This is a genomic window from Candidatus Synchoanobacter obligatus, assembly GCF_024259865.1.
Classification (GTDB): domain Bacteria; phylum Pseudomonadota; class Gammaproteobacteria; order Comchoanobacterales; family Comchoanobacteraceae; genus Synchoanobacter; species Synchoanobacter obligatus.
Map to the genome: position 1 here is coordinate 313,096 of NZ_JAKUDN010000002.1, position 115,343 is coordinate 428,438.

The window sequence follows — 115,343 nt, forward strand, 5'->3', positions numbered from 1 at the left end:
GCCTCAACACCACTATGAGGACTATGCCGGTTTTTTTGATACAGGGTAATGGTGTTGATGATTTTTTTGAGTAGCTGTATGAGTTCTCGATTACTCATGGCATTGAGGTTTCTTCGCTTGATAGCATCTTGGATGTCTTGAGGGAGCAATGGGTCTTTGGGCGCTATCTGGTTTTTATGAATGCGCTTAAATTGATACAGTGCATGATGTATTTCTTGTCGAATCATAGTTATGTCATTATTAAAATTAATATATTTGTAATTTTACATTAAAATACAGTATCTTGTCAAGGTTTCTTGGCTGTTTGAGCGTGGTATCTTCTTCTTGAATGAATTTAAGATTAAGAAGGGCTTTTTTGTCAGACAACCTATTTGATTTATATGCATTTTTTTCGTTTATGATTGTCTTTTTTCCCTGATTATAGCAGGTGAATATTAAAAGAGTCTTAACTTCTAGAAAATAGCGTGGTATTTGTTGAAGATAGTGTTGGATGAATTGTAGATTAAGATTGTATTTAATAAGTGTTTTGTATGTTGATTTATAGTTACTTTATTTTGGCTGTTTCAGCCTTTTTCCCTGAGTATAGCAGGTGAATATTAAGAGAGTCTTAAATGATGAAAATAGTGTGTTATTTGTTAAAAATAGGGTTGGATGAATTGTAGATTAAGATTGTGTCATGGGGGTGGTAGTTGTGTTGATTTTTATTGGTTTTTTTTTAGCCTATTTCCCCTTTTTCCCTGAGTATAGCAGGTGAAAATGAAGAGAGTCTTAAGATTCTATAAGATTGTGGTGTTTTATTTTTTTATACAAAGATGTTCGACTAATGCCGAGTGCTTTTGCGGCGCTTGAAATGTTATTTTGATAAAAATTGAGCGTGGTTTCGATGATGATTTTTTCAAAGGCTTTATTAAAATCATAGAGCAAACGGCCTGAGGTCCCTGCTTGCTGAAGATATTGGGTAGCGGATTGGGTGATAATTTGTTGGAGGTTTTGATGAGAAGACATACAGTGAAGGTAGCAAAATGTATCGGGGATGTAAAATGTTTTATGTTATAAGTCAAGTGAGGTGCATTCCGTAATAGAAGGGTGTATATTAGGCTAAAGGTTTGGAGAGTCAGGATGATTAGAAAACAGTTGGTTGCTGGGATTTTGTTTTGGATTCCCGTGGTTGTGACGGTTTTAACCATAAACTTATTGGTAGATATGTTGTTGGCAGTGTTTGATCATATGCCTATATATATGCATCCTGACCAATGGATTGGTTTTCATGTTCCTGGGATTGAGATCTTAATTATCATATTGGTTGTTTGGGTGACGGGTATATTGGTTGCCAATATTGTAGGTAAACATTTGGTAAAGTATGGCGAGTTTTTGGTTGAGAAGTTGCCTCTTGTACGCTCTATTTATTCAGGGGTAAAAAAGATCATGGAGATAATGGTGAATCCCCAAGGTCAGGCGTTTCGTCAGGTGGTGTTGATTTCTTTTCCTCAGAAAGGCAGTTGGGTTATTGGTTTGGTCACACGTACAGAAGGTGACTCAATGACGGTATTTGTGCCAACGACCCCCAACCCTACCTCAGGGTATGTGATTACGGTTAAAGAGAGTGAGGCAGAGAAACTGGATATGAGTGTGGATGAGGCCTTGCAATATATTATTTCTTTAGGCACACTATCGCATAGTGCATTAAGTGATAAATTTCAGATAGTAACTGGGGAAAAAGATAAATGAGTTTACGAAATAAATACTGTGGTCAGGTTACAGCAACTTACTTAGATAAAATAGTCAAGGTATCCGGATGGGTTGCAAAATCCCGTGATCATGGCGGGGTGATATTTATTGATCTATTTGATCATACAGGGGTTGTTCAGCTGGTATTTAATCCTGACAATCCCTCATTTGCTATTGCAGAGAAGTTGTCTACTCATAGTGTGGTTTCCATTGAAGGTCAGGTCATTCCAAGACCAGAGGGAACTGTGAACCCAAACCTTGCCAGTGGTGAAATAGAAATTTCAGTGAAAAAACTGTTATGGCATAACATAGCCGCGCCATTGGGTTTTGATGTGAACGATCCAAAGGTGGGTGAAGATGTTCGGGCTCAGCATCGGGTTTTGGATATCCGTAGTGACCGTATGCAAAAGAACTTAAGGTTTCGTGCGACAATGATAAAAAGTTTGCGGGGATACTTGGAGGAGCAGGGGTTTCTTGAAGTTGAAACGCCGATCTTGACGCGATCTACGCCGGAAGGTGCTAGAGATTACTTGGTACCTAGCCGTCAGGCCCCGGGGCATGCGTTTGCCCTGCCACAGTCTCCTCAGCAGTTCAAACAAATGTTGATGATGGGTGGGATTGATCGTTACTATCAGTTTGCGCGTTGTTTTAGAGATGAAGATCTTAGGGCGGATAGACAGCCTGAGTTTACGCAGTTAGACATGGAAATGTCTTTTATGTCTGCCCAAGAAGTGTGTGATATGATGGAAGGCATGGTCAAATCGATGTTTCAAGAGTGTATGGGACAGACCTTTGAAGCGTTTCCAGTGATGTCGTATCAGGATGCCATGACATATTATGGTACGGATGCACCGGATCTTAGAAATCCACTTAAGTTTGTGCCATTAGATGCTCAATTGGCAGATTGTGATTTTGAGGTGTTTAAAGTACCGGCATTGTCCAGTGAAGGGAGAGTAGTGGCATTACGTCTACCAGGTGGTGCATCTTTGCTATCCCGAAAAGATCTGGATCATTATACCAAGTTTGTGAGTAAGCTTGGCGCAAAGGGTTTGGCATATATTAAAGTCAATGATTTGAGTTTACCTGACTTTGGGGGCTTATCATCACCCATACTCAAGTTCTTAGATGCATCCCATATTCAAGCAATCTTGGATGAGAGTCAGGTGTCTGATGGTGATCTTTTGTTCTTTGGTGCCGGCGATGAACGCATTGTTAACTTAAGCATGAGTGCTTTGGCTAAAGATCTTGCAATGAAATTATCCTTGTTGAAGGAAGGTTTCGAGTTTGTTTGGATTAAAGATTTCCCGATGTTTGAAAAAACTGATGATGGGTTAACAGCCATTCACCATCCATTTACAGCCCCATTGGAAGAAGATCGTGATCAGTTAGTAACAGCAAGGGCACAAGCGTATGATCTGGTATTAAATGGTAGTGAACTTGGTGGTGGGTCTATTCGTATTGCAGATCCAAAGCTTCAGCAGGAGGTCTTTGATCTATTAGGGATTCCAGAAGACCAGGCTCAAGAAGAATTTGGTCATCTATTGGCAGCATTATCACAAGGCTGTCCCGTTCATGGTGGACTGGCGTTTGGTATCGACCGTATGGCGATGGTATTGATGAACACGACATCCATTCGTGATGTGATTGCTTTTCCAAAAACTCAAACAGCCAGTTGTGCCTTAACAAAAGCTCCAGGCCAAGTCTCTCGGTCTCAGTGGCGAGAATTAGGCTTGACGGTAAAACAAGGAGATACTGATGGCGGGTCATAGTAAATGGTCAAATATTAAGCACCGTAAAGGTCGGCAGGATGCCTTGCGTGGTAAGGCCAATACTCGTTTAATTAGAGAAGTGATGGTGGCTGCAAAAGCAGGTGGTGCAGATCGTGCAACCAATGCATCTTTGCGTTTGGCTTCTGAGCGTGCCAGTAAGGCGAATGTAACGAAAGATGCTATAGAAAGAGCGATCTTAAAGGCAACAGGGCAACTTCAAGGTGAAGAAATGTTCGAGTTATCTTATGAGGGTTATGGCCCTAATGGCGTTGCTATATGGTTACAATGCATGACGGATAACAAAAACAGAACAGTTGCTGAAGTGAGACACGCATTCAGTAAATATAATGGTACTTTAGGTACCTCTGGTACTGTGGCATATCTTTTTGAACGGGTAGCAAGATTGGTGGTTGCTGATGTTAGTGAAGATGATGTCATGGAGGCGGTATTAGAGCATGCGGTCAATGACATTGTCTCAGAAGACAACATGACATTGATTTTAGCAGACCCTAGTGAGTTAAATGCCATTTGTGAGACTCTTTCTGCTAAAAATTGGCAGATTCTAGAGAGTGAAGTAACGTATTTGCCTACTGCAGACATTGAGCTTGATCAGGATGCTGGTGAGAAGGTTGATAAGCTGATCCAGGCCCTTGAAGAGTTAGATGACGTTCAAGCTGTTTACCATAATTTGAAAATCATGGCATAAATGTCTGTCAAAAATTAATCATGCGCTATCACAGACCTTAAGAAAGTAACTTAAGGGGGTGGCATGCAAAATCTGTTAGACGCTGCGGCAGCAGCAACAGTTGTTGTACAACGGTCTCGCGAAACTCAAGTGCAAGCACAAGCGCGCAACGATGCAATCACGAAAGCGATTTCTGAAAGACGGGAGTTGGCTTCAAATGACCAGGAACGTCCCATTGAACAAAGAGTCATCAGTATACTGGAGTATATCAAAGATGGAAATTCTATCACATGGGGAGATCTCCAAGCCAGAGAAATATTTACACCAGAGGAAGAGCCAGGTGTCAAATATCTTTTAAATGCATCACAAGATACTTCTAGCATAAACTTCCAAGATATTGAGTATGTGGGCCCTGGCCAATATATATCAGCAAGATTTGAGATAAATAAATCAAAGATGCTAGTACATGTAGATACAACCGCCCATGCAGGTCATGTTGTGGCTATGTTTGCCAAAACCCATAACAATCTTACGCTGAATTTAAGAGATAAGCACAATGATGGCACAAATATTGTTCCTCTTCGAGGGTCTGTTATTCTAGAATATTTAACAGAAATTAAAGAAAAAATATCAGGGGGCCATACGGTCAGGGTCTCTCAAAATAAAGAAGACCATCAACGATACACCAAAGAACGATTAGACGCATTGATTGCGTTTGGGGAAGACTATGTCGCTGAACATAAACAATGTCATTGGGCTGATCTTCACGAAGGATTTAATCAGCATTTATTAGATGAAAATGGCGGTTTGCAAGCACAGCTAGCAGCAGCGGTTAATGATTTAACAGTAGCCGAGACAAAGGCAGATGACTCTAAGGAGGCGGTAGCTAGCCTAAAGTTACAATTAGAAGAAGCCAATACAAGGGCTACTAAAGCAGAGAGCGATAAAACAAGTCTAGAGAGTAAAGTGGCAGAAGCCACTGAAAGGGCAGATACAGCTGAGAAACAGTTAGACGCAGCCAAGCAAGAGGGAGTAATAGCCATTGCAAGGGCTACTGAAGCAGAAGGGAATTTAAAAGGCCTAAAGAGTGAATTAGCAGAAGCCAAGGCAGACACAAAGTCATCAAAAGATGCGTTGGTAGCGATGGAGGAAAAAGTAACGAGTCTTGAGGCAGAACTGTTGGCAGAAAGATCTAAGGTGCAAAATCAGGAGCAGGAGGCTGCAGATGATCAAAGCTTTTCTTTGGCTAATCTGCTGCTGGGGAGATTTATCATAGGAGGAAATTCGAAGCGAAGGGATGACGATCAAGACCGTGAGTTAGAGAAGCACATATTCACTCCTGAAGAAGTGGGTGGCTCAAGGTGGCATGTTAATGTGTTAGAACAGCAGTTAAAGGCTCTTGAGGCACAACGTGATCAAATTCAAGAAGGTGCTAAAGAAGCAGAAGCGAAAGCCAATGAATTTGAGAGAAAATTGAAGCTAGCTGTAAGTGAGAATGATGAATTAAGGAGTAAGCAGTCTATTTTAGGTGCAATCAAAGAAGAACCAGGTGGCCTTCAGATTGAGCGTTTGGAGCAGGAACTAAGGCAGAGTGATCAAAAGCTCGCAGAAGAAAAACTGGCTTTAGAGGAGCTATCTATTGGGTACGTAGAGTTAGAACATGAAAATGAGAGATTGTTGCAGGAAAACGCAGATCTTGCTGTCGAACTGAAGTCTGCTAGTGAGGCCGCTGGTCATGGTTCCGGCAGTGACTCAGGGGTGGCATCTGAGACTGAGGATGGGGCTGCATCTTCTGAGGATTCAGCGCTGAGTGTGAAAGCGCTAGAAGACAGGCTGGTTGAAAGGGCTGCTATTAATTTAGAGGTCATGCGTGAAAATGATCAATTAAAGGCTAAGGTAAGAAGGTTAGAAGGTTTGAAGAGCGATGCTGATCGGGTAAGAGGCCTAGAAGAGCAGTTAGATGCCGGTCATGCGCCTAAAAGAGAGCTAGAAGCTAAAATTCAAACATTAGAAGCAAAGGTAGCGTCGCTAAATGGAGATTTAGAGACTCAACAAGAAGAGATTGATAAAGTTGGAATACATGTCGTTCGGCAGGATAGTCTTGACAGGGCTAAGGCAGAAATTCGAGCTCTGGGTGGCAAGTTAGAAAGCCAAGAAGTTGTGATAAAAGAGAAAGAGGCGCTGATTGAGCAATTAAGAGAGGATCTTGATGCTGCTAAAAAGCCAACCTGGGTACAAGATACAGTTCAAAGCATGGACCCTAGCAGTAGAGGAGGCATGAAACCTAAATAAAGTATGTTTCTATCTCAGGATTGATTATACTAAAGTAATTAAACAGGACGTATCGTGAAGATATTAGGGATTGATCCAGGTTCAAGATATACCGGTTGGGGTGTTATTCAGGTGACTGGTCATAAGATGCAATGTATAGCAGCGGGGAGGCTGGTCTTGGGAGATAGACCGCATGCTGAAAGACTGGTCTTGATTTATGAAGGCGTTAGCGATATTGTGAGCACGTACCAGCCTGAGGTTGTTGGCGTGGAATCTGTTTTTGTGAGTAAGAATGTGCAATCTGCATTAAAGCTTGGGCAGGCAAGGGGGGCCGCTTTAGTGGCTGTGGCGAAGGCTAATTTGGAGATTTTTGAAATATCTCCAAGGTTGGTGAAAAAATCAGTCACTGGGTATGGAGCGACAGCAAAGGTAGGTGTTGGAGACATGGTACAACGGTTGTTGGGATGTCAGATGGTATTGTCAGAAGATGCAGCGGATGCGTTAGCGATTGCCATTAGTGCCAGTAGTATGAAAAGGAGTCAAGTATGATAGCGTGGTTGTCAGGGTTTGTGGTGGCTAAGGAGCCAAATAGTGTTGTCGTGTCAGTCCAAGGGGTTGGCTATGATGTGGAGATGATGTTAAAGGAGTGGATGACTGTACCAGAGGTTGGGGAGAAGTTTTCTATTCATGTTCATGCCGCATATCGTGAAGATGCCCAGATGTTATTTGGGTTTATGGATCGAGCCAGTAAACAGGCCTTTTTAAAATTAAATAAAGTTAATGGGGTTGGTCCTAAGATGGCACTGCAAATATTGGATACCTATTCATTAAATGAACTGAGTTTGTTTGTATCTCAGGGAAATTATACGGCATTAACCAGGGTGAAAGGGGTTGGGCCTAAGGTGGCCAAGCGTTTGTTGATTGATTTGAAAGGGCAGTTACAGTATACAAGTTGTCCAGAAAAGGCGATGCAGCAACCATCCGTTGTTGAGGATGCGATTGCGGCATTAACCAATCTTGGGTATAAGGAAGCCAAAGCAAGAGAGATGGTGCAAAAAGCAGATGGTATGACGGCTGAAGAGGTGATTAAATCAGCATTACAAGGAGAGGGAGTTAGAGGGTGACAATTGTAAAAGAGGTTGATATTTTGCCGAATGATCTCTCTGTATCGGTTAGGCCAAAAAGGTTAAAGGATTACATTGGTCAGCAGCAAGTAAAAGATCAAATGCAGATATTTTTGCAGGCTGCAAAGTTAAGAGGGGAAGCATTGGATCATACCTTATTGTATGGGCCGCCAGGATTGGGGAAGACGACTCTTGCGGTGATTATAGCAGAAGAGATGGGGGCGCAATTAACTCAGACAACAGGTCCAATTTTGGATAAAGCAGGAGATTTGGCTGCTATCCTTACCAATTTACAAGAAGGGGATGTGTTGTTTATTGATGAGATTCATCGGATGAATCCTGTGGTTGAAGAAACGCTCTATTCAGCGATGGAAGACTTTCATTTGGACATCATGATTGGTGAAGGCTCTACTGCAAGAAGTATTAAAATAGACATTCCTAGATTTACGTTGGTGGGGGCTACGACAAGAGCGGGGCTATTATCTGCACCTTTTCGGGACCGTTTTGGGATATCACAACGATTACATTTTTATAGAGAAGAAGATCTTCGGGAAATTGTTAAGCGCTCTGCAGGAATTATCCATTTTGATATGAGTGCTGAGGCAGCAAAAGAGGTGGCAAAAAGATCGAGGGGGACGCCTAGGATTGCCAATCGGTTATTACGTCGGGTAAGAGATTACCATGAAGTGCATGCGGAGAATCAGCTGACGGAGCAGTCAGCTCGGGCTGCACTATCGTTATTTCAAATAGATGCATATGGTTTGGATGAGATGGATCGGCGCTTTTTATATTTGATCCAGCATCAATTTGATGGGGGGCCTGTGGGCCTGGACAGTATCGCAGCCAGTATGGGAGAAGAAAAAGGTACGATCGAAGAGGTCATTGAGCCCTTTTTGATTTTAACTGAGCTTGTGATTCGAACACCCAGAGGCAGAATGATTACCAACAAAGGCCTTTTAGCCTTAAGTGATCAAGCCTAGAACATTTCGTTTATCTTATCAAATCCTTTCTCAGCTTCCTCTTCATTGGCTTCAATGGCTTCAGGGGTAGAGTTTGATAGACCTTGATGGTATTCAGAATTCTTATTGGCACCAATATTTGCTAAATGGGTGGTATCTATTGGGTTCTTGGCAGCTGCATTGACAGCAAGCAGTGCCAGTTTTTGCAAATCTGATATCAAGGTGAAAAACTGCAGCTGTTTGATTTCAGCAAGTAATACGACAATCTCTCTATGAAGATTTACATTGGCCATAGTGGAAATACGGCTACGCCAGTCGTTTTCTAATCGCCAAAGACTGGATTTTTGAAGTGTGGTTAAATGGTTTTTGCCATCAGTAATTGTGGCATTTTGTAGACTCTTGACACTGTCTAAAATATCCATAATGGCTGATTTGGTGGTTAAAAACTGTAGTATCTTCGCTCTTGCAATGTTACGGCCTTTGTGGAAGTCACGCTTAATTTCGGATCGCTGCTCTAAAATGTTATCAGCATATTCGGGCTTCATATAGAGAAAGTATTCAGTGTCTTCTTGCAGGGAGGCGGTTGACGACTTCCAATATGTTTTTGTGTCATCGCTATCATCGGTCTCCTTATAAAAGGCCATATATTGTCCTGCAATAAGCGCAATAAACTCTTCATCAGAGTCTACCCAGTAGTCTAGCCCTGGAGATATGGCGTTTAAGTTTGCAGAAACATCAACGACCCTAGCAATATATCGATCAAGATCTGGCGTGTTTACTGTATTATCACGCGTTTGTTGGTTTCCTGGGTCATATAGGAGTTTAAAGGAGCTGTCTCTTGAGGTAAGCGTTTGGGTAATGGCCTTAACTAAATTGACTTGCAGAGGCCCTAACGCTTCACGAGAAAGGCTCACAATTTGTTTGATATGAGCTTCTCCTTCTGCCAGTGTGTAGAGCCGATTAGCCGTGAGTTTTCTTAGGGAGTGATAGTTATTCCAGGCTTGTTTTGCGTGTTGGACTTCTTGGCTATCATAGTCGCTAGTAACCGGGTTTTTAGATATCTTTTCAGCCTTTTTGCTGATGTTATGAAACTGATTAAATGGCTCATTGGGGCGGGTGGTGCAAATGGCTTTTTGGCAGATCTTTAATGATTTTGTGTTATAATCAATCCAATTACTAGCCATTAAGAATGGCGGGTTTACTTTTTCACTGCCATCCCAGTATAGCTCACAGCTTCGGGATTGCCGGTATAATCTATAATGGTTAATATAGTCTTTGTAAGCCCAGCTATCTTTGATTATATTAAGTTTTTCCTTAACTCCGTTAATGTAAGCTTGATCAGGAGTATAAGTGGCAACAGCATGGTAGACTTGCTTGATGTGACTGTCGCTGGGTATGTCATCCTTGTAAGCACCAATTAATAATAAGTCAAAGATTACTTGGGTTTCTGCTACTCGGTCAATAAACTTCCTGTCTTTATACGCATTTTCGCCAGTTAGATAGCTCATGATGGAGACGTTGCTGGCCATGCCTTCTTGTGTTATCGACTGCAACTTTTTGGCTTTTTTAGAGCCTGGAGTAGTTGTGTTGCCACCGAGCGTATTTGACCACGTTTGAAGTGGCAAAAGAGAGTTGCTTTCAGTATTTGCCATTGGTAGTATGGATGAAAAAACAGCAATAAGGGCGGGTAGAACAGAGCGCCATATGCTGGGCTTAGTCATTATTGTATTTCCGCATGTTTTGCTCAACAGATTCTTGATCAAGTTTCGGATCAGTAAGTCCTCCAGCATATTTCTCAAGGTCATTGCCGGATAGGTAGGCGCCAGGAGGTGGTGGACTGCTTGATGCTGAGCTAACCGCCTGCATCAATAGTTGCTTCTGGTTATAGCTGAATTGTAAATACATCATCTGTTTCATTTCAGCAAGCAGTACTGCTGTTTCTCTTAACAAGGACACGTTTGACATGGTGCTGACAGAATTAAGCCAACCATCACTATCCTTCAGTCGCCAGTCACTCGCGTCTTGCAGAGTGGTTAGGTCGCCATTGCTTTGCAATGCTGCCATCTCTCCTAATACGTCAATGGTGGATGATTTTGAGAGCAGGCTTTGTTGTGCTTGGAGTAAAGAGGCTTTGCGAAGTAAATTGAAGTTTGGTTCAATGTCTTTTCTTGCTGCCAAGACAGCATCAAGCATCGCTTTAGAGGCAAAAACATATTTTGTAAGGTCAGGTCCTGTTTGTACACTTTGAATAAAGTTTTCGGCCGCTGCACCATCAGCAGGGTAATTGAAAGCATAGTATTTTCCTGCAATTAACACCCAGTGTTGACCTTCGGCAAACCAGTTGTCTACGTTTCCGTCCATAAAGGGTATACCAGGTGCTAATGGACTTGATACGGTCTCTAATCCTGCAATACTATCGATCAATGCTTGTGTTTGTAGATCGGGTGGTGTGTTAGTAGCTCCGACTGCTTCAGCATTACAGTCGGTGTACAAGCATTTAAAAGATGTTTCAGTACTCTTAAGAGTGTCCAAGAAACTTTTTGCGATCAAGGCTTGTATAGGTTTGATGATTCCTGATAGGTCGCGCATTTGTCCAATGTTATCTTCATTGATTGTGACAGGAAGTTCGTTGATAGCATTATTGGCTTTTTCTAACATAGCGCCAGCATCGTTCGTGATCGCTACTATTTTATTTTTAAGACTTTGGATACCTTCATAGTCACACTTTGGCTTGTCACATGCCTGTAATGTTGTCTTAGATTTTTCCAAAGCCTTGGCTGCAGTATCTATATAGACAAACGCAGGAGGATTTGGTGAGCTGGGCATTCTATCATCGCTATATGCAATGCAACTATTGACTTTTTGTTCTAGAATATAAGCATTGCGATAGGTTTCAATGTAAGCGGGTCTGTTAGTGTTAAGGAAGCTAAAAATTTTAGTGAGTGAATCCGCGTCAATGTCACTGCCGAGGGTTCTTTGGGCTGTAAAAAGTATTTTAGCTAGGTTTACGGTGAGTTCCTCCTCCATGGGCCTGGCTACAATGGCATCAAGAAGCACCTGGACTTTTAGGATATTGGCTATTGGCCCGTCACTTTTATATTGTGAAGCACCGGACCAGTAGTGAGAGATACCCGTTGCACCTGCGGTTGAAGGGGGGTATGCCACTTTGCCAACTTTGTCTGCTTTTTCGCTTGTCTCCCCATAGATTATACCACTATCTCCTGGGTTATTGTCATCAGACAATGCTTGCAATATTTCACCGAGACACTCGTTTGCAGTACCGCAATCAGAGGCTGTAGGAAGAGGCGCTAAAAAAAGTAAGGGTAGTATTAAAGAAAGCGTTTTTTGTGATGGCATGGGTTAGCCCTCCTTTTGAGGGGTGCTGTAAGCACCAGGGGTATAGGGTTTGAATGTGAGGTCAGTGGTTTGTTGGTAAGACGCTTTTCTTTTAGGGGCGCGTTTTTTTCTTGATTTTGCTGAGCTATCAAAGATAACGGTAGAAGGCGTTTCAGAGGCGTTCGCGGTTTCTTTCTGAGAGGGTGTTTGAGAGTCAACTTGCAGGCTAAATTTTTGGCACATGGCTTTTTTTTGAGAGGAACTTTGGTTGGTCACCTGGCCACAAATAGTTTGGTAGCGTTCCTGGCTCATGGCAAAAGGGTATATGGCGATCAATAGCAGTGCTAAGTGGGTCATTGAGTATCTAAGCTTCATAAAGTTTCTGTACTAACTGGATTCGTTGGGGAGAGAGAATGCGCTCAATGATTCTCATGCGTTCAAAAATAAGGTTACGTTGCAGGAAGATATAGCAAGATTCGTCTTCAGAGGCACTTTGTTCGGCAGCTTTGATCATTTTGGTTGCAAGGCCAGGTGCTGCAGTATCCGATAATTGCATGACACGAAGCTTTTGACTTAAATGCAGTAATGCACAGGTAGACACCAGATGCTTGGGGTCAAGGTTAGAAGACTCGGTGATTTTATCAATCAATCCTTCGAGTTTACCCAGAGCCTCATTAACAGAAGAATCGTCTTTTGTTACCCAGCTTTCTGTGTTTTCAATGAAATCAATGATGTGATAAATAGACCCACCCATGAATTCACGCCAGAATTGCTGAGAAGCTTCATGACTTAGCTTGTTCATCGCCATATGTCCTTAAATCGTACCTTTGTTATTTTAGCGGATTGAATGCGACTTTTCTATAGGATTATATGTTTTTTTTCCAGATGACAGAATCAATAGGGGTGTTTGATACGGCAGCAAAGCTAGGGTTGGATGAATAATAATGATCGTAGCCTTCTTGTTTTAGGCGTTGAAGGATGTTGGTTTTAAGGGTGCTCATAAAAGGGTTTTGGGTGCATTTGTAGTAAGATTCAGCAAGAGACCAGTGCTGCATAAGCATCTCTATAGAAGTGTCTTGGGGCAGCTGGCACTTTTGAATTAGCGTATCAGGGGACTTTGGGGGGCTGATTTGTAGGTCAATGCCAAGTTGTGAGGCTTTGATGATGCCCACCAGCCAAATATTTTGGCTATGAGACAAGCTAATGCTGTAATCACTCTCTATTAGGGGTTTGCCTTCGGGGCTATAAAGCAAAGCAGTAGGGGCGATGTTATAGACGCTTAGCAAATCTCGGAGTAGATAACGTGTTTGTTGGTACAAGATGCGGTTTTTTGTATTGAGTCGTGAGAGTTTGTCCGCTTCATAGGGTGTTAGCAGATAGGTTTTGTGGTGAGGTAATTGTTGTAAGTCAAACTGATGAACAATGAGGGGATTGGATGGTGGCATATCATGAATAAAATTTTAAATACATTATAGCGTAACTCAAGAACAAATGATACAGTGGGCTTAAGTTACATAAAGGGGAAAACATGAGTCGTGGTTTAAATAAAGCAATGATAATAGGAAACGTAGGGCAAGACCCTGAAATCAGGTATCTACCAAATGAGAGTGCGGTGGTAACTTTGAGTGTGGCAACATCAGAGAGCTGGAAGGACAAGCAGACAGGTCAAATGCAAGATCGTGTAGAGTGGCACCGTGTGGTTATTTTTGGAAAGCTAGCAGAAATTGCTGGGAAATATGTTCGCAAAGGCTCTAAGTTGTATTTAGAAGGTAGCATCCGTACCAGGAAGTGGGCAGATAACCAAGGGAATGATCGTTACACAACTGAGATTGTTGCGAATGAAATGCAAATGTTAGACTCACGTGGTGAGGCTGGTGCTGCTCCAACAATGCCAACAGAGCGTCCAGCATCAGAACCTGCAGCAGCGAGCAATATTGAGGATGATATCCCGTTTTAATCATTAGGAGGATTGTGGTGGATCAAGGATCGACACTCACGTACCAGGGAAAATCTTATCATATTGTAGACAGTACCAGTATTCCTTATTGGCGGCAGCTGCCTTACTGTTTACGGATATTGTTAGAGAATGTGTTGAGGAATGATCCGCACAATCACCAGAAGTGGGTTGAGACCTTTCAGCAGTGGTTGGAAGGTCAGCACCCTGAAACAGCCTTTTATCCTGCCAGGGTCTTGATGCAGGATTTAACGGGTGTCCCTGCGTTGGTTGATTTAACTGCTATGCGTGATGCCATGAAGGATTTAGGTGGTGATCCTGCTGCGATTAATCCACGGTGTCAGGTGGATTTGGTCATAGATCATTCTGTAACGGTAGATTTTGCTAAAGATGCCGCATCCTTTGAGAAAAATGTGGCGCTTGAGGTTCAAAAGAATACCGAGCGTTATGAGTTATTAAAATGGGCGCAAGGTGCGTTTGAGAATGTCCGTATTGTGCCACCGGGTAAAGGGATCTGTCATCAGGTGAATCTTGAGTATTTGGCCAGTTTGGTGATGGAAAAGGATGGGTATCTTTTTCCGGATACATTGGTGGGTTTAGACAGTCATACCACCATGATCAATGGTTTGGGAATATTGGGCTGGGGTGTTGGTGGTATTGAGGCAGAAGCAGCAATGCTGGGACAGCCGGTAAGTTTGAAGCTTCCCAAAGTTATTGGTGTTTATTTGAGCGGTCGATTAAAGCCAGGAGTCACTGCAACTGATCTGGTATTGCACATGACGCAATACTTAAGGACACATGGTGTTGTTGGGCAATTTGTAGAGTTTGTTGGTCCGGGAGCGAGTGCATTGTCCTTGGCAGAGCGGGCGACAGTAGCCAATATGGCGCCTGAGTTCGGTGCCACATGTGCATTTTTCCCAGCTGATGATGCCACGTTGGATTATTTGGCATTAACGGGGCGTGATCAAGCATTGATTGCTCGCAGTAGGGCTTATTCTGAGAAGATGTCTTTGATGTGGGATAAAGACGAAGTGATTGAGTATTCTGAGCTAATAGAGTTTCATTTACACGATGTTGAGCCTTGTATTGCCGGTCCTAAGCGTCCTGAGCAAAGGCTGCCATTGGTTGATGTGAAGCCGTCACTGGCAACGTTAGCGTACGACAAAAATCGCTTGAGTGATGCTTCTGTGGTGATTGCTGCAATCACCAGTTGTACCAATACGTCAAATCCTTCGGTATTGATTGCGGCAGGTTTGTTGGCACAAAATGCGGTTGCAAAAGGGCTTGCTGTGCCAGAATGGGTCAAAACGTCTTTTGCGCCAGGGTCAAGGGTCGTGATTGATTACTTAAAGCAGCTTGGTTTGATGGAAGATTTAGAGGCGTTGGGTTTTTATTTGGTTGGTTTTGGATGCACAACATGTATTGGGAATTCAGGTCCACTGGACCCTAAAGTTGCAGAGTATATTGAAAAACATGATCTTAAGGTTGGTGCTGTACTGTCAGGTAATAGAAACTTTGAGGGGCGTGTGCATCCGCAGACGCAGTATAATTATTTGGCGTCACCGCCGTTGGTTGTTGCCTATGCCCTGGCGGGAACTGTGGCCATTGATTTTGATCAAGAGCCGCTTGGAGAGTATGAAGGGCGTCCGGTTTATTTAAAAGACATTTGGCCGGATGACGCAGCGATTCAGTCGGCAGTGAAAACGGTTACCTCCCAAATGTTTGCAAAGGAATACCAAGGGATTTTTGAAGGAACTGTTGATTGGGAGCGTATCCAAACAAAAGCTGGCACGCAGTTTCATTGGCAAGATGTATCAACGTATATACGACAGCCAAACTTTTTTCAGGGGATTTCAGCACAGCCGGGTCAGCTTGAAGACATTGTTGATGCCAGGGTGTTGGCTGTCTTTGGAGATAGTGTGACGACGGATCATATTTCTCCTGCGGGTATGATTGCGCCTGAGAGTGCTGCAGCAGAATATTTGTATCAAAAGGGGGTGGCAAAAGACGGGTTGCATTCATATGGTGCCAGGCGGGGAAATGCTGATGTTATGGTTCGAGGAACGTTTGCGAATATCCGTATTAAAAACTTAGTAAGTGATCGAGAGGGTGGTTTTAGTAGGCATTATCCCAGTGGTGAAGTAGGTTATATCTATGATGTGGCCATGAACTATATTGCGGATAGTTGTCCAACGGTCGTATTTGCTGGAAAGTTTTATGGGACGGGATCATCACGAGACTGGGCTGCAAAAGGTACCAAGTTGCTGGGTGTAAAGGCTGTGATTGCAGAAAGCTTTGAGAGAATTCATCGCTCCAATCTTATTGGAATGGGGGTTCTGCCATGTGTTTTGATTGATCATCAGGTTGCCAAGCTGGGCTTAAAGGGGGATGAATTGGTCTCGATTGCGGGTATTGGTGATATTGAGAAGCCAAAGCAAGAGCTGGTGTTGAAAATTGTCTCAGATCATGAAGAAAGGTTGTTGCCTATTAGGGTTGAAATTGATACGGCCAATGAATTACAATATTTTAAGCATGGTGGTATTCTATCTTATATGCTTCGCAGCTTTATTGGGAAATAAGTGTTGATTTTCATCTGTTTTTAGATTAAAATCTTGGCTGATTAAGATAGGTAAGTACACATGAATAAAAAACTCACAATCGCTCACGAAAACTTTTTGAGTGCCATATTTATTACTGTTGCAGGTGGCGTTTTATTGCCGATGTACCCTGTGTCTAAGACAATTTTTCCTGCTGTTTTAGGAGTGTTGTTGTTTCTGGGAAGCATGTTGTCATCGCTTTTGTTGACTGGCTGGAGTCAAACTAAAAATAAGGCGGTGCGCTCATTTTTGGATATAGCATTCTTCGCTGGATATTTTTCTTTTGGTAGCTTTGCTGGCCCTTTGCTTGCGAATGTAACGATTGAGTCATTTGGACTATTGTTTGCTTCGACATTTTTGATCATGTTTGCTTCGACATTTTTGATCATGTTTTACCTTCAAAGTCGGTAATATCAGTCTATAATAAACATGGGCAGTCATTTTGTTTGTCATGTTTGTTGAGGGTTAATCCCGATTCAAGCTTAAAAGGCTGGTTACAAAGGTTGTAGCTAGCCTTTATGGTTTTTAGAGGCTTTGGGCCTCATGTTTTTTTATAGAGGGGCTTCTTGGCTCTCAATAAGTCCTTTGCTCGATCCAGAAGCGCTTCTTGTGCTACGAGACTATGCTGCCGTGGTTTGGCCTCAAATATCCTGACTCCAGTGCCTTTTAAGTCACTCTTGATCGTCTTCATGCTATTTTTGATTAGCGACTAGTATCGTTCCCGTCAACTGTTGTCTCAAGAACAGATTTTGCTGAGTATGCTGTTGTATCAGCCCACTCAAGCAATTCCATAACAGGAGCTAAAGCATCTTTTTGAATCAGTGTATGTAAAACCCATGCAATATTTTCACAGATAGTGTGTGCAGAATCATCATCGGGATTTTCTGATGCTGTCGCTAAAAATCCTCTGAATGCTTCAGGCGTTATTTCTCCTTTAGCCATGTGCTCCCTAATTTGTTGCAGTCGTCTGCGTCATCATGCATCAGTGCGCTTGTGACGCTGTCATTAAGGGGGCAGATTCTGTGGCAGTAGTTGGTGATTTGGTATCACCACCGCTGACTGGTTGTGTGGCAACTTCCGTGCTACTATAGTCTCCTTCTTCTGATTCACCCCCGCTATCTGGTGTGGCAGCGCCACCGAGAGATTCTTTGCTAGTCTGATTTTTAAAAAGATGCTCCCATTCTCTTAGGTATTGTTCTACTTCCTTTGTTAGATGATAATCGCTAAATGCTTGGGGGTTAATGCTTGGGGGTTAATGCTTGGTCCGCTTTGGGGGAGCTCGATTTCTTGGAGACCGGAACAGCCATCAAAGGCTTTTGCGTCTAGCATCTTGCCCCCCTTCTTCAACGATAATTTTCCTGATAATATCAGGGTGATGGTTGACAGCTTTTGTACGTCTTCATTTTTCACTACCTCCGTCGCCGACGTAATGATTGGTGTTGTGTTTTCTATTCTCATAGATATGTCTTATATTGTTGGTTTTGAAGTTATAATGCATCATTTAAGTTTGGCATATTTTTTTATCGATGGGCATGTCTTGCGGGGTACATTTCATCGTGGTATGATCAATTTGATTAATTTAGAGAAGAAGATGGCATACTTTAAGGAGTTGGAGCAGGCTCACGGCGCCAAGAGGTTTGAGATGGTTGCAAATGGGATGCAAGTGATTTTAATGCCAAATGCAATTGCTCCAGTTGCAGGTTTCCAAGTGACATATCATGTTGGTTCAAGGAATGAGGGTGTGGGGCATACTGGTGCAACGCATCTTTTAGAGCATTTGATGTTTAAAGGTTCAAAGAACTTTAATAAAGAAAAAAACAATAACATTGATCAATTGGAGAACGTTGGGGCGATTTTGAATGCAACGACCTGGTTGGATCGTACCAATTATTTTGAAGTGCTACCTAAAGCCCATTTAGAGAAGGCTATTGCGATTGAGGCGGATAGAATGCGACATGCATTTATCGCTGAAGAAGATCGTCAAGCTGAAATGACTGTGGTTAGAAATGAGTTTGAGCGGGATGAGAACAGTCCAATGTCAGCACTACATAAAAATATGTGGTCTACGGCATATGTGGCGCATCCATATCATCATAATACCATTGGATGGTTGTCTGATATTGAGAATGTCAGTATTGAGCGTTTAAAAGCGTTTTATGATACATTTTATTGGCCAAATAATGCGACAGTAACGGTTGTAGGAGATTTTGAAGAGACAGCGGTTCTTGACTTGATTCAAAAATATTTTGGTCATATTTCCAGAAGTGCACATGAGATCCCAGAAGTTTACACTACAGAGCCAAAGCAAGATGGGCCTAAACGTTTGGTGGTTAAGCGGTCAGGTAGTCCTGGAATTGTTGCAGTGGCCTTCAAAACGCCTAAAGGTTTGGATGAGGCGCATTTGCATATGCAGCTAATCTCTGGGGTGTTACAAATGGGTAAGTCAAGTCGTTTGTATAAGCGTTTGGTGGCTAAGGGCTTGGCGTTATCACTGTATGCTGAAGATTATCCTAATATTGATGAGGGGCTTCTGGTGTTGTATGCGAGTTTGACGCCGAAGGCTACGCATGAAGAAGTTGAGGCGATTATCTTAGAAGAGATTGAGAAGATTAAATCAAAGACGATTCCAGTTGCAGAGTTAGAGCGGGTGAAAGCAATGATTGAGGCAGACCAAGTCTATCAGCGTGGTAGTTTCTTCAGTAGCTTGAATCAGGTTAACGAAGCCATTGCATTAAAAGATTGGCGTTACTATCTCGATCTTCCTGAAAAAATGGCCAAAATTTCAGGAGAAGCGATTCAAATAACAGCAAAGAAATATTTGGATGAAGACCAATCCACTACTGGGTATTTTGTGCCAAAAGAAGGAGTATAGTATGAAAATAGAGTCAATGCACTCAGGGTCAATGAGCTACCATGTTTTGAACACTGCACATGAAGGGTTTATAACGGGTGTGTGTATGGTGCCATCTGGGATTGTTCATGCCAGTTATCAAAAACGGCTTTTGCCACATTTATTGGCAGAAATGCTGGGGTTGGGCACAAAGAGTAAAACAGAGGATGCAATCAACACTGCGCTTGAGTCGAAAGGAATCTTGTTAAGTATCTCAGTATCTAGCCATTTCATGAAGGTTTCATTTACGTGTTTAAAACGAGATTTTGCAACACTTGTATTATTGATTGCAGAGCAGCTTCAAGAACCACGCTTTGATAAAGAGGCCTTTGATCATTTGACTTCTCGTTTTGAGACATATTTTGAAAGTTTAAAAGATGACACCAGTTATTTAGCGGCAGCATCACTGTCCCAGGTATTGTATCCGGAGGGGCATATGATGAGGCAGGCCATGCCTTCTGAGATGTTAGAGGTATTAAAAAAAATGTCATTAAAAGACATTCAGTCTTATCATGCCGAATATGATCCGTTCATGCATGCGCAGTGGATTGTGGTGGGTGATGTGACTTTAGCAGATGTTGAGAAAGCGTGTGATCAGCTGAAAACCAAACAAGGTCAAGCATTGGCAATGGCTCGTGATACAATGTTACCGCTTGCGGTAAAAGCACAGAAAAAAACCGTTAAGGTGAAAGATAAGCAAAGTGTCGATGTTAGAATGGGCCATATTATGGCGCTTGATGAGCATCATCCTGACTTTTTGCCATTAAAGTTGGCTATTGATGCACTGGGAGGAAGTTTTTCTGCACGTTTAATGAGAACCGTGCGAGATGAAGATGGTCTTACCTATAATGTGGGAAGTGCTATGGAAGCATGTGTTCCAGGGCATCATGGGCATTGGTTTGTGTATGGATCCTTTTCACCAGCATTGTTAGATAAGGGCATTGCGTCCATTAATAAGCAGTTAAAGTTGTGGGTGAAAGAGGGGGTCTCGCAGACAGAGCTTGATGAACGAAAAAATGGTATGATCGGTAAATATACGGTAGTGGGTTTAAGCTCTGCTTCAGGGTTGGCGATGAGAATGGCACAAAATATGAATCAAGGTTATGATCTGGAGCATTTATACCAATTGCCTGAAAAGATTGAGGCTGTCACTTTAGATCAAGTCAACCAAGCGTTAAAGACATATATTGATTTGGATAAACTGGTTACAGTGTGTGCCGGAAGTATCTAAAGTTAAAGACTTTATACTGTTTGTTTCTAAAAGATGAGTGGTTTTTAGGGCACTGAGGCTTATTATGACAGTCGGCCACAGTTTCAGAGCGGTATAGAAAGGTGGTGAGTGATGATGCGTAAATATGTGTCTAACAATATGATTAACTTATGTGCAATTGCCGTCTTGGCATGTGTCAGCCAAGGTTTTGCATTGCATGTGGTTTATCTATATACCTTAAGTTATGTCTTTTATATTGCAAGGCCTAAGTTTATTGCTCAAACTGAGATGTTGGATATTATAAGCCCCCAAGCAAAGCTGCTGTTGGTGGCGTTTTGTGCCATGATTTATGCCTATGTCGCTATTTTTTTCTTTGGATATGGGCCGGTTATGGCATTTTATGGTCAGTTGTCCCAGTGGGTTTTGGCTTTTAGTGCTTTGATCTCATTGTGCTGTTCTGATAAGGATCAGGAGCAATATGGTTTGCTGCGAATGTTTGGGCCGTTTATATTGACGATGATTGCAACCCTATACCCCGTTATTCATGTTGCCTCACCAGCTCTGACAAACCCAAGAAGTGCTCAGGTGATAGGATATATCTTAAACGTTGCACGAGTCATGACATTATTGGTTCCGGAGTATCGACACAAGCTGGGAAGCCTTGCTGTCGATGGTGGTCCTGAGCACTTGAAAGCCGATTAATGGTTATAAGGATAAGGTGTTTGGAGGACGGCTTTTTGTTGCTGAATAATGCGCTCAATCTCAGGCCAAGCCAGGTCTAAAAGTTCATTGAGCGTTGTGCGTGAGAAGGGTTTCTTTTCAGCAGTGCCTTGAATCTCGATTAGGTCTCCATGCTCATTCATAATGATGTTAAGATCAACTTCTGCTTTATGGTCTTGGTTATAGTCAAGATCAATAAAAGGTTTTCCCTTCACAATGCCTGCTGATATGGCGCCTACCAAGAAGTTAACCGGGTCGCTTTTTATTTTGTTGTCATGTTGTAGTTTTTGGATGCCTCGAATTAAAGCAATTTGACCACCATTGATGGCATGGCACCGGGTGCTGCCATCGGCTTGAAGTACATCACAGTCAATAATAATGGTATGTCCAGAGAAGGCTTTTAAGTTAATGCTGGTACGGAGGCTTCGGCCAATGAGACGTTGAATCTCTGAGCTTCTCGGGGATATTTTTCCACGTTGAATGTCTCTGTCCGTTCGGGTATGGGTGGCACGAGGTAGCATATTATATTCTGCGGTCAGCCATGCTTGATTGCTGTCTCTGAGAAACCTTGGTACTGAATCAATCACGCTGCTGGTACATAAGATACAGGTATTTTCAGCTTGGATCTCAATGTTGCCCTCTCCCCAGCGTGTTGGGTGTTCGATAATTTTCAGTGATCTTGCGTTCATATTTTCAATCATTGTGTGCTTAATATGGATTATTGCGTAAATTAGCGGTAAAGTAAACTGTTAATCAAGGATTTAATATATGTTAAAACAAAATATTTTTGTCATGACAGGGCCATCCGGTGTGGGTAAGTCTGTTTTGGTGAATCGGCTTATTGAATCTGGGTTGGTAAAGCGTTGTATTACGTGTACAACCCGTCAAATGCGCTCTGGAGAGACTCCTGGAGTCGATTATCACTTTTATTCTGAGGCAGTATTCTCAGATAAGGTGTCTAAGGGGGAGTTTTTAGAGGTAAACCAGCATTATGAAAATTGGTATGGTGTTCGGCATCAAGATATTGATGCAATGCTTGATCAGCATAATGTGGTGTTGCTATTGAATTGGGAGGGTGCGCTGAAAATAAAGGCAGATTACCCTAATGCCATGACCATTTTTTTAGAGCCGCCATCTTTACAGATATTAGAGAAACGGTTGAAAAATAGAGATGATTCAGCCAAGCGTATGGTTTATGCTCATGAGGATATGCAACATGTGGATGATTTTGACTATCGGCTGCTGAACGATAATATTGACAAAACGTTTGACATGCTATGTGAGATAATTCATGAAGCGGGATAATATTGTGAAATACTATTGCTATTCAGTGGTTTTTATGTATAATTAGGTGTTTCATGAGGTAAATATATATGGCAAGAATTACAGTTGATGATTGTGAAAAAGCAGGTAGCCGCTTTGATATTATTATGATGGCTGCGAAAAGAGCAAGAGAAATTCGAGATGGTTCACCAACTGCTGTGGATGCAGATGGTCATAAAGCACCAGTTATTGCATTAAAAGAAATCGCTGAGGGATATTTAACGGAAGACGGCTTATCTATGCCATATGATGATGAGGATAGTGCTGCTGAGTAATAAGGATTGTATGAATGGATTCATTGCATGCTTTTTCAGAGATCCAGCATACACTTGGATATTTAGCACCTGAGTATGTTGCTCAGGTTGAAAAAGCGTTTTATTTTGCTAAAAAGGCGCATTTCTCTCAATCACGCTTGTCTGGTGGGCCGTATATATCACACCCGTTGCAAGTTGCAGAGGTATTGGCGTTATTGAAGCTAGATCATCATACCATTATTGCAGGTTTGTTACATGATGTTGTTGAAGATACGGCGGTAACCTTAGAGGAAGTTGTAGAAGAGTTTGGTGAGGATGTTGCGACCATTGTTGATGGTGTCACCAAAATTAGTAAAGTGAAATACCAAGATCTTGTTGCCTATCAGGCAGAAAATTACCGCAAGATGTTTATGGCAATGACCAAGGATGTAAGGGTAATTTTTGTCAAACTGGCAGACCGCTTGCACAACATGCGAACATGTCAAGTCATGGCTTTGGCGTCTAAGCGTAGAATAGCGAAAGAAACCATGGATGTGTATGCACCTCTTGCGAAGCGGTTGGGAATGCACAACATGTCTCAAGAGCTTTATGAGCTAAGTTTTGCAGCCTGTTACCCAATCAGGTATCTTATTTTGCTCGATCATATGTATCGGGCAAACTCTGTTCAAGCAGATGTTTTAGCGCATTTAACCAATCAGATTAAAACTCAGGCTAAGGCGCAGGGGATAAAGGTTGTTGATGTATCATTTAGAGAGAAAAAGTTATTTGGTATTTATCAAAAAATGCGTTTGAAGCAAGCGAGATTCTCGGACTTAATGGACGTTTATGCCTTAAGGATTTGTGTTGAGAGTGTGACGGAGTGTTATCAATTGTTGGGTATTGTGCACAGTTTGTATCAGCCAAAATTTCGTTTGTTTAAAGATTATATTGCGTCACCAAAGAGCAATGGTTATCGGTCTATTCATACCGTATTGTTTGGTCCTTATGATATGCCAATTGAGATACAAATTAGAACCACAGAAATGCATTTGGTTGCCACCAAGGGTGTTGCGGCACATTGGGTTTATAAGTTGGGTACATCGATATCAAATCAACAAAAGCAGCAGGATTGGTTTAAGCGTTTGGTAAAAGCACAACAGGTGTGCAGTGATAATAAAGATTATTTAAGCTTGGTGAAGCATCAGTTGTTTGAAGATCAGGTATATGTATTAACACCAAAAGGAAAAGTCTTTGAGTTAAAGAAAGGCGCGACGGTATTAGACTTTGCCTATCAGGTTCATACCGATATTGGTCATAGCTGTATTGCGGCTGAGGTTGATAGAGTGCAAGCGCCTTTGCATCAGGCTCTTATGAACGGTCAAACAGTCCGTGTCTATACAGATAGCCAATGTACGCCGTGTTCTGAGTGGCTGGGCTTTGTCACCACAGCCAAGGCTCGGTCGAGTATTAAACAGTTTTTGAAAGACAATAAGATGCTGACAGAAAGGAAGATTGGTCAGCAGATTTTAAGTGCGGCGTTAAAAATTCGTGGGTTTGAAGGACCTTTGTCACAAAAAGTGTTTCACCATGTTGCAGAAGTATTGCAGGTGCCGAGTAGTCGGGATCTGTTTGAGAAGTTGGCATTGGGGTCGATGAAAGTTGATGGTGCAATGGATCAATATTTTGCAGTGGTTCAAAGGGGGTACGCAGGGAATGAATGTGGAAGCATGCTATTGAATGCAGAGGCTTGTGCGGGAATGATTATGGCAAAATGCTGTTACCCAGTGCATGGCGATAAATCATGTGTGGTTAAAGGATCAAAGGGTATGGAAGTGCATCGCTCCGTTTGTCGAGGCGTTGATCGGGCGCCAGACTCTGCGGTTGTTCGGTGGGATGAGTCTTTGAATATGTTTTTTGAGTCATATATCCGAGTAGAGATGGCTGATGGTGGGAAAAGTTTGGCGTATGTGATCGCTATGATTGTGGATATGCGGTCATCAGTTTTATTGGTTAGATCGGTTGAGTCAAGTGGCGTTATGGTTTATCATATCAAAGTAACCGTTGAGTCATTATCGCATTTAATGTTGATTATCCAAAGCCTCAATCAGATTAAAATGGTACACACAGCAAATAGAGAAATAAGATGCGGATTATTATCATCGGCTCAGGGTTAGCCGGCCAGTTGGCATTAAGAGATATTCGAGCCTTGAATGAAGCGGTTGAGGTTCTGATGTTCAGTGAGCATGAGGCGGGGTTTTATTCGAAGCCCAGCTTATCGAATGTGTTTACCCAAGGGAAGCAGCCTAGAGATCTGGTGGTGCAGTCGGAAGATGAGGTTGCAATGTCTCTGTCTTGTAAAATGATCAATGAGCCTGTGATTAAGGTCGATACTCAAGAAAAGACCGTAGTGAGTGAGAAACAAACGTATCAATATGACAAATTAATTTTTGCTGTTGGTGCCAATCCTATTACACCACCATGGCTCAATGAGTCTGAGAATGTTTTTCAAGTGAATCATTTGGAAGAGTATGAAGCATTTCATCAGCGCATCAACCAGAAGACGACGGTAACCATTATTGGCGGTGGGCTGATTGGTGTCGAATTTGCGCATGATATTGCACCCCATTGCCAGCAGGTTACGGTGGTGGAAAAAATGCCGACATTGATGGCCAGTATGCTGCCAGCAGAGATTGGTCAAGCTTTGTGTGGCGCATTAACTGATCGGGGGGTAAAGGTTCTATTGAATCAAGATATTGTGTCATTGAATGACCGAGGTAGTGGTGTGGATATCTTTTGTAAAGACCTTTCTTTTCAGTCTGATATTGTGCTAGGAGCCATAGGAATACGCCCTAATATTGCGTTGGCAAAAGCATCAGAGCTTTTGGTGGATATGGGGATTACAGTGAATGAATATGGTCAAACATCAGACCCGGATGTTTATGCTCTGGGTGACTGTGCCCAGGTGCAGGGGTTGGTGAAATGCTATGTTGCACCAATTCGTATCTGTGCCAAGGTTGTGGCTCAAAATGTGTTGGGAGGTAAAGAAAAGATACAGTATCCTCCTATGCCTGTGATGCTAAAAACACCTTCCTTTCCTGTTTGCTTTTGTTATCGCAGTATGCCTTCAGAGTGGCAGGTGAGTCATGATGATTCGGGTATTGAAGCCTTGGCTTATGATAAAGGCGTCTTGGTTGGATTTGCTTTGAGTCAAGGGAAAGCCATTAAAAGAGCATCTTTAAAAGAAGCGATGGCTAATTGGTTGTAAAGTGTTTGATCCATGTTAGCAGTTGTTTAAAGGTTTCTTGATCGTTGTCATTATTGGGGCTGTAATTGGTGATCGCCAATGTTTGTGGTTTGAGGTGTTTCAATTGTTTCAAAATCTGTATGTGGTCATTTTTATGGGGATTGTTTGCAGCGAGAAAACTGGCATCAATAACCAGAATCAAAGGTTTTTGAGGTTCAATGAGATCATCGATATTGTCAGTTAGCTGGTGTTTGCCGATTTGGTTGATATCGGAGTGAATGTCATGCAAGGCAATGATTTGTTTGAGATCTGTTTGATGGGCAAGTAGGTCCATGTAGGGTGCTGGTAATATGTTTTCATCGTCAGAAAGCAATAGCATTTGGTAGTTGTGGTTATAGCCTGCGCTAATGCCAAAAAGGGCTGAAATGTCGCCACCAATAACCAATGTGCGCTTTTGTTGGTAATACTGGATGTAATTACTGAGTTGTAAACTGCATGTTTTTAGATTATTCTCGGCGTGGTTGTCTTTAGGGTATATGGTTCCAATCCAAGAGAGGTGACTGGTTTCTGGGGTGTTATAGAATAGCGCAGGAGCGATATGTGTTTGGCTGGTTTTATTAACCTGGCTAAGTGCATAGCCTATAGTATGTATGGTCATGGCAAAAAAGTGTTAGAGATCCATGACAAATAGTACGGTATAAAGTATGATAAGAGCAAGTTTTTGAGAATTTATATGATGTTTTTAAAAAAATGGCTGTTTGGGTCAAAGATTAAGCCAGTTGTATACAGCAAAGAAGCGCATTCTTTTCAATTGAAAAAGGTTGAAAAAAATGCCATATCCGTATTGAAGCAGCTTGACACGCATGGTTTTCAGGCCTATTTGGTTGGTGGTGTGATTCGTGATCAGCTCATGGATATTAATAGTAAAGATTGTGATGTGGTTACAAATGCCAAGCCAGAGAAAATTGTTTCTAAAATAAAAAGAAGCATTATTATTGGGCGGCGTTTTCGTATTGTCCATGCTCGGTTTGGGCGTGACTTTGTTGAAATATCAACATTTCGATCAAATGCTTCATCACGTCAACGTAAGATTTCTGCGACAGGTATTATTCGAAGAGATAACATTTACGGAACGATAGAAGAAGATGTCATGCGTCGAGACTTTACTGTTAATGCGTTATATTTCCGTTATAAGGATCATGCGATCTTAGATTTTGTAGGAGGTCTTGAGGATATTGCTAACAAACGTTTAAAAGCGATTGGTGACCCGATGGAGCGTTTTCCTGAAGATCCCGTTCGAATGCTTAGGGCGGTTCGGTTTGCAGCCAAATTAAATTTGAATGTTGATAGCAATATCGTGGCTGCAGTGGCTGCACATCAGCATCTTTTGAAGGAAATATCAGGTCAAAGATTGTACACTGAGGTTATTAAACTATATTACTCCGGTCATGCTCAAGAAGCGAATCGCTTGCTGAGAGAGTGGGATATCATTACGGTGCTGATTCCTCAAGCGGCCAATATGAAGAATAATCATGCCAAGCAGTTGTGGGATTTAATGGCTGAGAGTGCAGACAGGCGGTATTTACAAGGAAAGAAGCTTAGTGTTGTGTATTTGTTTGCTTGTTTGTTTTGGCCAGTATTTGCGAAGCAAATGGCAAAGAAGCGTTTTCGGCATTTTTCTCAAACCATTGCTGATGACGTTTTGGCTAAGATGTTGTTTGAAGTTCCATTAAAAACCCGAGAGGATATTTCGGAGGTATGGCGGATGCAATATCAGTTTAGGGAGATGGATAAAGCCATCGCCTCTGTGCTTAAGTCAAAGCGGTTGCGTGCAAGTTATGAATTATTGTGTCAGCGGGCCGTGATTGATCCAAAGTTGTCAGATACGGCACTATTTTGGTTTGAGCACATTAATGGATAAGCTGGTTTCAACGCTTGCTTTGGGTTGTGAGTACCGTATCGGGCGGATTCTCACTCGGGAAAATAAAATGCGTCACCGGTTCATTGCCTTGGGTTTGGTCCCTGGGGCTACACTCACCACGTGCTACCGATTATTTCGAGGCTTGTATTGGGTCGTGTCGGTTCAACACCAATATGTGGGGTTTCATTGGTCCGAATTACAGATGTTAAGGTTGTATGAGATTGCAGAAAGTTAAAATTGTTTTGGTTGGGATGCCCAACGTTGGTAAGACAACATTTTTTAATCAGATTACTGGTGCACATTTTAAAGTGGGCAATTGGTCAGGGGTTACCGTAAAAGAAAACAGTATGTGCTTTTCTCGGGGAGAGGTGACGTATGAGGTTGTGGATTTGCCCGGCATTCTCAGTGTCTATGATGACTTGGATCAGGTCGACTATGCAGTATGTCGGGATACGATGGCAGGTGCGGATGTCTTCTTGAATATTGTTGATGGACGGCATGTTCAGCGTGATTTGGTTTTAAGTTTGCAATTACTGTGTTATCAAATACCGCAAGTGACGATTGTAACACATGATGAACATATGGCAACGGACCATCAGCGGTTGGCTAGTGCCTTTTCAACACCCCTAGGGCTGGCGTCATCATTAACATTGGATCAAGTGTTGTCTTTATGTAACCAAGCGAAAGCGATCAACCCTGAGAGCTTGATTGAGTGGCCTGTTGGGCTGCAAGTGGCGTTTGAGGCAATGCCTGATTCGGGGGTTTTGGATAAATTAAAGATTTTGGTGAAACAAGAGAATGAGCAAGTACAGGAGTCATATGATGTGCTTATTGCTGAAGGCTTTTATCACACTGCAGCTTTGTTGATTGATCGCCATGGTTGTCGTCAAGTTTGCCAAGACCCTTTTAAATATTTAGATGACTATGTATTGCATCCTATTTGGGGAGTGCCAATTTTTCTTGTTGTGATGTATGTTATGTTCTCCTGCACCATTGGTTTGGGAGGGGCTTTGGGGGAGTTTATTTCAGGTATTATGCAATTGGGGATTGCAAGCTTTCCAGGGAATGGGTTTATGTCGGCACTGATATCGGCTGTAGGCTCTGGGGTGGCAACAGGTGTGGGTTTTGTGCCTATCTTGGTGGTAATGTATGTCATTTTAGGTTTTTTGGAGCAGTCAGGATACTTGGCCAGGGTTGTGATATTGGTTGATGGGTTGATGAGACCAATAGGATTGAGTGGGCATGCGTTTATTCCGATGATTTTAGGGTTTGGTTGTAATGTGCCTGCTGTGTTAGCAACGAGAACCATCTCTGGTGATTGGCAGCGTTTGCTGACGGGGATTATGTTACCCTTTATGTCATGCTCTGCCCGATTGAGTATTTTTGCTATTTTTGCCGCAGCATTTTTCCCAGGGTATGGTGCTTTAGTGATCATGCTATTGTATTTGTTTGGTGTCTTTGTCGCGATTGCCTCAGCGTATGTTTTGAATGCTTTTTTTGGGGATGGCAGCCAAAGTTGTTTATCGATTTCATTGCCAAAGTACCAGTATCCCAACTGGCCGCAGTTAAAGAAAAGTGTTTGTTTGAAGGTTAAAGGTTTCATGAAAAGAACCATGGGCTATATTGTGTTTTTTTCAACGTTGGTTGCTATTTTGGGGATGGTTGACTTTTCCTTGCAAGTAGTCGAGCCACAATTCTCGGTGATGACAACCACAGGGAAGGCGTTGTCTCATGGTTTTGCGTTTATGGGGCTAGGGCCGGAAAACTGGCAAGCTGTTGCTGCGTTATTATCAGGTTTGGTTGCAAAAGAAATTGTGATTACAACGCTGAATACCTTATATCAAGGTGCTGAAGCACTGTCTCCAGCAGGGTTTGATGTATTGTGTTATGAACTGTTTAACCGCTTGTTGCATTTTCCGTTACAAGTGTTTCTGTTAGACAGCATGGGCAGTGATGTCCAACAAATATATCAAAGTTATTTTTCCGTTCAGTCAGCGTTGGCTTATATGGTCTTTATACTGTTATATTTCCCGTGTGTGTCAACACTGCTGGTGTTTAAGCAAGAGTTTGGTACAGCGTGGTCATTGTTTGTTTTTGGATGGTCAACGCTGTTGGCTGTTGGGTGTGCAATGATTGTCTATGGTGGGTTTCTGTGGATACTAGGGGTTGGCGTTGTGATATTGTGGTGTGTTCTTAGGTTGAGGCGGCGTTATGACTCCATTGTCTGTTAGGGCGTATTTAATCAAGAAGGGTGACGTGTCTATACGGATGTTATCAGAACATTTTCAGATAGATATGGTGATGTCACAACTGTTGATACAGTTTTGGGTAAAAAAAGGTCGGTGTGTGCAGAAGGTATTATGTGGTGATTGTCAGGTCACATGCCCAAGTCAGGTTTATTATCGCTGGATTTAATGATGTTGCGTATGGTGCTGAACAATGCACTGATTACACTACTTTCAAGGGTTTTAGGCTTTGTTCGTGATGTTTCTATGGCTCAGGTTATGGGGGCATCCTGGCATATGGATGTTTTTTTGATTGTTTTTAAGTTGCCAAACTTTTTTAGGCGTTTATTGGCAGAAGGTGCGTTTACCCAAGCATTGGTTCCTGCAGGGATTCGAGCAAAAGACCGTGAGTTTTTTTTCCAACAAGCTTATGGCTGGTTGTGGGTGGTCATTTTTCTGCTATCCTTTCCTTTTATGTGTTTCCCAGATAAGGTTCTAAAGGTTTTTGTGTACGGTCTTGCTGAAAGTAGTCAGCAGTACCAGCTTGCGGTTCGTTTATTGCCATGGGTTTTTCCATATCTAGGGTGTATGGCTTGCTGTGGTTTTTACACAGTACAATTAAATATTGCCAAACACTTTTTCATCGGGTCATTTTTGCCGGTATTACTCAATAGTTGTCTTATTATGGCATGCTATTATTATTCATTTTTTGAGAGCTTATGGTATTTTGGGTATGCGGTATTGTTGGCAGGGATATTACAAGTCATCCTATGTGCCTATGCGACATGGAGAATAGGCGGTGTACTGCTACCTGGTTTACCAAGAGCCAGTGGCGAGATCCAGTCAGCATTAAAGCAAGTATCCATTGGTTTTTCTGCACAACTGTTATCGTATGTTTCTTCAGTGTTTGATTTGCTATTGGTGTCGTACTTGGCAACAGGGAGTTTATCCTGGCTCTATTATTCAGAAAGGTTAATGCTCTTGCCTGTGGGGGTTATTGGAGTGGTTCTGGCGAATATCTTACTGCCCAAGCTTTCGGTTTTATGTCAGAAAAAAGATTACCAAGGGGCTTGTAACATACTCCAAGCAGGACTTTTTTGGGTTATCCTAATAGGCGTTCCAGTGATGATGGGCGGTTTGATCATGGGAGATGAGATTGTGATGGTGCTTTTTTCCTCACCTGAGTTTACTGCTTATGATGTGACCTCAACAGCAATGGTGTTAAATGTATTTATGTTAGGATTGCCTGCCTATATGCTTAATAGAGTCTGGGGAGGGGTTTCTTATGCATTGTTAGAGCCCTCAAGGCAACTTAGAATCAGTGCTATTTGTACATCAGTAGGCATTATGGTGAGTATCATGCTGTTACCACTGTATGGCCATATTGCCATTGCGATTGGCTCTATGGTGAGTGCATGGCTGAACAGTGGGCTACTGTGGCAATATATTAGAGATCGGCTGGGGTTTCGGTTCTTAGGGTGTGAGCAAGTATATCAGATATTGATTGCCGTATTGGCTATGGTGCTGTGTGTGTTCTTCTTGAACCATTATGTAGTTGTGGAAGTGCTGCCAAACCAAATGGGCCGCATCTTGATGCTCATGATTAAGATTGTGTTGGCAGCAGCAGGATACTTTGGTGTTCTATATATGCAGAAAACCAAGCTATCATTGTTCTTCTGAGTCTGGATTGATGGTGTAGATGGTTACGGATTCGTTGCCAGATATCTTTGTAGAAGAGGTAATCTCTTGGTTACACTGGGTTGAAATTTTTTCGATGGTGCAATTTTTAACCTTAACATCTTCTGTAATGAGAATGGGTGTGTCATCAGTGACGATGGTATAGTGTCGAGAAGATGTGCTATTGTCTGATATTTGATATTGTTGTTCTACAAAAAGTGTGTTTGCTGTATACCCAATATGTTGGTTGTAAATACCGGCATCGATATTGTCTAAATAAACATCCATATTTTGTTTTGTGGGTTCAAAATAGGTTATCGTATATATGGTGCACTCTGTCGATGAGGCTTGCGCAAATATTGCTAACAGGGCAAGTAATTGTATCTGTTTCATGTCATTCTCCAAATCCTAATTGATTTAATGGTAGCAAAGCTATGAAAACTGTCAATTATAAATTTAAGGATATTTTGAAAAATAAAGAATTCATGGTATGCTTTGATTCTGAGGAGACTATGATGAAGTTATACAACACCTTAACAGGTAAAAAAGAGGTTCTAAATCCCATTATTCCAGGTAAGTTAGGAATCTATGTGTGTGGGCTAACGGTTTATGACGAGGCACATATTGGCCATTTGCGCTGTATGCTGGTATTCGATCTTTTGGTTCGATTTTTACGACATACGGGTTATGCCGTCAATTATGTTCGGAACATTACGGATGTGGATGATAAAATCATTCGTCGTGCTAATGAAGAGGGAATTACACCTCAAGCGTTAACCACCCGAGTGATCGCAGGGATCCAAGAACAGGAAAAGGCCTTGGGGCTTGTTACGCCAGACCATGAACCCAAAGCTTCTGAGTATATGCAAGAAATGATTGACATGATCCAAGCATTAGAACGTCAAGGTATAGCGTATGTGTCAAAGGCAGGAGATGTGTGTTTTGCGGTAGAAAAGTTCCCAGAATATGGTGCATTGTCAGGGCAGAGTGTGCAGCAATTGTTGTCAGGCCATCGGGTTGATGCTGAGGAAAAAAATGCAGCTGCGGATTTTGTGTTATGGAAAATGGCTAAGCCGGGCGAGCCGAGTTGGCCATCACCTTGGGGGGACGGTCGACCAGGTTGGCATATTGAATGTTCAGCGATGTCTACAAAGATTTTGGGAGATACCTTTGATTTGCATGGTGGCGGTATCGATTTAAAGTTCCCGCATCATGAAAATGAAATTGCACAATCAGTCTGTGCGACAAAAGGAACATTTGCGCGACATTGGATGCATGTCGGACATTTGCATGTGGATTCGGAAAAAATGTCTAAGTCGTTAGGTAATTTTGTGACGATTCAACAGGCCTTGAATCAATATCATCCAGATGTTCTAAAGCTGTTTTTGCTTAAGACGCATTATAGCCAGCCACTTAATTATCTAGAATCGGGTATGCTTGAGGCGCAAAAGGTCTTGTTGAGTTTTTATCTTGCTTTGGCGAAGTCAAAGGACACATCAGACTTTGCAGAGGATGCTGCTGACTGGGTGATGTTTACAGAGGCATTAAAGGATGATTTGGCGGTATCTAAAGCTTTGGCGCTGATGCATGCAGTCTCTGGTCGTCTGGTGGAGGGATCTGCGCAACCAGGTGATAGATCCTTACTCATAGCGATGGGTGGCGTTTTTTGTATCTTAATGCAAGAGCCAATGACCTATTTGCAGGGTAGTGCCAATGTGTCTGAGGTGAATAATTTATTGGCACAGCGTACAGCTGCTAGAAAACAAAAAGATTATGCTGCTGCAGACAGTATCAGGGATACTTTGGCTGAACGTGGTATTGATATTGAAGATAGGGTTGATGGCGTATTTTGGTATGATGCCATGGCCGGGATTTTGACTGAATAATATAATGGCTGCAATATAGGGTGATTTCTCTTGCCTGATTTGCTATGATTAAGGTGTAGGTATTATATTTTTTTCATGAGTATTTCTTGTGTTTAAGCGAATCAGTCATTTTATCATCATCTTGCTTGCAAGCTTTTCGTTGGGTAATGCTGCGGGGACTGCTGACCGGTTGAACTCAACAGTTTATACCGCCGACAGTGTTATGGGGACGTTGAAAAAGATCTTTTTGTCAAAGACCGATACGCCTGACTATGTTAGAGGGGAAGGGGATATTGCATTACCCTTACCCATCGATGATAGTTCTATTGAATATTTGGGTAGGATTTTTGGTAAGGTTGATTATAGCCTAGATAAGGCTGGAGGCACAATGGGCTATATTTTTAGAATATTTAACATTGGCTTTGCCGGACTGGCAACCACGATTATTATTTATAGCTCAGTATTTGGCCTGTCAACGACAGCGCATGATGGCGGTGCAATGGGTTCGAATCGCTTTAGTCCTTGGTCACTCGCAAGAGTTGGCGGAAGCTTGACCATGCTGATCCCGTTTACAAGTGGGTATGCGTTGATACAGGTTTTGGTCATGAAGGTCGTGATTGCCGGTGTGGCATCGGCGAATATGCTCTATTACTCAGCCATTGATTATGTGAAACTGGTGGGAAATTCTTCTGCGGTATTCATGATGACAGAAGAGGTTGCAAAGGCATCTGCCACACCATTAGATGGTTCTAAGTTATACCCGGAGGGTGGGGCAGATACGGGGATGCCTAAAACAGAAAATCTGAATTTAAATGATGTGCCGTTACCAAAAGTGCACCGAGCCATTTCAGATTTGGTGAATTATGTACAGCCCTGTGAAGAGAACATGGTTGAAAAGATAGGGAAAGAGTATAAATATTTGACTAGAGAGGATTTAAGTAAGGCAACGATTTATGTTGAGGATATGAGTCATGATGACGGATCTTTAGCAGGATTCCAGCTGAAGGTTGAAATTCCCTATCCATATGGTAAAAATCCAGAGCCTATCGTTATTGATGGTGCCAAATTTACGTTTGGTTCTAAAGATGGTCGGAAAGGCCTAGATGCCAAGTATGAAGCAATAAAGTATTCAAATGCAATGAAGAGCTACATTTTGAGCATTGCCAACTTTTTGCTCACAGAGCAGATGCAATTCGGGCAGGTTTCAAAGGCTCAATTAAATAGACAGTTGGCATCAGCCGTTAAAATTTTGGTCAAGCAGATAGTCGTTGATGACAGTTCGATCTATATGTCAGATAATGCTAGCCAAAAGGCTATGAAGCGAAGTGGGTGGGTGAGCTTGGGTGGGTACTACCCGGTGTTACTTAAAGATGGCGATGAAGGGGGTGATATTGCACCGAAAGAGCTTCCTAATGCACCCTTTGAGTTAAATGTTGATGATGCGACAGAAGGTGTGTACTCAAAGAAAGTTCCACAGAGTCAGTCTAACCGCACAGCATTGACTAAGAAGGATTACACCTTAAAAACGGCTTATGATGTTTTGATAACTGCAAAAGGAATTCAGGGCACTAGAAAAGCTATAGCATCAAGCGCTAAAGCATCTGCCAGTGATAAGGAGAGCAAGAAGCAGGTGTTGAATAATATTCGTGATCATGTTGCGGAATGTTATGAGACCTATTTAACAGCGATGGGGGGGCTATTAGGGAATACCGAGACTAAGGTCTTTGAGGCACTTAACCTGGGCTTTGACGCTAAGCCGGTGCTGGAAAATATTCGAGATTTGTCTAAAGACATTACAGGCGCTGCGCTTGAATCAGTTTCAGGCCGCCAATTGGGTGTTGGATATGGTGTGGTTGAGTCAGGTGATCTAGAAACCAATCCATTGATTCGTATCAAAAAGTTTGGTCATAAGATGGTAGCTAAATCAACAGGTTTTTACCCCAATCAGAGAGACAAATATTTTAGTGAAATCATAGGAGCCCAGGATGCCGCGTTTATATACTCATCAACGTTCACGTCAGTAAAGGGTGCGATTTCAGCTTACCAAGCCCATCAAACGTATAAGACTCAAAGGGGCTTGAGTAAGCAAGAAAGAAAAAAAGCAGCACAAAATTCTAGCGGTGCCGACTCATTAAAGAAAACGGTAGATTTTGTGTCCGATCTTGTAGGGACCTTTGTGGACTTTTCACAAGATGCTGTCAAGAGTATATTGGGTATTTATCTACCGTTTGGTAGTGGTTTGGCCACTGTGTATTTGGTTGCAGGCGTGACACTATCCGCTTATGTGCCATTTATCCCTGGATTGATGTTCTTGTTCTCGGTATTGGCTTGGTTGTTTGCTGTCATTGAAGCAATGATTGCCTCACCGATTATTTTATTAGGATTCACGCACCCAGAAGGGCAAGACATGCTGGGTAAAGCTGAGCAAGCATTAATGCTGATGTTGGGGGTGTTTCTGCGTCCAATGTTGACGGTATTTGGGTTTTTGATGTCCATTATTTTATCGTATGTTGCGATGAAAATATTCAATACATTATTCTCTTTGTCACTATTGATTTTTATGCGCTCGGTGTTCACTACAGCGCCAACCATGACAAAGTATTCTCTGCCTTTGGCATTTATATCCTCAGGAATCGTGGTGTTATACTCTTATGCTATTTTGGTTCTATTAGAGCTATGTTATTCAACGATTTATGTTGTTCCAGATCAGGTGTTGAAGTGGATTGGTGGGCCGTTAGAATCAGCAGGATCTTCAGTGTCGCAAGCCATGCGTGAGGTTTCTGGTGGTTTGACTCAGCATTCGCAGTCTGCATCACAAGGGGCAGGAGGTATTGCTGACAGCGCTCAAGGGATTACGACACGTGGGTAAGGATAATAGGTGATTCTAGATATTTTTTCTGTTATGATAAGATTAGTTTGGGGAGTCATTGATGATTAAGTTTGGATTAAGGTCTGCATTTAAATCACTGTTTCATGTTAAATCGTGGGTTGGTTGGGATTCATTGGCCAAAAATGGCTCATTTATTCGCCAGTTGCTTAACAGTTTGTTTAATGCCAACGCTCAATCAGCTGTTCAGGAAACGTTCGAAGAAGCTGTGAGTAAATATGGTTATACCCCGGAGTTTTTAGCAAACCAAGAGGCGAACTTTCAAAGGGCTGCTCGAGTGTATTTAGGTTTTTTTGCGATAGGTGCTGTGTATATGCTTTGGTTGTTGATCAAAAAGAAATGGTTGGCTTCTTTTGTTATGGTCCCGATCAACCTCATGATGTTCTCATTTTATTTTCGAGAGAGTTTTTGGCAGATGCAGTTACGTAGAAAGAAGTTGGGAATGACGGCAAAGGAATGGTTTCATGAAACCGTGTTAGGATATGATCAGTAAATTTAGACAATGTTTAGTATTCCTGGTGTTTGCCATTATGGCGTCGCTTGCCTCGGCCAACACAGAAAGTCCTATTTTGGAAGAGTTTAGAGATACGACAATGTTAAAGAAAAGCATCTTATCACTAGAAGAAGATGCCAGTACAACGACATACACGAATAAAAACACAGACTTGTCCTTAAAGTATCTAGGGGTGATATTTGGTGATTATGAAAATATTGGTACTCAAAGCAATACTGTTATTGGTGAAGCTTTTAGAATGTTTAATTTAGGCCTCCTGGCTGTTGTGTCATTTATTGTTGGTTATACCGTGATTACCAGCGTTATCGGTTCCGCTCAGGATGGCGCTGGGGCTTTTTCAAGTCGTGTTAGTCCCTGGACATTAGCGAGAACGACGGCAGGGGTGTCATTAATGGTTCCAATGGCATCAGGCTATTCCTTGGTTCAAAAACTGGTGATGCAAGTCGCATTAATGGGAATTGCTTTTGCAAATACAGCCTGGGTAGGCGTGATTAAACTTAATGAAAGTGAAATGACGGTCACAGGAATACGTGCGTTAACGGTAGTAGATGATTCTGATGATAAAAGATTATATGAGATTACTGCCATGCGCAACATGATGACTCATGTTCCATTTAACCTGTTCAAAGCACGAGTACGCTGTAAGTTCGATAATTCAGATTCAGTTCAATGCGATAATATTAATGTCGTCACGGTTGAAGACGGAAGCGTGACAGTAAATTTTCCTACTAATGTTATCCAAGAATATAAGATTTTAAGCAAAGATGAATCAATCTGGACTACAGAGATAACGCCTGATGGGACGTACGTGAGTCCGGCATTTAAAGGCTCTCTTGATGCCATTCTTGCAAAGACAATAGGTCATGATCCTTTAAAAGAGGTTCTCACCCTTGCATCTGAAGATGAGTCGGGGGTATCAGCACTAAATGATGCCTCGATTGAACAAAGGTATGATCGTATCTACAAATGTGTGAAAATTACTGATCTCGGGTGTCAAAACCGAATAGCTATTGCTCAAGAGATTGTTATGGGTTCTCATACAATCTTGGCTGCTGGTGATAGCGTATCTAATGACGACTCATCTAGTGTTGGGGGGAAGCCGCATGATTTGCAAGGTGATAGCGTATCTAATGACGACTCATCTAGTGTTGGGGGGAAGCCGCATGATTTGCAAAATGAGGTGAAGACGTGGGAGGATGAAGCAATAAAAACTGGCTGGTTGAGTGCAGGTATTTATTATAATGAGTTGTCTCCAGATGCCGAAAAAGTGCCTGATTCAAAATCGCTTTATAACAAGCCAGATGCCAGGTTAGCACTCTTTCGTAATCCAAGTACTATTGGTGAAGATTTGATCGAAGAACCTGGTAAGTCGGTATCTCTTGTGGACCTTCAAAAAAAGGTTATTGAGGCGCTTAATAAGATGGCTAAAGGTAGTACCACGGATGAATCTGGCAATATAGAAAAGTGGATAAAGGATCTCAGTGAGGATAATGAGCTGTTCAATCGTATCAGTACATTCTTGAGTGAGTATCGCCCAAACGATGAGAATGCATTAAGTATTACAGACCAGTTGGTTAAATTAGATACTTTTCTTGATGAGGCTAACACCACTGGCGGAGGGATTCTATCAGCTTTTCCTGCACAGATTAAAGGCCACCCAGGTTCCGGTAAGACAATAAGCGATTGGTATTTAGGAGTTAGGGTTGATTATCCGTTGAGGAACTTGGTTGAGATGTCTAAGCGGGTTGTATATAATATTATTGGTATGAAATACGAAAATAGCCTCGGTACGTTAAATATAGGCTGTCACAAAACATTTAATCAAGACCTGAATCTAAAAGATTACGATTGGAAGGTTGGCGATCCGAGTGTTGTTGGGGGTGTCATGACTTCAGATCCAGATCCTTCATGCTACTATCAAGGGAGCTTGCTGTATTCAGTTCTCTTTCCCACACACGTTCTTAACCCTTTAAAACGAATTCAGCAGTTGGGAACAGCCTTGCTAGATGCGGCCATTAGATATTACGATGATACCCAAACTCAGTTGTACGAACAGACAAAGATTCTGGCAGATAAGTATTTTAACAAAACTTCTGCAATTATGGGAGGCGCTACTGCCGGTGTGGCGTTAACATATGGCTCGCCGTTAGCGGCAGCCGGTAGTGTTGCTCAAACCGCAGCTGAGATAGCTGTTTCTGATCAAAAGTTGAAGTTTAATGGTACGAAAGTTGCTTTGGATATGTTTGTTTCTTTTGGAACGGCAATAGCAGGGATCTTTGTGACACTGGGGGTGATGTTGGGAATCTATTTACCAATCCTTCCATTTGTGTTGTTCTTATTTGGTGGTGTTGCATGGCTGATGTCAATTGTTGAAGCCATGGTTGCGGCACCTTTGGTTGCCTTGGGAATGACTCACCCTGAAGGGCATGATCTTCTTGGTAAAAGTGAGCAAGCCATGATACTCATGTTGGGGGTCTTTGTTAGGCCGATTACGATGTTGTTTGGGCTATTGATGGCGATTGTTGCCTCGCAAATTTTATTGACATTATTCCATATTGGTTTTTCAGGTATGGTGATTGGAACCTTTGAATCCGTTGTTTATGATAATGTTGCGGATCAGGCGTATGCCATGGGCGCTATCGCTGCAGGCATCATATTGGTTTATGTGTATGTTTTGATGTCGATTATTGAACAGACCTATTCATTAATCTATGTGATTCCTGAGCGTATTTTAAAATGGATTGGAGGCCCAGCAGAACAGTCTGGTGTGGGTCAGCTTGCTCAACAAGTCAAGCAGGAGACGTCTCAAGCAGCAGGTCAAGCAGGATCAGGTGCTGGTGCGTCGACGAAGGCACCTTCTGTTGCGCCTTCTATGGCTAATGTTGAGATGCCAGAGAGCAATACTAATGATGAAGAAGATTCTGATGATAAAGAAGGTGGTGCGAGTGCGAGTGGCAGCGATAACAATGGTGGTTCTGCCGCCGGCGGCAAAGGCGGTGGCAAAAATAGGTGACTTTTATGAAGCCGCTGGCTAGATTTTTATTGATGCGGGCACTATTCCTAGGCGCTTGTTGTGTGTGGGCCGAAGATGGCTTATCGATAGAGCTTTTAGGACAATTATTTGGATCAGTAGATCAACATTTTAATGTTGATGATGGCTTGGCATCTGTATTATTCCAAGTATTTAACTCGTCGATTATCATGTTTGCAACATTTTTTGTGTCTGTGATGGTAATGCAAGGCGTGGTTGGTACAGCATCTCAGGGAAGTCTGATGGGTAAGAAGATGGGGCAGTCTTCTTATTTTATGTTCTTTCGTTCAGGTTCTGCCATGGCCATGGTTTATCCTGTTTATAATGGTTATTCTTTGATTCAAGTATTTGTGATGAGCATTGTCATGCATAGTGTGGGAAATGCGGGTGATATCTCTCAAATGATTATTCGGCAAACGATGAATTCAACAGATTTGGAGTTAGGTGGTACGAATGCTGCGCAGGATGATCCAAATATGCAAACGTCATTGAATAAAAGTAAGTTATTGTCTGGTTATACTGCTACTGGGTTTTATGAAAATTTAATATCAGGGATGCTTGAGGCTTTTCAATATCAGGAAGATCGTCGATCACCGGATGATTTTTCTCAGCCATTATACCGCATTAAAAGTGGCTCTGAAGCTGGTCGGCCAACATTAGCATTAATTTTTAATAAGAAAGACCCTAGTGAATATGACGCTACAACGATGGTGTTTCAGAAGCCTCAAGGACTGTCACCAGATGCTTGGTCCAGTATTCAAAAAAGAATCATGCTGGCAGCAAGTGAGGTTCAAAATGCAATATCTAGAGAAGGCTGTATTATTGCAGCGGCTCCCTCGGATGCTTCACAAAAGAGAGAATGTAATGTAGATAGTGGCTCAAATGTTAATCCATGTCTTAATAATTTGTGGAAATCATTAATTTCAAAACACCGGGCTCAAAGTTTTGTTCATCCGCTGTCTCCTGAGGAAGTCATTGTCGTTAAGCCGGTTCAGGCTTTTTGGCGAGATTGGATTTATTTTCCAATCTTATACCAAGCGTCCCAAGACCTTCGGGCAGAAGGTATTACTGTTACGTCAATGGATGGTCTTTTTCAGAAAGCCTTCCCAACGTCATTGAAGAAGGCCTCTGAAAAACAAAAAACCTATAGCAGTTTTACGCAAAACCTTGATGTTGGTGGTTTTGTTAAAATATTGGGTGAGAAAAATAATGATGAGGTGGGTTTGTCTGCCGATCTATTTAGAGATATAGTTGACTTAGGAGATGAGAAGGATGACCATAGTCTGCGCGCAGAAGTTATTGTAGCCAATCATCTCAAAAAACTTCTCTTAACTGTTTCAATACCAACTGTTGTATGTGATGTGACGACAGTCACGAACCATGACACCTGTGGGGTCCAGTCTCTTGCGCTCACTGATTCTGAGACATCATTAGTTAATTTATGGAATGCTGGCAATACTCAAAAATATAAATTGACGTCTGTTAACTCTGCTGAGGCAGAGAGAGTCGCTATGCAAGCTCCGATAACGGCTTTTGTAAAGTCTACTGGATCGAAGTGGATTGAAACCTTTATTGGGATTGATGGGAAAGCAGCCAAAGTCTCGGTGGCGCCAATAAGCGCTATGACTGAAATGGCAACTCAGTTTTCTACCGATAGCTTACTCTTCATGTTTACATTATCTCGTAATGTCAAACAGGAACAAATGAAGTTGGCAGCCAACACGTTTTGGTCCTTTTTCTTGCAGCAAATGGGTTTGATGGCAGGGTCAGCGCTAACTGAAGTCATGGTTACAAATTCTTGGGATCATATGAACTGTTTGACGGTTAGTGTCCAGCCAGGAATTGGTAGTACACTGAGGCGACCAATTTGTAGCCCTATGCTAATAGGGCCTCTTCCTTTTCCGGGATATCCTGCAGAGATGGGGGTCGCCGTTGCCAAGGTAGCCATTACTGGAGCTGCAAACACTGCGACGCAGGTCTCAAATCAGGTGTTGATGGCAAAGTTTGATAAAGATTGGCAATTACAGACACAGTTTGCGTATAACAAGTATGGGTATGTAGTGACTGCAGCAATACCAATGATGGTTATCTCAAATTTGTTGGCAATATGGTTGCCAATGCTACCAACATTAGTCTTTTATATTGCGGTCATTGGCTGGGTGCTGGCTGTAATAGAAGCAATGGTGGCATCACCATTGGTATTATTGGGCATGACATTTCCGCATGGTCATGACTTTTTAGGTTCAGCGCAGCAAACCATGATTGTACTATTGGGGGTTTATATTAGAGCGCCATTGATTGTGATTGGTTATTATGCTGGGATGGTTATATTGGCTTTAGGGATGCAGTTGTTATCTCATGGTATCGTTCCTTTGGTGATTGGTCGTTTTGCCAGTTCTGACACACTTCCCCTACATGAAGCTTTCATGCTGTATGCTTTTATGTTGATTGTTCTTTATATAACAGGAACACTATTAACTCAGGCAATTTCTTTTACATACAAGTTGCCAAACGCTATTTTAGCATGGGTAGGAGGCCAACGTATGGATGGTGTTGAAACAGCCGCTGTTATGCAGCTTCAGAATGCGGTTAATGCACAGCAGAAAGGTGCCCTGGGCTCTATTCGTGAGGCGGGTATGGCAGGTGGCCAAGACTCGAGTTATGGGTCAGCCAGTGCAGGTGCTAGTAAAGCTCAAAACCTTAGAGGAGGTTGATATGACCAGATATTTAACTGTCATACTCGTTGTTTTGGCCTCTAGCGCTCATGCTGATGTTCTTAGTGGCTATATAAAGACGGGTGGCGACTATTTTTTCTTTAGTCAAGCCCTCCCGTTTTTGTTTGGAATTTATAATTATGGTATTTTGGCCTGTTTGGGATTTTTAGCTGCTTATACCTTGATTTATGCAGGGGCACTTGCAGCATCGGAAGGTGCTGGTATTGCAAGAAAGTTGAATACATGGGTGATTATTCGCTCAATATTGGGTGCTGCGTTATTGATCCCTTATGGTGATAACCTGAATAACTTTGCGTTGATCCAGCGGCTTGTGATTCAGGTGGTTAAAAGCAGTTTAACCTTTGCGGGAAACTTTTTAGTAATTGTTACGTCCTCTTTAAATGTCGCCACGGATTCCAATCAGGCGGGACAAGTTTTTACGAATGTTGATGTGGCACTTAAAACTGTGGTTGATATGGCGTATGATCAGTTATTACTAACGGAGTATTGTCGTGCATTTCCGGCTGAGACAGAGTGTATTACAGGAGGTGATTACAGTAAACCGAAATCGGCGATTCAACAAAATCATTCGCCCCTGGGTGATGTAGAAGTTAATCTTCAAGAAAACATCAGTGCGTATAAAGGACTCATCCAAACGGTTATAGCGCTAGAAAAGCAGAAGTATTTGATTGACCCTCAAAATGGTGCAGAAGATTGGACAGCAGAGACGCTTCAAGCCAAACTGTATGAGACATTTGGTGGTAGTGAGTCAATTGTGGGGCTAAAGCTAGACAATTCTGGAGGCGCCATTCAGCATGACCCCCCCAAAGTTGACAAGCTAAACCCAGTACAGAGTATGAGGTCTATAAAGATTAAAGCGTCGATTTTGAACCAGATGGAAACTGGTCAGGGGCCAACTGGAATAATCTTCCAAGATAATTTTGATCAAATGTTTTTTAGTGATGTTTTGGTTGGTTTGGGCTATATCATGGATAAAATGATGCAGACTGTTGGTTCAAAGCCATCTAAAGCTACGGATGTCAGTCAATATTTTGGTGTGTATAAGCCGCCGCTTAATCTCGATAAGACTATAAAGGGAAAAGACTTTAGCGTTAATATTCAAGATATTAAGGATGATGATTATAGTGGCATTATTGATAAGGCCAACAGTCAAGTGGCTTATGCGATCATGAAAAGCAGCAGCGATGAGCTAAAGGAAAAGCTTTCCAAGCCTATTAAGTCGGGTAACATAGATATAGATATTAATGAAGGGAAAGGTACGGGAGTGGAGGAAGTTCAAGCTCTTTTGGTTCAACTAGAAGATGAATCTGAAGGGATCAAAAGTGCAAGTAGTCAACCGCTAAATCTTAACTATGGCGGTAGTATTACGCCGGAGCGCATTCATAAGATCCCTTCTGAAAGTGATGAGATGTTGAAAAAGATGATTGAGGCACTTACAGGGTATAGTAGTGTGGAAAAAACGGTTTCACCGGGACTATACACATACAGTGATGTGTCCGTGAGTCCAATAAAATATTTATCCGATATGGGTCAGAAGATGATCAACGCCAGTATTGATTATACAAAAAACGCTATTACAGGAGATGATGGCGTGATGGCCACAGATGCCCAGCTGGCACAAGAGGTTTGGTCAATGAATTCAGCGTTGTTGTCAACGGCGAGGGCTTTGTCTACTGGTGCGGAAGCGTCAGGACCCTTTGTGGGGTGGGTGAGGAGTGTGGTTTTTGGTGCCAATGCGGGAATAGCCATTGGTATAGAACGTTATAACTACAAAGCAGGTCTAGACCAGGAACTGATGTATTTAAAGCAGCCTATCGGTGCTGCTATATCACAGTTATTGATGATTTGGGGGTTAATATTTAGTGTGTTTTTGCCAACAGTACCCTATATGATTCTCCTGTTTTCTTTTGCGGGCTGGGTGTTATTAATCGTTGAAGTCATGGTGGCATCACCACTTGTAGCATTAGGGTTGGCACATCCAAGCAGTCAGCAGTTTTTAGGTGCATCTGATCAGGTATTGATGATGTTATTGGTGATGTATCTAAGACCATTGCTAATTATTTTCTCAGTGCTATTTGCCACATTGTTGTCATATATTGCTCTGTCGTATTTGAATTTGGGTTTTGTGCACTTACTCAATGTGGCTATCTTTTCTGGTACGCTGAAAGGTGGTGTTCAACTTGCAGCGTTTATTGGTACCATGCTGATCTATTCGTATGTTGCTTTTGTGGTTATTTTGCAGGCATTCTCTTTAATTGGTTCGCTACCAGATAAAATTGGTAGTTGGATTGGCGTTGGCCCTATGGGTGGGACAAGCCCATTAGAGCAAGTCCTTGGTGTGAGGCAAGATTTTGAAGGCGGCGTATCCGCAGGGGCTCAAGGTGTCTCATCACTTGGAGCAAATGCTAAATTACAGACTGTAGCCACAAGGTATGAAAATATTACTAAAATTATCAAAAGTGATGCTGGTGAAAGGTTATTGGCCCGAGCGGGTAAACATGATAAAGCCATTCAAAAGCTAGATCCGGCTCAGAAAAAGCATGCGGAGAAGTTAAAGAAAGAAGGGAAGTCTGATAAAGAGGCATACAAAGCAGCGAAAAAATTAAATTCCTGGGGGCCTGGAGGCGTGTTCTCCATGAAGAAGCTAGGGATTATAACAGGTAACTCAAGTAGCCATATTACTAGTAAGCGCATCGACCAAGCGGATCCAGCAAACAGGATCGACATATTGGAAAATTCAGCGTTAGGAAGGGTGAGTCAATCACGTTCACTATCTAAATTATTAGCTGCGGATGTTGGAATTCTCGCTAATAAATTCAATTTGGTTACATATGCCAGAGGAACGGCAAACATAGCTGGCATCTTGGGTAACATAGCTGGCAGCTTGGGTCAAGAGTTTGCTAATAATCTGAACGTTGTTCCTAATAAACCCTTAGGTGTTCCTTTTGCTATCGTTTTAACACCGTTCACATCGTTATATAAAGCGGGAAAATCGGGTTTTTCGGGCACTAAAGATATAGTTAAGGACATGGGTAATGCGCAAAATTATAAGTCGTTCGCCGAGTGGAAAAAGACGGAGAATCCGTTCCATAATGGGTAGTGTTATACAGTAATCTTATGTGCTTACTTACCAATATCCTCGTCTTTTGATTTGTCTTGCTGTTCTATTTTCTTGAGCACCTCTGTTGAAATGATACCTGCTTTATGCTTAGCTTTGGCAGCATCTAGCATGGTCAATTTATTCTTTTTGAGGATCTTACGAATATTTGCTGTGATGTTTTCCATATCACCAGCCAGTAACTCGTCTCGGATTTTATCGGTAAATACCAAGTACTCGCGAAGAGCGGTTTGTTTGCCATCGGTTGATGGAACAAGGCGCTGCCACACAATCAGTCGCATGGTTTCTATGATATCAATGGTTTTACCCGCGCGCTCACTCTTGGGGAAGCTACCTACGAGTCTTCTAACGGTCTCAGCAACACCGTTACTATGTACAGTGGTGTAAACCGGGTGTCCGGTTAATGCGGCGTCTAGGACGGCATTAATGGTCTCATAGTCCCTGGATTCACCCACGAGGATTAGTCGGGGTTTTCTCCTTAAAGCATTCCGAACCCCTTGAGCAAAAGTGGGCAGGTGCTTGGGAATCTCGGTCTGACTAATAACAGCCGTTGGGTTGTCAATATTGTCATAAACAAATTCAATGGGAGACTCATAGGTTAGTATTTTTCGGTGCTCTTCAGCATCTTCTGCAATATCACGAATAATTGAGGCCAGTAGGGTGGTTTTACCAGAACCAGTGACACCAGTGACATACACACAACCATCTTGTGGTTTTAAACCAGATTCAAGTTCTTTATCTATATCCATCTCTGAAAGGACAGGAGGGTCTGTAGGAATGGTTCTTAGAGTAATCTGAATGCCTTCATGACCATCAACCAAACAGGCAGTGGCATTAACACGAAAACGTAATCGTTCGGCACGACTGGGTCTAAACTCATAGTTGGTATCAATGTCTTCACCACTTAATAGTCGGGTTGTACCATTGGCACCATATATCCCATTTAATAAGTCACCAACTTCAGCATTGGACAATACTTTTCTGGTAATGCGTTTAAGTTTTCCATATTCTTCCATGATGATCATTTCACCTGTCTGGATGGTGATATCAGAAACTTCAAACTTGGCACAATGTTCTAATATAATATTTAAATCAGGTTCAGAGAAGCGACCAGGCTCTCCTTCCATTATATAATCTTCTGGTTTTGTTGCCATAATATATCCTATTTATAAAACGTCTCTAATTATAACGCAATATTTGGATCTGGCAGAATTATTTATTCGTTGGCATTATAGAGTATTGGATGCCATTGGTTGGTTTGTGGGTTTAAGACAGACGGTGTCACAATCTTGATGATTTTGTCATTGAGTCTTAGTCCTTGGGTATTACCAGTGACCCCTAAGTTGGTTGTTTCAGCATACGGTGCAGAAATCATATTTTGTAGGTGAAGCTGGTGGTAGAGGACAATGCCTTTGAAGTCTCTTAATAAGCGAGCAAGAGCATCGCTAAAAATAGCATCTGCCTGTTCAATACCGATTTCCCATCCAGTGGCCAAAGCATCTTTCCAAATCTGCTCTTCAATTTCATTATGAGGAAGCAAAGACTCTGGGGGTGTTTGAGGCTTGCTATATACAAGGTATATGTAATCTCTCCAACTTGGAGGAACGGTCACAAATCTAGCAGGCTCAAGCATTTTAATTTCTTGATCTGACAACCGGATGGTTTGATCATTTTCTAATGAGTAACTTTTACCATACTCTGCAACAATAGGAGGCAAGATGTTATGCACCATAAGCAGGGCATTGAAATCAAACACTTGATCTAGATATTTACTATGTGAATCAAGATAAGTGGCGACTTGTTGAGACTTCCAATTCAAGCCGGCTTGTGCACCGTAAGACAATGCTACCTCTTTCATGGCTTTCTGGTGACCGGAGTCTCCATCATCAGGTGTTGGATCACAGCCTGTTAATAGCACCAATGCAATGCTTGCTGGTAGAATGTAACGTATGGTTCTCAACATATGGAAATCCTCTTAGGTGTTGAGGTACATGATCTCAATAGCTTTGCTTTCTGTATTGAAAGAAATTCTCGCATGTCCCTGAATTTGATACGCTATGTTCTGAATGATTTCAGATAATGGGGCTGACTTAGCTTGTACAGAAATAATGATGGGCGTTGCCGTTGGATTACCGATCTTAGAAATTTTAACATTGGCTGTTTTTCCAATCTGCTCAATCAGTGGTTCACAAGGTCCGGTGTATTCTACTGATGCCAATCCAGATAACTCTACAGAGAATTCTTGTCTGAAACTATCGTCTGAAGCTGGTTGACTAGCATAACGAAGTTGGGCAAGTTTCTGAAGTGATGTTGTTGCAGCGCGAGCAGCTTCTGCAATGGCAATTTCCGTATCATTCGATGACTTGGTCACATTCGGACTGATTGAGATTTTATGTCCGTCGTCGGTCATAGCGTATTCATCAACACTACCGCCACCACAACCAAAGAGCAACGTAGATACACCTAAGCAGATGATCGATTTTTTCATAACGATACCCAAGTTCAGATTATAACTATATTGAATAGATTTCCGACGCATATGTCAAGTAGGAAATGCGTTTATTATTTAATCCTTGAAAAATAAGTTTATTCGTTTACGGTGTCTCGCATCTGCTGTATTAAGGTGTTGGCTGAAGCAGCCGTTATAGGGTCTTGGGCAGCCAGGGTTAATTGTTCTAGTGCTTCGGAATGTTTGTTCATACAGTGTGCAAGAATGCCTGCCTCTAAGTGGTAAGCACCATTGGTGATATGCTTTTTTTGGTAGCGCTTCAAGTAATCTTTAGCTAAAGCATAATGACCTAACCTGCGCATCATTTTACTCGCATGTAATAAAATATAATCAGAGGGTTTATGGAAATGTTGTTCGAGGCAGGCTTCAATCATGTTTTGGGTGTGTTCGGCCTTGGTTTGATCAGGGGTAATGGTTTGGCTAAAGACCTCAAGGCAAAAGCTGTCGTGGTGAAGTAATGGTGCTATAGAAAGACATATTTGGTTGGGGATTGAGGATTGGGTACGAAGAAAGTGTAGTATCGCAGCGCCATCACTACAGCTTGGGTTGGTAGGAGGGGTGTAATCGATATGTCCAATGGCAACTGTTTGGATGATGGGGTAATGTTGTGTGATGGTGTGTAAACAGGTATTGCTGGGAAGGCATTGTGCCACAGCATCCATATTAACGGTTGTAGAAAAGTTCCCTTCAAGATTGAGGTTAAAGCTCTCGTCATAGTTAAAAGATTCGGGAGTTAAAAACATCTTGTCATTGATGAGCATCAGATTATCAGGATTTTGATGAAAAAATTGTTGAATAAAGTCGATTGCAAGGGATGGTATTGTGTAGCGGGGGATTTTTTGGTAACGCTTGAGTAGATTGGGGTAGGTGTGATGGGTTTTGGTATTAAGGTTGCCAAGCTTTAACTTTAAAGCGTCAAGGGGTCCTGAAAACTCAGGGGTAAGATGCTTTCTTGGTGATTGTAATGACAGGCTTTGTAGAGTGTGGTGCTCATAGCCCATAAAGGGCATGGAGTCTAACAAATAATTTGCAATCAAGCAGTAATGTGGGTGATTGTCAAGACACACTTTTTTAAGATCATGAAGCCATTCTCCTGACAGCTGCACCGGTTTGATGAGTCCTGAGTCAATAAAGGGTTGTAGTTGTGGGTGGTTTTTCCAAAAATCAAGGCAGTCGTTGCTAACATCAGCCATATAAATAACAAACATATCCAATGGTTGAGATAATGACTCGGTCATTAAGGCTTTTGCTAAGTGAAAGGTGTGTTGCCCAATCCCTGCACCATAATCAATAATGATGTAACTATGCTGCTTATAAGGTAAGTGTTGTGCATGCACGTTGATGGCTCTGGCATGATACTGAGCGCATAGAGTTGTGTTGGTGACAATATAGGGCACGCTTTGATCCCAGGCACTGATGCCGGTTTTTTTATAGTGATCTGTGATGATCGGCCACAACTTGCTTTTGCTGATACAGGTTGCGTCTTGGAATGTCTTGAGTAAGTTTTTTAACATTTGGCCCTTGAAGGAGATTGTGCATTGTAGTATAATTTTTAAAGATATATTTTGGTAGTGCAAAATGGCGGAAAATGGAAATTGGCAAGATACAGGGCGAGAAACAAAGCTTTGGATCTTGAATTCATCGACAAGTTTTCCGATATTGTTGTTTTTGCTGAATCTCTCGTGGGGTACATTCTTTGTGGTTATTGTCACGATGGGAGTTTTCGGTGTGCTAGATTATTATGGGTTTAAGCCAATGGTTTTTTTGAGAAGAGTGCGAGTGCTCTTGGCAGGGCCTAGGAAATCCGCTAGACCATGGTGGATGTCATGAGTGATGTTTTTAAAGAGCTGTCAGGGGCGTGTATCAAATATGCCAAGACGAAAGAGGTTTCTTTCACCTTCAAGCATAAAAGTTTGTCGCCTGAAGAGGTCTTTGCAACGTTTGGGATATTGCCTGCCATGATAAAGCGGGCAAGTAAAGTAATGTCCGTGTGCTTGAGTGTGTCTTTGTGCGATAGCTATCCAAAAGAAGAGCGCAGCTATTTGGGCTATACAGCCAGCATAACTTCGTTGCCTCTGTCAACGCCATTGGTGATGCTGTTTATTATTGATGTTTTGGAAGAAGTCATTGCCGGCAGAGGGGGTGGTGAGGTCGTGGCTTTAGACGAGTTTGGTTACGAAGAATAATTAAGGTATTATGAGTATAAATATAAAAGAATATCTTGCATTGCAAGAAGCTGACATTGTTCTGGAAGAGGTGCAAAATACACTTCGGATGCTGATTAAAAATCGTCCAGATTCCCCTAACTATGTTGAGGCCTTGTCTTTAGTCCAGGATGTGTTACGTATTGAGCCCCATGTGGACTCTGCTGTGGCGTTAAAGGAGGCGTTGATGCAATCTGATGCTTGCAGCAAGCGGGAAGAATATGAGCCTGTCTAAAAAGATTAAACAATATGAAGGGATCTTGAGTCACGATGTTTGGGGGCGGTCAGCATTATTGGGGATGATGGCTGATAAAATGCGGCAGGCATTGAATGGGTTGAAGAATGTCCCCTTGAATGGGTCTGGGGTAGAGGGGCAGCACCAGGCTGTTTACGTGGTATTGTTCCATAATTCTGGGGGGGATATTGCGGTTTGGGAGTCGCAGATTCGCCAAATTGAACATTCGGTTGTTGGGCGTCCAATGTATTTATCGAAAAGTGCTGCGGACGCGTGCATTACCAGGCATTATCAAGAGGGCTGTGCTAAGCTTATTGTGCCTTCTCGGAGCATTGTTCAGAATGCCAATCAGCATTATTTGCATCGGTTGGTGCAAGGGCAGTGTGAGGTGGATGCCTTTTATTGGCAAGGTGAGACATATGTTTTTGACGGAAGAAAGCTCCGGGTGTTGACAAGTCGCTATTCTGATTGAATTATGGATTTAATGGCGATATAATGATGTTACCTGTCTTATTTAGGAGATGACATTGAAGGGCGGAGGCCAGCAGCAAAATCCCCCTGATCAATCGCTTGACTTGTTTTTGATCATAGGACTTATTGCGGTTGTTACGATCGTATCATGGTATTATTACTCAGAAAAGATCGTCCAGGCGATTTTTGCCATACGCTTGATTGAGGCAAAAGCTGTACTGGCTTTTTTGAATGTTATTGAACGTTTTTCAGAGCTTGTTCATGAAGATGTTATTGCCATTGCGTATTTAAAATCTTCGATTAACTATATGGAAAATGTCTCTCCTGGTTCTGTCACATACAAAGATCTTTACCAAGTTTCTGCACGATTCGGTGCAGCATTGTCATTGCCAGCCATAATTATAGGCTCTTTGGGTGTAGTCTATTGTTTGTTCTTTCACCGCTTTTCACGTTTTAATCAAGTTTACAGTATGACGTCTTTGGCCCGTCAAGAGGTGAAGAACTGGCCGCAAATCAGCTGTGTATTGGGGAAAGGCTTGATAAAGCAAGATGTGCGTAAAGGCGAGTGGCGGATGAGTGATCAGCCATTGAGTTTTGCAAAAAAACATGGATTATTGCGGCAGGAGCTTGTCAAGGGGCAAACAGTTGCCAGGCTGGAGAAAGAAAAGGCTGCTATTGTTTTTTGTGCTCAAATGGGTCCACTGTGGTCAGGATTGGAAGGGTTGCCACCCTATGTTTTGGCATTATTTGCGATATTTTGTGCAAAGGCAGAGAATGATTCAGAGGGCGCGCGGAGTTTATTAAGAAGTATTGCGGCATCTGCTGCGTCAGGTAGTTTGGATTTTGGTGGTACTCGCTTATTGTTGTTTAAACATGTTCGATCAAAGCGGGTCGGAAAAGCGGTTTCTCCTCATGCATACCTTTATACAGTAATGGCCTCGATGATTACGCTGGCAAGAAGAGATGGTGTTTTGTCGGTGTCTGAGTTCCTTTGGCTAAAGCCATTGGATCGTAAATTATGGTATGTGTTGTCTAACGTTGGACGTCAAACAACGTTTGTTGAAGTTGCGGGCCCTATGGGGCATTGGATGGTAGAGTGTCGATTACGACGGCCTTTAAAAGTGCCGGTGGTTGAGCAAGCAGTTGAGGCGTTAGATGAAGCTTTGGCAAATATCCTAATCAATTTAGATGAGGAATGATTAGATGAGAGGCATTGAGAGCGGTCAAGAACAGAAAACCAGTCAGTTAATTCGTGATACCCGTTCACTTGGGCAAAAAGCAGCGGAGCTCTTTAATAGACCCACAGGTGCAGCGGCTGTTATTGGTGCGACAACAGCTTCAGCAGTCATTCTGCCCGCAATCGCGGACATATTGATCCTGCTTAATGTCATGTTTATCTCATATACAGCAACCCGTAAGGCAAAACTGCCGTTTAGAATGCCCCAGCGTTCTAAGATGGTGGACTATGGTAATCTAAACCCTGGAACTGGAAAGCCTATGAAGGCAGAAGGTACCTATTACTTTGGTAATGACAAAAAGAATCAAAAAGAATTGTGGTTTGGTGATAGTGATATGCGAACCCACGTTTTGATTTTCGGTTCTACCGGTTCTGGTAAAACGGTATTTTTGGTATCATTGGCCTTTAATGCGTTGGTTCAATCTAGTGGCTTTATCTATGTTGATGGTAAAGGTGACAATAGTTTATATTCAAGTGTGTTTTCGATCGTTAGGTTTTTGGGTAGAGAAGATGATCTGTTATTGATTAACTTTATGACAGGGGCAAAAGACATTGTGGGCCCACAAGAGAAGCGTTTGTCGAATACGCTGAATCCCTTTGCAACAGGCTCATCGAGCATGTTGGCAAACTTGGTTACCGGTATGATGGACTCTTCTTCCGGCAGTGGTGATGGAGATATGTGGAAAGGTCGTGCCATTGCCTTTGTAGAAGCGTTGCTGAAAGTCTTGGTTGCGATGCGAGATGCCGGGCATATATTGCTTGACGCCAATACCATTAGGAACTATTTCTCGCTTGAGCGTTTAGAGGCTATGGCAGATAATGTTTTTATGCGGGATAATGGCGAATACTCTATTGATATGAGTAACTTACCAAGTGTGGTTAAAGAGCCTGTTATGAACTACTTGTCCACACTCCCGGGTTATAACAAAGAGAGAAAAGGTCAGCAAGTGTCGCAAGTGTTTGAGCAGCATGGTTATATTACGATGCAGTTAACCAGGGTGTTCACATCACTTGCGGATACTTATGGGCATATTTTAAGAACTGACTTGGCTGAAGTTGATCTACAAGATGTGGTATTGAATCGCCGTATATTGGTGGTTCTGTTGCCTGCGTTAGAGAAATCTCCGGATGAATTGTCCAACCTTGGTAAAGTTGTGATTGCATCTATGCGCTCAATGATGGCTTCAGGTCTCGGTGACTCAGTAGAGGGAGATTATAGAGATCTGATTGTTCGAAAGCCAACCAATGCGGAAACACCATTTTTATGTATTCTTGATGAGTATGGTTATTATGCAGTGAAAGGCTTTGCGGTGGTACCTGCTCAGGCCCGTTCACTTGGGTTTTCGGTGGTTTTTGCGGGGCAAGATTTACCAGCTTTCCAAAAAGCATCAAAAGAAGAGGCTGCATCTATTGGTGCAAATACCAATATCAAAATCTGTATGAAGCTGGAAGATCCAACTGATACTTGGGAATTCTTTATGAAAGGGGCTGGTGAAGCTTATGTCTCAACAGTTGATAGTTTTAATGCCAATCAAAGTAGTCTTAGTAACTCTTACTTAGATACCCGTAGTGCCAAAATGGATAAGCGGGCGCGAATTGATTTGCTTGACTTAAAAGATCAAGGTTTGGGTGAGGCGCACATATTTTTCAAATCAGATATCGTTCGGGCTAAAACTTTTTATGCAAATCCGCCACCTTGTGGATACATGCAACTGAATCAAATGATCAAGGTTGATATGTTGTCGGATCAAAAGTTGTATGACTTGGTGAAAGGGATTGAGGATTACACCTCCCATCAGATTCCAGAGGTAATTCAAGTTGAAGAAGACCAGGCGCTGCAAGAGCTTTTCGCATTACTAGATAAAGCAGAAGGGGGCTTGATTGACAAATCTCTAGCCATTTTAAGTGATATGCACGCCAATAAAGAGGCTCAGGTCGAAGAAGTTACGGATGAGCCGGTTGATGTGGCTCTGGTTAATGTATTTACGCGTTATCTTGTTGAGGGTGATGCCAATAAGAAAATCAATGCTATTTTAAATCGTAAGGAGTTATCATCGCAGTTGGTGCTTTTATTGCGTTTCTTTGGCGAGGATCAGGGAAGTGCTCAGACTGGAGCAGACGTGATGTTGGATAAAGTAGAGGCGTTGACAGGTGTTTATACGCCAATTGGTTTATTAGATCATTCAGCGGTGGCTGCTGCTGTAGATGATATTGAAAATTCATTGAAGAAGGAGGAGGTTAAGAGTGAATAAGATGCTACACCGATCATGTTTGCTGTTACTGTTGTATCAATGCAGCGCCATTATGTCTGCGGACCAGTTTGGTCAATTTCAAAAGCGTTTTGATGATTACAATGCCTATATGACTCAGGCAGGAAGTCGGATCAATGTTATGATGCCAATACGATTGCTGTATCAGGGGAATACGACGTATCTTGCAGAAAATGCTGTTGAGATTGGCGACTTGCTGGAAGATTTAATCCGTTTGTCGAGTGGTAAGGTATACTTGAAGGGATCAATCAATGTGGCGAAACCAGATTTGGTCTTTCAAACATCTTCTTTGTACGCCCAAGTGTCTCATTTGTCTGAGTTTTTGTTGGCAACATTAGAAGATGTGAGTTACTCGCCGGTTACAGTGTCTCAGTATGTGAAGAATAATAGTTATGCCATTTGGGATGTTTATCCAAATGATGAAACTTTCGTTAATGTTGAGTTAACTATTGATTAGTATGGACTATGTGAATATGTGTCAGTTTTTTTTGATTTTACTGGTGTATACGTGCGATAATTTAATATACGCCAAACGCAGAGGTTTAGCCGATGTCTGATGCTTTAGAGACAATTGCTTTGAGAAACGATTTTTATCGTGATGGGTACAGGAAGTCATTGGTAATTATACTGACTTTAATTGTGACAAATCTAATCGCTTTTATGTCCGTTCTAAAGCTGTATGATAAAACAGAGCCAGTCGCTTTCTTTGCAACATCACCAGATGGTCGTATCATCCCCGTTCTGCCATTGAGCGAGCCTGGAATGAAAGATGCAGAGCTTGTTGAATGGGCAAAAAATTCAGCCATTCGGGCTTACACATATGACTTTGTTAACTATAAGACATCATTGCAAGATGCTTCTAAGTTTTTTACTGATGTCGGTTGGACAAAATTTCAACAAGCATTGCAAAAAGCCAAGACTTTGAAGACAGTAGTTGATCAGAGACTTGTGATGACGGCTAGAGCAACAGAAGCGCCCCAAATTATTAGTCAACGGGTTTTAAATGGCCGTTATACCTGGAAGGTTGTCATGCCGTTAATTTTAAAGTTAAAGGGCCCTAAGAATGTGGATCTGCCGGTTCGCTTAACCATGATGGTTCAGCGGGTTAGCTTGGTCAACAATCCAGAGGGTGTGGGTATTGTTAACTTTGTGGTATCAGAGGGATAAGAGTGTCGGATGTTATGCAACATAAGTCAGGCCATATAAACCTATTTTTAGGGCAGTTTTCTGCATTGGTGTTGCTGGTGTTGTCTATCGCATGTTATTACTTTATCGGTGAGCGCATGGCAGATAGAGCAGATGTCGTTAGATATGTATCGACATATATCTCTAGGGATACGTTTTATCGTGGAGACACAGGTGAGCCATTGAAAGTTAATGTCCCTGAAACTTCTAAGGTTCAAAAAACAATTCCTTTATCCTTACCTGCAAAATCTATTGAAGACATCACAACATGGGCCTCAATTGTTGGGGCCCAAATGTTTACGGTAGATTTTTTGAATATCAACGACCAGATTGGCTCTTTAAAATACCGTTTTACTGAAAAGGGCTGGGGGGCTTTATTGTCTGCACTAAGAGGCTCAGGCTGGTTAGAGAAAGTTGTCACAGGAAAGATTACCTCAACAGCTGTTGTGAGTGATTCGCCGTTGGTTTTAAAGCATGGTGTGCTAAATGGGGCTTATTCTTGGACGATTCAATTCCCAATACAACTTTTTTATGAGAGTGCTGGCGAGGCTCGTGGTGAATCTAGGGTTTGTACCATGGTCGTTAGGCGAGTAAATTTTGATATGGAACGCGCTGGTATAGCCATCGACAGTTTCAATTCGCAGTAGTTAATGAAGGAGAAGCATATGTTGCGGTCACTAAAAATAGGCTCAGCAAAGTGGTGGTTACTTATGTTGTTGACGTCATCACTGTTCGCAACAACTGCGGAACAGGAAGAAGCGTATAAAGATTTAGAGTCATCATTGGCCCCTTTGTCTGATGATCAAATGCAATCCGTTAAAGAGCTCTATCGTAAGCTGAATAGACAGTCGGTACTGCGCGATGATGTGGCACCAACCCCGACATTTTCATCACTTATGGTTGATTTACAGCCGGGTAGTGCTCCAGCGGCAATTCGCTTGGCGCCTGGCTATGTATCGTCACTATTGTTTGTCGATTCTACAGGAGCGCCTTGGCCGATTAGGGCTTATGATGTTGGTGACCCATCGGCATTTAACATTGTTTGGAATAATAGCGATGCGGATGAGTCTTCTTTATCAAATACATTGTTGATTCAGGCGATGTCTTTATACAAAGATGGTAATCTTGTTGTGATGTTGCAAGGCTTAAACACCCCGGTTATTCTCTCATTAATTCCAGGGCAACAGGAAGTGGATTATCGGGTTGACCTTCAGATTCCAGGTTATGGGCCTTTTGCAAAACCAGAGGCATCAACTTATGCGACGGGCGCAAATCCAGTACTAAATTCTGTTATTAATAATATAGCACCACCGAATAGTAAGCCGCTACGTGTGAAAGGCGGCGCTGCAAAAGCTTGGTTGTTTGGTGACCTTATGTATGTTCGAACGGATTTGCCAGTTGTATCACCAGCCTGGGTTTCTACTATGAAAGGAGCTTCAGGAACTGTATCTGCTTATGAGTTGCCGAAGTCACCAGTGATTTTGGTGATGGATAATGGGCGTTTGCGTAAACTAACTGTGGAAGGATTTTAGTCGTGAGTGATAAACGTAAGGTAAATAATACACAACTGGGTAGTGAACAACGTCGTCCAATGATCATACTGTTTGGGAGTATTGGCGCTGTTGTTGGCGGGTTCTTGCTCTACTATATTTTGAGTGCATTGAATGTTTTTGGAAGTATTGATACTGCATCGGCATCAGTTGGAGGTACGCCAAAAATTGATTCTGCGCCAGGTCTGGGTGACACGTCTACAGAATATAGTCGCCTGATTTCGGAACAAAATCAGCAGTTGGTGGACAAAGCGATGGATGAAGGTGGTAGTGCGCTTCCAACCATTATCAAGCCTCAGTATTCGCTCAATACAGAGAGTTTTGAAAAGCAGTCCAGCAGTAGTGCCTATGATCGAGATGCTGATAAGTGTTCTGCTGACAACCTTGAAAATGCTCGAAAAGCAGGGGTATCGGTGTCGGAGTTAAAGTGTTATGGTTGCTCATTGGATGATTTGCGTGCAGCGGGGTATTCGGCAGCAGAGCTTTTGGCAGCAGGGTTTAGCGCAGAAGAGCTTCGCTCAGCAGGTTTTTCAGCAGAGGATTTAAAAGAAGCGGGCGGTGATCCCTGTGCTCTAAGAGATGCAGGATATACGGCCAGTCAGTTGGTTTCAGCGGGTTACCCGACTGCAAAACTATTGAAATGTGGCTTTACGCCAAGTCAGTTACTGGCTGCGGGTGTGAGCATTAAAGATCTTAAGGCAGCCGGGGCTGATGTTAATGCACTGCTAGCTGATGGTGTAGGCGCTGCCGATTTAATTAAGAATGGCTACTGTGCTGATGGCGTTGTTGCAGCCGTAGAGGATCCAAGCACACTTAGAGGTGAAGGCGTGTCTGCGGGTGATTTGTTTGAAAATGGCGTCAATGGATCAACATTGGTTGAGTTAGGTTACACGCCTAAAGAGATTCTTGAGGTAGGGGTTTCGGTTTCTGAACTGATTTCAATTGGTGTGAGTTCGGATGATCTTCGTCAAGCTGGTGTGTCTAAAAAAGAAGTGACTTTTGCACAGAAGAATCTATCTCAGATTAAAGGTGGTGTTTGTAATGCAAAGTATGTCGCATCGCAATACAATGCTGGCGTACAAGCGAAGGTTTTATTGCCTTTGGGTTGTAGTCCTGTACTGCTGAACGAAGCAGGTTTTCCTGCGCGTGATTTGGTGAGAGAAGGTGTTAGTGCTTCTCGCTTACGTGCTGCAGGGTACACTGCATCTAATCTGGTTGCTGCGGGTGTTCAATTAAATGATTTGATTGCAGCATGCTATGATGCAGCCAGTTTGCTTGAAGCGGGTTTTTCCCCAAAAGATTTGGTTAGGGCTGGGATTTCTGTTGATCAATTGCTTGCTGCAGGCCTGAGTGTTTCAGATTTAGCAGCAGCGGGTGTTTCCTGTGGTGAGTTATTCAAAGGTGGTGCCAGTATTGAATTGTTGCTTAGTAATGGGTGTAGTGCTAAAGAGTTGATGGAAGCCGGTGCTTCTGCCGCGCAATTACTTAATGGTGGCTATTCTGTTGCGGATTTGAAAGCAGCAGGCTTCTCAGCAGAAGATTTGTTGGCAGCAGGCGCGAGCGCTGAAGATATGCTAGCAGCAGGATTTTCGCCAAATGATCTGTTGGCAGCTGGTTATACTGATGGCCAATTACTAAGAGCCGGGGTGAGTCCTGATCGAATGTATGTTTCAAGTGAGGACAAAGGCTTAGGGTGCTCTGTTGATCGTATTAATGAAGCGTTTGCAAATGGTGATTCGGTAGAGGATATGCTTGAAAAAGGGTGTTCTATTGATTCACTGTTGAAAGCGGGCGTCTCTGTACAAGAGCTATTAGATGCGGGTGTCTCTGCAAAAGATTTGTTAAGAGCTGGAGTGAGTGTCTCTGATCTACTGGATGCAGGTGTTTCGGTTAAAGATTTGTTGGCTGCTGGAATCACGGCTAAAGACCTGTTGGCTGCGGGTGTTTCAAGTGATGACTTGCTGGCTGCTGGTGCTGATGTAGCGCAGCTTGTGGCCAGTGGCGTCTCTATCGATGATCTTAAGAAATTGGGTATTCCTTTAAATAGAGAAGCACTGTTCTTGGCGGGTGTGGGGCAAGCTGATGAAGGCGGTGATGATATGTATGATGACATGTTGGGCGAGAACCAAGAAACGGAACTTGATCGATTACAGCGTCAGCAAGAGTCTATGTTGAATCAGCAAGACAGACAAAGAAAGATCATGCAGCTATCCTCTGCGATGAAGTCTCAAGCACAGTCTTTATTTTCCTCATGGGATGCTTCACCTAAGCAGTCTGTGAATGTAGATCCAGTACGTAAGCCTGAATTCACGAGTGAGCAAATATCGCAATTGGTTCAAATCGTATCAGAAAATGATCATGGTCAAACGGCAATGCGTACGGCAAATCAGTCAAATGATAAGATTGTTAAGGCGGGTACACTCATGTATGCGACGCTAGATCATGCTATTAATTCAGAAGATCCTGCACCAATTCTGGCTACAGTGATGAATGGGCCGCTTCAAGGTGCGACCATTATGGGTGAGTTTAAGCAAGAGGAAGAAAAACTGGTCTTGAAGTTCAATAAGGTTAATATTGAAACGGAAGAGATGAGTTTGCCAATTGAATTGTTTGCGGTGGATGTTAATACCGCCAGAAATGTATCGATTGATAGTCACTTTATCTTAAAATACGGTGCACTGTTTGCCAGTTCCTTCTTAGAGGGGCTTAATGAAGTGGCAGGTGCTCTTGGTACCTCTGTATCGACAAATGGTAACACAACCGTTGTTAAGCAAGGTAGTTTAGATAAGTCTAAAGTTGTTGCTGCCGGACTTGGAAAAGTTGGTGAAAATCTTGTTGAAGCAACACAGTCGCTACAGGACAAAAAGCCAACAATTCGTATGAAAGTTGGTTCAACATTTGGTATACTAGTTATGCAAGACTTTACAAAGTTTAGTTAGGAAGGAGATTCACGATGGCAGATGAAAGAGATAACCAGGTAAGTGATCAAGATCAGGAATATAGCTTTCCTGAGAAGACCAGTCAAGATTTTGGTTCAGTCCCACACAGTGGCGGTACTGAAAGTTTGATGTCTCTATTAAAGAACACTCGCATTATGGCTGCGGTTGGGGGATGTATTGTTCTGTACATACTTCTCAGTGTTGTTTTTGGGGGGGATGATGAAGATGTTGCTGATGAGGCTTTTGATTCAACGCCTGTAGAAACAATGACTATGGATGAACCTGTTATAGACTTACAGCCAGTTGTTGATGAGACGCCTATGTCAATTTTTGCAGAAATTGATGATAGTAATACAAAGGAAGAAGAAAAGAACAAAGAGATTGAAGAAATTCGTTCTCGGGTTGCTTCTTTAACGCGTCAAAATCAAAAGTTAAATGTTAAGCTGAAAGCACTGGATGAAAAGCTGGATGGTATTGTTGCAGTTGTCGAGGCCTCTGCGAAAGAGTTGAGCGAGATCTCTGCGAAACGTGCAGAAGCTGCTGAAGAAAAAGAGCAGAAGGTTGTTGAGCAAAACTACCGTATCCGCGCAGTGATTTCAGGTCGTGCTTGGGTTGAAGATGGATCAGGTAATAACATGACTGTGAAGGTGGGTGATAACATTCCAACTTACGGTAGGGTTACAAAAATCAAACCAGTAGAGGGTATTGTTGAAACCGCATCTGGTAGAGTGATTTCATTCTCCTTTACTTCTGAATAATGATGATGAAACTTCTGCGATATACGCTACCATTTATATTGATCGCGTCATTGCCAAGTGCGCAGACAACATCAGATTACGCAGAGTTGGTTAATAGTCTTTCACAAGCGTCTGAATTTTTGACAGGGTTGTTTTATCTAACGGGTGTTGCTTTTATCTTTACGGGAGTCAATAAGCTAAAGAAGCTGGGACATCGTACGGCTTTTATGAACGTTGATTCTGGTGTCACAGGGCCGCTTATTATGTTGACCCTTGGCGCTACTTTGATCTATTTTCCAACCTTCCTGGAGGTCACCAATACCACATTTTGGGGTTTACCAGATATAGCGGCCGTTGATCAGTTGCAATATAAGGCTGACAAAGGTAGTGATCTTGAAACAGCCTTGAAGCCCATGATTTACATGATTCAGTTCATTGGAATGGTGGCCATTTTGCGTGGTTTTTTGATTTTAACCAAGTCAACAGGGCAGGGCGCCCAGCCTGGGACGGTATCCAAAGGTTTTGTTCATATTATTGGTGGCGTCATGGCAGTAAATATTGTAAATACCGTGAATGTGATTGTCAATACATTTGGAACAGGGGGATCAACGTGAGATTTTGTCAGAAACTGGCATTAGCGGCAAGTCTTGGGCTGATGTTTTTTAGCGCTGCAGCAAAAAGTTGTGCTGACATGAGTACAACAGATAGTCAGACTCTAGGTACTATGCTATGTGGCATTAAGCAGAAAAGCTTTTTGGGGATATTTAAACTTATTTTTGCGATATCTTATGTGTCAGGGTTTGGGCTTTTGATTGCAGCAATTTTCAAATTGAAGCAGGTTAAAGATAATCCGACGCAGATTCCAGTGTCAACGCCAATGGTGCTCTTTTTATGTGCAGGGTTGTTGATGTATTTACCCAATTTGATTGTTCCTGCGGGAGAAACTATTTTTGGTGACAGTGGAAAGACAACAAATATGGATGATCTTGGTGAAGATGGCGCAAACATAGGTACGCCAACGATTTCAAATTTAATGCAGACGGGTAATTAGGGGGGCGTAATATTGTTTAATAAACGATTTGATTCACAAAGTGTGTTGTTATACACAATGATTATTTTGTCACCGTTTGCCTTTGCGGTATCATCGATTAATGATGTTGCTGACAATATTATTGTTAATTTGAAACAGGCTGAAAGGATGATTGCCTATATGGCATATATTGCCGGTCTTGGATTTTTGATTGCATCTTTTTATAAGTTCAAGCAGCATAAAGATAATCCAACTCAGGTACCTGTTGGTAACCCAATCACAATGATTGCTATTGCAACACTATTACTATTCATTGGCTCATTGGTAGCCCCAATAGGAGAAACGATATTTGGAACAAGTGAAAACACAGGGGCCAAATATGCATATGAAACTTAGTTTTAATTAAACAATCGGAGGAGATTTTATGTCTAAAAAATATTTGCTAGTTGCTGCACAAACCAGTTTGCTTTCGTTAGCAACAGTGTTAACGTTAGCAGAAGAAGAAGCAGCTGCAAGTGGCATTGGGAAAATTGCCAAATCTATTGAAGGAAATCTTCAAGCAGTCGGGTCATTAATTGCTCAAGTGGCATTTGTTGCAGGGATGGGGTTCTTTGTATCTGCAGTATTCAAGTTTAAGCAGCATAAAGACAACCCAACACAGGTGCCTATTGGAACACCAATGAGTATGTTGGGTATTTCTGCAGCCCTGATGTTTATGGGTAACTTCATTTCGCCATTGGGTGAAACCTTGTTTGGTGCAGGCGATGGTACTGATGGTGTTGAAGCTGGAAAACAAGGCGTTTCTGATGATGTTTGGGGTAATAGTGATAAAAGGTAGGTAATATTGAATACGTTATCGCTAAAATTAGGTGGATCGGCATGGGGGCTCTATGCAGAGCGTCAAGGTGATCCTAAGTTTCAAACGTTTTCATCGGCTGTTTTTAAGCGAGATGATGATCGTTGTACCTTTTGCTCTTTTCGGGCATCAAAACATATGATGGTGGTGAATCTAGATCACAACTATCAAAATAACAAGATGCAAAATCTCGCGACAGCCTGTCCCTTTTGTCAACAGTGTTTGTTTCTTGAAGCTGCAGGTAAGTTGCAAGCTGGTGGAGGCACAATGATTTATTTGCCTGAAATGTCTCAAGGACAGTTAAATGCTTTGTGTCATGTTCTGTATGCTGCTGTCATTAATGGCTCTCAATTTGCTTTAAAAGCAGATGGTTATATACAGGCATTAAAGCTTCGAGCATCATTGGTTGAAAAAAACTATGGTAAAGGGATGAGTAACCCATCTTTTATGGGTCAGATACTTCTGGACTCCCTTTTGCCTGATGGCGATGAAAAATCAGCAAAAATTTTAGATAATGTTCGTCTTCTACCTTCCATTGAAGGTTTTGAAAATATGATTGTGGAATGGGCCGGGAGTGCAATTTCAGTAAATGAATAGGAGTCAGATATGTCTGTCGTAAAAGGAATTGTTGATGGAATTGAAGCGGTTGTTAGTACCGTCTCTGTAGGGTTGCGGCAAGGATCGTCTTCCTATACTGATATTCAGACTGCTGACGGTGAAACCGATTTGGTGACCAATGATGGTGGTTTGTTATCAATTATTGATATTTCTGGTGTTATTGGCCTGGTAGGAGATGATGAATACCAGCGGATACATGAGCAATTATTCCAGTCATTGAATAGCTCGATGAGAGAGTTGGGGCATACGGTGTCGATCCATTTCTCTTACAATCAAGATCAGGTTGTTGAAACGATTGAGCAAAACTATGTGGGTGCACGAAAAACGGCTAAAAAATTAGATTTGTCATTATCTGATGTCTTTGATGAACGGGTGACATATATGGCAAACTTTTGTTCAGCAGAAGAAGCCTATATCTCTATTGCAACAGTGCCTGACATTTTAACTCGGGAGCAGCGTAAAGCAGCATCTAAGGATAAAGCTGAAGAAAATAAAGGGACTCCTGCATTCAAGTCGACTCAAACGCCAGGGCATGCTATTAATGATTTGAGAGATTTACATGCATCATTTGTAAAGGCTTTGTGTGCAGATATGAAATCTGCGGGTATCTCATGTACACTACTCGACGTTCATACGGCATTAAGGGCCATTCGTCGCTCTATTGATAGTGATTTTACGGCTCAAGATTGGTCGCCTCTATTGCCTGGGGACAAAATGACACCAAAAGTCTCTAATCAGTATTTGTCTGAAAGTCCTGATGCGGATTTAGCGGATTTATTATGGCCTAACCTAGGATTGCAATTATTTCCTCGTGACAGTCAGAACATTGACTTAAAGACATGTAAGATTGGAAATAAAATTTATTCTTCTGTGTATATTGATCTTTTTCCAAAAGACATTCAATCATTTGGCGTTCTTTTGAATAAAACCATTCAGGCATCATTGCCTTGGAAGATATCATTTCAAATGAAAGGTGGGGGGCTGTCTTCATTAAAGTTTAAGCGTGCTATGTCTTCGGTCTTGGCATTTTCTTCATCACAAAACCGTTTGATTCATGATGGCATCAAACTTTTAGAATATCTGGATCTGCAAACAGATGATGCCGCTGTTATGGTTAGAGCAGTAGCATCCACTTGGGCACCAGAGGATGATGAAAGATTGTTGCGTTCTCGACATTCTCAGCTTGCAAAGGCGATCCAGAACTGGGGGTCTGCGGATATTGCTGAGATTTGTGGTGATCCGTTTGAAGGGGCTTTGGCCAGTATGCTAAGTGTCTCCCAAACATCTCCGGCCAATATGTCGGTTGCGTCACTCAAATCGTTCTTGTACATGATGCCACTATTTCGTCCTGCATCACCGTGGAACTATGGTAGCTTGTTGTTACGATCACCTGATGGAAAACCTTGGCCGTATCAGCCGGGTTCACCGTTGCAAACGACATGGATTGATATGATTTATGCGCGTCCAGGTTCTGGTAAATCGGTACTGTCTAATGCCTTAAATTTAGGGCTGTGTATTCAGCCTGGTATTGAGCGCTTACCAAGAATAGCCATCATTGATATTGGTCCATCAAGTGCTGGGTTGGTATCTCTATTGAAAGAAGCATTACCAGATGATAAAAAACATTTGGCCACATACATCCGCTTTAATATGGACAAAGAATACTCGGTAAATCCTTTTGATACACAGTTGGGAAGCCGGTACCCGCTACCATTGGAGCGGTCATTTTTGGTGAACTTTATTTCGTTACTATCAACACCTGTAGGTGCGGCCTCAGCTTATGATGGCGTTGCTGACCTGATTGGTATGGTGGTTGATGAAGCTTATAAACTGTTGGCTGATGATGGTAATCCGAATCTGTATACTCCAGGCGTTGATACAAAAGTTGATGAGCTATTATCTGAAATAAAATTTGTGAGTGATTCGAAAACCACTTGGTGGGAAGTGGTTGATGGTTTGTTTAATGCAGGTTTTAATCGTGAAGCGATATTGGCACAAAGAAATGCGGTACCGTTATTAAGTGATTTAACGTCCATTGCAAGAACACCTGCTGTTGTAGACTTGTATGGTAAAATTACCGTCTCAACAGGGGAGAACTTAATTGATGCTGTGGTGAGAATGTTATCCAGTGCAGTCCGTGAGTATCCGGTATTATCACGATATACCAAGTTTGATATTGGTGAGTCTCGAGTTGTGTCGTTTGACTTGGACGAAGTTGCGAAAAGTGGTGGTGAAGCGGCTGATCGGCAAACAGCGGTTATGTATATGCTGGCAAGGTATATATTGGGTAAAGATTTTTATCTAAATAAAGATGCTGTGGCAAACCTGCCTGAGAGTTATCGTCTGTATCATGAAAAACGTGCCGCTGAAATTAAAGAAGATCAAAAGCGTATTGTTTTTGATGAATTCCACCGTACCTCAAATGCAAAAGCGGTTAGGGACCAAGTTATTGTTGATATGCGTGAAGGTCGTAAATGGCGTGTTCAGGTGTGTGTGATCTCACAAGATTTACAAGATTTTGATGATCAGATTGTTAAATTTGCAACATCAACCTTTATTATGGATGCTGGACCTGAGCAAGCCATTGAAGAAACTTCGAAGTGTTTTGGTTTGAGCAATACTGCAAAGATTGCATTACGTCAGTCTGTTCGTGGTCCTAGGGAAGGGGGGGCAACATTCTTAGGACAATTTGCAACAAAAGAAGGTAACCACTTACAACTGTTAACCTTAACATTAGGGCCAGCAGAGTTGTGGGCCTTTAGTACAACGTCAGAGGATGTGTTGCTCCGTACGGCATTGTACGAGGGACTGGGCCCTGTTGAAGCAAGGCGCGTCTTGTCAAACTTATTCCCACAAGGGAGTGCTGCAAAGTTCTTACAAGCACGATTAAACAAAGAGACCCAAGGTACTGGTGTGATATCTGATGATGACCGAAAGTCTGTTGTGAATAGGCTGATTGAGGATGTGCTAGCGGCTTATGCAGAAAATCCCAATGTTAAGCGAATCGCTGAATAAGCGTATCTGACTTTATCGTTATTGTCTCATTAAGGTTGTTGATCCTAGTGATAGCTTGTGTTAATGTAAGTTAAGATCAATAATTTTTAAGAGATGATGAAAAAACTTTATTCGTGGGTGTTTAAAGGGCTAGAAATATGCTCTGATTTCAAGTTATGGTTGTTAAATAGCAAAGTAGCTGTTTCCTCAGTTTTGAAAGACTTAAGAAACTTACTTGGCGTTGTTTGCCCTTATTTTTTTGCTATAACCCTTCAGGCTATACTCTATGGTTGGGTGCTAAACATGGCAGGGCCTTTGGCTTCATTTGGTGCTATGATCACGTCGTCTCTTTTAGCCAGTTATTGGTACCATAAGATGCGATATAGAACCATGCCTCTAAATCACCCCCAGATATTTAAGATGTTTTCTCATTTCCTGATAGGCAATGGTGCAGCAACGGCATACATGTTAGCGTTTTCAATATGTTTCCGCTATGAAGTTCTTGCTTATGAATCCCTGTTTTTTTGCTACTTTTTGTCACAGTGTGCCGTATTCGAAGGTGCTTTCTTTGAGAGGACACAGACTAGAACGGTAGATAGGGCTAGATTTGAATGGATTCCTCAGACGCTTCCTCAATTTGTTGGTTCTGTGGTTGCTCCTTTTTTCATGGCAGCATTCTTTTTGTCGTTTCCAAATATGATGCTAGGTAGTGTTGCTATATCACTTTTGATTATAGGGATGTACCATATTTATCCAGGATTGTTTGAGAAGGTCTATACACAACCGGCATTTTATTTCCTAACTGCCTGGATTTTAGAGGGGTATAAATTCCTTCTTGAGGTATGTTCATATTTGGCAGTTAGGTTGTGGCTAGGGTCTTTTGTAATGCTTTTCTTGCTAATGGGATTTGGTGTTTTGTGGTGTTATGTATATGCGCCTGAAATATCGTGTGTTCTCGTCATCATGTTGGCTGCATTTTCGTATTATGCTGCTCAATACCCTGAGCACCAATTAGCGACTTTATTTCATAAAGGTATTAGTGAGCTTCATGAATTAGTGAGAAACCTAAGTGATAGGGTTTTCAGAAGTATTCATCCTTTCTTGAATATGGCTCCAAATGCATTGACGCCTGAGGATCAAAATAACTTGGATAGATACCATCTTGCAATAAAGCCTGCTTTTGAAGAGCCTGAAGGTTCAGCCATTCTGCCTTTTTTGAAAGCATTTTCAGCAAAAGAAACTTGGGACAACTTTATATATGCGATTAGTTTTGCGACACAGTCAACAAAAGCATTACACGCACTTTCGACTACTATTATACAGGAAGATATAGCTGAGCGAGGGCGTGTGAAGCGTATTGGTGAGCCTTGGGCTAGAGTTAACTATGCGATCCCTATTGTTCAGGCTTTGTATGGCGAGAATAATTGGGCTCTTCGTCGTATCTTCAATGCTAATGGTCAGTATGAACCTAGAAGCTTCATACGAAAGTATATTTTTGAAGAAGGTATTCAAGTACTTGATCGGAGTTATGAAAGGGACCCGTTTTTTATTTTAACCACAGAACATAGGCTATTGCACAAGGTCGCACCATTAATGGATGCTGCTTGTTTAAAAAGTATGGTTGAGTATATCAAGTGCTCTCAGTCAGTTACAAAAATCGTGATTCCCCTTGAGATATGGGCAACCATTGTTTCCCCATGTTTGGCGTTGATGACCATTCGTGATTTCTGGGATAGTGTCGACTCTCAGCCCTATAATAACTTCGATCCGCTGTCAATAAAGCTTCCTGAGTTGGTGTATGGTGAGTTTCAGCAAGAAGAACATTCTGAAGATCAGCAGAAATATACAGAATTTTTGAGTTTAGATGGTGTCGGTGTATCCTACAGTTATATAGAACAGAGTCTATAAGTGTATTTGAATATTCTTGATGTTTTTTATTGAGGGTTGGCTAAGAAAAATTGTAGACATTGGCTTCATACTGCCTTACATTATACAGATAAGTAGACAATAGGATTGCCATGATTATACAACTACTAAAGTTAGCGTCATCTTTTACGAAGGCAGGGAATGGTTTAATCTTAGATTTTTTTACGGATTTACGTTCTAGTATATTACTTGTATGTAATAAGATCTACAGTGGCATACTTTTGGTTTTGGATCTCTATCTGTCTTATCTGGTTGCGATAACCATTCAGTCTTTCTTATATTTTTGGGTGCTGACACTTGCGGGTCCTCTGGCTTCATTTGCTGTGATGTTTGGTGTCTCACTTGCCGCCAGTTATTGGTATCACAATAACCGCTATAAAACCATGCCACTAAATTACCCCAAAATATTTGAAACGTTTATGCGTTTTAATCTGGGTAAGGGCGCATTAACGTCATATATGCTGGCGTTTTCCATATTCTTTGGTCATACATTTATCAGGATTGAAGATCTTTTTTTCTTGTATTACTTTATAGCTGGTGTAATAAATTATGTTTTGCTTTTTACAGGTCTAGATGGCCACACTAATGATAGCAGTTTCGATAGACCCACTTTTAGTTTTGAGAGTACGGTGCAGAGCTTTTTTTTAGTAGTCTTCTATTTGACTTTTTCAAATATCATGCAGGGTATGGTTTTGTCATCAGTTATTTTAATAGGGTTATATCAGATCTATCCTACAATGTTTGCAAAGGTATACCAGCAACCATCCTTTTAGTTTTTAACTACTTGGATTTTAGATGGATATAAATTTTTACGAGAGGTGGTTTTTCACTCCCTGCTATATCCGGTCGTTCTTGCCCTTTTAACTCTGTTTATTGTATCTACCAGTTTAATTGTTGGTTTTATTCTTGTAAATGAAATGAGATTTTTATTTGGGATAGGGTGTTATTTTCTTGCATTATACATGCTGATCTTTCCTGAACATCTAATAAACATCATGCTTATGTATTATTTAGAGAGTCTGGTTATAGCCCCATTATCTATAGTCTTAAGGCCGTTAATGACTTTTTTTGAGAAGACCCTGATATATTTGAGTATGTCGCCCAATGCATTGATGAAAGAAGATCAACAGAATCTTGAAGCATATTGTTTGGCCATAGAGCCTGCGATTGAAGAAGAAGATGGTTCAGCGATTTTACCATTTAGAAAATTACTTTCTGATCATGACTCTAGATTAAAGATAGTGAGGTATGCTACTATGTCGCCGAAAGCACTCCATGATTTTTCTGTTGCAGTCATGTCTGAGACTAATCACGAGGATATTGTAGGAACTTATTCATATACTGCCATGTTGTTGGGTGATATTTTAGGTAAAGACGATGATACAAATAGGGAACTTGGGCAGTGGGAGACGGGTTATACAAAATTTATTCGTAGCTATATGTATTCTCAAAATATTCAGGTAGCTGTAGGGAATATTTACAACGATCCATTTCTTAATATCAGTACAAGGCGCTTGAAGCTGGATAGGGTCGCACCATTAATGGATGCTGCTTGTTTAAAAAGTATGGTTGAGTATATCAAGTGCTCTCCGTCAGTTACAAAAATCGTGATTCCCCCTGAGATATGGGCAACCATTGTTTTCCCATATTTGGCGTTGATGACCATTCGTGATTTTTGGGGTAGTGTCAATCCTCATTCCTATAATAACTTCGACCCGCTGTCAATAAAGATTCCTGAGTTGGTGTATGGTGAGTTTCAGAAAGAAGAACTTTCTGGAGGTCAGCAGAAATATACAGAATTTTTGAGTTTAGATGGTGTCGATGTATCCTACAGTTATGTTGATTCTGATGTGACGTCTAATCATGTATTCTAGGATAAGACGCCTTTAGCACATGGTGGTTGTAAATATTGATCTACTCAGTCTCTTCATGGATACATAAGGGTAAATAATGTGCAAGATGGCTCATGATTCTCTGGTTCATCCATAAGTGGTGGTTGAGAATACCACCACTTATAAATCCTACGTGGCCGCCTTTTTCATGGATTTCAAGGGTAACGTTGTTAGAGATTGATTCGGGTTTTGGTAGGTAGTTATAATTTACAATGGGATCATCTTTTGCAATCATCACCAGTGTTGGGACTTTGATACTATTTAAATAACCTATACTACTGCAGTCTTGATAATATTCATAAATAGAATCGTAGCCATGCATTGGGGCAGTGAACTGATGGTCAAGGTCTTCTAAGGTTTGTAAATCATGAAGCTTTTTTTGCAATTTTTCGGTGTTGTAGTGGTGTGGGTATTTCTTAATTAGTGAGCTTTTAATATCATCTAGAAAAATCTTTTGATAGACTTTTCCAAGGCCTTTTTGAATATTTTGTGCCGTTGATGCAAGGTCAAATGGTGGTGATATGGCAACCGCTGTTTGGCATAATCGGTTTTGTTTGAGTTCTCCTAGAAGTTTTAATAATAGGTTGCCGCCTAATGAATACCCAACCATAGCGATGGGCTGCGTTGGGAATCGCTGTTTAATAAGGTGGAGAATAAATCGAATATCTTCAGTATCCCCACTGTGGTATTGCCGAAAGGATCTTTGTTTGTCTTGCCCACATCCTCTAAGGTTAAGTGCTAAAGCTTGCCAATTGGTTTCATGGTGGATTGTGTGCATGAGTGAGTTGATGTAATGAGAGTTTGCTGATCCTTGTAAACCATGTAACAATATGACAATAGGGCCTGAGGACTTATCAGTCCAAACACCGTCAATATAGTCTCCATCAGACAATTCAAATCGTTCCTCTCTAAGGGGGACCGGATAACGTTTCATGAATAAAGTTGGGTAAATGGTTTGAAGGTGGCAATTATTTAGCCACCAAGAAGGTTTAAACGTTGTATTGAATGGGCTATCCATAGCATGTCTCTCTGTCCTTAACTCTTTCTTAGCATGATATTTTCATTTGACAGATTTTTTTTATATTATTTGGAATATTTTTGTACGATGAATTATGATTGGGCTTATGTTATATTGGGTGGGGTGGATATGGAGACGCAGGTGGCGAAGTTTAAGCGGGTAAAGTTATTCCAATTTGGAGAGAACGAAGCGTTCTTTGAAGTTAGGCAGCTTCTCAACAAAATGGCGATTGAGTGCGTTGATCAAGAAGAAGAGGCTGAGTTAATATTGGTTCTTGGTGGTGATGGCACTATGTTGCATCAAGCTAAAATTGCCCATCAGTATCAAATACCTATTTTAGGGATTAATTTAGGACATCTAGGATTTTTAGCAGCATTGGAGCACTCTGACCAAGAGGGGTTGATCGATATCTTAAATGGAGAATACATTGAAGATAGCCGACCCATTTTAAATTGTATGTTAAACAAACAATCATACTTTGCGATTAATGAATTTATGGTCTGTAAAGATAAAGCAACACGCATGGTATCATATGATTTGTATATCGATGATGAGTTTGTTTATCAACAAAGAGGAGATGGAATCATCGTTTCAACCAGTACGGGCTCTAGTGCTTATGCCAGATCTGCAGGAGGGGCTATCATTCACCCTAAAGCTGCGGTGATGAACATTGTACCCATCTGCTCCAGTAAGATGACAACAGGGCCTATGATTATTTCTGAATCGTCTACAGTTGAAATTAGAGTGAAGCCATGGAAAGATGGTAAGGCGATGTTTGCTGTGGATGCGCAGGATATATTAGAGGAAACACAATCCATTAAAATTCATATGGATAAAAATAGGGTTAGATTTTTACATCCTTTACATTATAATTATTACCGGACATTACAAACCAAATTATCCCATGGTGAGCTATAGTGTTAGGTTACATATACTTTCTATCATGCTATGGCACTTTTGTAAGCCATAAGATATGGGCCATGGCACCATAATACCACCATTACCAATAGGCATGAGTAGATCATCATAGCTGCTGTTATTATGACACTGATATTGATAACTGTGCTGCAGTTTGTGTGACTGCACAAAGGGATATGAACATGATAAATAGCATTGGTAACGGGTGAGATGGCTATACAATACCAAGACTCGGTCAACAGCTGTTATGGCACAAAGCCCCAATACGGCAGTTTGACCACCGAGAAGAGTGAGGATGTTTGTGCTGGCATACCCTGCAAGAAAGAGCCCATAAAATGGTAAGGTATTTAATAGAAGGTTTAGCGTTATAACCCCTAGGGTATAATAAAGTGAGCCATCATGATGCCGCGACATTAAATAGCCATTGCAAGATTTGGGAGTATGACCTAAAAACAATTGGATAAAGTCATGTATTGTGAAGGACAAGAGAAGTTGCAGTCCTAATGTTGCAACGCTTGCGGTAAAAAATATTTGGGTGAATTGATGAGATAGTACATAAGCCCCAATAAGTGCGATACACAATAGTAGCGGGATGGTGGTTGACTGTATGATCGCAAAAGATGTTTTTTGTCCTTTTGGTTCAAAAATCAGTGATTGTGTTGCAAGAAAGAACGCTAAAAGTGATGCGTATAACATTGAAAAAGAAGCGGCAACAGTCACTGCAATAATGGCAGCAATCCACCAATATGTATCACTTGAGCACTGAAACTTAAGGCGATAGTGGTTTCCAACTTGCAGCTGTCCTTCATAGTAAGAGAGGTTCTTTTGCTTGTGAGACTTAAGAGAAATAACCAAGTGCTCAGCTTCACCGAGGTGGAATACGGTGCTTGGTGTTTCATGTTCCTCAGGTAATACCGATGCAAATTTGGGGTCCAGACCTCTTATAAAGCTGCTCAAAGAATTCTCTTCGTTTTTCTCAGTAAACTGTTTGTTGCAGTCAGGTGTTATGCGAATCCTACGTTCTGGAAAAAAATTGAGGCGAGCAAGCACATCAATGGGACTTGTAGCATCCTCATTAGGAAGTGGGTAGTTGTAACCTTTAAAAGCCAAATAAGGGAAATAGAGTTCGCAAATACACCAAAACTTGTTTAAATAGGCTTTTGAGTTTATTTCATCATTTTGCATGATAGGGAGATTCGTTATCGATTCAATCACTTCTTGAAAGGTCTTTTTAGAATAGTTTTGGTACAGTTCTGTGATTAAGTCTGACTTTCCATAACGGCGATGGTAGCCGATGGCAAGGACATTACGTGCTGAGGCTTGTAAAGTAAAAAAGCCAATGAAGCAAGCTAGAGGTTGTATGCTTAGAGCAAATAATACCAAACAGACAAGTTTTAATAGTAAGCTATTGGTGAGTAACTCAAGGATAAATTTGACAAGGGTCCAAAGTAAGCTCATGATTTAGGCCTGTGTGTTTGGTAGCTTATAGCTTGCGATAATTCCCAATAGCAGGACAACAAAAATAGGACTGAAGCAGTATTGAAAGTCATGGAGTTGGTATTCTTGTGTGTCTGCTAAGCTTAACAGATAGTTGACCAGTGGTTGAATGGCAAAGCCTCCAGCAATCACCCCAACATTACAAAAGCTAACAGCAGTTGCGAGGGTTTGTTTTGGGCTATAATCAGAGATCAGGCTAAAGGCGACCGGTTGCCCACCGGCAGAGATACCTGCAGTGAACAATAAGCCATTGATGAGATACATATGAGTGATGGATCCTGAAAGCAGTACCCCCAATGCCAGAGCACTGATCACATACATGAAAATAATGGGCAAGGCTTTATTGGTAGTGTGTTCACACCAATAGCCTGCTAAAGGACTGGATACAGCAATACCAATCCACATCCAAAACATTTGTTCAGTGGCGTGGGTCAGAGAAACCCCTTGTAGTTTGCTCAAATAATGGATTCCCCAAGCCTCAGCAAAGCCCCCAGCAATGGACCAACTGGTCATGGCAATCAATGCCACTTGCCAATAACGCTTATTGGAGACAACGGCATAAATAGCTTCATAGATGGGCAAGGATGGTTCTGATGCTTCGGTGTTGGTGTTATTTTCCTTTATAAATAAGAAGAACAAGATCAATAACACGATGGCCAAGTAGGTTGAGGTTAAACTGGCATCACGCCATCCCAATGTTTTCACCAACGTTGATGCAGGACTCGATAGCATGGCACCCGCACAACCAATAAATTGAATCATACCAGCAGCAGTCCCAAACATATGCTTGGGTAACCACTGTTTTACAAGAGACATCGGTGCAACGAATGCGGCACCACAACAGATACCAATGAGAACTCGCGCCAAAATTGGGAGTATAATGCCATTGGCTGCTTGAAACGCAAAGCTACCAATAATACAACCAAGCATCCCAAATAACATGATTCTTCTGGCCCCATAACGGTCAATCATTAATCCTGCAGGAATTTGAACACTGGCATACGATACCAAAAAAGCCACACTAATGAGTCCAACACCATTACTACCAACGGATAAGTCTTGCATCAGCTCTAATGTCATCACTGATGGCAATACTCTAATAAAAAACATATATAAGTAATAGGTAGCAGCCAAACCAACGATGGCAGAGCCTTTAATAATCATTTTATTCATTTGTTATCCTTTGATATTCTAAGCCGCAATAAGGGCAGCGTTGTGTATTATTTGATACATCGAGTGTCACTCTTGGGTGCTCAAACGTTACAGAGTCTCCGATTGGAGGGCAGGTAACCACTTGTTCAGTCACGAGAATGGTCTCATGATGACCAGTCTTTTCTTGTTTGATAGCAGTCATGTATTCACTCAGATACAACGCTCAGTATAGCAGGTAAGAACAGTAAAATCCAGATGGTCCCAAACAGCAGTCCAAAGGCAATGGTAATTGCCATAGGGATTAAAAACTGAGCTTGGAAAGACGTTTCGAACATTAAGGGCAACAGCCCGCCAATGGTGGTTAAGGAGGTGAGTATTACCGCTCTAAAACGGTCTGATGATGTTCGGATTAAGGCATCTTCTAGAGATGCTTTTTGCCGCAGTTTTTGGAAATACAGTGTGAGAATAATGGAGTCATTGACAGTCACCCCCATCAACCCAAAGAAACCAAATAGTGAGAGTAGGGTAATGTCAAAGCCTAGCAACCAGTGTCCAAGGACCCCTCCGGTTAAACTCAGGGGTACAGTGAGCAAAATCGCAAAAGGGACTTTAAACGAGTTAGAGGACCACGTTAGGATTAAGAAGATGGTAAATACCCCAATGATGGCACCATTTTTCAGTTCAGAGATAATCCGCTGTTGGTCTTGTTTGATTTTACCAGAGCCTGTAATGACATTATAACGGCTTTCAACATCGGGAATCACTTGATCATTGAGCATGGCATCAACAGCATAGGTATTGGTGAGATTGCTATCAATTTGTGCGGATACCATGGCAGTTCTACGTCGGTCTTTACGAATTAACTGCTGAGGCTTCTGGCTGGTCTTGATATCCGCAATTTCTCCTAAAGGAATATGACCACCATTAGGTATAACAATCGGTAGGGTGAACAATTGGTCTTTTAGCGCAATACTTGACTCAGGAAGCCTTACCGTTACATCAATTTCCTGGTCATCATAGGATAGTGAAAACTGTTTGCTTTGCATCAAGTAAGAAGAGACTTGTGAGTAGAGTTTCTGGTTATCTAAACCAGTAAACAACATGGTATCATGAAGGGTAAAGTAATGATTGGGGATGAATGTTGAGATATCATCTTTAATATTATACACCCCGGTGAATGATTGCAGCTGGTTCTTAATGGCTTCAATTGCAGACATGAGTTGTGTTTCATCACCAGTTAATTCCACTTGGATGGTTTCACTCGGAGGACCACTTCTTGGCTGATCAATAATCAGTTGGTTGATAATATTGTCTCTAGGAGGGTTCTTATTTAAAGCCTCAATTAAGATTTGGTTTGACGTCTCTCGTTTGTCTTGTTCGGTTAACCAAATCTGAATCCCATGGTCAATAGGGTTGGGGTCATATCGTTCCGATAACCGTTGGTTCATCGCCACATAGTGTTGTTTGATGACACTGTTATCAATATTGTTGATGGTATCTAGGCTATAGGCTTCAAGCTTTTCTAAATAGGCTTGCTTTTCCTCAAAGGTGGCTTTAGAAACGAAATCGACTTCAATAATAACCCGGTCAGAGGTATAGCTTGGAAAGAAGCTAAACTTAATATGTCCGGTTGAGATCATGGCCACAGTTAAAAATACAAAGGAGACAGCTCCTGTAAAAATAATGGCTTTTTGGTGTATGGCCATCTTGATTAAGGGTAGGAAGTAACGGATTTTAAACAGTCTTAGCCGTTTTTGAAAGTCAGTGATCTCTTTACTGGGCACCGGTACCGTAGAGAGATGCTTGGGTAGGATGAAGAAACATTCAATAAGGGATGCAACAATCACTGTGATCACCACCACAGGGATTTCTCTTAAGAATTGCCCAGTGACCCCTGAGATGAATAAGAGTGGAAAGAAGGCAGCAAGAGTGGTTAATGATGAGGTCATAATAGGCCTGACCATATCACTGGCAGCCGCTTTTGCGGCTGAAGCAGACGACATAAAACGACTTAAGGTGGTATGCCTTTCTCCCACCACAATCGCATCATCCACAATGATCCCTAAAGACAGAATCATGGCAAATAATGAAATCATATTGATTTGGAAGCCCAAGGGATAGATCACTGCCAGTGTTCCTAAAATAGAAATGGGAATTCCCATCCCAACCCAAAAAGCTGTTCGCTTACTGAGAAAGTAGGAGAGCAGTACGGCAATAAGTACCAATCCAGCTACCCCGTTTTTCCCCAATAGGAATAGACGATCATAGAAGTAAGACCAGGTTTCATCGTAAACACTAACCTCAAAACCTTCTGGTTGATAAGACGCATACCAATTCTCTAATCGATTGGCAACAGTTAAGAGATCCTGATTCTCTGCTCTAAAGACCCTGAGTTCGCCTACGGCTTGATTCTTTTGAAATAATCTAGGGGTTTTCTCAGAGGCTTGAAAGTATGCATTTTGGAAGATATGACTGGCTTTATAAGCAAACTGATCATTTAAATGTATCGACCAATCCAATTTAGTCACACTATCAAAAGGCGTCCCCACTTCAGAAGAAGAGTATTGCCCAGATTCACCCAAGAACCCAGCAGGGTATTCAATCAGCATTTGTTTAATGGCAGTAGATAGGGTATTTAGGTCTACTTGTTGTGCCATGAGCCATTGAGGATTAACCTCTAATATCAACTCTAAATTGGCATCTCCCGTCGCTGTGACAGAGGTAATCCCAGCGCCTTTTAATTCCGCTCGAATCTTCTGTAATGTCTTTTTTAACTGCTGAATAGAGACATCCCGAACCAAGAGTCTGGCCACTTGTTCTTTGGGCTCTACAATACGGGTTTGCCAATCTTCAACATCATCAGGTAACTTGGTCACATCATAGGCTTGAGAGACCTCTTGCCTGGCCACATTCAGATCTTGATCTTGGAAGAAACTCAAGACCATCGTCGCACTGCCCATATGAGAAATGGCCGTTATGGTATCCAAACCATTAATACCATCCACTTCATTTTCAGCAGGTAAAATCACATCTGTTTCTAACTGTTTTGCAGAAGCACCAGGCCAGATAAACGTGGTATAAATCTGTGGGATGGTCAGATTCGGGATCAATTGGGTTTGGGTGTTGTATGCCCCGGTAATCCCAACAACAGCAACAATGATTAACAGGGTATGCGCAAAGACTTTATTGTCGACACAATAACGTATAAAACGAAAGATGGCCGAGTCATTCATAGCTCACCTTTAACCCAGTCTTGGGTCTTGGTAGTCTAGAAGTCACCACCAGATCACCCTCTTTGATCTCTGGGCTGGTAACCAAGTATTCGGTCATATGATGCTGATACAACCGTCCTAGAATTTGAATATTCACTTTTTGTAATGCACCATCAATCACCAGATAAACATAATCAAAGGCTTCTTCATAAATCGCTGATTCTGGCAACGCAATACTGGGACTTTCAAGCTGAAACTCCAATCCAATACTCACCACCTGACCAATAGGGTAGAGCACAGGCTCTCCCTCATAATGAAACTGAGTATTTAAATGAGCCTGTCCCTCATCCACTTGAGGATCAACATGCACCAACTGTAGCGAACTGTGCTGTTCATTCTGTATCTTGGCCGTGACTTGATCATTCAGTTGTCCATAATAAATAGTGGGTATATACGCTTCAATATAGGTGTTTTTAGGATCAATAATGGCACATAGACTACTACCTTTGGGTAAGAAATCACCCACTTGCTTGTCAAGGTCACTGATCACCCCATCCATGGGTGATCGAATCTCAGCTTTTGAAATATCAATATTATTATCCAAATAAGCCATATTCTTTTGTACCAAATCACTCTTAGCCTGATCGACTTGGTGTACCAATGTTTGTCTTTGTTTCTTACTGTTTTGTAAAGCCTTAGACCGTTGGTTCACTGTATCGGTTCTCTGATTCAGTCCGGTCTTACTCCGAAACTTCTGATCAATATTTTGATACCGTTCCAAATCATCTTCTGCAGTCTTAAGCAGTTCTTGATCATGCTCAATCACCACATCTAAATGTTCTATCTCACTATTTAGCCGTTGGATCTGATGTTGAAACTTCTCAATATCTTGCTCTAAGCTGACCTGTTTTATCTTAAGGTCCGTGGTATCCAATAACGCCAAGAGTTGATGTTGTTCAACCACACTACCATTTTGAATGGGCCTACTGACAATACTCGACGCAATCTCAGTATCAATCCGTCTAGGCCCTAAAGCCTTCACCTTCCCATATACTGTAACCATATTGGGATATGATTGATATGACGCTTGTAAGACATCCACTCTCTCAGCAGGGATCGTTGGAATCTCGGTTTTCGGAGAAAAAGCCGTAATAGACAGTATTCCCCATATCACCAACGTGATGAGAATGATTTTGATTACCGTACGTTTAGTGGATCCATCCATCTGAAACTAACTCCTACTTGATATTTTAATGCATCCTCATAGACATATCAAGTAGGGATCTAAGACTGGCTAAGCAGTGGATCCTGGGGTCTTCCCCCCCCCCATTATCTTGTAAAGTTCTAAAAGAATTGTCGTTTCCTGCTGCTTGGCTTCTATCTTTGCGTTCTGCGTCAACCTTGGCTTGGATACCTGCTGCAAAACTTGGCATTTGTTGAGCAAGTTTAGCTACTTCTTTAGCTGACATTTTTTTCCACAGGCTTTGGCTAGCCTCTGCAGAAGACAAAACATCCTTGCCGCTTGCTGGACGACTCTCATCATTATTGCCCGTAGCATGAACAAGCATGAAATTATTCTCCCTTTTTTTCATATAAACCGCCCGTTTTGTATCTTGATCATTAGAATTTTCTGGTTGATTTGCGCCTGCATCAGGATGGGTTACAACACTGTCAAAGTCTGCAAAAGGATCGCGCTCTGTCTCACCTGCCGTAAGTGTTTCAGTATGAGAAGGGGGTTGCTTATATTTGCCTCCCATAGCCTCTATCTGTTTCTGTAATTCTGTATTATTAACCTCAGTCCCCTTTATTTGCCTAAGTTTTCTGTACTCATCTTGTAGTTTATCCAAGTATTTTATTTTTCCCGTATCCAGTTCTTTCTTGGTGACGGGTTGTGTCCATTTCTTAGAAGCCATACAACCTTCAACCCAGGCAAAAACAGAACATAGCTCTGTAGTAGGAATAGCCTGAAATAAAACTGGCGTTCCTAGCTGAACAGTTAGAAATGGACTGCCTGGTAGATCAAATTGTTCATTGATTCGAGAACCTACGTGCTGCTTTAGGGTTCCCCCAGGCTGTGTCTCCTCTATGTTCTTAGAGTTATGGGCCATTGAATTACCGTAACATTTGAAAATCCTTTGCAGTGCCGTAGATTTCTGGATCATTTTAACCATACCTTCAGCTGTTAACGTATCAGCCGGATTTTTTGGTAGATCTTTGATAGAAGAATCGTCGCAAAATTTTTCAAAAACATTCCCTCTCTCCTTCATGTTAGGATTGTCCTTAACTAACTGATCAATCTTACTTAACTGATCAATCTTACTCCTTCTGCGAAAGATCCATGCAAAAAAAATACGATCTTTCTTTTGTGCTTTGGGAGTTAAACCCAAACATAAATTTTTTGCAACACCTATTAGGTCTTTTCCCTCCGTTATATTAGCTCCGTTGGATACAACATCTTTTACCATTTCGGATTTTGCAGGCACTCTACCAACAGCTGCATCTGTTAACTTTTCGCTAGAATTAGAGCCTTGTAATATAATGCCTATTAGTGCTTGGTTGCTTGATGCTTTATCCACCACGGTTTGTGAAGGTTTTTTTTGCCGTTTTTGTGTTTTTACGGATGCCAGATTGACATCTGCTGCAGCAAGAGTCTTAACGAACGCTACTAGCCCTCCGTCTATGGCCTGTTTTTGGTTTGGAAAAACGTCTTTTAAAAAATCTTTCTCTTCATTCTTAAGTTGTACTGCTGTGCTCGTCACTTGTATCCTACCAAGAGTCATAATTAATTTTTGCTTTTGCTCTGGTAAAGATAGCTTATCTGCTTTTGCAAGTTCTTTTGGTGATATTCCCTGAACAATAGTAGCCTGTAATGCCTGAGCCAGTTTTAACTTGAATAGCTCTTTTTCTTGTTCTGGTGTTATTTTTCCTTTTTTGTTTATTTTAATCAAATCATAGTCAATATCTATGTTCATCATACTCTCCCAATTATTTTGGTTATTCTATTCTAGCCCCTTTTTTTGATTTGACAGACAAAGAATTGATTTTGAGATAAATATGAGAATAATTTTGATTGCCGTACGTTTAGTGGATCCATCCATCTGAAACTTACTCGAACTAAATGTTTTAATGCATCCTCATAGACATATCAAGTAGGGATCTAAGACTGGCTAAGCAGTGGATACTGGGCTATTCCCCCCATCATCTTGTAAAGTTATAGAAGTACTGCCACTTTCTGCCTTTTGGCTTCTATCTTTGCGTTCTGCGTCAACCCTGGCTTGGATACGTGCTTCCACATTTGGTTTTTGGTATGTCCTTCCATTTGCCTTGAATTTAACGAGTATATGTTTGATTTCACTATCTCTGCTCACTCCTAGGAAGTGTCATGTTTGTTGCGCATTGCTGTTTTCTTTCGTTTATGCGCTCGCAGAATAGGGTGGCCGTAACGTGGCTAATCATTCTGCGATTTGAGGGGGTGCTAAAATGTTTACAACCTTTCTTGTCTGCTCAACCCTTTCAAGGTGAGAGGGATCAGCGTCTTATGTTGACCAAGTTTAAGCTCGTATAAGTCGTTTGTGCCATGATGGTTAGTGATAGAAAGTTACCGAAAGTACAAAGAGTTATCCATGTAATCACCTTGTGCTTGTGAGTTGACCTCCAGGTTTCGTTACTTGGGTTTTACTTTCGCTTTTCTCTAGTGCGGTCTGTGTTTTTTTTGACCCTGTAGGACCAACTTTTTTAAATTCTGGGAGAATATTTGGGGGAGATTTGGCTAAGCTTTCAAGTTGCTTAATTATATCCCCCACAGTCACTTCTTCTTTATTCATATTACATATTTGACGGGCACCTTCACGGAGTCGAGAGGCTTCTGTTGGAATAGATCTGTTTACTCGATTCTGTACATCCTCTAGAGCTTTTATAACCTTACTCGCTTGACCTTGATCTTCTGAAAAAGCTTCCTCTATGTTCTCTGAATCGAACGTTTCACTATCGCCGCACAGGCTTTCGACTACTAACACTAACTTGACTATTGTAAGGTATGTTGAACAGTCATCAAAAGTACTCAAGGACTCACCAGATAGCTCCTCTTGTACTGCCGTGAAATCATCATGAGTTTTAAGATTTAGTTCGTCTATCTGTGAGTTAAGTTTGCCTTTTTCGTCTTGAGTGACACGCTTAGAGTTTACGAGATCTTTTAACTTGGCTAATCTTAGCTGTTTTAGGGCAGGGTAGAGTTTCATTTTATTTGTAGGATCAGCATAGTCTGAGATAAGCTTCCTGGCGCTTTCTTTTAGAGAGCCATTATCACCAACGATACTTACCATCTCTTGTAAAATTTCAATGACTCTAGCTCCTTTGGGGCCTTTTTTGTCAACTCCGTCAATCTTATACGTTATTTCTGTATTTTCTCGGGCTTTGTCAACAATAAAATCTACCACTTCTTTGTTATCTATATCTAATTGAGCTAAGGCATTTTTTGCCTCTTCTTCATTCGTCTTAGCATCAAAACTGTCTTTGGGCGTGCTTGGAGTGCTAGCTGCAACGTTCTTTTTATTGGCTTCTAGCCATTTGCTTATGTTGGGATCATCATCCTTGCTGACACAACTTTGCTCAGCTTTACATTTCTCAAGATAATCAAATAAGGTTTGATCATTTACTTGTTCAGGTAAACCTATACTAGGTTTGGTTTCAGCAATACATGCTATCAATTTAATTAACTCTAGTGGATTAATTCTTTGAAAAATATCTCTGCAACCTACATGACAAGTAAGTACTGGTTGGGTGTCTGCACCTTCATTTATTAGAGCAGTATGGACATGATCCATACGCTCATGAGGTTTTTTTTGTAACTCTTCTCGATTTGCGAGTTGAGTTCTAAGTATTTGGTTGAGATAGTTTCGAAGACCTTGATTCTCCTTTACGCAACCCAACATAGCATTAGCATCAAGGTCATTGGCGCCAAAAAGCTCAAAAATATTTTTTGAAGAGGCACTACAAACCATTTTAGCTGTACCAATTAGGACCTTTTGATTGGCGTATTTTGGACTCTCGGCGCTTTTTAATTTATCACGAATGGGTCTAAGATCCTTTACCCCTGCTGACACTCTTCCATTTGAGTGGTCGACATCTAGTTCTGTTCCTAATGTATTTAATGATTGCTTAAAGGCATCTATAATTTTTTGTGATTGTTTTGTCCACTCTTTTGATGCTTGAAGAGGGTTTTTTGATCTAAAAGCGCTTCTTTCAGTTGTACGATTATCAGAAGTATATATGACTTCTTCTGTGTTAGATTTTGTTTTATGAGCTAAGGCCTTATTAACTAAAGGAACTACTTTTGAAATGTCAGACTTCTCGCCAAATCTACTTATGAATTGCTTTTTGTCTCTAAGAGCTTTCAGAACGGCGCCACGATATAGCGATACGGCTATGAGAAGAATAGGGAAAAAAAGTGTCGATAAAAATACCGCTAAAATTACCGCTTTATTAGGACTATGAGTAGAAAGTTTGATCCCGTTATTGATGCCGTTAATTAACATAGGGGGCATTTTTTTATTATAAGCACGTGTAGCATCTTGCATTTCTTGTTTAGTATTACCACCAAGTATATATGCTTGTTCATACTCTTCCAAAAAGTCATAATCGGTCAGTAATTCTTCGGCTCTGCCCGTTGTATAATCGAAGCCATCACTGAGCTCTTGATCAGACAAATCTTTTTTTAAATTCAGAAATGCAGTCATGAATGTTGTATCTATTGCTAGGGAAATATTTTTGGCTTTTGCCAGTTTTATGAGCTCTGTTTCATCTAAATCAGCATTTTGATTATCTCTACCATAATCATCAAATAGCACAGCAGCTGATGCTAATTCTATTGCGGCTTTTTTTATGCATTCATCTCTATTTGGATCATCTTCAGAGGGCAAGTCTATGTGTTTAGCTTTTATATTGGAAATAATGTTCTGTGATAGCTTATAAATATGGTATCGTAGCGTGTACTGGTTGTTGTTAGCATTATTCATATGTATCTCCCAATTGTTTTGGTTATTCTAGCCCCTTTTTTTTTATTTGACAGAAAAAAGTGCGTTTTTTTATACAGTTATCTGGAATATGGGAATAGGGGGATTATTTAGACATCTCCTGTTCAGGAATGGCCTTATCCTTGTCCTTTCTTCCTTTGAGTTGTAACACCATCACTAGCCTGGTCCTTGGTAGGAGGATGCCCCATCCTTGGGGTGGGGGCGCTTGGACGCAGTGATGAGGCAGAATGGGGGGCGTGTGTTGCGGATGTAAAAGTATTTGGGGAGGCATCGTTTCTCTCTAATATTTCCCATCCCTCAGCAATTGGTACGGAATCTAGCAGGCTTGATTCTAATGTCGTTTGTATGCAAGTGATCTCTGTTTTTAATTCAGGATAGGACGTTTGGTATTTTGTGATCAAATGCTTAAAAACCTCAGGATCGACTATTGAATGTAATGATGTAAGGAATTTGCTGATGCGATCTATAGTATTTCTTTTATGCGGATCTATATCTTCGGGCGTTGGCATATTGAATAATGTCGCCAAACCCTTTCTTACCTTTCGTGTTTTTTTCTGCCACCAGGTCTGTGGGGGAGGTGTGGCTACTGTCTCGACTTGCTGTAATACCTGCTGTAATAATGACTGTTCATCAGCAGGATTATCTAGAGCTATTTCCGCTCTTAGACTATCCCATAAAGGCTCTTTAAGCAGCAATCTTATCTTTTTTATATGATCTATCTTTTGCTGAAGAGAAAAGTCCACAACATGTTCTAATACAGAGCAAGGCTCCTCTTCTAGCAGACGCTTGATCATATGATTCATTTTTTGATCATAAGACTTAATACTATGTCGTACTATTTTAACGATACATTGTTTACCAGTTTCGGTAAGATCTGGCGCAGCCAATAGGTCTTCTAAGGCAGGCTGTGCTTGAAAGGTTTTTTTGAATAGGCTGACGAGTTTTGTACTACCGACGCCTATCCCGTTTGTCGATATATCCGTTGTTAGCATATTGTGATTTGCAAGATAGATAGCGAGATGTTGTAGGCTACTAGAGCGAGGCTTGAAGTGGCCAGACAGGTCACTTATATACTTTATTTTGCCATTTGTTACCTTTATGGACCCTGCATACATGACAGGTCTTCCAGAACTAATCATTGAATGAAAAGCAATAAGGCCCCGACTATTTTCTCTGCCATAGAGGTGGTCAAAGCAATACATTTTTTGGTCTGTCGTAATGATGAGTCCGGCTTCTTTACTTGCACCCTTAAATACTCTGCTTTCAGTATCCATATCTTTAAAAGCATTGGTGACAGGATCCCATGACTGTAGCTGACCTTCTGGACTGAAATATACCCGTCCGCTTTCTATAAGGTCCTTATTGTTTTCAAGTTCATACCATTTTATCTCATCGACTTCACGGCCATGCTCGGTAATTGGTAGTGCCTTAGTTGCTGCAGTTAGGGCTGTGATACCAGGGAAGCCATCAAATAACATGGATTCCTCTTTGGTTAGATGCAGAGCCACAACAGTATCACCATCAAGTAATGAGTCTGCTATAAGTTTTGTCATGCCAGACCGGTACCCACTTGAAGCGGGATCTAGCATATATTTGTTAAAATCGGCGATAGTTTCACGAGCCTGATCTTTATTTGATGCATGTCTAATCAGGGTTGGCGAAATAGCTGACAGGAAACCAATTCTTGTCTCATATGATATGTCACTACTTTCTAATATGGCTCTATAATTGTGGGCTGTATCTTTAGATAGTTGGTATTGTTTAACAACCCGTGAATCTTTTACATCGGAGCCCAAACGCCTGAAAGCATGACGATGAGGAAATAATACCTCCTGTAATGACATATCAGATGTAGGAGGTCCTAAGGGATTTAAATCAAGGCTCATTCTAAATCCAATGTCATATGTGCTATTTGGGAGCCCAAGCTCACGCTTTTTTTGTAGTATTTGACCTAATCGGACTTCCTGAGCGGAAGATAATGCTGTTTTCCCCATTTTATAGTGAATCGACTCGTCTTCTATTCTATTGTTAAACATTTTTTTTAACCTACTCTTTAATGCAACGGGATCGATGCTGCTTCTAGCCACTTCAGGACTGCTTGCAAGAATATATTGAAATCTCGGTTGTTCCATAATTGCATCAAAAATGAAGTTAACAATAGTGTCTTTATCCATATCCCCAGATGAGAGCCAAGTATTAAAACAATCATCTAAGCTTGTAATAAGCAATTCTTGTATCTGTGTTCTTTCATCATACACTCTATAAAGCGCCAGCGTCTTTCTGGTCTCATCTTCAGACTGACAACCAAAAGCCGTTTGTAAGAAGGCAAGATCTTCATCACTAATATCTGCTACTTTTGCGTCATCGTAGAGTTTGTGTAGGCTTTGGTGTATCGCATCGATACTGCTGTCATTAATATCAGCAGGAATTCTTCTAAGGATGTCTTTTATTTTTTTATTAATGTTCATGACTTTTCTCGTATCGTGCCTTTGTAGTTGTTATAGCCACGTTTCTTTTTTTGGCAGCAAAATGTATGTTTTTTATATATTTATATGTAAATGCAGCAACACCAGGATACTCGTCCCATCTGGTTAAGATGGGAGGCAGTTAATGATAAAAGCGATGAGTCAACAATTATATGCTAAACAGGGTAGGGGGAATCTCCTGTTGGGGGCGTCATAGGAATGTTTTACTTACTCGTGAGTTGCTTAGCCCTGAAGGTTCAGGATTGTTGCTAGGTCCCTGCTGGCCATTAGCTCTATTATTACGCTCAGTAGCAGCCCATTTCTTGGCGCGTTCTTCCAGAGAACCCTTATGAGTGCTGGAATTTGTTGTTGTAAGATCCTGAGCCATCGGTATGTAATATGCGTTATTACCCTGTTCAGCAATAACGCTGTCGTTCCCCTGCGGAGCAATAATAATCTCCATAGGTACGGTATATACAGTATTATTTCGGTGATAGTGTTTTAGCAGCTTTTTTAGGATTGACAGAAAAAAGTGGGTATTTTATATATTTAGCCAGGTAGAGAGGAAGACCAGGATGGTTAAGAGGCTAATGAGTACTAGTGATGGTTTGCCTCCGGGGAATTGGTAAGGGCTTTGGAGTTTTAGGGTATAGCGGGCTCTATAGACTAAGTATATGGGGAGAACACCATATAATAGTAGGATAATAATACCAGCATAGTGTAGGAAGGTGGTGAAGTCAGAGGGGAAGAGTAATACCATGAATAATGGGGGTAGAAAGGCCAGTGTAATGGCAAAAAGGTTGTGGTATTGGTATTGAGTGAGTTCTAAGCCATCTTCAATAAAGTCTTTTAAGCTGATCATGACACCCCAGAAAGAGGTTGCAATGGCAAAGAAGGAGAATAAGGCAACGAGTTCTGAGAAGTGGTTGACTTGGTAGTGGTAGTTGAGATACTCAATGAGTAAAGACAGTCCTTCTTCTTGGCTTTGGAGGATGGATAGTAAACTGTACTCTCCAGCATAGGGAAGTAAGCCTAAAATGATGATTTCCCAGGTGAGATAGAAGAATAGAGGGATACCGCAACCAATGAGGATGGCTTTTTTTAATTGTTGGAGGTTGTTGTCTAAGTAGTGACGCATAGACGGTAGGATAATATGGGAAGTAAAGGAGGTGACAACCACAGGGATGGCCGATAGGGCAAGCCAAGGTTGGCCGCCTGAGAAGTTACTGGCTTTGATGTGGGGTACGGAGGATGTGATGAGGAAGAGGAAGGCCATGACCAAACCAATGATCAATAGTCGGTTTAAGCGGTCTAACCATTCCATCTTGAAAAAAGCAATGCCTCCAAAGAATAGAGAGAATAGTAAAGAGGCGAGTAAGGGTTGGCCTTGTAATTGTGGGATACTACTGGCTAAGATTGAGCCACTACCAATCATGTATGCTGCAGCAGCTACATACAGTAGGCTTAAGAAGGCGAGCCATGCAAAGGATTCTGATAAGGGGCCTGAGAGTTTGCGGCATAAACCGATTAAGTTGGTGGTTGGGTTTGGGCAGTAGTACATGGCCTCTAGGAATAAAAAGAGGGTGATGAGCATGTAGGTGAAGATAGCAAATAACAGTGTGATAGAGGCAATCAGTCCACTGGCACCAGTGGCAATAGGGATACTGAGCATCCCGGCACCAATAGCAGTTCCTGCAATTAAAAGAACAGCGCCGAGTGTTTTGGATTCAGTTTTCGTCATATAAAACCTGTTTGTTATTCAAGGTATCAGTTGTCTGATACCTTAACATTAATCAGGCATACGGTCAAGAAACGGGCTATTTTAGTGCCGCTTTCAAATATGGTGCGGTATGGGATTTCTTGGACTTGGCAACGGTTTCAGGGGTGCCTTCTGCCACGATGGTACCACCACGGTGGCCGCCTTCAGGACCGATGTCAATGATCCAGTCTGCAACCTTTATCACATCGATATTGTGCTCAATGACAATGACGGTATTGCCTTGGTTTCTTAAAGCTTCTAAGACATGGACAAGTTTTTTAATGTCATGGAAGTGTAAACCTGTGGTTGGTTCATCCAGAATGAATAAGGTTTGACCAGTAGAGCGTTTGGATAGTTCTCGGGCAAGTTTGATTCTCTGAGCTTCACCACCAGATAGTGTGGTGGCACTTTGGCCCAGTTTGATATACCCCAAGCCTACGTCTTGTAAGGTTTTGAGCTTCTTATAGATTCTTGGGATGGGTTTGAAGAAGGTGGTGGCTTCATCAACCGTTAAGTCGAGTACCTGAGCGATGTTCTTTTCTTTGTAGTACACAGAAAGGGTTTCGCGGTTAAAGCGACTGCCTTCACATAGGTCACATTGAACATAGACATCGGATAAGAAATGCATCTCTACTTTGATTAAACCATCACCACTACAGGCTTCACAACGGCCGCCTTTTACATTAAAGCTAAAGCGTCCAGGTTGATAGCCTCGAGAGCGGGCTTCTTCGGTTTGTGAGAATAGATCTCGGATTAAGGTAAAGATACCAGTATAAGTCGCAGGGTTAGAACGGGGGGTTCTACCAATGGGTGATTGATCAATATCAATGACTTTATCCAAGTGTTCAAAACCTTTGATGGTGTCACAAGGACCTTGGTGGTGGTGGGTGCGGTTAAAGTGATTGTACGCAGCAGGGTATAGGGTATCATTGATTAAACTGGATTTACCCGAACCGGAGACACCAGAGACACAGGTGATTAATCCTAGAGGGATTTTTGCGTGAACGGCTTTAAGGTTGTTGCAGGTAGCACCAATGATCTCTACCCATTGATCTTTTGGTGTGATGCGTTTTGAGGGAACAGGGATGGTGGCTTTACCAGTGAGGTAGTCTCCTGTTAACGAGTTGGGGTGATTGATTAGTTCATCAATATGGCCCTGAGCGGTAACCTGTCCACCGTGGATACCGGCACCTGGTCCAATATCAATGAGTAGATCAGCCTGTCGCATGATCTCTTCATCATGTTCAACAACAATCACACTATTACCCAAATCTCTTAAGTGGATTAAAGTATCGATTAAGCGTTGATTATCACGCATATGTAGGCCAATGGAGGGTTCATCTAAGACATACATCACTCCCACCAAACCAGAACCAATCTGACTGGCCAAACGTATACGTTGTGCTTCACCACCAGAGAGGGTTTCAGCAGCACGGTTAAGCGATAAATAGTCTAGACCAACACTTAATAAGAATTGGCTACGGTTGCTGATTTCAGTGATGATCTTCTCAGCAATGTTCTGTTCCATCTCAGTGAGATTTAATGATTTAATCCATTGGTTAAGATCTTCAATGGATTGTTGGATCACTGTGGGTAGGGGGGTGTCACTGACCGTGACATATCTAGCAGCATCTGAGAGTCTTGAGCCATGACAGCTTTGGCATTGATCATACGCAATCAGCTTTGCTAAGGATTCTTTGACACTTTCAGAATCCGTTTCTTCATAACGTTTTTCTAAGACCGGTATGACCCCATCAAAACGACGAATTCTACTGACCATCTTACCATATATGTTGGGGTAGTTTAGAGGGATTCTTTTGGTGCCTGTACCATAGAGAATGATTTTTTGATGTTCTTTATCAAGAGATTTCCAAGGGGCATGGATGTCAATATCATAATACTCACAAACTGAGAGGAGGATGGCATAATAATGTTTATGTTGTTTGTCCCAATGCCAAATGGCCCCATCACCAATGGATAAAATGGGGTTGATGATGATGGCCTCTTCAGAGATATAGCGTCTCATGCCTAAGCCATCACAATGACTACAAGCACCAGTAGGGCTATTGAATGAGAACATCTTGGGTTCTAATTGGCTAATACTCCAGCCACAGGTATGACAAGCATGTTGGGTTGAATAGAGGGTTTCATCATCTTCGGTGGTGATGATGATGCGGCCTTTACTCACATTGGAAGCCATTTCAATCGATTCAGACAGTCTTTGGGTATTGTCTGGGTTGACTTTTAAACGATCCATGACAATATCAATACTATTTTTCTTACTGGGGTCAATATTGGCTTGATCAATCGGCATCACTTCGCCATTCAATCGGATGCGGATATAACCTTGGTTAAGATAGTCGGTGAGTAAGGTCTCATGGGCGCCTTTTTGGTCTTCAACCACTGGTGCGAGAACATGGATCTTCTCATCAGTGTTTTGACTGAGTAAGGTGTCAACAATTTGACTCACACTCATGGCTTTTAAGGGGCTTTTATGAGTAGGGCAGTGGGGTATGCCAATACGCGCAAATAATAGTCTGACATAGTCATAGATTTCAGTAATGGTACCAACGGTTGATCTGGGGTTATGAGAACCAGCCTTTTGTTCAATAGATATTGCTGGTGAGAGCCCTTCAATGGACTCAACGTCGGGCTTGTCCATAACGGATAGAAACTGCCTGGCATAGGTGGATAATGAGCCAACATATCGTCTTTGACCTTCAGCGTAAATGGTCTTTAAGGCAAGGGATGACTTACCGGATCCAGAGGGGCCTGTGATGACCACCAATTGGTTTCTGGGGAAGGATAGGTGCGGGATATTTAAGTTGTGGGTTTTGGCTCCACGGATAATAATATTTGACTCTGTCATGGATACTGCTGCTATAAATGCAATATTAAACCATATTTTACAACGCTATGCCAGGTTTAGGTGGTTATAATCCCAAATAGACATCCGGGTTATCAGCTTCTTTGTCTTTAGGTTCAGCTGGTGTTGGTATGGATGAGAGGTCATCCGCAGGACGTGCATCAAGAGTGGTATTGGGCTCTTCGATCCTAATATCCTTTTCGCCTGACCAAAGGACTTTGATCTTTTCTATAAGGTTCATAACAATGCTCAGTATCAACTGTTTTATTATAGTGCAATATTTTGGTTTGCCAGATTGGATTATTTTTTCCGCAGGGGGATGTGTTCTAGTAAGGTTTTAAGATGCTCTTTGTATATAGAGTCTGGTAAGTGCTCTAGTGCGGCTAAACCTTTTGTCGTATGTAGCTTTAAAAAGGGCTGGCAATGTTTGAGGGCATTGGTTCGTTCCATAATAGGGAGTATGTCTTGCCAAGGGATCTTGCCTCCAATAATGGTTTTAATGGTATCTTGATCTGCTTCAGAGGCATGTTGATAAGCAAGAATGGTGGGTAAAGTCATCTTGCCTTCGGATAAGTCTGTACCATGGGCTTTGTTGAGTTGTTTGTTTTGGGTGTCTATATCTAGGATGTCATCGGTTATTTGATAGAGCATGCCAAAGTGATGGGCATAGTCGTATAGGTGTTTGCCATGAGGGTTGTTGGGGCATAGCTTGGCAATACACTGGGCACTGGTCGAAAACAGGAGGGAAGTCTTGGCACGAATGATTTGTTGGTATTCTTCGATTGAGGTATCTATTTGCCGTTGTAGTCCCAATTGTAATATTTCACCCTCTACAATTTCTTGTGTTGCTTGAGCAAGAATATGGGTGATGGCGGTTGAATTGAGATTGGCAATGAGCTTGAAGGCTGAAGCGTATATAAAGTCCCCCATTAAAATAGATTGGGTGCCACCGTAGACAGAGTGAGTGGTGAGTTTGTTTCGGCGGGTTTTGGCATGGTCAATCACATCATCATGAAGCAAGGTGGCAGAATGAATGAGCTCGATGATAGCAGCCAGTTCAGTGACTTTTGTGCTGTGGTAGTCTAGTGCACGAGCAAATAAGATCACCATGGTTGGGCGAATAAGCTTCCGGCCAGGTTGATTTAGAGCATATTGGCCGATGGTTTGGATCAGATCAATAGAGGATTGGGTAGCGTCGCCAATCATTGTGTGAACATCTTGTAAGTCTTGGGTGATGCATTCATGAATCCCAGTGAGCATGCCGTTTCCATTCGTCAATTATGTGTTTGGTATACCGTATTTGCCAGTGGATGGCAAGTTAGAATTCGACGGGCATGGGCTGATTGCTGTTTAAAGCCAGGAGTTTCATAAAGCGAAGCGCATGATATGTGAAGTGACGATTGAGCTTGCAGTAATAATTTTTTAGGTATAATGTTATAGAGATTAAAAAATATAGAGTATAACATGGCAGCTGGAATAAAAGTTAAATGTAGCATAATGCAGTATCAAGCGATTAAGTGCTTTTTTGGCATAATAAGTTGATTTTTGATCCCTTTTGTGGTATTGTATCCTTTATATATAATTAAAGATGAAGAAAAGAAAAATTACCATAATAATTCCTAAAAAAAAAATATAATCAACATTATGAATATTAATGAAAAAACAAATGAAATCATTAGAAGAGTTCCTGCTGACATTAGTGACAGTAGTATCGATGCGATACACCAAAGCCTACACAAGCTCTATGATGACGCAAAACTGGTAGATATTAGTGATGAAGATCTTGCCTTCTTACAAACGGCTTTTGGTTGTCAGTCTGAAGATGAAACCAAAAAGACGCTTGCGCTTTATCGAGTGTATGAAGAAAGAACACAGATACAAGAAGATCTTATTACAAGCTTAGATGATTGTTATAATACTTGGCTCTCATCTGGGGATATGGATAAAGACACTATTGTTAACTTCATTTTTGATGCAATTATGGAACAACCGAGATTTCAATATATTCTTGCAAGCAGTCCTGAAGTGGCTAGAAACAGCATCGATCCCGTTGCGTTAAAGAGTAGGTTAAATAAACTGTTTAACAATAGAATAGAAGACGAATCGATTCACTTTAAGATGAAGAGCGCAGTATTAACATCTGCTGAAAAGACCCGATTAGATCAAATTATGCAAAGAAAGCGTGAGCTTGGGTTCCCAAATAGTACATATGACATCGGATTTAGAATGAGCCTTGATTTAAATCCTTTAAGACCTCCTACCCCTGATATGTCATTACAGGAGGTATTATTCCCCCATCGTCATGCTTTCAGGCGTTTGGGCTCCGATGTAAAAGATTCACGGGTTGTCAAACAATACAAACTATCTGGATCTACGGCCTTCAATTATACAGCCATATTAGAAAGTAGTGACATATCATATGAGACGATAATTGGTTTCCTGTCAGCTATTTCGCCAACCCTGATTAGACATGCATCAAATAAAGATCAGGCCCGTGAAACTATCGCCGCTTTTAATAAATATATGCGAGATCCAGCTTCAGGGTATCCAATTCGCATGACAGAACTCTTAGTAGGCTCATTGCTTAATGGTGTTACTGTAGTGACGCTGCATCTAACCAAAAAGGAATCCATGTTATTGAATGGCTTACCTGGTATCACAGCCCTAACGACAGCGGCTAAAGCGCTACCAATTACCGAGCATGGCCGTGAAGTCGATGAGAAAAAATGGCTTGAACTTGAAAATAACAAGGCTCTTATAGAAAGCGGACGGGTATATTTCAGTCCAGAAGGTCAGCTACAGTCATGGGATAGTTCAACCAATGCTTTTAAAGACATGGATACTGAAAAAAGTAAATTTAAGCATAAGAGTAAAGAAGCCGGACTCATCATTACTACAGACCAAGAAATGTATTGCTTTGACCACCTCTATGGCGGAAAAAATAGTCGGGGACTGATAGCTTATCACTCCATGATAAGTTCTGGAAGACCTGTCATGTATGCAGGATCCATAAAGGTAACAAATGGCAAAATAAAGTATATAAGTGACCTGTCTGGCCACTTCAAGCCTCGCTCTAGTAGCCTAATACATCTTGCTGTCTATCTTGCAAATCACAATGTGCTAACAACGGATATATTGACAAAAAGCCGGCAGGGCTTTGATAACAAAAAACTCGTCAGCCTATTCAAAAATCCCTCTCAAGCACATCTTGCCTTAGGAGATCTATTGGCTGCGCCAGATCTTACCGATACAGGTAAACAATGTATCGCTAAAATAGTGCGAAATAGCATTAAATTTTATGATAAAAACATGAATCGTAGGATTAGGCGTCTGCTTCAAGAGCCCTTATGGTCTAATTTAAGAATGGAATTCGCTCTAAATATCAGTAAAAAAGATTTCATATGGAGTGTTGCAATACGTTATTGGGCAATGATAGTGTCTTTTGGTTTTGGGGCAACAGCAGCAATTTTTTTGTTGCCACCAGCATTTTTGTTTAACGTGTTTTTCCAAATGGCAACGAGCATTCTAGCTCTTGTAGGAATTGTTAGCTATGTAAAGCGAGCATATGAGACACAAGGTTTCCATGAATTTGTCGTAGGATTTTTAATTGGGTTAGATGCTGCGCTATGGATTGTTGTTGGTGAAGTATTTGCGCTAGGTGCTGTTTTCTTTGCGGGAATAACGATGGTTGCTGTTGTATTGGCATTGGCTACATATGTGGCATTTGACTCATTAAGTCCAAACAGTGCCAATCCTGTAGCTGCATCAGATATTAAGCCACCTGCCAAGCCAGCTGCTGGGCCATCTAATGGTAATAGGGCTGCAACAGTGACTATTTCTCTAGCTAATGGTTGGTAACGCAGGCAGTTCTAAGTTAGAAAAAGGGAGACCTTGTATCTCATTTTTTTTATGTCTCTATAATGAGATGTCTATTTAGTCATGAAATCAGTACTAATGTGATCATTATTGGGTATATTTTTTTTAATTTGCTTGCAAGGTTGGGATAATTGCTATATGATTGTGGGGTGAATATTGGAGAAGAACCATGTTAGCCGTAATTATGACGGGCGGAAAACAATATAAAGTTAAGCCAGACCAGGTAATTGAAATTGATCGATTGAAAGTAGCCGAAGGTGACTCAATTGAGTTTGATCATGTGTTGTTGGTGCAAGATGGCGATAAGACGCTTGTGGGTGAAGCTGTTGCTAAAGCAAGAGTGAAAGCCACTGTTGTAATGCATACTCGTGGTGCAAAAATCAATGTGATTAAGTTTAAAAGACGTAAGCGCTATATGCGTAATCTAGGGCACAAGCAGCAGTACACTAAGGTGAAGATTGTTGAAGTGCTGGCTCAGCCTGCAAAGAAGAAGGCGGCGAGTAAACCAAAAGCGAAGAGCGGGGAGTAAAGCATGGCTACTAAAAAAGCTGGTGGTAGTACCAAAAACGGTCGTGATTCGATAGGAAAGCGACTGGGATTAAAAAGAAATCATGGGCAGCAGGTTATTGCTGGAAATATTTTGGTTCGTCAGCGTGGGAAGAAGTTCCTAGCCGGTGATAATGTGATGGTTGGCCGTGATGATACGATTTTTGCGGTAGCAGATGGTCGCATGGTGCTTGAGAAGCGTCGTGTGCAAGACCCACAGCTTAAAAATAAGCGTGGTGTGAAAGTCTTTGTTTCTGTCGAGGTCACTGACGAAGTTAAAGCAAGCTAATGTCTTTTATCGACCAAGCTACCATTCTTTGTTCTGCAGGGTCAGGTGGTAATGGTTGTGTTTCTTTCAGGCGGGAAAAGTGTATCCCGCTTGGAGGGCCCAATGGAGGGGATGGTGGAAAAGGTGGATCCATCATATTGAAAGTCACCCATCAAACCAATTCTTTGGCATCTGTTCAACGTCTTCATCATGTAAGAGCGAAAGGTGGACAGAATGGCTTAGGATCTCAGAAGAATGGTCGAGCTGGTGAAGATACCATTATAGAAGTCCCTCAAGGGACCTGTGTGTTTGATGCTGATGCGCCTGATGCGCCAATTATTATCGATTTGTGTCAAATGGATCAGACCTATACCATTGCTCGAGGTGGTGAAGGTGGTCTGGGAAATATTCGTTTTAAGAGTTCAACCAATAGAGCGCCTAGAAAAGCGACTAAGGGTGATACTGGTGAAGAGTTGCGTATTCGATTAGAGTTAAGGGTTTTGGCTGATGTGGGTTTGTTGGGACTGCCCAATGCCGGTAAATCATCGTTATTGCGCAAAGTCTCAGGTGCCACACCAAAAGTGGCTAATTATGCGTTTACGACGACTAAGCCACATGTGGGTGTTGTTCATTATCATGGGTATAAATCTTTCGTGATGGCAGATATTCCAGGATTGATTAAAGGTGCTGCAGATGGTCATGGTATGGGAGATCGGTTTTTGAAGCATTTGATGCGCTGTCGGGTATTGCTACATGTGGTGGATGCCACACTTCCCATTGATGAGCAGATTATAGTCATTGAGGAAGAGATTCGTTCTTATGGTCATGGTTTGCTTGAGAAGCCAAGATGTTTTGCATTGAATAAAGTGGATGCTGTAGAGGATACAGAAGCTTTATTGGCATTATTCCCCGAGGCAAAGGTGTTTCCTATTTCAGCATTGAGCGGTCAAGGTGTTGAGGCTTTGATTGATTATTTGGGTGAAGTCTGCGCTTAATGCGCCTCTCAGATTTAACGATGATTGTTTTTGTTGCTAAGCTATTTCAAGTACAATAGATAGGCAGAATAAAATGCATAATGAAAAAATAAAATTCGTTGGTAGTCCGTTCAGTTCTGGTGAGTCAGGATCTGAATTTGAAGGCACTCGATCTTTGGATATTGAAGATTGCCATGCACCTAAAAAATTGACAGGACTGTCCCGGGGGTGGTTGAATTGGGTAGTAGCCCATGTTAAAAGGGTAGAGGCGACAGGCGATCTTAAAGCAGCCTATCAGAAGCCCTAGGGGCTTACTATGCAAGATCCTCAGAGGGAGGAAAATTGGTAAAGCGTTTTGTCCTTGAGTCAGGTGCCAAAGGTTTCCAGGTTATTAAGTTAGGTTATATGTTTCAACGGCAGGATTTCCTTCAGTTTTTAGATTGAAAAGGGATCGAGCATGTAAGTGAGTCGGCAGATTCAGCAGCGAGGTCTCAAGAGGCTTCTGAAAGTGATCCAACCTTTGGTAGAGACATAAGTGTCATGCATGTTTTGTGTGGTGGGATCTCTTGTTATTCCCCGTAGGTGAAGTATCTTTTTACTGATTTATATAAAGGTAGGGCTTATGCGCAATTGGCTTATATTTGGGATGCTGTGTATCTAAATGCAATAAAATCAAAAGAAAATAAGTCAGGTGGCTTTGGTGGGCATGCTGTTACGCTAGATGTACTTAAGTGGCTTAAGTGAACAAAGTCGTATAGCGTGTCGTTGGAAAACGGCTGGTGGCTCAAACCCATGGGGTGGTGTTGCATACATAGGTGACGATAGCATGGTACATGCCAAAGAAATCAGACTTATACCAGGAAAGTTCAAAGCGGTGTGTCAAGATATGGCGGGGCGTTTACATAAGTTCTATTGTGAGTCATTACCACATGAAGAGCGTTGTGGTGCTTTTGATGGAGACTATATATCAGTTGTTCTAGGCTGTTTGCTTGATCATCAAAACCAGTTGTCTTTGGCGGATATGGTGTTGCGTTCAATGAAGGAGCCAGAATGTGCCAAACCTCTCAGTCGGTCATTATCAAATGTTGGGTTGTTTTCTTCTATGACAGGAGTTGTGGCGGTAGTAGCTGCCATGTATTGTGCCGCTTGTTCTAGTGGTGATGTGTCATTACAAATGGGACTGTTTTTTAATGACCAGGACAGGAAGTGTGCCATTCGGTGGAAATGAAAAAGGGAGCCAATAGCTCCCTTTTTAGTATCGATTGTATCATTAAGAGGCTGCTTTAACCTTAGCATTTAAACGAGACTTCAATCGGCTGGCACGATTCTTAGGAATAACGTTTTTCTTTGCAAGTATATCGAGGAGAGATTGGATTTTTATGAATAAAGGTCTGATGGTGTCAGTATCTTTGCTCTGGATGGCAGTGAGTAACGATTTGATGTTCGTTCTCATGCTGCTTCTGTCACGTCTATTGCGATCATTTGCTTTTGATGCTTGGATGACGCGTTTTTTAGTCTGTGCTGTTTGTGGCATTATAATGCTCCCTAATGTCTATATTTTTCGGATCATAGCATGAAATTCCATAAATGTGTAGTATTTTTTTTAAAAAATAAAGAATTTACAGGGTTTTTGCAGTTTGCGAGGGTGTGGTTTTGCTGGGTAGAGGGCGAATTATAACATTATGATTATATTACGCTATACGAAAAATTAAAAGTTTTTGGTTGTTGGTGGCAAGAAGTTTTTGTAGAATGCGTTTAGGATGAGAGTAGATTAATCTAACTCTTGTAGAAAAAATCATTATTAGTATAGGAGATAGCTAATGACTAAACAGGTAAAACAATTGCCACAGGATCTAATAGCGGGTGTGGAAGTTCCACTTTCGGTTCGGAGTATATTTCATAAGCATATGAATGAAGGTGCTAGTTCAGACGACGATCAAGGTGCAAATGAAGATGATACAAAGGAGTTAGAATCCGCTCTTGCTGAATCAAGAAAGATTTTAGCAAGTTGTTCTGGCAATATTGCAAAGCTCAAAACGCATCTCAATAATGAAGAGTCTGTTGTTGAGACGTTTGCAATTAAAGTTGCAACATATCCTAAGAGTGCTCATGGCTATCTAGGCACATCATATGGGGCTGGTGGTGTCACTTATGAGGAAGAGTTACAGGAGTATCAAGTTTCTCTTGGCATACTGAAGGCTCAAGTCGAGCAACATGTTTTAAAGTCTCAGATGGTCATGCAGACTTTTATTACTGCTAGTCGGGACTTTTTAGGCAAAGTAAGCCAAGATAATACATATATTGATGTATATCAAGCACGTATGCCTGAGTTCACTTCAGAAGAAGCAGGGCTTAAGGAACCGGATCATTTTTATGCTTTTAACAAAGACATGTCAGTTAAAGATGTTAAAAGTTTGTTGAATGCAAGCGTAAAAACAGCACTTGATGAGATAACATCCTTACCAAGTTCTTACTGTGATTTTTCTTTATTTAAGAAAGAAGAAGCAGAGCGAAAGCCTGCTGACGATGCTACTTCTGCGGCTACAGAACGTAGAAATGTATATGACGCTTCCAAATAGTTAGTCTGGGTACATAGAAAAGGCGCTTAGTGCGCCTTTTTTTTGTCTAAGTTTTAAGGATTGTTTTTATTGTATAATTAAAGATAATTCATAAAAGTCTTGTTGTGTAAAGAGTGTTCTCAGTATAATTGAATGCGAATAGTTAAATTAAAGAAAAGGAGTTATTATGAAATTAGAAAAAATCAGCCATGATTTAAAGTTAGGTGTGTCTCTGGATATTGCTTTTTTGAAAGAATGCCTTGGTAGTCCTGCAGAGTCTAGTACTCAACAGAAATTGTTATCAATGACTCAGCAATGTGCTGATAGCATGCTAAAGCTGAATGCTTTAGAAGTAAGGAATTTTGGTCATTACTCTGCACATGCTTCAAATTCAGGAGGTTTTTTATGGACTGGGAAACCTCAACCAGCTGACGCAGATGAGTATGACAAAGCTCAGGCAGAGGTTGCTGCTCTTAAAGACAAGTATTCTGCTGTGGCTAATATTTTGTTGTCACTGCTAAGATTGGCTAAAGATCTCGGTGTTGACGCAACCATTGAAGTTTTAAGTGCTAAATTCGAAAAAGTTGAATTGCAAAAGGTTGTGCCGTGTTCTCTTAAGCAGGCTACTACAGAGATTTCCAATGAATTAACTGCTGCAGAATTGAATACATTGCTACAGGTAACATCACTTAAGGATGTTTTTGTAGGTCGTATGCCTGGTTATGTCTCTTATTATACTGCAGATGAAGCACATGCATTAACGTTACAAGCAGCGCTACTTGAATCTTCTAAAGACTCCTTAGTTGCTCAAAGAACATTAGCTGCAGAATTAGGATCAGCACTATCCGAATTGAAGGGTTATGAAGAAGACGCAGAGCGGGCATATGATTCAAAAATGAAGGAAAAAGTTGCTGAATTGGAAGAGTCTTTAGAGGCTAAAGGTACTGAGTTAGCTGCTAAAGATGCTGAATTGACAACGTTTAAAGAGGCTGTAGAGGCTAAAGATGCTGAATTGACAACGTCTAAAGAGGCTGTAGAGGCTAAAGATGCTGAATTGACAACGTCTAAAGAGGCTGCAGAGGCTAAAGTTGCTGAATTGACAACGTCTTTAGAGGCTGTAGAGGCTAAAGTTACTGCATTGGAAAAGTCTTTAGAGGCTAAAGATACTGAGTTAGCGGCTAAAGATGCTGAATTGACAACGTCTAAAGAGGCTGCAAAGGCTAAAGTTGCTGAATTGACAACGTCTTTAGAGGCTGTAGAGGGTAAAGTTACTGCATTGGAAAAGTCTTTAGAGGCTAAAGATACTGAGTTAGCGGCTAAAGATGCTGAGCAGAGGGCTGAAATAGAGAAGCTTCAGGCTCAAAAGAAAACTTATTCATCAGCCGCCGGCGGGGCGTCGATGTTTGCTGGGGAACGGTCACAACAGGCGTCGTCGTCATCACCTAAAAAAACTGGTACAGGAGGTGGATCATCTGCTACACCTGGTAACGGACAATAATAGATTCATGATCAATTTATTACTGATGGAGGCACAGAGATGTGCCTTTTTCAGTTGTAGATAATTTATCAAATTTTATGTAAGCTAGATGAGTATATGGATGAATTGTAGATATGGAGAGATAGATGTTTGATGTTCTTCCTAAACATACCAGTTTTTATTATGTTTCTCAGTTTTTGAAGTATTTATGGGATTTTAGAATTAATTGGAAAGATTTTGGGTTAATCTCTCATATCCCAGAGCATCATTATGTTAACCCTCCTGCTAGTATTGTAAGAGACAACATGACTCTTAAAAATTTAGCGATAAATCTCTTTAATGATGATCTTAAAAAAATGCGTGAGGGTATGGCTGCGCATGATAATCCGCAAGAGTGTCATATTATTGATGATGTAGAGTCAGGCTGGTTTGGTTGGCTGTCTCGGGGTATAAATGAGTTTTGCAAACAGCCTAAAAAGCAGCCTGCTAAAAGAGCTAAGCTGTTGTTTAAGCATGATATGAAACCTATATTGTTGGTGTTGGCGCTTAGGGTCTTCATCATGGCATGCTTTATCCAATTCGTTGGTCAGGAGAGTAGCGCAGAAGTGAAAGCAAAGGTAAAAGAAATAGAGGCTTGGGTTACTAAAAATTGTCATCAGCTGCCGAGTTTTATTACGCATCTTCGTCATTTTTCCAACATGGTTTATTCTGGTAAATCAAATATGGGAACAATTAACCTGTATAAGAAATATTTGATATTTAGTGTTCGAACACCATTTGAACTATATCTAAATCTGTTAGAGACGAAACCAATTGCGAGTGATGCGCTTGGTTGTGCACCTAAAGGTGAGTTGCCAGTAGTTGAAGCTCAGGGTGGTGGCGCAGCAGCAGTAGTAGAGGATGCAGAAGCGGTTGTGGTTGTCACTGATGCCTCAGACAATGTAGCGGTACAAGAAAGCAGATAAATTCATAGTTATCTCTCTTTAATGCATATCTATGGCCTGTTTATTATTAATGGGCAAGGTAAAATAGTAAAACCGTTTTTCTATTTGAGGAACGGTTTTATTATTTGAAATAGAGAAACAGGGCTGGCTGTAGAGGAAAGAGGTGCATCCTCTGATTCAACCGTTTCACTGGGTATGTCACGCTAAGTGGTCGTATTGTTTGGGGTTGAGAGTAGGGGGGAAGCATTCTAGTCATAGCCTTGTAGGTTAACAGCCTATAATGGGCAAGGCCTTAGGGTCTTGTTCACTGTTCAAATAAAGCTATTTTGCTTGAGTTTTTATGAGCCTGTGTCATAATTGGTTTGGTATATCATTAGGATGAAGGCTTGAGTGAGCAAAAAATAATCTCTGATGTGGTCAATAAAGCATATCAGTATGGCTTTTCTACAGATGTGGCGCAGAAAACTCTAGCGCCAGGTTTGGATGAATCGGTTGTTCGGTGGATCAGTGAAAAAAAGAAAGAGCCGGAATTCATGCTGGCGTTTCGACTGGCTGCATTTCGATACTGGAAAACACTTAAGATGCCAAATTGGGCAGATTTAAAGATTGAGCCAATTGATTTTCAGGCGATCTCTTATTACTCTGAGCCAGATAATAAACCAAAATACCAAAGTCTTGATGAAGTGGATCCAGAGATTTTAAAAACCTACGAACGTTTGGGTATTCCGTTGCATGAGCAAAAGCAGTTGTCTGGTGTTGCAGTGGATGCGGTTTTTGATAGTGTCTCAGTGGCCACAACCTATAAAGATGTGTTGGCAAAAAGTGGGGTCATCTTTTGTTCATTCAGTGAAGCGTTACAGAAGTACCCAGAATTGGTTCGGCAGTATGTGGGGAAAGTGGTGCCATATCGAGACAATTTTTTTGCAGCGTTAAATTCAGCAGTATTTAGTGATGGATCATTTGTGTATATTCCAAAGGGTGTGCGGTGTCCTATGGAGCTGTCGACGTATTTTCGAATCAATGCGATGAACACAGGGCAGTTTGAAAGGACGCTAATTATTGCGGAAGAAGGCAGCCATGTGAGCTACTTAGAAGGATGTACTGCGCCGATGCGAGATGAAAACCAGTTGCATGCGGCTGTGGTAGAATTATTTGCGCATGAGCAGGCTGAGATAAAGTACTCTACGGTGCAAAATTGGTACCCGGGGGATGAGAACGGCGTTGGAGGCATTTATAACTTTGTGACCAAAAGAGGGAAGTGTGCTGGAGATTATGCAAAGATTTCATGGACACAGGTAGAGACAGGTTCTGCCATTACCTGGAAGTATCCTAGTGTGGTATTGTTTGGTGATCACAGTGTGGGAGAGTTTTACTCTGTTGCTGTGACGAAGAATCACCAACAAGCAGATACGGGAAGTAAGATGATTCATGTGGGTAAAAATACCCGTAGTTGTATTGTTGCAAAGGGGATTTCTGCGGATGTTTCGTCAAATACCTATCGGGGGAAAGTTCATGTTCGTGCCAATGCTTCAGGATCTAGGCATTTTACGCAATGTGACTCTTTGTTAATCGGTGATGCGTCTAAAGCCAATACACATCCCTATATTGAAACAGAGAATGGTCGATCTAAAATTGAGCATGAAGCCACAACCAGCAAGATTGATGATATGCAAATGTTGTATTGTATGCAACGAGGTTTAAGGCCAAAAGAGGCTTTGCCAATGATTGTAAATGGGTTTTGTAAGGATGTTTTTGAGCATCTTCCTATGGAGTTTGCTGCTGAGGTGCAGCAGCTATTAGAGATTAGTTTAGAGGATAGTGTGGGTTAATATGATAGATATTAAGAATTTGTGTGTCAGCGCATCAGATAAGAAAATATTACAAAACTTTTCATTGTCGATACCCTTAGGACATGTGACTGCTATTATGGGCCCGAATGGTTCTGGTAAAAGTACGCTAGCCAATGCTTTGGCAGGCCATCAAGATTATCAAGTTTCTGGAGTGGTTGATTTCAAGGGATCTGATTTATTGGCATTAGAAGCCTATGAAAGGGCAGAGAAGGGACTGTTCGTGGCGTTTCAGAATCCTGTGGCCATTCCTGGTGTGAATAATTTGTTTTTTATGAAAACAATCTTGAATGCGAAACGGAAACGTGAAGGGCTAGAGCCACTTGATGCATCTGATTTTATGGCATTGGTTGAAGAAAAGGCTGCATTGGTCGGCTTGGATGCAAAGTTTTGGGAACGGTCTTTGAATGATGATTTTTCTGGGGGAGAAAGAAAACGTAATGATATATTGCAGATGTTACTGTTAGAACCCGATTTTATGGTATTGGATGAGACGGATTCTGGGTTGGATATTGACTCCATGCAACTGGTGGCAAACGCCATTAATTCTTTGAAGTCAGAGCAACGTTCAATTGTGTTGATTACCCATTACCAGCGTTTATTGCGCTATGTACAGCCAGACAGTATTCATGTTTTAATGAATGGTGCCATTGTAAAATCATCTGATAAGTCATTGGTTGAAAAGTTAGAATCAGAGGGGTATCAGTGGTTACAAGAAATAGAATAGACTTCAAGGATGTCGCTGCTGTGGCTGTTCAGGAAGAGTCCTGGCGCCGGATGCCAGTCATGTCTTTTTGTTATCAGCAGTGCAGGGCACAACCTATTGTTTCCGGTAAGACATTGGTAACCTATAATGGGCACGTTAAAGAGACGATCGTGGGCTTACAGTCAGTAGAGTATGTGCATTCATCCGTGTGGCCAGGTGAGTTTTTGTATCATGAGATATCACAGTTTCCTTACACTATGACGGTGACTTTAACCTCGGGAACATATCATTGGCAGGATAGCAGTGATGTCGGGTGTGCAGCACGATATTTATTGGTGGTTGAAGCAGGGCAGTATTGTGTACTGCATGAGACCATGCAGCTTCAGGATAGTGCACGAAATCTGGATATTGTGGTGAAAAAAGGTGCGAGTCTACAGCATTATGCTGCGTTAAAACCAGCTGGACAGATGTGTGATCATATCCAGGTATGGGTTGAGGAAGGGGCTTCTTATCAACAGTTTTTTGCCATTAGTGGGCAGGATGTTTATCGGCGTTCACAATGTTTTCATGCTTTGGCATCAGATAGTCAGGTGATGGTTCAAGGAATGGTCGCTGTAAAAAGTCAAGGGTTTGTGAGTGACCATACTCTATTAAAGCAACATGCGGCCAATACACGGAGCATACATCGTGTGAATACCATTCTAGATCAAGGTGCTAAAGCGGATGTTTATAGTACAGTGGATGTTGTGCCAAAAGCGCCAAAGGTCACCACGCGGCAAAACATTAGGCACTTATTGTTGTCTGAGGATGCAAAAGCTTTTTCAAAACCGGCATTGAATATCTCGGTGGATGATGTGGATTGTCAACACGGGGCGGTTTCTCGAATGATTGATGATGATTTATTGTTTTATATGAATAGCCGAGGCTTAGACCGCCAGCAAGCCACCCAATTATATTTAGAAGGCTATGTGGATACCTGTTTCAAAGGGTATCCAGAAGGTGATCGATTGGCGTTACAAATCAAAAAAGCAATAGGGCTTTTGGATGAGTAGATACGCTGACTTTCAAATTTTACGTGAGCAAGATGTCTCATATCTTGATCATGCAGCATCCAGTTTAACGCCAGACTGTGTTCTCGATGCAGTGACCGGTTATTATCAGAAGTATCGCTCTAATGTGAATAGAGGCGTGTATCGGTGGAGTGCTGATGCAACCATCGCTTATGAAAACGCACGTTTACAAGTGGCAAGCTTTATTGGTGCGGATGCGAGTGAAGTGGTTTTTACCTCAGGTGCAACGGAGGCCATTAATCTTGCTGCATACAGTATTGTGAAACATATGCTTACTCCTGGTCAGGTGATCTTGTTAAGCCGTTTTGAGCATCATGCCAATTTAATTCCTTGGCAGCGTTTGGCTAAGGGAAAGAATTGCCAGATTGCTTATATCCCAATAAACGATGACTTTGAGGTTGATTGGGAAGGATTTAAAAAGCAGCTGGCAACACTTCCTGTGGCTTTGATAGCCATTACTCATGCTTCAAATGTTTTGGGTCTTAAACATGATATCCGGAAGTTTTCATCTTTTGGTGTGCCGGTATTGGTTGATGGCACACAAATGGTATCGCATGAGTCGGTGGATGTGAAAGCATTGGGGTGTGGGTTTTATGTATGGTCTGCTCATAAAATGTATGGTCCCACAGGTATTGGGGCATTGTATGTAGATACACGGTATCATCACTTGATGCAGCCGCATTATACCGGAGGTGGTATTGTTGATGAGGTGACTTATGATCATGCCACCTTTCAGCAGGGCTTGGTGGCTTTGGAGCCTGGAACACCCAACATTGCAGGTGCCATCGGATTTGGACGTGCTTGTCAATATATTAACCAGATAGGTTTTGACCATATTATGGCGCATGAGCAACGCTTATGGCAGTATTTTTTAGAGCAAGTCAAGCCATTGGGTTTACAGTCATATGGACCCAGTCAGCATATGGTATACTCCTTTGGGTATCCAGGGGTTCATGCCCATGATGTGGCAACCATTTTATCAGACAACCACGTGATGGTTCGTGCAGGTCATCATTGTTGTATGCCATTGATGTCGTATCTTGATGTGCATGCATTAACCCGGGTATCACTGGGGATTTATAATCAAGAACGTGATGTCGAGCGTTTTGTCTCGGGGATAAAAACAATTAAACAGGTTATGGGACAATGAGTCACTTTTTATATCAACAAATGATTTTAGATCATAGTAAAAACCCTTGTGGTAAGACGGACAATCCCAAAGGAGATTGTTGCAAAGCCAACAACCCGTCTTGTGGCGATAAGATACATATGTGTGTAACACTGAAGGATGGGATCATTGAAGAGATGTCATACGATGTGAGTGGTTGTAGTATTTCTATTGCAGCAGCATCGGTGTTGGTGGCCACCATGAAGGGTCAAAGTGTTGAGACGTTTCATGAGGTGATGGGACAATATTTAAAGATGCTGAAAGATGGTAGTGACGTGGATATCCCGGCAAAGCTTCAGGTTTTTTCTGGTGTATCTCAGTATCCTATGCGGGTGAAGTGTGCGACATTTGTCTGGCATGCAGCCAAAGAAGCGATTCAAATTGCATCATATCCGATTCAGATGACTCAAGCTGCACGAGACTTTTGGCATAGCCTTGTTATGGCGCAGCAGGGTCAGGGTATCCATTTGGTGTTCAAACAAGTTGGCTGTATGGGCTGGCAGTTTATCCCCAGTGTGGTTACTCAGGCCCCTGAGGGCGGCCAAATAATGAGATTTGGTCGGTTGGTTGTATTTATGCTGCCTGAGGATATAAAGCTTGTAGAGGGTACTAAAATCGATTATATGCAACACGATGATCTGGGTCAGTCAAAGGTGGTGTATCAGCATCCGAATGCCACACTACACTGTGGCTGTGGTGAAAGCTTTTTTATGGGTGAGATATGAGTCTAACAGGAAAAACCATTATCATTGAGCGGGATGTCCAAACAATCTTGGTGCCCAGTGGTCAAGTATTGGAGCTTAAAGCAGGTACTCCTGTTCGAGTAACCCAAGCATTGGGTGATAACTTTTCCGTAGAAGTCTTTGGACAATTGGTCATGATCGGTGGTGAGAATCGAGATGCTTTGGGTCTTGAGTCCAATGAAGCAGCCTATGCCTTTTTGCAGGACAGTTCGCTTGGTGTTGAAGAAAAAGCCATCCGGCAGATAAAGACCTGTTATGACCCAGAGTTACCAGTAAATGTTTACGATCTAGGATTGATTTATCATATCGATGTCTTAGAGAGCAGTATGCATATTGCCATGACACTCACATCACCTACCTGTGGTATGGGACCATTCATTGTAGAAGAGGTAAAACGTAAGCTCCATATGATACCAGGTGTGGATCAAGTGAAGATTGAACTGGTTTTTGATCCTCCTTGGGATAAAACCCGTTTGTCTCAAACAGCCAAATTGGCACTCAATATATTTTAGTCCCATTCAGTTGGGGTAATTTGAACGACTGTCCCTTTATCCAGTAGGGTGTTTCTAAAAAAGTAGCAACAAAAAGAAGCGGTTCCTGATAAGAACAGAATAACATAACCCAGTGACTGTGGGGTGATTGGCAGTTGCATCAAAAGCATTCCAAGTAGCGATGATAAGAAGAACTTCACACAGCCTACAGCAGAGAAAGCCACGCCGGCTATTTTGCCAAAAGGCTGCATGGTTCCAGCCAGTCCTGCACCAATGGTAAGGGCTGCCCCAGCCACGACAAAAACCATGGGTATGATAAAGCCGATAATGGTAATAGCAAATAGTTGCTGTAGCACAATCAATGCCAGCCCCCCTGACGCCATCAGGAAGCAGCCTAGTTCTACGGTATAATGAGGTCCAAGCCTACGACAGATCTTGTTGGTTGTAAGGCTGGAGGTAAAGAAGCTGAAGCCTACGATACCAAAGAAGATACCATACAAAGTTTTGTCATATTGTAGCAGTGTCATAATAATATAAGGAGATTGAGAGAAAAACATAAAGAAGCTACCCATCCCAGTTGCTGCAGCCAGAGAGTATACCAAAAAATGAGTGTTGGTGAGCACGGCTTTGTATGCATACTTTAAATGTTTTAGATGAACGGGGTGTTTGTGGGGTACCGTTTCATGATAGAGAAAAAAGGTGGAGATGAGGGTGACCAAACCAATGATACCCAGTGATAGAAACACCATAGGCCAAGAGGAAATCTGTGCGATATAGCCACCAATGCTCGGGGCAAAAATAGGTGATTGTGAAATACAAACATTGATATAGCTATACATTTTGGCACTGTCTTGGGTATTGGGGTAGCAATCTCTCACAGTACTATAGGCGCAAAGAAAGGTACCTGAAGCACCAAAAGCTTGTAACAGTCTGGCAATTAACAGGATACGGAAGTTTCCGGCAAAAGCACCTGTAATACTGCCCAATAAAAAGATCATGAGACTGCTGATGGCAACAGGACGTCTGCCATATTTGTCACACAAAGGCCCAGCAATAATTTGAGAAATGGCACAAGAGAACATAAAGCCTGATAAGGTCAGCTGCATCACTTCTTCAGATGTCTGAAATAATTGACCGAGCTCAGGTACCAATGGGATGTAAAAGTCTAAACCAAGGGCAAACAATGCAACCAATGGTGCAAGGATACATAAGGTTTTCTGAGAAGAATGTGGCCAGTTAATCGACATAAGATGAGAGTGTGGTTTTCAAAGATCCTAACATTTTTTTCTCAAGGATGGTAGTGTCTTAATCGGGTATACATGCTTTGTGCTCAAAAATGTTTGGTCAGCATCTTTAGATGACTACAAGCTCTGGTACTCAACGAGTAATGGCGCATGATCTGAATAGCGTGGCGAGGGGAATATCTGACTGGATAGGATCTTATCTTTGAGATCGGGGGTGGTGATTTGATAGTCAATACGCCATCCTACGTTATTCTCCCTGGCTTTTCCTCTAAAAGACCACCATGTATATTGATGTGGTAGGTCACAGACTTCACGAAATGCATCAAGGTATCCCAATTCTAATACCTGGTCTAACCAAGCGCGTTCTTCAGGGAGAAAACCGGAGTTTTTCTCATTGGCTTTGGCGTTTTTAATATCAATGGTTTTATGAGCGATGTTCCAGTCGCCACAAATTATCACAGGTTTGTTAAGGGTTAAATATTCTTGCAGCTGGTGTTGATAAAAATGATCCAGCATTTGGTATTTTAAGGCTTGCCGAGCGTCACCGCTAGATCCTGAGGGGAGATAGAGGGAGACAATCATGAAGTTTTCATACTCAAAGGCGATGTAGCGGCCTTCACGATCTGCCCAATCCAATCCAGTTGTACGGTGGATGGTTAAAGGGGCTTTTTTGGCATAGATGCCAACGCCGCTATAACCTTTTTTTTCAGCGCAAGAAAATGCTGAGGTGTAACCATCAAATTGAACAATTTCAGGGTCTAGGGTGTTGATCTGAGCTTTGGTCTCTTGAACAGCAATAAAGTCTGGATCATGTTCTTTAACCCAAGCTTTAAAATCTTTACGAACGGCAGAACGAATGCCGTTTAAGTTCATACTGACAACTTTCATAGTGCTTGAATCTGGGTCTTACCTGGTTTAAAGGCTTTGAAGTGATATTTGGCCAGTCCAGAGGTGATACCCTTGGTGGACTTGGCAAAACCATCTTGAATGACCAGCCGACTGTTGCCTCTGAGTTTGAAATTGAGTGAATCGGCTTTAAAGCTGTCTATGGTACATTGGTTATTTAGAAATAGGTCAAAGAAGGCTAAGTCAAAACCAAGCTTGCCAATGGTTTGTTTGGAGTTGCTGGACCCTTGTAAGACCAAGTTTTCACCATAAGCTTGCTTTAAAAAGAGCTTAGAGTCACTACTTTGGTCAATTTTTATCGACTGACGTAAATTGAGTGTGTCAATGGTGACTGTTGAGCTGTCGTGTAGGTCTAACAGTATGGTATTGGCTTTTAATTCAATGGCATTGAGGGTTGATGTGCCAAAGGTTTCCAATTTCATGGTTCTCGTCGTTTGGGGTTGCGTGAACTTAACACTGCTACTGCCTGAAATAGAGAGCTTGTTAACACCCAGGTCGCTATTGATGATGGCATCACTGCTATTATCAAGCTGTAGTGCTTCCAGTTTTGGCAGGGTAATATTTATGGTTAATCGGTATTGAGCAGAATCTTCATCTCGTAGGTTGAAAAGTTTGGTGAAAAATCCCTGCTGAGATTTTAGGGGGCTTAACGATAAGATGTTGTCCTCGTGAGTAATGTTGATCTGTTTCAAGGCCTGTTCTGTGCCAGTGAGGCTTACATTGGGAGCACCTTCAGAGATAGAGACAGTGTAGCCACCAGCGACATGAAGGGACGCTATTTCTTCAAAATCAATAGATAGCGTTTTCGTATGAGGGGCTTCTGTAGCAGACTCTGGAGCCAAGGTAGGTACAGCTGCGATAGACCAGGAGAGCAAACCAGCCAGTGAGTATTTCATGACGGTCATGAAGTTTCTCCAGTATTTTTATCAAGAAGTTTTGTCAAGATATCAATAGGGAAGACAATGGTATGACTTTTATCAGAACTGATGTTGGATAGTGTATCAAGGTAACGCAGTTGAATGGCACCAGGTGATTTTGCAAGAATATCGGCAGCTTCACTTAGTTTGGTAGAGGCTTGTAGTTCACCATCGGCGTGGATGACTTTTGCACGTCGGTCTCTTTCTGCTTCTGCTTGTTTCGCGATGGCACGTCGCATGGACTCGTCAATGTCTACATCCTTAATTTCTACTTGAGTGACTTTAATACCCCAACAGTCGGTTTGTTCATCCAAGATCTTTCTCAAGCGAGTATTGAGTTGTTCACGTTGGCTTAGCATTTCATCCAGTTCATGCTCACCAAGGACCGATCTTAGGGTTGTTTGTGCTAACTGTCCAGTAGCTTCAATGAAGTTAGCAACCTGGATAATGGCTTTCTCTGGGTCAATGACTTTGAAGTAAACAACCGCATTCACTTTGGTTGAAATATTGTCTTTGCTAATCACATCTTGGGTTGGGACATCCATGACCAAAGTACGGAGTTCTATTCGGGTCATGGTTTGGATGAATGGAATCAATATCACCAGACCAGGGCCTTTAACGCGGTAGAAGCGTCCTAACATAAAGACAACACCTCTTTCGTATTCTTTTAAAATCTTGATAAAAGAGGACAGGAAGAGAAAGGTAATAAACAACAAGATTAAAATACTTAAGATGGTCAGTTCTGACATGTTATTCTCCTGAGGGTTGAATGGTTGCAACAACACCGTGAATGTGTGTTACAATAACGTATTGATGAAGCCGAACGGAGGTCTCGCTAATAGCGCTCCAAACTTCACCGTCGACACGAATGGCGTAATCGTGCTCATGGACTTCTGTGACAATCGCAGTTTGTCCAATAAGGCGCTCTGAGCCAGATACCGGTGCTCGTCGATAGGTGCGTAAGTTGATTTTGATTAAGGTGAGTAACCCTATGGAAAGGGCTGCTACAATAGACAGTATGACCCACACAGAGGGCATGGCCCAGTGGATCCCATCAAAGAGGAAGAAGCTACCGACAGCAAGGGCGATGACACCTGCAAAACCAAGTATGCCAAAGCTTGGGATAAAAGATTCCGCTACCAAGAACCCTGTGCCCAATAGGATTAAGCCAAGACCGGCATAATTAATGGGGAGGATTTGTAAGCTATAGGCAGCAATTAATAGGCAGACAGCCCCAATAACACCAGGGATCAGACTTCCTGGGTTGAATAATTCAATCATTAAGCCATAAATCCCTGCCATTAAGAGTAGGTAGGTAATGTTAGGATCAGTAATGGCAAATAAAATCCGTTGTTTCAATGTCGGGGCGTGATTGATGACTTTTGCGTCTTTTAAGTTTAAGGTCAGAAAGCCGTTTTGCATACGAACACGTTTGTTGTGAGCTTGCTGTAATAAATCGGTGGCATCTGAGGCAATGATTTCTATAGCATCGGCAGAGAGTGCTTCTTGGGCTGTTAGGCTGACTGCAGTGCTCACGGCATCGATGGCAAAGTCTTCATTACGGTCATGGTATTGTGCTAAGGAACGGATATAGGCAGTGGAGTCTTCCATGATCTTATTGGTTACAGCGTCATCTTTCTTTTCATTATTGGGCCCAAGTGATACGGGTGTTGCAGAACCAAGGTGGGTGCCAGGAGCCATGGCGGCCAGATGGGATGCATAAAGAATAAAGGTTCCAGCACTGGCAGCACGTGCTCCTTGAGGGCTGACATAAGTAATGACAGGAACGGGGGATGCGAGGATGGCTTGTCCAAAGGAACGGGTTGTTGTATACAAGCCGCCAGGGGTATCCAATTGTAAGATAACTGCATCGTACCCTTCATTGTTGGCTGCTTCTAAGCCTGAGGCCAGATACTCAAAAGCAGGCGGGGTGATGGCTTGGTTAATGGTTACTTGAAGGATTTTGGGGGTAGCATATACCATACTGGCTAAAAAAGTAGCAAGCAATATCCTTAAGTAAAACTGTGTTTTACGCTTGTTCATAGTATTAGTGTATAATAATTTAAAAAAATAGGTAGAAATTTTCAAAATAATTTGATCTTTGCGAAATTAATCAGTATGATTCTTTTGAATTGGGTCGTTAGCTCAGCCGGTAGAGCATCGGACTTTTAATCCGCTGGTCGCGCGTTCGAATCGCGCACGACCCAACACAATTCTTGAGATGACTATGAAAATGAGTGAGATAATTGATAAAATCCGGGGGTCTGAAAAAGTCCTAAAGGAAATCCGGGGGTATCTTTGACTTAGACGCAATGTCCAAAGAACGTCAGAAAGCACAAGTCGCACTCAATGATCCTGAAGCATGGAAGGATCCAGATAAAGTCAAAGCAGCGTCTCAACGCCACAAGCAAATCACCCAGTTTTTAGAAGGCCTTGATGGTTTAGATGGTGCAATCCAAGATGCGCATGAACTGTATGCGTTAACACTGGAAGAAGATGATCCTGAGCTTTTGGCAGCATTGATTGCTGATGTTAAAAAGTTAGAGGCATCTGTTTCAGACATTGAAATGCAACGATTCTTTACAGGGAAGCACGATCAAAGTTATGCCTATGTGGATATTCAAGCAGGTTCTGGTGGTACGGAGGCGCAGGATTGGGCTCAAATGTTAATGCGAATGTACACACGTTGGGCTGAAGCTCATGGTTTTTCGGTCTCAGTGACTCAAATGATGTCCGGTGACGTGGCGGGTGTGCGGAATGTAACGTTAAAAGTATCTGGTCCTTATGCCTTTGGTTGGTTGAAAACTGAGTCAGGGGTGCATAGATTGGTGAGGAAATCACCGTTTGATAGCGGTAACCGTCGTCATACGTCTTTTGCATCCGTGTTTATTTATCCTGAAGTCAGTGATGATGTGGCAATAGATATCAATCCTGCAGATTTGAGGGTTGATACGTATCGAGCCAGTGGTGCGGGTGGTCAGCATGTGAATACAACAGACTCGGCTGTTCGGATTACCCACACGCCCACAGGTGTTGTGGTGCAATGTCAAGCAGAGCGTTCCCAGCATAAAAATAAAGCCAGTGCACTGAAGCAGTTACAGGCAAAGTTGCATCAGTTGGCGTTGGCAGAACAGAATGAAGAGAAGCAGGCACTAGAGGAGTCTAAAGATGATATTACGTGGGGCCAGCAAATTCGGTCTTATGTACTGGATCAATCAAGAATTAAAGATTTAAGGACGGGTGTTGAGGTGAGTACACCACAAACAGTATTGGATGGTGAGCTTGATGTGTTTATTAGAGCAAGCTTACAGCAACAAGCAAAGAATAGTGAATAGGAGTAGTGATGGCAACGCAAGACCAGCATGAAGTCAGAAAAGACAAATTGGGTGCATTAAGAGGGGAAGGTTGGTGTTTTCCTAATGATAAAAAGCCAAGTATCACTGCAGTAGCGTTACAGGAGCGTTATGCCGAGGATCTGGATGATACGCAACATTATATCGCTGGTCGTATTATGACAGCAAGGTATATGGGGAAAGCTGCGTTTTTAACTTTGCAAGATCGATCAGGTCAGATTCAAGTGTATTTACGTGCCAATGATTTGGGGGCTGAGGTTTTTGAGCAAGCAAAATCTTGGGATCTGGGTGATATTGTTTGGGTTCAGGGTCATGTCTTTCGAACCAAGTTGGGAGAGTTGACGGTATGGGCCTCAGCGACAGCGGTGTTGGTTAAATCGTTACGGCCACTTCCTGATAAGTTTCATGGACTGCAGGATCAAGAAACCCGTTACAGGCAGCGGTATGTAGATTTGATGGTGAACCAAGATTCAAAAGAAGTGTTTGTCAAGCGATCCAGGTTAATGAAGCTTTTGAGAGACTTTTTTGATCAGCGTGAGTTTTTAGAAGTGGAAACGCCGATGATGCATCCCATTGCAGGTGGTGCGGTGGCCAGACCTTTTGTCACGCATCACAATACCTTGGATATGGATCTATATTTGCGGGTAGCGCCAGAGTTGTATTTAAA

104 protein-coding genes and 1 tRNA gene (3 of these 105 cut by a window edge) are annotated in these 115,343 nt (G+C 41.8%); 69 read left to right on the forward strand and 36 right to left on the reverse strand.

The features are described 5' to 3' along the window. Positions 1–18: the 3' end of an F-box protein gene (locus MKS91_RS03345; protein ID WP_258569427.1), read on the forward strand. The gene continues 1,155 nt to the left of window position 1, outside the view; 18 of the gene's 1,173 nt are visible here — the last part of the coding sequence; its start codon lies beyond the left edge, outside the window; its stop codon occupies positions 16–18. On the opposite strand, the gene MKS91_RS03350 is transcribed toward MKS91_RS03345, so the two are convergent. Further along, positions 1–227: the 5' portion of a hypothetical protein gene (locus tag MKS91_RS03350; protein ID WP_258569428.1), read on the reverse strand. The gene continues 46 nt to the left of window position 1, outside the view; 227 of the gene's 273 nt are visible here — the first part of the coding sequence; it begins with the start codon at positions 225–227; its stop codon lies beyond the left edge, outside the window. The genes MKS91_RS03345 and MKS91_RS03350 overlap by 64 nt on opposite strands. Before the next feature lie 541 nt (positions 228–768). After that, positions 769–1,005 carry a helix-turn-helix domain-containing protein gene (locus tag MKS91_RS03355; protein ID WP_258569429.1) on the reverse strand — a complete coding sequence of 79 codons (237 nt, stop codon included), beginning with the start codon at positions 1,003–1,005 and terminating at the stop codon, positions 769–771. Between the two features lie 114 nt (positions 1,006–1,119). Here MKS91_RS03355 and MKS91_RS03360 point away from each other — a divergent pair, with 114 nt between their 5' ends. The 7 genes from MKS91_RS03360 (at position 1,120) to ruvB (ending at position 8,557) form a co-directional block, all read left to right on the forward strand. Beyond that, positions 1,120–1,728 (forward strand): DUF502 domain-containing protein, encoded by a 609-nt coding sequence (locus MKS91_RS03360; protein WP_258569430.1) that lies wholly within the window; start codon positions 1,120–1,122, stop codon positions 1,726–1,728. Next, positions 1,725–3,497, forward strand: a complete 1,773-nt coding sequence (aspS, locus tag MKS91_RS03365) for an aspartate--tRNA ligase (RefSeq protein WP_258569431.1) — start codon at positions 1,725–1,727, stop codon at positions 3,495–3,497. The genes MKS91_RS03360 and aspS overlap by 4 nt, the downstream gene beginning before the upstream one ends. Further along, on the forward strand, positions 3,484–4,203 hold the full coding sequence (locus MKS91_RS03370; protein WP_258569432.1) for a YebC/PmpR family DNA-binding transcriptional regulator: 720 nt from the start codon (positions 3,484–3,486) through the stop codon (positions 4,201–4,203). Before aspS ends, MKS91_RS03370 begins: the two co-directional genes overlap by 14 nt. A 63-nt stretch (positions 4,204–4,266) precedes the next feature. After that, positions 4,267–6,474, forward strand: coding sequence for a coiled-coil domain-containing protein (locus tag MKS91_RS03375; protein WP_258569433.1), 2,208 nt, complete (start codon positions 4,267–4,269; stop codon positions 6,472–6,474). A 54-nt stretch (positions 6,475–6,528) separates the two neighbouring features. Then, entirely contained in the window at positions 6,529–7,002 is a 474-nt protein-coding gene (gene ruvC, locus MKS91_RS03380; RefSeq protein ID WP_258569434.1) for a crossover junction endodeoxyribonuclease RuvC, read from the forward strand. Next, the gene (gene ruvA, locus MKS91_RS03385) at positions 6,999–7,577 is read left to right on the forward strand and encodes a Holliday junction branch migration protein RuvA (protein WP_258569435.1); all 579 of its coding nucleotides are present in this window, start codon (positions 6,999–7,001) and stop codon (positions 7,575–7,577) included. Before ruvC ends, ruvA begins: the two co-directional genes overlap by 4 nt. Continuing rightward, positions 7,574–8,557, forward strand: coding sequence for a Holliday junction branch migration DNA helicase RuvB (gene ruvB / locus MKS91_RS03390; protein ID WP_258569436.1), 984 nt, complete (start codon positions 7,574–7,576; stop codon positions 8,555–8,557). Before ruvA ends, ruvB begins: the two co-directional genes overlap by 4 nt. Here ruvB and MKS91_RS03395 read toward each other — a convergent pair. From MKS91_RS03395 to MKS91_RS03415, 5 genes are all read right to left on the reverse strand, one after another. Beyond that, a complete protein-coding gene (locus MKS91_RS03395) occupies positions 8,554–10,257 on the reverse strand; it encodes a hypothetical protein (protein ID WP_258569437.1) in 1,704 nt (567 codons plus the stop codon). The genes ruvB and MKS91_RS03395 overlap by 4 nt on opposite strands. After that, complete coding sequence (locus MKS91_RS03400; protein WP_258569438.1) at positions 10,250–11,893, reverse strand: hypothetical protein; 1,644 nt, start codon at positions 11,891–11,893, stop codon at positions 10,250–10,252. Before MKS91_RS03400 ends, MKS91_RS03395 begins: the two co-directional genes overlap by 8 nt. Before the next feature lie 3 nt (positions 11,894–11,896). Then, a complete protein-coding gene (locus MKS91_RS03405; RefSeq protein WP_258569439.1) occupies positions 11,897–12,247 on the reverse strand; it encodes a hypothetical protein in 351 nt (116 codons plus the stop codon). Beyond that, positions 12,237–12,674: a type IVB secretion system protein IcmW gene (icmW, locus tag MKS91_RS03410; RefSeq protein WP_258569440.1), complete on the reverse strand. Its 438-nt coding sequence runs from the start codon at positions 12,672–12,674 to the stop codon at positions 12,237–12,239. Before icmW ends, MKS91_RS03405 begins: the two co-directional genes overlap by 11 nt. Before the next feature lie 64 nt (positions 12,675–12,738). Further along, positions 12,739–13,317 (reverse strand): 4'-phosphopantetheinyl transferase family protein, encoded by a 579-nt coding sequence (locus MKS91_RS03415; RefSeq protein ID WP_258569441.1) that lies wholly within the window; start codon positions 13,315–13,317, stop codon positions 12,739–12,741. Between the two features lie 83 nt (positions 13,318–13,400). Between MKS91_RS03415 and ssb the strand changes: the two genes are divergently transcribed. The 3 genes from ssb to MKS91_RS03430 are packed head-to-tail and all read left to right on the forward strand — an operon-like array spanning position 13,401 to position 16,834. Then, complete coding sequence (gene ssb, locus MKS91_RS03420; RefSeq protein WP_258569442.1) at positions 13,401–13,829, forward strand: single-stranded DNA-binding protein; 429 nt, start codon at positions 13,401–13,403, stop codon at positions 13,827–13,829. 17 nt (positions 13,830–13,846) lie between these two features. Further along, positions 13,847–16,405: an aconitate hydratase AcnA gene (acnA, locus tag MKS91_RS03425; protein ID WP_258569443.1), complete on the forward strand. Its 2,559-nt coding sequence runs from the start codon at positions 13,847–13,849 to the stop codon at positions 16,403–16,405. Positions 16,406–16,465: 60 nt separating this feature from the next. Next, complete coding sequence (locus tag MKS91_RS03430) at positions 16,466–16,834, forward strand: hypothetical protein (protein ID WP_258569444.1); 369 nt, start codon at positions 16,466–16,468, stop codon at positions 16,832–16,834. A gap of 291 nt (positions 16,835–17,125) precedes the next feature. Here MKS91_RS03430 and MKS91_RS03435 read toward each other — a convergent pair whose 3' ends face one another. After that, on the reverse strand, positions 17,126–17,365 hold the full coding sequence (locus MKS91_RS03435; RefSeq protein ID WP_258569445.1) for a hypothetical protein: 240 nt from the start codon (positions 17,363–17,365) through the stop codon (positions 17,126–17,128). Between the two features lie 267 nt (positions 17,366–17,632). Beyond that, positions 17,633–17,881: a hypothetical protein gene (locus tag MKS91_RS03440; RefSeq protein WP_258569446.1), complete on the reverse strand. Its 249-nt coding sequence runs from the start codon at positions 17,879–17,881 to the stop codon at positions 17,633–17,635. 4 nt (positions 17,882–17,885) lie between these two features. Here MKS91_RS03440 and MKS91_RS03445 point away from each other — a divergent pair, with 4 nt between their 5' ends. From MKS91_RS03445 to MKS91_RS03455, 3 genes are all read left to right on the forward strand, one after another. Further along, the gene (locus MKS91_RS03445; RefSeq protein WP_258569447.1) at positions 17,886–19,295 is read left to right on the forward strand and encodes a M16 family metallopeptidase; all 1,410 of its coding nucleotides are present in this window, start codon (positions 17,886–17,888) and stop codon (positions 19,293–19,295) included. A gap of 1 nt (position 19,296) precedes the next feature. Beyond that, positions 19,297–20,544 carry a M16 family metallopeptidase gene (locus MKS91_RS03450; RefSeq protein WP_258569448.1) on the forward strand — a complete coding sequence of 416 codons (1,248 nt, stop codon included), beginning with the start codon at positions 19,297–19,299 and terminating at the stop codon, positions 20,542–20,544. Between the two features lie 111 nt (positions 20,545–20,655). Beyond that, positions 20,656–21,225 carry a hypothetical protein gene (locus MKS91_RS03455; protein WP_258569449.1) on the forward strand — a complete coding sequence of 190 codons (570 nt, stop codon included), beginning with the start codon at positions 20,656–20,658 and terminating at the stop codon, positions 21,223–21,225. On the opposite strand, the gene rph is transcribed toward MKS91_RS03455, so the two are convergent. Then, a complete protein-coding gene (gene rph, locus MKS91_RS03460) occupies positions 21,222–21,932 on the reverse strand; it encodes a ribonuclease PH (protein ID WP_258569450.1) in 711 nt (236 codons plus the stop codon). The genes MKS91_RS03455 and rph overlap by 4 nt on opposite strands. 79 nt (positions 21,933–22,011) lie before the next feature. On the opposite strand from rph, the gene gmk reads away from it, so the two are divergent. The 4 genes from gmk to MKS91_RS03480 all read left to right on the forward strand — a co-directional run bounded on the left by gmk (position 22,012) and on the right by MKS91_RS03480 (position 26,064). Next, on the forward strand, positions 22,012–22,548 hold the full coding sequence (gmk, locus tag MKS91_RS03465) for a guanylate kinase (RefSeq protein ID WP_258569451.1): 537 nt from the start codon (positions 22,012–22,014) through the stop codon (positions 22,546–22,548). A gap of 68 nt (positions 22,549–22,616) precedes the next feature. Further along, positions 22,617–22,841, forward strand: a complete 225-nt coding sequence (gene rpoZ / locus MKS91_RS03470) for a DNA-directed RNA polymerase subunit omega (protein ID WP_258569452.1) — start codon at positions 22,617–22,619, stop codon at positions 22,839–22,841. Positions 22,842–22,855: 14 nt separating this feature from the next. Then, positions 22,856–24,973, forward strand: coding sequence for a RelA/SpoT family protein (locus MKS91_RS03475; protein ID WP_258569453.1), 2,118 nt, complete (start codon positions 22,856–22,858; stop codon positions 24,971–24,973). Then, entirely contained in the window at positions 24,943–26,064 is a 1,122-nt protein-coding gene (locus MKS91_RS03480; protein ID WP_258569454.1) for an FAD-dependent oxidoreductase, read from the forward strand. Before MKS91_RS03475 ends, MKS91_RS03480 begins: the two co-directional genes overlap by 31 nt. Here the strand turns inward: MKS91_RS03480 and MKS91_RS03485 are convergent. Further along, complete coding sequence (locus MKS91_RS03485; protein ID WP_258569455.1) at positions 26,051–26,701, reverse strand: hypothetical protein; 651 nt, start codon at positions 26,699–26,701, stop codon at positions 26,051–26,053. The genes MKS91_RS03480 and MKS91_RS03485 overlap by 14 nt on opposite strands. Before the next feature lie 75 nt (positions 26,702–26,776). On the opposite strand from MKS91_RS03485, the gene pcnB reads away from it, so the two are divergent. From pcnB to murJ, 5 genes are read left to right on the forward strand one after another with little or no spacing between them, the layout of a single operon-like run. After that, entirely contained in the window at positions 26,777–27,964 is a 1,188-nt protein-coding gene (pcnB, locus tag MKS91_RS03490) for a polynucleotide adenylyltransferase PcnB (RefSeq protein WP_258569456.1), read from the forward strand. Next, a complete protein-coding gene (locus MKS91_RS03495; protein WP_258569457.1) occupies positions 27,957–28,199 on the forward strand; it encodes a FeoA family protein in 243 nt (80 codons plus the stop codon). The genes pcnB and MKS91_RS03495 overlap by 8 nt, the downstream gene beginning before the upstream one ends. Beyond that, positions 28,180–30,195 (forward strand): ferrous iron transporter B, encoded by a 2,016-nt coding sequence (locus tag MKS91_RS03500; protein WP_258569458.1) that lies wholly within the window; start codon positions 28,180–28,182, stop codon positions 30,193–30,195. Before MKS91_RS03495 ends, MKS91_RS03500 begins: the two co-directional genes overlap by 20 nt. Before the next feature lie 37 nt (positions 30,196–30,232). Next, positions 30,233–30,379, forward strand: a complete 147-nt coding sequence (locus tag MKS91_RS05370; protein ID WP_425248424.1) for a hypothetical protein — start codon at positions 30,233–30,235, stop codon at positions 30,377–30,379. Beyond that, positions 30,346–31,869 (forward strand): murein biosynthesis integral membrane protein MurJ, encoded by a 1,524-nt coding sequence (murJ, locus tag MKS91_RS03505; protein ID WP_258569459.1) that lies wholly within the window; start codon positions 30,346–30,348, stop codon positions 31,867–31,869. Before MKS91_RS05370 ends, murJ begins: the two co-directional genes overlap by 34 nt. On the opposite strand, the gene MKS91_RS03510 is transcribed toward murJ, so the two are convergent. After that, positions 31,855–32,259 carry a hypothetical protein gene (locus MKS91_RS03510; protein ID WP_258569460.1) on the reverse strand — a complete coding sequence of 135 codons (405 nt, stop codon included), beginning with the start codon at positions 32,257–32,259 and terminating at the stop codon, positions 31,855–31,857. The genes murJ and MKS91_RS03510 overlap by 15 nt on opposite strands. Positions 32,260–32,378: 119 nt before the next feature. Between MKS91_RS03510 and cysS the strand changes: the two genes are divergently transcribed. The 6 genes from cysS to MKS91_RS03540 all read left to right on the forward strand — a co-directional run bounded on the left by cysS (position 32,379) and on the right by MKS91_RS03540 (position 45,998). Beyond that, complete coding sequence (cysS, locus tag MKS91_RS03515) at positions 32,379–33,752, forward strand: cysteine--tRNA ligase (RefSeq protein WP_258569461.1); 1,374 nt, start codon at positions 32,379–32,381, stop codon at positions 33,750–33,752. Between the two features lie 88 nt (positions 33,753–33,840). Beyond that, a complete protein-coding gene (locus tag MKS91_RS05320; RefSeq protein ID WP_258569462.1) occupies positions 33,841–36,600 on the forward strand; it encodes a DotA/TraY family protein in 2,760 nt (919 codons plus the stop codon). A 61-nt stretch (positions 36,601–36,661) separates the two neighbouring features. Next, on the forward strand, positions 36,662–37,111 hold the full coding sequence (locus tag MKS91_RS03525; RefSeq protein WP_258569463.1) for a hypothetical protein: 450 nt from the start codon (positions 36,662–36,664) through the stop codon (positions 37,109–37,111). After that, entirely contained in the window at positions 37,101–40,145 is a 3,045-nt protein-coding gene (locus tag MKS91_RS03530) for a DotA/TraY family protein (RefSeq protein WP_258569464.1), read from the forward strand. Before MKS91_RS03525 ends, MKS91_RS03530 begins: the two co-directional genes overlap by 11 nt. 5 nt (positions 40,146–40,150) lie before the next feature. Continuing rightward, positions 40,151–42,877, forward strand: a complete 2,727-nt coding sequence (locus MKS91_RS03535; protein WP_258569465.1) for a hypothetical protein — start codon at positions 40,151–40,153, stop codon at positions 42,875–42,877. A 1-nt stretch (position 42,878) separates the two neighbouring features. Next, positions 42,879–45,998, forward strand: coding sequence for a DotA/TraY family protein (locus MKS91_RS03540; protein WP_258569466.1), 3,120 nt, complete (start codon positions 42,879–42,881; stop codon positions 45,996–45,998). 23 nt (positions 45,999–46,021) lie between these two features. On the opposite strand, the gene dotB is transcribed toward MKS91_RS03540, so the two are convergent. From dotB to MKS91_RS03560, 4 genes are all read right to left on the reverse strand, one after another. Then, positions 46,022–47,170, reverse strand: coding sequence for a Dot/Icm type IV secretion system ATPase DotB (gene dotB / locus MKS91_RS03545; protein WP_272880552.1), 1,149 nt, complete (start codon positions 47,168–47,170; stop codon positions 46,022–46,024). Positions 47,171–47,232: 62 nt separating this feature from the next. Then, a complete protein-coding gene (locus MKS91_RS03550; protein ID WP_258569467.1) occupies positions 47,233–47,979 on the reverse strand; it encodes a type IV secretion system DotC family protein in 747 nt (248 codons plus the stop codon). 12 nt (positions 47,980–47,991) lie between these two features. Next, entirely contained in the window at positions 47,992–48,504 is a 513-nt protein-coding gene (locus MKS91_RS03555; RefSeq protein WP_258569468.1) for a DotD/TraH family lipoprotein, read from the reverse strand. Between the two features lie 98 nt (positions 48,505–48,602). Further along, positions 48,603–50,039, reverse strand: coding sequence for a hypothetical protein (locus tag MKS91_RS03560; RefSeq protein WP_258569469.1), 1,437 nt, complete (start codon positions 50,037–50,039; stop codon positions 48,603–48,605). Between the two features lie 64 nt (positions 50,040–50,103). Between MKS91_RS03560 and icmT the strand changes: the two genes are divergently transcribed. From icmT to MKS91_RS03665, 21 genes are all read left to right on the forward strand, one after another. Then, on the forward strand, positions 50,104–50,355 hold the full coding sequence (icmT, locus tag MKS91_RS03565; RefSeq protein WP_258569470.1) for an IcmT/TraK family protein: 252 nt from the start codon (positions 50,104–50,106) through the stop codon (positions 50,353–50,355). Next, positions 50,352–50,711, forward strand: a complete 360-nt coding sequence (locus MKS91_RS03570; RefSeq protein ID WP_258569471.1) for a hypothetical protein — start codon at positions 50,352–50,354, stop codon at positions 50,709–50,711. The genes icmT and MKS91_RS03570 overlap by 4 nt, the downstream gene beginning before the upstream one ends. A 10-nt stretch (positions 50,712–50,721) precedes the next feature. Further along, positions 50,722–50,964 carry a hypothetical protein gene (locus MKS91_RS03575; RefSeq protein ID WP_258569472.1) on the forward strand — a complete coding sequence of 81 codons (243 nt, stop codon included), beginning with the start codon at positions 50,722–50,724 and terminating at the stop codon, positions 50,962–50,964. After that, positions 50,927–51,436, forward strand: a complete 510-nt coding sequence (gene icmQ / locus MKS91_RS03580; RefSeq protein ID WP_258569473.1) for a type IVB secretion system protein IcmQ — start codon at positions 50,927–50,929, stop codon at positions 51,434–51,436. Before MKS91_RS03575 ends, icmQ begins: the two co-directional genes overlap by 38 nt. A gap of 49 nt (positions 51,437–51,485) precedes the next feature. Then, on the forward strand, positions 51,486–52,634 hold the full coding sequence (icmP, locus tag MKS91_RS03585; protein ID WP_258569474.1) for a type IVB secretion system coupling complex protein DotM/IcmP: 1,149 nt from the start codon (positions 51,486–51,488) through the stop codon (positions 52,632–52,634). Between the two features lie 4 nt (positions 52,635–52,638). Next, positions 52,639–54,924 (forward strand): TraM recognition domain-containing protein, encoded by a 2,286-nt coding sequence (locus MKS91_RS03590; protein WP_258569475.1) that lies wholly within the window; start codon positions 52,639–52,641, stop codon positions 54,922–54,924. Then, entirely contained in the window at positions 54,917–55,399 is a 483-nt protein-coding gene (locus MKS91_RS03595; RefSeq protein WP_258569476.1) for a hypothetical protein, read from the forward strand. The genes MKS91_RS03590 and MKS91_RS03595 overlap by 8 nt, the downstream gene beginning before the upstream one ends. A gap of 92 nt (positions 55,400–55,491) precedes the next feature. Next, positions 55,492–56,109, forward strand: a complete 618-nt coding sequence (locus MKS91_RS03600) for a type IVB secretion system apparatus protein IcmL/DotI (RefSeq protein WP_258569477.1) — start codon at positions 55,492–55,494, stop codon at positions 56,107–56,109. A 14-nt stretch (positions 56,110–56,123) separates the two neighbouring features. Then, positions 56,124–56,774 carry a DotI/IcmL family type IV secretion protein gene (locus MKS91_RS03605; RefSeq protein ID WP_258569478.1) on the forward strand — a complete coding sequence of 217 codons (651 nt, stop codon included), beginning with the start codon at positions 56,124–56,126 and terminating at the stop codon, positions 56,772–56,774. Between the two features lie 18 nt (positions 56,775–56,792). After that, entirely contained in the window at positions 56,793–57,659 is an 867-nt protein-coding gene (locus MKS91_RS03610; protein WP_258569479.1) for a DotH/IcmK family type IV secretion protein, read from the forward strand. 2 nt (positions 57,660–57,661) lie between these two features. Next, entirely contained in the window at positions 57,662–60,616 is a 2,955-nt protein-coding gene (locus MKS91_RS05325) for a TrbI/VirB10 family protein (RefSeq protein WP_258569480.1), read from the forward strand. Between the two features lie 14 nt (positions 60,617–60,630). Beyond that, positions 60,631–61,374, forward strand: coding sequence for a hypothetical protein (locus MKS91_RS03620; protein ID WP_258569481.1), 744 nt, complete (start codon positions 60,631–60,633; stop codon positions 61,372–61,374). After that, positions 61,374–61,967, forward strand: coding sequence for a hypothetical protein (locus MKS91_RS03625; protein ID WP_258569482.1), 594 nt, complete (start codon positions 61,374–61,376; stop codon positions 61,965–61,967). Before MKS91_RS03620 ends, MKS91_RS03625 begins: the two co-directional genes overlap by 1 nt. Then, positions 61,964–62,404: a type IV secretion protein IcmD gene (locus MKS91_RS03630; protein ID WP_258569483.1), complete on the forward strand. Its 441-nt coding sequence runs from the start codon at positions 61,964–61,966 to the stop codon at positions 62,402–62,404. Before MKS91_RS03625 ends, MKS91_RS03630 begins: the two co-directional genes overlap by 4 nt. Before the next feature lie 12 nt (positions 62,405–62,416). Beyond that, on the forward strand, positions 62,417–62,779 hold the full coding sequence (locus tag MKS91_RS03635; RefSeq protein WP_258569484.1) for a DUF6750 family protein: 363 nt from the start codon (positions 62,417–62,419) through the stop codon (positions 62,777–62,779). 28 nt (positions 62,780–62,807) lie between these two features. Beyond that, complete coding sequence (locus MKS91_RS03640; RefSeq protein ID WP_258569485.1) at positions 62,808–63,221, forward strand: type IV secretion protein IcmD; 414 nt, start codon at positions 62,808–62,810, stop codon at positions 63,219–63,221. Between the two features lie 6 nt (positions 63,222–63,227). Beyond that, positions 63,228–63,836: a type IVB secretion system protein IcmJDotN gene (gene icmJ, locus MKS91_RS03645; protein ID WP_258569486.1), complete on the forward strand. Its 609-nt coding sequence runs from the start codon at positions 63,228–63,230 to the stop codon at positions 63,834–63,836. Positions 63,837–63,845: 9 nt separating this feature from the next. Then, the gene (locus MKS91_RS03650; protein ID WP_258569487.1) at positions 63,846–66,872 is read left to right on the forward strand and encodes an ATP-binding protein; all 3,027 of its coding nucleotides are present in this window, start codon (positions 63,846–63,848) and stop codon (positions 66,870–66,872) included. Between the two features lie 93 nt (positions 66,873–66,965). Further along, positions 66,966–68,759, forward strand: coding sequence for a hypothetical protein (locus MKS91_RS03655; protein ID WP_258569488.1), 1,794 nt, complete (start codon positions 66,966–66,968; stop codon positions 68,757–68,759). A gap of 110 nt (positions 68,760–68,869) precedes the next feature. Next, entirely contained in the window at positions 68,870–69,550 is a 681-nt protein-coding gene (locus MKS91_RS03660) for a hypothetical protein (protein ID WP_258569489.1), read from the forward strand. A gap of 339 nt (positions 69,551–69,889) precedes the next feature. Next, on the forward strand, positions 69,890–70,651 hold the full coding sequence (locus MKS91_RS03665; protein ID WP_258569490.1) for a hypothetical protein: 762 nt from the start codon (positions 69,890–69,892) through the stop codon (positions 70,649–70,651). Between the two features lie 40 nt (positions 70,652–70,691). On the opposite strand, the gene MKS91_RS03670 is transcribed toward MKS91_RS03665, so the two are convergent. Further along, positions 70,692–71,687: a hydrolase gene (locus MKS91_RS03670; RefSeq protein ID WP_258569491.1), complete on the reverse strand. Its 996-nt coding sequence runs from the start codon at positions 71,685–71,687 to the stop codon at positions 70,692–70,694. An 87-nt stretch (positions 71,688–71,774) separates the two neighbouring features. Between MKS91_RS03670 and MKS91_RS03675 the strand changes: the two genes are divergently transcribed. Then, complete coding sequence (locus MKS91_RS03675) at positions 71,775–72,605, forward strand: NAD(+)/NADH kinase (RefSeq protein ID WP_258569492.1); 831 nt, start codon at positions 71,775–71,777, stop codon at positions 72,603–72,605. On the opposite strand, the gene MKS91_RS03680 is transcribed toward MKS91_RS03675, so the two are convergent. The 13 genes from MKS91_RS03680 to MKS91_RS03740 form a co-directional block, all read right to left on the reverse strand. After that, positions 72,600–74,063 (reverse strand): hypothetical protein, encoded by a 1,464-nt coding sequence (locus tag MKS91_RS03680; RefSeq protein WP_258569493.1) that lies wholly within the window; start codon positions 74,061–74,063, stop codon positions 72,600–72,602. The two genes, MKS91_RS03675 and MKS91_RS03680, sit on opposite strands and share 6 nt — an antisense overlap. A gap of 3 nt (positions 74,064–74,066) precedes the next feature. Further along, on the reverse strand, positions 74,067–75,275 hold the full coding sequence (locus tag MKS91_RS03685) for an MFS transporter (RefSeq protein ID WP_258569494.1): 1,209 nt from the start codon (positions 75,273–75,275) through the stop codon (positions 74,067–74,069). After that, positions 75,268–75,456: a zinc-finger domain-containing protein gene (locus tag MKS91_RS03690; protein WP_258569495.1), complete on the reverse strand. Its 189-nt coding sequence runs from the start codon at positions 75,454–75,456 to the stop codon at positions 75,268–75,270. The genes MKS91_RS03685 and MKS91_RS03690 overlap by 8 nt, the downstream gene beginning before the upstream one ends. Positions 75,457–75,460: 4 nt before the next feature. Beyond that, positions 75,461–78,487: an efflux RND transporter permease subunit gene (locus MKS91_RS03695; RefSeq protein ID WP_258569496.1), complete on the reverse strand. Its 3,027-nt coding sequence runs from the start codon at positions 78,485–78,487 to the stop codon at positions 75,461–75,463. Then, positions 78,480–79,691 (reverse strand): efflux RND transporter periplasmic adaptor subunit, encoded by a 1,212-nt coding sequence (locus MKS91_RS03700; RefSeq protein WP_258569497.1) that lies wholly within the window; start codon positions 79,689–79,691, stop codon positions 78,480–78,482. Before MKS91_RS03700 ends, MKS91_RS03695 begins: the two co-directional genes overlap by 8 nt. Before the next feature lie 25 nt (positions 79,692–79,716). After that, positions 79,717–81,441 (reverse strand): hypothetical protein, encoded by a 1,725-nt coding sequence (locus MKS91_RS03705; protein ID WP_258569498.1) that lies wholly within the window; start codon positions 81,439–81,441, stop codon positions 79,717–79,719. A 654-nt stretch (positions 81,442–82,095) separates the two neighbouring features. Continuing rightward, positions 82,096–84,480 (reverse strand): hypothetical protein, encoded by a 2,385-nt coding sequence (locus MKS91_RS03710; protein ID WP_258569499.1) that lies wholly within the window; start codon positions 84,478–84,480, stop codon positions 82,096–82,098. A gap of 134 nt (positions 84,481–84,614) precedes the next feature. After that, a complete protein-coding gene (locus MKS91_RS03715; protein WP_258569500.1) occupies positions 84,615–86,966 on the reverse strand; it encodes a hypothetical protein in 2,352 nt (783 codons plus the stop codon). A gap of 208 nt (positions 86,967–87,174) precedes the next feature. Then, the gene (locus MKS91_RS03720) at positions 87,175–87,426 is read right to left on the reverse strand and encodes a hypothetical protein (protein WP_258569501.1); all 252 of its coding nucleotides are present in this window, start codon (positions 87,424–87,426) and stop codon (positions 87,175–87,177) included. Positions 87,427–87,504: 78 nt separating this feature from the next. Continuing rightward, positions 87,505–88,704 (reverse strand): amino acid permease, encoded by a 1,200-nt coding sequence (locus MKS91_RS03725; RefSeq protein ID WP_258569502.1) that lies wholly within the window; start codon positions 88,702–88,704, stop codon positions 87,505–87,507. Between the two features lie 76 nt (positions 88,705–88,780). Next, the gene (gene uvrA / locus MKS91_RS03730; protein ID WP_258569503.1) at positions 88,781–91,591 is read right to left on the reverse strand and encodes an excinuclease ABC subunit UvrA; all 2,811 of its coding nucleotides are present in this window, start codon (positions 91,589–91,591) and stop codon (positions 88,781–88,783) included. Positions 91,592–91,655: 64 nt separating this feature from the next. Beyond that, a complete protein-coding gene (locus tag MKS91_RS03735) occupies positions 91,656–91,829 on the reverse strand; it encodes a hypothetical protein (protein ID WP_258569504.1) in 174 nt (57 codons plus the stop codon). 59 nt (positions 91,830–91,888) lie between these two features. Further along, positions 91,889–92,866: a polyprenyl synthetase family protein gene (locus MKS91_RS03740; protein ID WP_258569505.1), complete on the reverse strand. Its 978-nt coding sequence runs from the start codon at positions 92,864–92,866 to the stop codon at positions 91,889–91,891. A 366-nt stretch (positions 92,867–93,232) separates the two neighbouring features. Between MKS91_RS03740 and MKS91_RS03745 the strand changes: the two genes are divergently transcribed. The 6 genes from MKS91_RS03745 (at position 93,233) to MKS91_RS03770 (ending at position 98,480) form a co-directional block, all read left to right on the forward strand. Continuing rightward, on the forward strand, positions 93,233–95,446 hold the full coding sequence (locus tag MKS91_RS03745; protein WP_258569506.1) for an MFS transporter: 2,214 nt from the start codon (positions 93,233–93,235) through the stop codon (positions 95,444–95,446). Positions 95,447–95,633: 187 nt separating this feature from the next. Continuing rightward, positions 95,634–95,993, forward strand: a complete 360-nt coding sequence (gene rplU, locus MKS91_RS03750) for a 50S ribosomal protein L21 (RefSeq protein WP_258569507.1) — start codon at positions 95,634–95,636, stop codon at positions 95,991–95,993. A 3-nt stretch (positions 95,994–95,996) separates the two neighbouring features. After that, entirely contained in the window at positions 95,997–96,299 is a 303-nt protein-coding gene (gene rpmA / locus MKS91_RS03755; protein WP_258569508.1) for a 50S ribosomal protein L27, read from the forward strand. Further along, a complete protein-coding gene (obgE, locus tag MKS91_RS03760) occupies positions 96,299–97,273 on the forward strand; it encodes a GTPase ObgE (protein ID WP_258569509.1) in 975 nt (324 codons plus the stop codon). Before rpmA ends, obgE begins: the two co-directional genes overlap by 1 nt. A 73-nt stretch (positions 97,274–97,346) precedes the next feature. Continuing rightward, complete coding sequence (locus MKS91_RS03765) at positions 97,347–97,559, forward strand: hypothetical protein (RefSeq protein WP_258569510.1); 213 nt, start codon at positions 97,347–97,349, stop codon at positions 97,557–97,559. A gap of 414 nt (positions 97,560–97,973) precedes the next feature. Beyond that, positions 97,974–98,480: a hypothetical protein gene (locus MKS91_RS03770; RefSeq protein WP_258569511.1), complete on the forward strand. Its 507-nt coding sequence runs from the start codon at positions 97,974–97,976 to the stop codon at positions 98,478–98,480. A 42-nt stretch (positions 98,481–98,522) separates the two neighbouring features. On the opposite strand, the gene rpsT is transcribed toward MKS91_RS03770, so the two are convergent. Next, positions 98,523–98,786, reverse strand: coding sequence for a 30S ribosomal protein S20 (gene rpsT / locus MKS91_RS03775; protein ID WP_258569512.1), 264 nt, complete (start codon positions 98,784–98,786; stop codon positions 98,523–98,525). A gap of 286 nt (positions 98,787–99,072) precedes the next feature. Here rpsT and MKS91_RS03780 point away from each other — a divergent pair, with 286 nt between their 5' ends. From MKS91_RS03780 to MKS91_RS03820, 9 genes are all read left to right on the forward strand, one after another. Beyond that, positions 99,073–99,831, forward strand: a complete 759-nt coding sequence (locus MKS91_RS03780) for a hypothetical protein (RefSeq protein WP_258569513.1) — start codon at positions 99,073–99,075, stop codon at positions 99,829–99,831. A 166-nt stretch (positions 99,832–99,997) separates the two neighbouring features. Continuing rightward, a complete protein-coding gene (locus MKS91_RS03785) occupies positions 99,998–101,308 on the forward strand; it encodes a coiled-coil domain-containing protein (protein WP_258569514.1) in 1,311 nt (436 codons plus the stop codon). Between the two features lie 125 nt (positions 101,309–101,433). Then, positions 101,434–102,252, forward strand: a complete 819-nt coding sequence (locus tag MKS91_RS03790; protein WP_258569515.1) for a hypothetical protein — start codon at positions 101,434–101,436, stop codon at positions 102,250–102,252. Positions 102,253–102,617: 365 nt separating this feature from the next. Next, complete coding sequence (gene sufB / locus MKS91_RS03795; RefSeq protein WP_258569516.1) at positions 102,618–104,060, forward strand: Fe-S cluster assembly protein SufB; 1,443 nt, start codon at positions 102,618–102,620, stop codon at positions 104,058–104,060. A 1-nt stretch (position 104,061) separates the two neighbouring features. Then, positions 104,062–104,805 carry a Fe-S cluster assembly ATPase SufC gene (sufC, locus tag MKS91_RS03800; protein WP_258569517.1) on the forward strand — a complete coding sequence of 248 codons (744 nt, stop codon included), beginning with the start codon at positions 104,062–104,064 and terminating at the stop codon, positions 104,803–104,805. Further along, positions 104,784–105,836: a SufD family Fe-S cluster assembly protein gene (locus MKS91_RS03805; protein WP_258569518.1), complete on the forward strand. Its 1,053-nt coding sequence runs from the start codon at positions 104,784–104,786 to the stop codon at positions 105,834–105,836. The genes sufC and MKS91_RS03805 overlap by 22 nt, the downstream gene beginning before the upstream one ends. Beyond that, positions 105,829–107,004 carry an aminotransferase class V-fold PLP-dependent enzyme gene (locus MKS91_RS03810; RefSeq protein ID WP_258569519.1) on the forward strand — a complete coding sequence of 392 codons (1,176 nt, stop codon included), beginning with the start codon at positions 105,829–105,831 and terminating at the stop codon, positions 107,002–107,004. Before MKS91_RS03805 ends, MKS91_RS03810 begins: the two co-directional genes overlap by 8 nt. Then, positions 107,001–107,747, forward strand: coding sequence for a Fe-S cluster assembly sulfur transfer protein SufU (gene sufU, locus MKS91_RS03815; protein ID WP_258569520.1), 747 nt, complete (start codon positions 107,001–107,003; stop codon positions 107,745–107,747). The genes MKS91_RS03810 and sufU overlap by 4 nt, the downstream gene beginning before the upstream one ends. Beyond that, positions 107,744–108,277 (forward strand): iron-sulfur cluster assembly protein, encoded by a 534-nt coding sequence (locus MKS91_RS03820; RefSeq protein WP_258569521.1) that lies wholly within the window; start codon positions 107,744–107,746, stop codon positions 108,275–108,277. Before sufU ends, MKS91_RS03820 begins: the two co-directional genes overlap by 4 nt. On the opposite strand, the gene MKS91_RS03825 is transcribed toward MKS91_RS03820, so the two are convergent. The 5 genes from MKS91_RS03825 to MKS91_RS03845 all read right to left on the reverse strand — a co-directional run bounded on the left by MKS91_RS03825 (position 108,274) and on the right by MKS91_RS03845 (position 113,366). Further along, positions 108,274–109,503 carry a multidrug effflux MFS transporter gene (locus MKS91_RS03825; protein ID WP_258569522.1) on the reverse strand — a complete coding sequence of 410 codons (1,230 nt, stop codon included), beginning with the start codon at positions 109,501–109,503 and terminating at the stop codon, positions 108,274–108,276. The genes MKS91_RS03820 and MKS91_RS03825 overlap by 4 nt on opposite strands. A gap of 114 nt (positions 109,504–109,617) precedes the next feature. Then, entirely contained in the window at positions 109,618–110,388 is a 771-nt protein-coding gene (locus tag MKS91_RS03830; protein WP_258569523.1) for an exodeoxyribonuclease III, read from the reverse strand. Continuing rightward, entirely contained in the window at positions 110,385–111,311 is a 927-nt protein-coding gene (locus MKS91_RS03835) for a DUF2807 domain-containing protein (protein WP_258569524.1), read from the reverse strand. The genes MKS91_RS03830 and MKS91_RS03835 overlap by 4 nt, the downstream gene beginning before the upstream one ends. Continuing rightward, positions 111,308–112,072 (reverse strand): slipin family protein, encoded by a 765-nt coding sequence (locus MKS91_RS03840; protein ID WP_258569525.1) that lies wholly within the window; start codon positions 112,070–112,072, stop codon positions 111,308–111,310. Before MKS91_RS03840 ends, MKS91_RS03835 begins: the two co-directional genes overlap by 4 nt. Position 112,073: 1 nt before the next feature. Next, positions 112,074–113,366, reverse strand: a complete 1,293-nt coding sequence (locus tag MKS91_RS03845; protein WP_258569526.1) for an NfeD family protein — start codon at positions 113,364–113,366, stop codon at positions 112,074–112,076. 91 nt (positions 113,367–113,457) lie between these two features. Between MKS91_RS03845 and MKS91_RS03850 the strand changes: the two genes are divergently transcribed. The 3 genes from MKS91_RS03850 to lysS all read left to right on the forward strand — a co-directional run. Continuing rightward, positions 113,458–113,530: transfer RNA gene (locus MKS91_RS03850), tRNA-Lys, on the forward strand. A 20-nt stretch (positions 113,531–113,550) separates the two neighbouring features. Further along, a protein-coding gene (gene prfB, locus MKS91_RS03855; RefSeq protein ID WP_258569527.1) for a peptide chain release factor 2 occupies positions 113,551–114,658 on the forward strand; the annotation gives its coding sequence in 2 pieces (ribosomal slippage) (positions 113,551–113,622 and positions 113,624–114,658; 1,107 coding nt in all). 8 nt (positions 114,659–114,666) lie between these two features. Further along, a protein-coding gene (gene lysS, locus MKS91_RS03860) for a lysine--tRNA ligase (RefSeq protein ID WP_258569528.1) crosses the window boundary here: on the forward strand, positions 114,667–115,343 show its beginning. It continues 793 nt past the right edge of the window; the window shows 677 of its 1,470 coding nt (coding positions 1–677); its start codon is at positions 114,667–114,669; the stop codon falls past the right edge of the window.

Coding starts and splice junctions, on each gene's coding strand:
- icmP (WP_258569474.1), top strand. CDS start 51,486: ATGACATTGAAGGGCGGAGGCCAGCAGCAAAATCCCCCTGATCAATCG.
- MKS91_RS05370 (WP_425248424.1), top strand. CDS start 30,233: ATGTTATCAGAACATTTTCAGATAGATATGGTGATGTCACAACTGTTG.
- MKS91_RS03650 (WP_258569487.1), top strand. CDS start 63,846: ATGTCTGTCGTAAAAGGAATTGTTGATGGAATTGAAGCGGTTGTTAGT.
- MKS91_RS03640 (WP_258569485.1), top strand. CDS start 62,808: ATGTCTAAAAAATATTTGCTAGTTGCTGCACAAACCAGTTTGCTTTCG.
- MKS91_RS03810 (WP_258569519.1), top strand. CDS start 105,829: ATGAGTAGATACGCTGACTTTCAAATTTTACGTGAGCAAGATGTCTCA.
- MKS91_RS03660 (WP_258569489.1), top strand. CDS start 68,870: ATGATTATACAACTACTAAAGTTAGCGTCATCTTTTACGAAGGCAGGG.
- MKS91_RS03405 (WP_258569439.1), bottom strand. CDS start 12,247: ATGAAGCTTAGATACTCAATGACCCACTTAGCACTGCTATTGATCGCC.
- uvrA (WP_258569503.1), bottom strand. CDS start 91,591: ATGACAGAGTCAAATATTATTATCCGTGGAGCCAAAACCCACAACTTA.
- MKS91_RS03685 (WP_258569494.1), bottom strand. CDS start 75,275: ATGAATAAAATGATTATTAAAGGCTCTGCCATCGTTGGTTTGGCTGCT.
- MKS91_RS03525 (WP_258569463.1), top strand. CDS start 36,662: ATGATTAAGTTTGGATTAAGGTCTGCATTTAAATCACTGTTTCATGTT.
- MKS91_RS03680 (WP_258569493.1), bottom strand. CDS start 74,063: ATGAGCTTACTTTGGACCCTTGTCAAATTTATCCTTGAGTTACTCACC.
- MKS91_RS03725 (WP_258569502.1), bottom strand. CDS start 88,704: ATGACGAAAACTGAATCCAAAACACTCGGCGCTGTTCTTTTAATTGCA.
- MKS91_RS03450 (WP_258569448.1), top strand. CDS start 19,297: ATGAAAATAGAGTCAATGCACTCAGGGTCAATGAGCTACCATGTTTTG.
- rpoZ (WP_258569452.1), top strand. CDS start 22,617: ATGGCAAGAATTACAGTTGATGATTGTGAAAAAGCAGGTAGCCGCTTT.
- MKS91_RS03600 (WP_258569477.1), top strand. CDS start 55,492: ATGTCTGATGCTTTAGAGACAATTGCTTTGAGAAACGATTTTTATCGT.
- icmW (WP_258569440.1), bottom strand. CDS start 12,674: ATGAACAAGCTAAGTCATGAAGCTTCTCAGCAATTCTGGCGTGAATTC.
- sufU (WP_258569520.1), top strand. CDS start 107,001: ATGAGTCACTTTTTATATCAACAAATGATTTTAGATCATAGTAAAAAC.
- MKS91_RS03610 (WP_258569479.1), top strand. CDS start 56,793: ATGTTGCGGTCACTAAAAATAGGCTCAGCAAAGTGGTGGTTACTTATG.
- MKS91_RS03435 (WP_258569445.1), bottom strand. CDS start 17,365: ATGGCTAAAGGAGAAATAACGCCTGAAGCATTCAGAGGATTTTTAGCG.
- MKS91_RS03360 (WP_258569430.1), top strand. CDS start 1,120: ATGATTAGAAAACAGTTGGTTGCTGGGATTTTGTTTTGGATTCCCGTG.
- MKS91_RS03480 (WP_258569454.1), top strand. CDS start 24,943: ATGCGGATTATTATCATCGGCTCAGGGTTAGCCGGCCAGTTGGCATTA.
- MKS91_RS03825 (WP_258569522.1), bottom strand. CDS start 109,503: ATGTCGATTAACTGGCCACATTCTTCTCAGAAAACCTTATGTATCCTT.
- MKS91_RS03540 (WP_258569466.1), top strand. CDS start 42,879: ATGACCAGATATTTAACTGTCATACTCGTTGTTTTGGCCTCTAGCGCT.
- MKS91_RS03835 (WP_258569524.1), bottom strand. CDS start 111,311: ATGACCGTCATGAAATACTCACTGGCTGGTTTGCTCTCCTGGTCTATC.
- MKS91_RS03495 (WP_258569457.1), top strand. CDS start 27,957: ATGGATAAGCTGGTTTCAACGCTTGCTTTGGGTTGTGAGTACCGTATC.
- MKS91_RS03735 (WP_258569504.1), bottom strand. CDS start 91,829: ATGAACCTTATAGAAAAGATCAAAGTCCTTTGGTCAGGCGAAAAGGAT.
- MKS91_RS03620 (WP_258569481.1), top strand. CDS start 60,631: ATGGCAGATGAAAGAGATAACCAGGTAAGTGATCAAGATCAGGAATAT.
- icmT (WP_258569470.1), top strand. CDS start 50,104: ATGGCGGAAAATGGAAATTGGCAAGATACAGGGCGAGAAACAAAGCTT.
- rpsT (WP_258569512.1), bottom strand. CDS start 98,786: ATGCCACAAACAGCACAGACTAAAAAACGCGTCATCCAAGCATCAAAA.
- MKS91_RS03415 (WP_258569441.1), bottom strand. CDS start 13,317: ATGCCACCATCCAATCCCCTCATTGTTCATCAGTTTGACTTACAACAA.
- MKS91_RS03665 (WP_258569490.1), top strand. CDS start 69,890: ATGAAAGAAGATCAACAGAATCTTGAAGCATATTGTTTGGCCATAGAG.
- murJ (WP_258569459.1), top strand. CDS start 30,346: ATGCCCAAGTCAGGTTTATTATCGCTGGATTTAATGATGTTGCGTATG.
- MKS91_RS03400 (WP_258569438.1), bottom strand. CDS start 11,893: ATGCCATCACAAAAAACGCTTTCTTTAATACTACCCTTACTTTTTTTA.
- MKS91_RS03700 (WP_258569497.1), bottom strand. CDS start 79,691: ATGGATGGATCCACTAAACGTACGGTAATCAAAATCATTCTCATCACG.
- MKS91_RS03455 (WP_258569449.1), top strand. CDS start 20,656: ATGATGCGTAAATATGTGTCTAACAATATGATTAACTTATGTGCAATT.
- MKS91_RS03575 (WP_258569472.1), top strand. CDS start 50,722: ATGAGTATAAATATAAAAGAATATCTTGCATTGCAAGAAGCTGACATT.
- MKS91_RS03555 (WP_258569468.1), bottom strand. CDS start 48,504: ATGAAAAAATCGATCATCTGCTTAGGTGTATCTACGTTGCTCTTTGGT.
- MKS91_RS03710 (WP_258569499.1), bottom strand. CDS start 84,480: ATGAATAATGCTAACAACAACCAGTACACGCTACGATACCATATTTAT.
- MKS91_RS03590 (WP_258569475.1), top strand. CDS start 52,639: ATGAGAGGCATTGAGAGCGGTCAAGAACAGAAAACCAGTCAGTTAATT.
- MKS91_RS03605 (WP_258569478.1), top strand. CDS start 56,124: ATGCAACATAAGTCAGGCCATATAAACCTATTTTTAGGGCAGTTTTCT.
- MKS91_RS03790 (WP_258569515.1), top strand. CDS start 101,434: ATGTTTGATGTTCTTCCTAAACATACCAGTTTTTATTATGTTTCTCAG.
- MKS91_RS03715 (WP_258569500.1), bottom strand. CDS start 86,966: ATGAACATTAATAAAAAAATAAAAGACATCCTTAGAAGAATTCCTGCT.
- cysS (WP_258569461.1), top strand. CDS start 32,379: ATGATGAAGTTATACAACACCTTAACAGGTAAAAAAGAGGTTCTAAAT.
- MKS91_RS03560 (WP_258569469.1), bottom strand. CDS start 50,039: ATGTTAAAAAACTTACTCAAGACATTCCAAGACGCAACCTGTATCAGC.
- MKS91_RS03655 (WP_258569488.1), top strand. CDS start 66,966: ATGATGAAAAAACTTTATTCGTGGGTGTTTAAAGGGCTAGAAATATGC.
- MKS91_RS03535 (WP_258569465.1), top strand. CDS start 40,151: ATGAAGCCGCTGGCTAGATTTTTATTGATGCGGGCACTATTCCTAGGC.
- ssb (WP_258569442.1), top strand. CDS start 13,401: ATGAGTCGTGGTTTAAATAAAGCAATGATAATAGGAAACGTAGGGCAA.
- MKS91_RS03445 (WP_258569447.1), top strand. CDS start 17,886: ATGTCTTATATTGTTGGTTTTGAAGTTATAATGCATCATTTAAGTTTG.
- rph (WP_258569450.1), bottom strand. CDS start 21,932: ATGAACGCAAGATCACTGAAAATTATCGAACACCCAACACGCTGGGGA.
- MKS91_RS03820 (WP_258569521.1), top strand. CDS start 107,744: ATGAGTCTAACAGGAAAAACCATTATCATTGAGCGGGATGTCCAAACA.
- MKS91_RS03500 (WP_258569458.1), top strand. CDS start 28,180: ATGAGATTGCAGAAAGTTAAAATTGTTTTGGTTGGGATGCCCAACGTT.
- MKS91_RS03430 (WP_258569444.1), top strand. CDS start 16,466: ATGAATAAAAAACTCACAATCGCTCACGAAAACTTTTTGAGTGCCATA.
- rpmA (WP_258569508.1), top strand. CDS start 95,997: ATGGCTACTAAAAAAGCTGGTGGTAGTACCAAAAACGGTCGTGATTCG.
- MKS91_RS03530 (WP_258569464.1), top strand. CDS start 37,101: ATGATCAGTAAATTTAGACAATGTTTAGTATTCCTGGTGTTTGCCATT.
- MKS91_RS03570 (WP_258569471.1), top strand. CDS start 50,352: ATGAGTGATGTTTTTAAAGAGCTGTCAGGGGCGTGTATCAAATATGCC.
- MKS91_RS03675 (WP_258569492.1), top strand. CDS start 71,775: ATGAATTATGATTGGGCTTATGTTATATTGGGTGGGGTGGATATGGAG.
- MKS91_RS03550 (WP_258569467.1), bottom strand. CDS start 47,979: ATGTTGAGAACCATACGTTACATTCTACCAGCAAGCATTGCATTGGTG.
- MKS91_RS03830 (WP_258569523.1), bottom strand. CDS start 110,388: ATGAAAGTTGTCAGTATGAACTTAAACGGCATTCGTTCTGCCGTTCGT.
- MKS91_RS03355 (WP_258569429.1), bottom strand. CDS start 1,005: ATGTCTTCTCATCAAAACCTCCAACAAATTATCACCCAATCCGCTACC.
- pcnB (WP_258569456.1), top strand. CDS start 26,777: ATGATGTTTTTAAAAAAATGGCTGTTTGGGTCAAAGATTAAGCCAGTT.
- MKS91_RS03670 (WP_258569491.1), bottom strand. CDS start 71,687: ATGGATAGCCCATTCAATACAACGTTTAAACCTTCTTGGTGGCTAAAT.
- MKS91_RS03440 (WP_258569446.1), bottom strand. CDS start 17,881: ATGAGAATAGAAAACACAACACCAATCATTACGTCGGCGACGGAGGTA.
- MKS91_RS03770 (WP_258569511.1), top strand. CDS start 97,974: ATGTACTTAAGTGGCTTAAGTGAACAAAGTCGTATAGCGTGTCGTTGG.
- MKS91_RS03485 (WP_258569455.1), bottom strand. CDS start 26,701: ATGACCATACATACTATAGGCTATGCACTTAGCCAGGTTAATAAAACC.
- icmQ (WP_258569473.1), top strand. CDS start 50,927: ATGCTTGCAGCAAGCGGGAAGAATATGAGCCTGTCTAAAAAGATTAAA.
- MKS91_RS03510 (WP_258569460.1), bottom strand. CDS start 32,259: ATGAAACAGATACAATTACTTGCCCTGTTAGCAATATTTGCGCAAGCC.
- MKS91_RS03705 (WP_258569498.1), bottom strand. CDS start 81,441: ATGATGAACATAGATATTGACTATGATTTGATTAAAATAAACAAAAAA.
- MKS91_RS03765 (WP_258569510.1), top strand. CDS start 97,347: ATGCATAATGAAAAAATAAAATTCGTTGGTAGTCCGTTCAGTTCTGGT.
- MKS91_RS03475 (WP_258569453.1), top strand. CDS start 22,856: ATGGATTCATTGCATGCTTTTTCAGAGATCCAGCATACACTTGGATAT.
- ruvA (WP_258569435.1), top strand. CDS start 6,999: ATGATAGCGTGGTTGTCAGGGTTTGTGGTGGCTAAGGAGCCAAATAGT.
- dotB (WP_272880552.1), bottom strand. CDS start 47,170: ATGGCAACAAAACCAGAAGATTATATAATGGAAGGAGAGCCTGGTCGC.
- MKS91_RS03625 (WP_258569482.1), top strand. CDS start 61,374: ATGATGATGAAACTTCTGCGATATACGCTACCATTTATATTGATCGCG.
- MKS91_RS03845 (WP_258569526.1), bottom strand. CDS start 113,366: ATGAACAAGCGTAAAACACAGTTTTACTTAAGGATATTGCTTGCTACT.
- aspS (WP_258569431.1), top strand. CDS start 1,725: ATGAGTTTACGAAATAAATACTGTGGTCAGGTTACAGCAACTTACTTA.
- MKS91_RS03395 (WP_258569437.1), bottom strand. CDS start 10,257: ATGACTAAGCCCAGCATATGGCGCTCTGTTCTACCCGCCCTTATTGCT.
- obgE (WP_258569509.1), top strand. CDS start 96,299: ATGTCTTTTATCGACCAAGCTACCATTCTTTGTTCTGCAGGGTCAGGT.
- MKS91_RS03785 (WP_258569514.1), top strand. CDS start 99,998: ATGAAATTAGAAAAAATCAGCCATGATTTAAAGTTAGGTGTGTCTCTG.
- MKS91_RS03695 (WP_258569496.1), bottom strand. CDS start 78,487: ATGAATGACTCGGCCATCTTTCGTTTTATACGTTATTGTGTCGACAAT.
- rplU (WP_258569507.1), top strand. CDS start 95,634: ATGTTAGCCGTAATTATGACGGGCGGAAAACAATATAAAGTTAAGCCA.
- sufC (WP_258569517.1), top strand. CDS start 104,062: ATGATAGATATTAAGAATTTGTGTGTCAGCGCATCAGATAAGAAAATA.
- MKS91_RS03720 (WP_258569501.1), bottom strand. CDS start 87,426: ATGGAGATTATTATTGCTCCGCAGGGGAACGACAGCGTTATTGCTGAA.
- MKS91_RS03840 (WP_258569525.1), bottom strand. CDS start 112,072: ATGTCAGAACTGACCATCTTAAGTATTTTAATCTTGTTGTTTATTACC.
- MKS91_RS03370 (WP_258569432.1), top strand. CDS start 3,484: ATGGCGGGTCATAGTAAATGGTCAAATATTAAGCACCGTAAAGGTCGG.
- gmk (WP_258569451.1), top strand. CDS start 22,012: ATGTTAAAACAAAATATTTTTGTCATGACAGGGCCATCCGGTGTGGGT.
- MKS91_RS03780 (WP_258569513.1), top strand. CDS start 99,073: ATGACTAAACAGGTAAAACAATTGCCACAGGATCTAATAGCGGGTGTG.
- MKS91_RS03375 (WP_258569433.1), top strand. CDS start 4,267: ATGCAAAATCTGTTAGACGCTGCGGCAGCAGCAACAGTTGTTGTACAA.
- MKS91_RS03745 (WP_258569506.1), top strand. CDS start 93,233: ATGAATATTAATGAAAAAACAAATGAAATCATTAGAAGAGTTCCTGCT.
- MKS91_RS03690 (WP_258569495.1), bottom strand. CDS start 75,456: ATGACTGCTATCAAACAAGAAAAGACTGGTCATCATGAGACCATTCTC.